Source organism: Microcoleus sp. AT8-B5 (assembly GCF_036705565.1).
In the GTDB taxonomy this organism is placed as follows: Bacteria; Cyanobacteriota; Cyanobacteriia; order Cyanobacteriales; family Microcoleaceae; genus Microcoleus.
In genome coordinates this window covers 1-110437 of the sequence record NZ_JAUBUY010000024.1, presented here as the reverse complement: position 1 = coordinate 110437, position 110437 = coordinate 1, and the positions used below count along the sequence as shown (strand labels likewise).

96 protein-coding genes, 1 tRNA gene and 1 pseudogene are annotated in these 110437 nt (G+C 45.9%); 57 read left to right on the top strand and 41 right to left on the bottom strand.

Annotated elements, in window-relative coordinates:
- Positions 1–135: 135 nt before the first annotated feature.
- On the bottom strand, positions 136–306 hold the full coding sequence (locus QUB39_RS17760; RefSeq protein WP_333210810.1) for a hypothetical protein: 171 nt from the start codon (positions 304–306) through the stop codon (positions 136–138).
- A gap of 281 nt (positions 307–587) precedes the next feature.
- Here QUB39_RS17760 and QUB39_RS17755 point away from each other — a divergent pair.
- Positions 588–1806, top strand: a pseudogene (locus QUB39_RS17755) (ISAs1 family transposase).
- A 362-nt stretch (positions 1807–2168) separates the two neighbouring features.
- Here the strand turns inward: QUB39_RS17755 and QUB39_RS17750 are convergent.
- The 4 genes from QUB39_RS17750 to QUB39_RS17735 all read right to left on the bottom strand — a co-directional run bounded on the left by QUB39_RS17750 (position 2169) and on the right by QUB39_RS17735 (position 5248).
- Entirely contained in the window at positions 2169–2783 is a 615-nt protein-coding gene (locus QUB39_RS17750) for a hypothetical protein (protein ID WP_333055845.1), read from the bottom strand.
- Positions 2776–3150 (bottom strand): hypothetical protein, encoded by a 375-nt coding sequence (locus QUB39_RS17745; RefSeq protein ID WP_333055843.1) that lies wholly within the window; start codon positions 3148–3150, stop codon positions 2776–2778. The genes QUB39_RS17750 and QUB39_RS17745 overlap by 8 nt, the downstream gene beginning before the upstream one ends.
- Before the next feature lie 160 nt (positions 3151–3310).
- Positions 3311–4744: a hypothetical protein gene (locus tag QUB39_RS17740; protein WP_333339578.1), complete on the bottom strand. Its 1434-nt coding sequence runs from the start codon at positions 4742–4744 to the stop codon at positions 3311–3313.
- 348 nt (positions 4745–5092) lie between these two features.
- On the bottom strand, positions 5093–5248 hold the full coding sequence (locus QUB39_RS17735) for a hypothetical protein (RefSeq protein WP_333263071.1): 156 nt from the start codon (positions 5246–5248) through the stop codon (positions 5093–5095).
- 239 nt (positions 5249–5487) lie between these two features.
- On the opposite strand from QUB39_RS17735, the gene QUB39_RS17730 reads away from it, so the two are divergent.
- The 3 genes from QUB39_RS17730 (at position 5488) to QUB39_RS17720 (ending at position 9192) form a co-directional block, all read left to right on the top strand.
- Entirely contained in the window at positions 5488–7116 is a 1629-nt protein-coding gene (locus tag QUB39_RS17730; RefSeq protein WP_333055838.1) for a site-2 protease family protein, read from the top strand.
- 240 nt (positions 7117–7356) lie between these two features.
- Positions 7357–8307 carry a PIN domain-containing protein gene (locus tag QUB39_RS17725; RefSeq protein WP_333263077.1) on the top strand — a complete coding sequence of 317 codons (951 nt, stop codon included), beginning with the start codon at positions 7357–7359 and terminating at the stop codon, positions 8305–8307.
- Between the two features lie 228 nt (positions 8308–8535).
- Positions 8536–9192 (top strand): hypothetical protein, encoded by a 657-nt coding sequence (locus QUB39_RS17720; protein ID WP_333055835.1) that lies wholly within the window; start codon positions 8536–8538, stop codon positions 9190–9192.
- Positions 9193–9407: 215 nt separating this feature from the next.
- On the opposite strand, the gene QUB39_RS17715 is transcribed toward QUB39_RS17720, so the two are convergent.
- The 3 genes from QUB39_RS17715 to glpX all read right to left on the bottom strand — a co-directional run bounded on the left by QUB39_RS17715 (position 9408) and on the right by glpX (position 15263).
- On the bottom strand, positions 9408–12428 hold the full coding sequence (locus QUB39_RS17715; protein WP_333263082.1) for a UPF0182 family protein: 3021 nt from the start codon (positions 12426–12428) through the stop codon (positions 9408–9410).
- 359 nt (positions 12429–12787) lie between these two features.
- Positions 12788–14080: a glutamyl-tRNA reductase gene (locus QUB39_RS17710; protein ID WP_333055833.1), complete on the bottom strand. Its 1293-nt coding sequence runs from the start codon at positions 14078–14080 to the stop codon at positions 12788–12790.
- A gap of 145 nt (positions 14081–14225) precedes the next feature.
- The gene (glpX, locus tag QUB39_RS17705; protein ID WP_333055832.1) at positions 14226–15263 is read right to left on the bottom strand and encodes a class II fructose-bisphosphatase; all 1038 of its coding nucleotides are present in this window, start codon (positions 15261–15263) and stop codon (positions 14226–14228) included.
- A 514-nt stretch (positions 15264–15777) separates the two neighbouring features.
- Between glpX and QUB39_RS17700 the strand changes: the two genes are divergently transcribed.
- Together QUB39_RS17700 and QUB39_RS17695 are read left to right on the top strand one after the other, a co-directional pair.
- The gene (locus tag QUB39_RS17700; RefSeq protein ID WP_333055870.1) at positions 15778–16395 is read left to right on the top strand and encodes a CP12 domain-containing protein; all 618 of its coding nucleotides are present in this window, start codon (positions 15778–15780) and stop codon (positions 16393–16395) included.
- 242 nt (positions 16396–16637) lie between these two features.
- Positions 16638–17825 carry an RNA-guided endonuclease TnpB family protein gene (locus tag QUB39_RS17695; protein WP_333055831.1) on the top strand — a complete coding sequence of 396 codons (1188 nt, stop codon included), beginning with the start codon at positions 16638–16640 and terminating at the stop codon, positions 17823–17825.
- A gap of 21 nt (positions 17826–17846) precedes the next feature.
- On the opposite strand, the gene QUB39_RS17690 is transcribed toward QUB39_RS17695, so the two are convergent.
- A complete protein-coding gene (locus QUB39_RS17690; RefSeq protein ID WP_333055830.1) occupies positions 17847–18233 on the bottom strand; it encodes a VOC family protein in 387 nt (128 codons plus the stop codon).
- A gap of 150 nt (positions 18234–18383) precedes the next feature.
- On the bottom strand, positions 18384–19055 hold the full coding sequence (locus tag QUB39_RS17685) for an SOS response-associated peptidase (RefSeq protein WP_333210799.1): 672 nt from the start codon (positions 19053–19055) through the stop codon (positions 18384–18386).
- A gap of 126 nt (positions 19056–19181) precedes the next feature.
- Here QUB39_RS17685 and QUB39_RS17680 point away from each other — a divergent pair, with 126 nt between their 5' ends.
- Positions 19182–19631: a hypothetical protein gene (locus QUB39_RS17680; RefSeq protein ID WP_333210797.1), complete on the top strand. Its 450-nt coding sequence runs from the start codon at positions 19182–19184 to the stop codon at positions 19629–19631.
- Between the two features lie 70 nt (positions 19632–19701).
- On the opposite strand, the gene uvsE is transcribed toward QUB39_RS17680, so the two are convergent.
- Positions 19702–20646 (bottom strand): UV DNA damage repair endonuclease UvsE, encoded by a 945-nt coding sequence (gene uvsE, locus QUB39_RS17675; protein WP_333055827.1) that lies wholly within the window; start codon positions 20644–20646, stop codon positions 19702–19704.
- A gap of 344 nt (positions 20647–20990) precedes the next feature.
- Positions 20991–22643: an AarF/ABC1/UbiB kinase family protein gene (locus QUB39_RS17670; RefSeq protein WP_333055826.1), complete on the bottom strand. Its 1653-nt coding sequence runs from the start codon at positions 22641–22643 to the stop codon at positions 20991–20993.
- Positions 22644–22928: 285 nt separating this feature from the next.
- Between QUB39_RS17670 and QUB39_RS17665 the strand changes: the two genes are divergently transcribed.
- Both QUB39_RS17665 and QUB39_RS17660 read left to right on the top strand, forming a co-directional pair.
- Positions 22929–23201 carry a helix-turn-helix transcriptional regulator gene (locus QUB39_RS17665; protein WP_333055825.1) on the top strand — a complete coding sequence of 91 codons (273 nt, stop codon included), beginning with the start codon at positions 22929–22931 and terminating at the stop codon, positions 23199–23201.
- A complete protein-coding gene (locus QUB39_RS17660) occupies positions 23198–24235 on the top strand; it encodes a BstXI family restriction endonuclease (protein WP_333055824.1) in 1038 nt (345 codons plus the stop codon). Before QUB39_RS17665 ends, QUB39_RS17660 begins: the two co-directional genes overlap by 4 nt.
- Here QUB39_RS17660 and QUB39_RS17655 read toward each other — a convergent pair.
- The 3 genes from QUB39_RS17655 to QUB39_RS17645 form a co-directional block, all read right to left on the bottom strand.
- On the bottom strand, positions 24199–25245 hold the full coding sequence (locus QUB39_RS17655) for a site-specific DNA-methyltransferase (protein ID WP_333055823.1): 1047 nt from the start codon (positions 25243–25245) through the stop codon (positions 24199–24201). The genes QUB39_RS17660 and QUB39_RS17655 overlap by 37 nt on opposite strands.
- Positions 25246–25487: 242 nt before the next feature.
- Positions 25488–26549 (bottom strand): mannose-1-phosphate guanylyltransferase, encoded by a 1062-nt coding sequence (locus QUB39_RS17650; RefSeq protein ID WP_333055822.1) that lies wholly within the window; start codon positions 26547–26549, stop codon positions 25488–25490.
- A 250-nt stretch (positions 26550–26799) separates the two neighbouring features.
- Positions 26800–27411 (bottom strand): thylakoid membrane photosystem I accumulation factor, encoded by a 612-nt coding sequence (locus QUB39_RS17645; RefSeq protein WP_333055821.1) that lies wholly within the window; start codon positions 27409–27411, stop codon positions 26800–26802.
- Between the two features lie 322 nt (positions 27412–27733).
- On the opposite strand from QUB39_RS17645, the gene QUB39_RS17640 reads away from it, so the two are divergent.
- The 8 genes from QUB39_RS17640 (at position 27734) to psbM (ending at position 34700) form a co-directional block, all read left to right on the top strand.
- Positions 27734–28636: an undecaprenyl-diphosphate phosphatase gene (locus tag QUB39_RS17640; RefSeq protein WP_333055820.1), complete on the top strand. Its 903-nt coding sequence runs from the start codon at positions 27734–27736 to the stop codon at positions 28634–28636.
- Between the two features lie 607 nt (positions 28637–29243).
- On the top strand, positions 29244–29576 hold the full coding sequence (locus tag QUB39_RS17635) for a DUF433 domain-containing protein (RefSeq protein WP_333055818.1): 333 nt from the start codon (positions 29244–29246) through the stop codon (positions 29574–29576).
- A 6-nt stretch (positions 29577–29582) separates the two neighbouring features.
- Complete coding sequence (locus tag QUB39_RS17630) at positions 29583–29936, top strand: DUF5615 family PIN-like protein (protein ID WP_333055817.1); 354 nt, start codon at positions 29583–29585, stop codon at positions 29934–29936.
- Positions 29937–29952: 16 nt separating this feature from the next.
- Entirely contained in the window at positions 29953–30279 is a 327-nt protein-coding gene (locus tag QUB39_RS17625) for a hypothetical protein (RefSeq protein WP_333055816.1), read from the top strand.
- Positions 30280–30449: 170 nt separating this feature from the next.
- Positions 30450–31904, top strand: a complete 1455-nt coding sequence (locus QUB39_RS17620; protein ID WP_333210792.1) for a DUF512 domain-containing protein — start codon at positions 30450–30452, stop codon at positions 31902–31904.
- Between the two features lie 141 nt (positions 31905–32045).
- Positions 32046–33890 (top strand): TolC family protein, encoded by a 1845-nt coding sequence (locus QUB39_RS17615; RefSeq protein WP_333055814.1) that lies wholly within the window; start codon positions 32046–32048, stop codon positions 33888–33890.
- A 118-nt stretch (positions 33891–34008) separates the two neighbouring features.
- Positions 34009–34305 carry a 2Fe-2S iron-sulfur cluster-binding protein gene (locus QUB39_RS17610; RefSeq protein WP_333055813.1) on the top strand — a complete coding sequence of 99 codons (297 nt, stop codon included), beginning with the start codon at positions 34009–34011 and terminating at the stop codon, positions 34303–34305.
- 281 nt (positions 34306–34586) lie between these two features.
- Positions 34587–34700 carry a photosystem II reaction center protein PsbM gene (psbM, locus tag QUB39_RS17605; RefSeq protein ID WP_015177760.1) on the top strand — a complete coding sequence of 38 codons (114 nt, stop codon included), beginning with the start codon at positions 34587–34589 and terminating at the stop codon, positions 34698–34700.
- A 260-nt stretch (positions 34701–34960) separates the two neighbouring features.
- On the opposite strand, the gene QUB39_RS17600 is transcribed toward psbM, so the two are convergent.
- Positions 34961–35812, bottom strand: coding sequence for a universal stress protein (locus QUB39_RS17600; RefSeq protein ID WP_333055811.1), 852 nt, complete (start codon positions 35810–35812; stop codon positions 34961–34963).
- 144 nt (positions 35813–35956) lie between these two features.
- On the opposite strand from QUB39_RS17600, the gene QUB39_RS17595 reads away from it, so the two are divergent.
- From QUB39_RS17595 to QUB39_RS17580, 4 genes are all read left to right on the top strand, one after another.
- On the top strand, positions 35957–36457 hold the full coding sequence (locus QUB39_RS17595) for a thioesterase family protein (protein WP_333055810.1): 501 nt from the start codon (positions 35957–35959) through the stop codon (positions 36455–36457).
- A 230-nt stretch (positions 36458–36687) separates the two neighbouring features.
- Complete coding sequence (locus QUB39_RS17590; RefSeq protein WP_333210789.1) at positions 36688–37749, top strand: DMT family transporter; 1062 nt, start codon at positions 36688–36690, stop codon at positions 37747–37749.
- A gap of 22 nt (positions 37750–37771) precedes the next feature.
- Positions 37772–38947 (top strand): ATP-grasp domain-containing protein, encoded by a 1176-nt coding sequence (locus tag QUB39_RS17585; RefSeq protein WP_333055808.1) that lies wholly within the window; start codon positions 37772–37774, stop codon positions 38945–38947.
- A 186-nt stretch (positions 38948–39133) separates the two neighbouring features.
- Positions 39134–42265 (top strand): right-handed parallel beta-helix repeat-containing protein, encoded by a 3132-nt coding sequence (locus tag QUB39_RS17580; protein WP_333396089.1) that lies wholly within the window; start codon positions 39134–39136, stop codon positions 42263–42265.
- Between the two features lie 226 nt (positions 42266–42491).
- Here the strand turns inward: QUB39_RS17580 and QUB39_RS17575 are convergent, their stop codons facing one another.
- The 5 genes from QUB39_RS17575 to QUB39_RS17555 form a co-directional block, all read right to left on the bottom strand.
- Complete coding sequence (locus QUB39_RS17575) at positions 42492–43454, bottom strand: DUF6282 family protein (RefSeq protein WP_333055806.1); 963 nt, start codon at positions 43452–43454, stop codon at positions 42492–42494.
- Positions 43455–43507: 53 nt separating this feature from the next.
- Positions 43508–44413 carry an alpha/beta hydrolase gene (locus tag QUB39_RS17570; protein ID WP_333055805.1) on the bottom strand — a complete coding sequence of 302 codons (906 nt, stop codon included), beginning with the start codon at positions 44411–44413 and terminating at the stop codon, positions 43508–43510.
- Positions 44414–44427: 14 nt separating this feature from the next.
- Positions 44428–44874 carry a SufE family protein gene (locus QUB39_RS17565; RefSeq protein ID WP_333055804.1) on the bottom strand — a complete coding sequence of 149 codons (447 nt, stop codon included), beginning with the start codon at positions 44872–44874 and terminating at the stop codon, positions 44428–44430.
- A 155-nt stretch (positions 44875–45029) separates the two neighbouring features.
- Positions 45030–46058 carry a GTP-binding protein gene (locus QUB39_RS17560; protein WP_333055803.1) on the bottom strand — a complete coding sequence of 343 codons (1029 nt, stop codon included), beginning with the start codon at positions 46056–46058 and terminating at the stop codon, positions 45030–45032.
- A gap of 2 nt (positions 46059–46060) precedes the next feature.
- Positions 46061–46198, bottom strand: a complete 138-nt coding sequence (locus QUB39_RS17555; RefSeq protein ID WP_333055802.1) for a hypothetical protein — start codon at positions 46196–46198, stop codon at positions 46061–46063.
- A gap of 241 nt (positions 46199–46439) precedes the next feature.
- Between QUB39_RS17555 and QUB39_RS17550 the strand changes: the two genes are divergently transcribed.
- Complete coding sequence (locus tag QUB39_RS17550; RefSeq protein WP_333055801.1) at positions 46440–47210, top strand: iron ABC transporter permease; 771 nt, start codon at positions 46440–46442, stop codon at positions 47208–47210.
- Here QUB39_RS17550 and QUB39_RS17545 read toward each other — a convergent pair.
- The gene (locus tag QUB39_RS17545) at positions 47199–47564 is read right to left on the bottom strand and encodes a hypothetical protein (protein ID WP_333210776.1); all 366 of its coding nucleotides are present in this window, start codon (positions 47562–47564) and stop codon (positions 47199–47201) included. The genes QUB39_RS17550 and QUB39_RS17545 overlap by 12 nt on opposite strands.
- A gap of 325 nt (positions 47565–47889) precedes the next feature.
- Here QUB39_RS17545 and QUB39_RS17540 point away from each other — a divergent pair, with 325 nt between their 5' ends.
- The 3 genes from QUB39_RS17540 to QUB39_RS17530 all read left to right on the top strand — a co-directional run bounded on the left by QUB39_RS17540 (position 47890) and on the right by QUB39_RS17530 (position 50485).
- Entirely contained in the window at positions 47890–48621 is a 732-nt protein-coding gene (locus tag QUB39_RS17540) for a response regulator (RefSeq protein WP_333485116.1), read from the top strand.
- Between the two features lie 2 nt (positions 48622–48623).
- Positions 48624–49223, top strand: a complete 600-nt coding sequence (locus QUB39_RS17535; RefSeq protein ID WP_333055798.1) for an adenylate/guanylate cyclase domain-containing protein — start codon at positions 48624–48626, stop codon at positions 49221–49223.
- A 326-nt stretch (positions 49224–49549) separates the two neighbouring features.
- The gene (locus QUB39_RS17530; RefSeq protein ID WP_333055797.1) at positions 49550–50485 is read left to right on the top strand and encodes a fused MFS/spermidine synthase; all 936 of its coding nucleotides are present in this window, start codon (positions 49550–49552) and stop codon (positions 50483–50485) included.
- A gap of 307 nt (positions 50486–50792) precedes the next feature.
- Here QUB39_RS17530 and ccmS read toward each other — a convergent pair whose 3' ends face one another.
- From ccmS to QUB39_RS17515, 3 genes are all read right to left on the bottom strand, one after another.
- A complete protein-coding gene (gene ccmS / locus QUB39_RS17525; protein WP_333055796.1) occupies positions 50793–51224 on the bottom strand; it encodes a beta-carboxysome assembly chaperone CcmS in 432 nt (143 codons plus the stop codon).
- Between the two features lie 162 nt (positions 51225–51386).
- Complete coding sequence (locus QUB39_RS17520; protein ID WP_333055795.1) at positions 51387–53183, bottom strand: ABC transporter ATP-binding protein; 1797 nt, start codon at positions 53181–53183, stop codon at positions 51387–51389.
- Between the two features lie 207 nt (positions 53184–53390).
- On the bottom strand, positions 53391–54230 hold the full coding sequence (locus QUB39_RS17515; protein ID WP_333055794.1) for a prephenate/arogenate dehydrogenase: 840 nt from the start codon (positions 54228–54230) through the stop codon (positions 53391–53393).
- A 38-nt stretch (positions 54231–54268) separates the two neighbouring features.
- On the opposite strand from QUB39_RS17515, the gene QUB39_RS17510 reads away from it, so the two are divergent.
- The 6 genes from QUB39_RS17510 to QUB39_RS17485 all read left to right on the top strand — a co-directional run bounded on the left by QUB39_RS17510 (position 54269) and on the right by QUB39_RS17485 (position 61106).
- Positions 54269–55831: a pentapeptide repeat-containing protein gene (locus QUB39_RS17510; protein WP_333055793.1), complete on the top strand. Its 1563-nt coding sequence runs from the start codon at positions 54269–54271 to the stop codon at positions 55829–55831.
- Between the two features lie 96 nt (positions 55832–55927).
- On the top strand, positions 55928–57490 hold the full coding sequence (locus QUB39_RS17505; protein ID WP_333055792.1) for a pentapeptide repeat-containing protein: 1563 nt from the start codon (positions 55928–55930) through the stop codon (positions 57488–57490).
- Between the two features lie 80 nt (positions 57491–57570).
- Entirely contained in the window at positions 57571–59100 is a 1530-nt protein-coding gene (locus QUB39_RS17500; protein WP_333210766.1) for a pentapeptide repeat-containing protein, read from the top strand.
- Between the two features lie 22 nt (positions 59101–59122).
- A complete protein-coding gene (locus tag QUB39_RS17495; protein WP_333263106.1) occupies positions 59123–60631 on the top strand; it encodes a helicase C-terminal domain-containing protein in 1509 nt (502 codons plus the stop codon).
- A gap of 65 nt (positions 60632–60696) precedes the next feature.
- Positions 60697–60909 (top strand): DUF2839 domain-containing protein, encoded by a 213-nt coding sequence (locus QUB39_RS17490; protein ID WP_333055789.1) that lies wholly within the window; start codon positions 60697–60699, stop codon positions 60907–60909.
- Between the two features lie 125 nt (positions 60910–61034).
- Positions 61035–61106 (top strand) — tRNA-Val (locus QUB39_RS17485).
- A gap of 76 nt (positions 61107–61182) precedes the next feature.
- Here the strand turns inward: QUB39_RS17485 and QUB39_RS17480 are convergent.
- Positions 61183–61389 carry a type II toxin-antitoxin system HicB family antitoxin gene (locus QUB39_RS17480; RefSeq protein ID WP_333485115.1) on the bottom strand — a complete coding sequence of 69 codons (207 nt, stop codon included), beginning with the start codon at positions 61387–61389 and terminating at the stop codon, positions 61183–61185.
- Positions 61389–61583: a type II toxin-antitoxin system HicA family toxin gene (locus tag QUB39_RS17475; protein WP_333055786.1), complete on the bottom strand. Its 195-nt coding sequence runs from the start codon at positions 61581–61583 to the stop codon at positions 61389–61391. The genes QUB39_RS17480 and QUB39_RS17475 overlap by 1 nt, the downstream gene beginning before the upstream one ends.
- Before the next feature lie 255 nt (positions 61584–61838).
- On the opposite strand from QUB39_RS17475, the gene QUB39_RS17470 reads away from it, so the two are divergent.
- Positions 61839–62780, top strand: a complete 942-nt coding sequence (locus QUB39_RS17470) for a DNA polymerase beta superfamily protein (protein WP_333485114.1) — start codon at positions 61839–61841, stop codon at positions 62778–62780.
- Positions 62781–62899: 119 nt separating this feature from the next.
- On the top strand, positions 62900–63661 hold the full coding sequence (locus QUB39_RS17465) for a nucleotidyltransferase domain-containing protein (RefSeq protein ID WP_333485113.1): 762 nt from the start codon (positions 62900–62902) through the stop codon (positions 63659–63661).
- Positions 63662–63969: 308 nt separating this feature from the next.
- Here QUB39_RS17465 and QUB39_RS17460 read toward each other — a convergent pair whose 3' ends face one another.
- Positions 63970–64755, bottom strand: a complete 786-nt coding sequence (locus QUB39_RS17460; RefSeq protein WP_333485112.1) for a hypothetical protein — start codon at positions 64753–64755, stop codon at positions 63970–63972.
- 517 nt (positions 64756–65272) lie between these two features.
- Positions 65273–67069 (bottom strand): precorrin-3B C(17)-methyltransferase, encoded by a 1797-nt coding sequence (cobJ, locus tag QUB39_RS17455; protein ID WP_333485111.1) that lies wholly within the window; start codon positions 67067–67069, stop codon positions 65273–65275.
- Positions 67070–67287: 218 nt separating this feature from the next.
- On the opposite strand from cobJ, the gene QUB39_RS17450 reads away from it, so the two are divergent.
- On the top strand, positions 67288–71211 hold the full coding sequence (locus QUB39_RS17450) for a cobaltochelatase subunit CobN (RefSeq protein WP_333485110.1): 3924 nt from the start codon (positions 67288–67290) through the stop codon (positions 71209–71211).
- Positions 71212–71309: 98 nt separating this feature from the next.
- Here the strand turns inward: QUB39_RS17450 and QUB39_RS17445 are convergent, their stop codons facing one another.
- Positions 71310–71924: a COP23 domain-containing protein gene (locus QUB39_RS17445; RefSeq protein ID WP_333055779.1), complete on the bottom strand. Its 615-nt coding sequence runs from the start codon at positions 71922–71924 to the stop codon at positions 71310–71312.
- Positions 71925–72496: 572 nt separating this feature from the next.
- Here QUB39_RS17445 and QUB39_RS17440 point away from each other — a divergent pair.
- From QUB39_RS17440 to QUB39_RS17425, 4 genes are all read left to right on the top strand, one after another.
- Complete coding sequence (locus tag QUB39_RS17440) at positions 72497–74182, top strand: NAD-binding protein (protein WP_333211735.1); 1686 nt, start codon at positions 72497–72499, stop codon at positions 74180–74182.
- 169 nt (positions 74183–74351) lie between these two features.
- Positions 74352–76211 carry an N-acetylmuramoyl-L-alanine amidase gene (locus QUB39_RS17435; RefSeq protein ID WP_333055777.1) on the top strand — a complete coding sequence of 620 codons (1860 nt, stop codon included), beginning with the start codon at positions 74352–74354 and terminating at the stop codon, positions 76209–76211.
- 81 nt (positions 76212–76292) lie between these two features.
- Positions 76293–76688: an SH3 domain-containing protein gene (locus QUB39_RS17430; protein WP_333055776.1), complete on the top strand. Its 396-nt coding sequence runs from the start codon at positions 76293–76295 to the stop codon at positions 76686–76688.
- Between the two features lie 151 nt (positions 76689–76839).
- Positions 76840–77010 (top strand): hypothetical protein, encoded by a 171-nt coding sequence (locus tag QUB39_RS17425; protein ID WP_333211731.1) that lies wholly within the window; start codon positions 76840–76842, stop codon positions 77008–77010.
- A 20-nt stretch (positions 77011–77030) separates the two neighbouring features.
- On the opposite strand, the gene QUB39_RS17420 is transcribed toward QUB39_RS17425, so the two are convergent.
- Positions 77031–77591, bottom strand: coding sequence for a Uma2 family endonuclease (locus tag QUB39_RS17420; protein WP_333211728.1), 561 nt, complete (start codon positions 77589–77591; stop codon positions 77031–77033).
- A 78-nt stretch (positions 77592–77669) separates the two neighbouring features.
- Complete coding sequence (locus QUB39_RS17415; protein WP_333264130.1) at positions 77670–78647, bottom strand: hypothetical protein; 978 nt, start codon at positions 78645–78647, stop codon at positions 77670–77672.
- Between the two features lie 170 nt (positions 78648–78817).
- On the opposite strand from QUB39_RS17415, the gene QUB39_RS17410 reads away from it, so the two are divergent.
- Entirely contained in the window at positions 78818–80014 is a 1197-nt protein-coding gene (locus QUB39_RS17410; protein WP_333211724.1) for a CapA family protein, read from the top strand.
- Between the two features lie 941 nt (positions 80015–80955).
- Positions 80956–81576: a transcriptional regulator gene (locus tag QUB39_RS17405; RefSeq protein WP_333211722.1), complete on the top strand. Its 621-nt coding sequence runs from the start codon at positions 80956–80958 to the stop codon at positions 81574–81576.
- A 550-nt stretch (positions 81577–82126) separates the two neighbouring features.
- Here the strand turns inward: QUB39_RS17405 and QUB39_RS17400 are convergent.
- Together QUB39_RS17400 and QUB39_RS17395 are read right to left on the bottom strand one after the other, a co-directional pair.
- On the bottom strand, positions 82127–84055 hold the full coding sequence (locus tag QUB39_RS17400; RefSeq protein ID WP_333211720.1) for a penicillin-binding protein 2: 1929 nt from the start codon (positions 84053–84055) through the stop codon (positions 82127–82129).
- A gap of 295 nt (positions 84056–84350) precedes the next feature.
- Positions 84351–84926, bottom strand: a complete 576-nt coding sequence (locus tag QUB39_RS17395; protein ID WP_333055768.1) for a hypothetical protein — start codon at positions 84924–84926, stop codon at positions 84351–84353.
- A 337-nt stretch (positions 84927–85263) separates the two neighbouring features.
- Between QUB39_RS17395 and QUB39_RS17390 the strand changes: the two genes are divergently transcribed.
- From QUB39_RS17390 to glgB, 4 genes are all read left to right on the top strand, one after another.
- Positions 85264–85458 (top strand): serine protease, encoded by a 195-nt coding sequence (locus tag QUB39_RS17390; protein WP_333055767.1) that lies wholly within the window; start codon positions 85264–85266, stop codon positions 85456–85458.
- A gap of 344 nt (positions 85459–85802) precedes the next feature.
- On the top strand, positions 85803–86045 hold the full coding sequence (locus QUB39_RS17385) for a hypothetical protein (protein ID WP_333211717.1): 243 nt from the start codon (positions 85803–85805) through the stop codon (positions 86043–86045).
- Positions 86046–86577: 532 nt separating this feature from the next.
- Positions 86578–88011, top strand: a complete 1434-nt coding sequence (locus tag QUB39_RS17380; protein ID WP_333211716.1) for a transposase — start codon at positions 86578–86580, stop codon at positions 88009–88011.
- A 233-nt stretch (positions 88012–88244) separates the two neighbouring features.
- A complete protein-coding gene (gene glgB / locus QUB39_RS17375) occupies positions 88245–90539 on the top strand; it encodes a 1,4-alpha-glucan branching enzyme (RefSeq protein WP_333055765.1) in 2295 nt (764 codons plus the stop codon).
- A 382-nt stretch (positions 90540–90921) separates the two neighbouring features.
- On the opposite strand, the gene QUB39_RS17370 is transcribed toward glgB, so the two are convergent.
- Positions 90922–91839, bottom strand: coding sequence for a glycosyltransferase family 2 protein (locus QUB39_RS17370; protein ID WP_333211713.1), 918 nt, complete (start codon positions 91837–91839; stop codon positions 90922–90924).
- Positions 91840–91925: 86 nt separating this feature from the next.
- On the bottom strand, positions 91926–92756 hold the full coding sequence (gene hpsJ-B, locus QUB39_RS17365; protein WP_333211711.1) for a hormogonium polysaccharide biosynthesis protein HpsJ: 831 nt from the start codon (positions 92754–92756) through the stop codon (positions 91926–91928).
- 797 nt (positions 92757–93553) lie between these two features.
- Between hpsJ-B and rfaE2 the strand changes: the two genes are divergently transcribed.
- From rfaE2 to QUB39_RS17325, 8 genes are all read left to right on the top strand, one after another.
- Complete coding sequence (rfaE2, locus tag QUB39_RS17360) at positions 93554–94048, top strand: D-glycero-beta-D-manno-heptose 1-phosphate adenylyltransferase (RefSeq protein ID WP_333056897.1); 495 nt, start codon at positions 93554–93556, stop codon at positions 94046–94048.
- Positions 94049–94189: 141 nt separating this feature from the next.
- On the top strand, positions 94190–95059 hold the full coding sequence (locus QUB39_RS17355) for an STAS domain-containing protein (RefSeq protein ID WP_333211709.1): 870 nt from the start codon (positions 94190–94192) through the stop codon (positions 95057–95059).
- A 55-nt stretch (positions 95060–95114) separates the two neighbouring features.
- Complete coding sequence (locus QUB39_RS17350) at positions 95115–95519, top strand: STAS domain-containing protein (protein ID WP_333211706.1); 405 nt, start codon at positions 95115–95117, stop codon at positions 95517–95519.
- A 239-nt stretch (positions 95520–95758) separates the two neighbouring features.
- Positions 95759–96157 carry an anti-sigma regulatory factor gene (locus QUB39_RS17345; RefSeq protein ID WP_333056894.1) on the top strand — a complete coding sequence of 133 codons (399 nt, stop codon included), beginning with the start codon at positions 95759–95761 and terminating at the stop codon, positions 96155–96157.
- Positions 96158–96675: 518 nt separating this feature from the next.
- Positions 96676–97695, top strand: a complete 1020-nt coding sequence (locus tag QUB39_RS17340) for an ATP-binding SpoIIE family protein phosphatase (RefSeq protein ID WP_333056893.1) — start codon at positions 96676–96678, stop codon at positions 97693–97695.
- Positions 97692–99251: an ATP-binding protein gene (locus QUB39_RS17335; protein ID WP_333056891.1), complete on the top strand. Its 1560-nt coding sequence runs from the start codon at positions 97692–97694 to the stop codon at positions 99249–99251. Before QUB39_RS17340 ends, QUB39_RS17335 begins: the two co-directional genes overlap by 4 nt.
- 204 nt (positions 99252–99455) lie before the next feature.
- On the top strand, positions 99456–99590 hold the full coding sequence (locus QUB39_RS17330; RefSeq protein WP_333211702.1) for a hypothetical protein: 135 nt from the start codon (positions 99456–99458) through the stop codon (positions 99588–99590).
- A gap of 514 nt (positions 99591–100104) precedes the next feature.
- Positions 100105–101577 carry an MBOAT family protein gene (locus QUB39_RS17325; RefSeq protein ID WP_333056890.1) on the top strand — a complete coding sequence of 491 codons (1473 nt, stop codon included), beginning with the start codon at positions 100105–100107 and terminating at the stop codon, positions 101575–101577.
- A 346-nt stretch (positions 101578–101923) separates the two neighbouring features.
- Here QUB39_RS17325 and QUB39_RS17320 read toward each other — a convergent pair whose 3' ends face one another.
- Positions 101924–102748 (bottom strand): sulfurtransferase, encoded by an 825-nt coding sequence (locus tag QUB39_RS17320; protein WP_333056888.1) that lies wholly within the window; start codon positions 102746–102748, stop codon positions 101924–101926.
- Between the two features lie 26 nt (positions 102749–102774).
- A complete protein-coding gene (locus QUB39_RS17315; RefSeq protein ID WP_333056887.1) occupies positions 102775–103743 on the bottom strand; it encodes a hypothetical protein in 969 nt (322 codons plus the stop codon).
- An 81-nt stretch (positions 103744–103824) separates the two neighbouring features.
- Here QUB39_RS17315 and QUB39_RS17310 point away from each other — a divergent pair, with 81 nt between their 5' ends.
- Together QUB39_RS17310 and glmU are read left to right on the top strand one after the other, a co-directional pair.
- Complete coding sequence (locus QUB39_RS17310; RefSeq protein WP_333056886.1) at positions 103825–104148, top strand: hypothetical protein; 324 nt, start codon at positions 103825–103827, stop codon at positions 104146–104148.
- Positions 104149–104201: 53 nt separating this feature from the next.
- The gene (gene glmU / locus QUB39_RS17305; protein ID WP_333056885.1) at positions 104202–105581 is read left to right on the top strand and encodes a bifunctional UDP-N-acetylglucosamine diphosphorylase/glucosamine-1-phosphate N-acetyltransferase GlmU; all 1380 of its coding nucleotides are present in this window, start codon (positions 104202–104204) and stop codon (positions 105579–105581) included.
- Positions 105582–105892: 311 nt separating this feature from the next.
- Here the strand turns inward: glmU and QUB39_RS17300 are convergent, their stop codons facing one another.
- The 3 genes from QUB39_RS17300 to QUB39_RS17290 all read right to left on the bottom strand — a co-directional run bounded on the left by QUB39_RS17300 (position 105893) and on the right by QUB39_RS17290 (position 108202).
- Positions 105893–106645 carry a hypothetical protein gene (locus QUB39_RS17300; protein WP_333056884.1) on the bottom strand — a complete coding sequence of 251 codons (753 nt, stop codon included), beginning with the start codon at positions 106643–106645 and terminating at the stop codon, positions 105893–105895.
- A gap of 371 nt (positions 106646–107016) precedes the next feature.
- Positions 107017–107505, bottom strand: coding sequence for a hypothetical protein (locus QUB39_RS17295; protein ID WP_333056883.1), 489 nt, complete (start codon positions 107503–107505; stop codon positions 107017–107019).
- Positions 107506–107581: 76 nt separating this feature from the next.
- Positions 107582–108202: a hypothetical protein gene (locus tag QUB39_RS17290; protein WP_333056882.1), complete on the bottom strand. Its 621-nt coding sequence runs from the start codon at positions 108200–108202 to the stop codon at positions 107582–107584.
- Between the two features lie 187 nt (positions 108203–108389).
- On the opposite strand from QUB39_RS17290, the gene QUB39_RS17285 reads away from it, so the two are divergent.
- From QUB39_RS17285 to QUB39_RS17275, 3 genes are all read left to right on the top strand, one after another.
- Positions 108390–109646: a WD40 repeat domain-containing protein gene (locus tag QUB39_RS17285; protein ID WP_333056881.1), complete on the top strand. Its 1257-nt coding sequence runs from the start codon at positions 108390–108392 to the stop codon at positions 109644–109646.
- 69 nt (positions 109647–109715) lie between these two features.
- On the top strand, positions 109716–109985 hold the full coding sequence (locus QUB39_RS17280; protein WP_333056880.1) for a type II toxin-antitoxin system ParD family antitoxin: 270 nt from the start codon (positions 109716–109718) through the stop codon (positions 109983–109985).
- Positions 109986–110024: 39 nt separating this feature from the next.
- Positions 110025–110207 carry a type II toxin-antitoxin system RelE/ParE family toxin gene (locus QUB39_RS17275; RefSeq protein WP_333056879.1) on the top strand — a complete coding sequence of 61 codons (183 nt, stop codon included), beginning with the start codon at positions 110025–110027 and terminating at the stop codon, positions 110205–110207.
- The last annotated feature ends 230 nt before the right edge of the window (positions 110208–110437 follow it).

The window sequence follows — 110437 nt, the reverse complement described above, 5'->3', positions numbered from 1 at the left end:
CCACGCAATTGCCATCGCTGCTAACAAGAATAGGACTGCTTTCATTGCCATCGGATGCAGACTCGCTATCCACCCCAAAAGGGAGAAAGCGACGCATCCGGCAACAAAGTAATTTGCCAGATACATCGCTTTCATTTAGTTAGTCCCTCCTGTGAGTTTGGCTTTAATTTCATCAATGCGAGTCCGAGCATCGCTGTCAGCCTTATCAATCCCTAAACCCAGTCGGGCATAACCGGGACGCAAGCTGTGCAAGTGCTTAGCTAGTCGAGTGTCTGAGCGTTTTTTCCCCAATTCATTATCGGCCACAGCAGGGTAAGCTCATCTAATTTGGTATAAATTGTACTTGACAAAAAGGGCAAGATATAAAAGAGCATCCTGTCAAGAGCGGTTCTTTGAACCCATTTGAGATATTTTGACGATCGACAGATAAGGAACGATCGAGAGATAAGGGGCGAGGGAGAGATAAGGGGCGAGGGAGAGATAACGGGCCAGCGAGAGATAACGGGCGATCAACTCGCAGCCTCAAAGATGTCAAATGGGTTCTATAATAGTGCTTCATCGGTGTCACGAATGGTGAGGAAAAATCCATGGAGAAAGGATTCGAGCGTGTTGTGAATGAGGCAAAATCATCACCGAAACCCGACAGGTCTCAACCGCTCTCAATGCAACACTTACAAGCTTGCTTATCAACTTATTTTGATGACATCCCAGATCCAAGAGTAGACCGAACAAAACAACATTTACTTAAAGACATTCTGGTCATTACCATATTAGCTGTGATCGCAGGAGCCCAGGGATGGGAAGACATCGAAAATTATGGACTCAGCAAGCAGCAATGGTTAAAAGAATTTTTAGAGTTACCAAATGGCATCCCCAGCGATGATACATTTCGTCGGGTCTTTGAAAAACTAGATCCGAAAGTTTTAGAGCAGAAGTTATCGCAATGGTTGCAACAAATTATGGGTTCAGTCTTGCAAGAAATTATTCCCATAGATGGCAAAAGTTTGCGGGGTTCTTACGATAGAGAGAAAGGTTTAAAAAACTTACATTTAGTGACAGCTTGGGCGAGCCAACAACGTTTGGTACTCGGGCAAGTCAAAGTAGAAGACCATTCCAATGAAATCACAGCAATTCCAGCCCTACTAGAACTACTCGACATTGCCGGGGCGATTATCACCATTGATGCGATGGGGACTCAAACAGAAATAGTCCGACTGATTCGTCAGAAAAAAGCCGATTATGTCGTGGCACTAAAAAGCAATCATCCCACTCTTTACAATAAGCGTGAAAGACTGGTTTGAGACTGCAAAAAGTCAGGAATTCAGGGAAAGTGAAATGAGTTATGATTCCCGAACCGAAAAGGGTCATCATCGCGTCGAAACTCGAAAAGTCTGGGCGGTATCAGTTGCCCAATTAGGAGGACTTTACAAGCAAGAACAATGGGCTGGATTACGCACTATTGTTATTGTTGAAAGAGTCCGTCATCTTTGGAACAAAACCACTCGTGAGGTGCAGTTTTACCTAAGTTCTTTGCCAGTAGATGCCCAGCTCAATGGTCGTGCTATTCGCCAACACTGGGGCATTGAAAACCAAGTGCATTGGAGTTTAGATGTGACTTTTAATGAAGATAAATCCCGGATTCGCTCGTTAAATAGTCCTCAGAACTTCGCTCTGGTAAGACGGATTGCCCTTAATGCGGTCAACCAAGAAACAACTCTCCAGCGTAGCCTGCGACAAAAAATCAAACGGGCTGCGATGAACAATGACTATATGATGCAAATTCTCAAGTGCTTTTGTCAAGCATGATTGAGATGCTCTTACCCTGTCGGCCACAGCACCCTCATATTTGCGGTGATGGCGGTGAACTTTAGCATCGGCTTCTTCAACTTTTGCCAGTGCTTCATAGGCGCGCTTAGATTGTTTTGCCCCGTCTGTTTTCTCCTTAGCTAAATCCTTCATAGCGTCCGCTTCTTCCTTCGTGAAATAGCGCGGTGCTGGCACAACTGGAACACTGCGGATGCTGGAAAAGTTGCCAGGATTTAGCGGTGTGATAACGCTTGCGTCGGTGCTTGCCAGAACTTTTGATTTGTCGATTGCGTGTCCGCCGTCGTTGCTGGCAGTGAGTTTTCCAGCATCAGAATTACCACCAAACAGTCGCAGTTGTAAGCTCATAATTTTGTCCCAATTTGAATGTTGATGCGAACAGGAGAGGGAAATAAATTCAGGGGATTGATTTGTCGCCACATAGACATAGCCAGCACAAGCAGTCCCGCCGATGCGAGTGCGAGTGCGATGAGTTGCCCAAGGTCAACCCAGTCTAAAAAGCTGGTGGAAGTCTGGCGGGTGAAACCGCACACAGGGAACGAACCGTCGTTAGTCCAATCTAGGGTGTCTACACTTTCTAGAACTGTGTCTAGTGGTGCAGTCAAGGTATACAAGCAGTCGAACTGCTTGCGACTACTTGCGACTGTTTCACTTGTGTCTAGTGGTGTGTCTAGCACTGTGTCTACACTGTCTACAATCGCTGTGTCAAGCAGTTCAGACACTGCGTCTACACTTCCTATAACTGTGTCTAGTGGTATATCTAGCAATGCGTCTACACTGTCTACATTCACTGTGTCAAGCAGTTCACCGTCAACGAGGTACAGTTCTAGCAGCGCTTCCCATGTAGCAGTTTTGCTAAGCTTCCCGAACTGCTTGGCATCCTCATTGGTGAAGCCACGGTCATAGGCGATCGCCTTTAATTGGTCAATGCGACGGTAGCTGACAATTGGTTTAGTCATGGCTGACAAGCCTCAAGTCACCACCAACAACTAATCGCTCGTCAAAACAGGGGTACGTAGAGTCTGGCCCTTGTCCACCTGTCCAATTAACTAGATAAGCCCAAGTTTGTTCATAAGGATGCCAGCAAAAACCAAGCACCTCGCCGTATTCGACACACTCCTTGTCGAATTCATTAGTCCAGTAGTCGGCTACTTTGTCACCAATACAAAACTGGGACTTGGGATATTTCTCAGGGGTTAGATTGACTGGTTGAGAACGCGGCACAAAAAACAGCAAAGCGGCCGATGCGATTTTCTGCAACAACTCGCGACGGGGAATCATTAAGAGTTGCGATCGTCCGCAAAGACAACCGTCTAAAAATGTCATAATTTATCGGCTCCAACCGTTGTACCTGAACGTTTGGGGAAGTCGTGGTTTGGCTAGCATTGCAAGTGCTCGTCAACCGCGCATCAATCTTCCTTAGTTACTCACGATTGCAGACTTCCACTTCCTTGTCAACACAGGGACTGTAAAGTTTTGTTTCAAGTTATTCGGCAAGCAACTCCATCACTTCGTGGGGCGTAATGCCGTAAATAGCGGCTAGCAGTTTGACATTTTTCACATCACTTCCTAACTGTTTAAGCACTCCAATTGCACTACCCAATGGAATAGCTTCTGTTGTGGACTGAGTTAGTAAATCAATCGTTGTCTGAGTATTGGCTCGTTTTTTATAAGTACCTTCATTCATCTGTGTTGAATGCCCCAAACTCTTAGCTCTTGTCTCCTGAGACATCCCCGCCATTTGACCGTTGAGATTCGCTAAGTGACGTAAAGCGTGGGTTTGGGTAAAGCCTTTGTCCCATCTTCTTAAGATAGTTTGTGCGCGGTCACTGTATAGCCCACTAATCGTCTTTGGATTGTTTGACGATGTTCTAACATCAGGCAAGTTGCCTGATTTGATTTCTAAACATTCCATCAAGTCAGGATGAGTAGGAGGGAGCATGGGTATACACAACCTGTAGCCCGTCTTAGTTGTAGTATCTAGTAACGTCTTATCGCCTACTACGGCAATCATTTGTTTGTTTATCGGTTCATTCAAGGCAGGAATAATAACACCATCTTTCGTCTTAAATGGCTTGTCAATATTCTGAATCGCAAAAACTTCATGAACTCGAAAGCCATACACCAACTGCATTGAGAATACCCACATCCACCGCCTACGTGATTCCAAATGGTATCGTTTGTTGTTGGGAACATCTAAAACCACTTCGCGAAGTTTTAAAAACTCATCAACCGATAAAGTTTGAAGGTCTTCACGAAATTCTGTTTGTCTACCGTCAATCTCTTTGAGCCTGCCCAATAAGTCGGCACTGTCAATAGTCTCAGCAAGCTTTTTCATGGCGCACAAGCAATTTTTAAAGCACTTGGTTCCTTGTTTTTTACCGTTAACTGCGGACAGAATATCTGTTAGGTTTACGACCCTATCTTGTGGCAACAGCTTATAGTAGTCACCGTAAACGGCACTCCAAGTACGTTGCTGACTAATACTACTCCTGTCACGTTGTTGACGGCGTTTAGTGCGTCCATCCCAGTATTCTTTCTCTACTTTTGTTATCGCCTGACCAAACGTTATCAAATCATTTTTGATGACGTTTTTATCCAAAATAACATCATCATACCAGGCTAAAAAGCGACTCTCGCTAGAGAAGGACTGTAAACCGCTAGCAACTAGATGAGCTTTCCTCAGAGCATCAGTGATACCTTGCATGGTCAAGTAGCACCCACAAGTCTTGTTGACCCGCTTGTCACCTAACTTGAATTGCAACGTTATGTAACCACCACTCGCTTTCCTGTCTCTTTTTAGCCCTACGCCCTTGGGGCATTCTTTCTGTGCTTGTTGGAAGTAGTCTAGAATCCGCTCGTAGCCAATAAGGTAGTCTGCGGTGGTACTTGCAGTGACAGGATTAGATTTTTCGCTCATCTCTCGCTCCCTACTCTGATAGTGCTGAGTTCGACTGATGTACTCAGCCTACAGCAAGTCGCTCAGTGTTCGCTCAAATCAAAAACAGGACTTTCAGAGTGGGTGCAAAAAATGGCTAGAACGACGGAAATTCGTAATTCAAGAGCGAGGCTTTGATTCAAGTCCTGCCGTACCCGTTACATAAAACCTAATAGCATCAATGCTTTGAGCCGTTCTTTCCCGAAAAGGAGAGAGCGGCTCAAACCTTATTTGTTTCGCATTTTTTTCGCATTTTGTTTCGCACAACAAATGCGAAACACTGCCTATCTGGGTCAGGTGGTATCCCGGCATCCTTTCAGCAGACACGGGTCAACTCTCCGGGCCCAATATTTCCAAGAACGTCTCCACGTCTGCCAAGTCCGCTCTGGATTTTTTACGCCGCGCTTTCAATTGGTTGAGCAAGTCAGTCGGCTCTGGGAATTCTGCGACGGTCGGAGCTGAGTTTTTATTTTCGGCGTCTGGCATCCGAAACAAATCCTTAAAAAAGCCCCACCTGCCACACTGGGCGAATCTTCATGCTTCTGACCGATCGACACTGCTACCCTTCTGGGTATAGGTTTGCTATAGCCGATGTGATATCATAAAAAGTCTATTGTGTCAATAGCCTAGCTCCTGCGATGTTCAAACAGCAACAGCAGGTTGTGGGCCGAGTAGCCCTCAGAGGTTATCCTTAGTAATCAGGCTAGTTTCCGACAGGTTTGGATATGTTCCCAACAACTCTATTTCATGTTCCCCAAAATTTAATGCTATTACTCGACCGCAGCGCGATCGACCGATTAAAGCCCCTATTGGCGCAAGCAACCGGAATGCCTATAGTTGCATCGGAAAATACGGCAACAATTGCGCTCGTATTGGTTGCTATGGGAATTCTGGGTTGGGGATTTTATCGCGCCAGACCTTTTGGCAAACTGGGAATTTTGGCTTGGTTGCAGTCTGTTGCGCTGATGAGTCCCTGGCTGCTGTTCTTTGGTTTGTTCGCCGCCGGAATTTACCTCAATCTAGTTGCGGTATTGTTGCTGCTAGTGGCATCCACGGGATTGTACATTTATCTGGGCCGGCAATTGCGTAAGGCTGCATCTGATACAGTGCTGCCGCGGCCGGATGCTGCTGAGGTAAAGTCCCAAAGCGATGCTTTCTCAGCCCCTGAGTCGCAGCGACCACCAGGCCCAGAAACGATTAAGATCGTCACCTCGTCGCCTGCGAATAATGAATCAGAAATAATTCCCGTTCCGGTGGAAGACCTCAAGGCAATTAAAGGTATCTTTGGAATTGATACTTTCTTTGCCACAGAAACGATTCCCTATCAAGATGGGGTAATTCTCAAAGGCAATCTCCGAGGAGACCCAGAACAAGTACACTCACGTTTGACGGCAAGTTTGGAAGAAAGATTAAACGATCGCTACCGCCTATTTTTAGTAGAAAATCAGGACGACAAGCCCGTAGTTATTATCTTGCCCAGCACCAACGACCCGCAGCCAACAACCGTGTCTCAAAAAATCCTAGCAGTCGTGCTGCTGCTGGCAACAATTGCTACTAGCTTAGAGACAGGCGGTTTGCTGCTAGGTTTCGATTTCTTTAACTCGCCGGCTAGATATCTAGAAGTTTTGCCAATTGCAGCCGGAATTTGGGCGGTTTTAGGCTCTGGGGAAATTGCTCGCAGAGTGCTGGCAAATCGGTACAAGGTTGGCTTGAGTTGGCCGTTTTTTATACCAACTTTGCAGATAGGTTGTTTTGGAGCGATCGACCGTTTTGAGTCGCTGCTGCCCAACCGTAAAGTTTTGTTTGACATCGCTTTTGCCGGGTCAGCGGCTGGGGGAATAGTTTCTGTGCTAATGCTGGTAACGGGTTTGCTGCTGTCTCACCCCGGCAGTTTGTTTCAAATTCCCGCAGAATTTTTCAAGGGCTCGGTTTTGGTGGGAACTTTGGCAAAAGTGGTTTTGGGTTCGGCGTTGCAGCAGCAGATTGTTGACGTTCACCCGCTGGTAGTTATCGGTTGGTTGGGCTTGGTAATAACGGCGATTAATTTGATGCCGGCGGGACAGTTGGACGGGGGTAGAATCGTGCAAGCCATCTACGGTCGGAAAATAGCCAGTCGCACTACTTTGGCGACTTTTGTGGTGCTGGCTATCGTTTCTTTAGTTAATCCTTTGGCTCTGTATTGGGCGATCGTGATTCTGATTTTACAGCGGAATCTGGAGCGACCGAGCCTCAACGAGCTGACTGAGCCTGACGACGCTCGCGCGGCTTTGGGTTTGCTAGCTTTGTTCTTGATGATTGCTGCGCTGTTGCCGTTGACTCCGGCTTTGGCTGGCCGTCTGGGAATTGGCAACTAGCAGTAGTCGGGCATCTTTGGTAATAGGCTCTTGGGTTGCGGTAAATTAGTGGAATATAGGAATTGAGCGATCGAACTGGGAACTGAAGGGCGATCGGGTTCCTAACTACTAATTTCCCATTAATACCCGCGCCCAGGGCAATTTATCTACTACCAAAAGTTGATTTTTTTATAACCCAAAATTTGTTTAAACTTGATCGATTAAGTTTAAATAACTTATCTGAGCCTATAGGATAAAGTCATGGCTAATCAACTTCCTCCTGTATTGGTAACTTTTGATGCAGATGTTTTAATGACTGGCCGAACCCAAGTTTGGCAAGAATATGCGAAGGTGGGAACTTGCTATATCCCAGAAGTAGTGTACGACGAAATAGATCGTCTGACAGGGCAAGCGGTGGAAAAAGCTCAAGAGCAAGTAGCTAGAGAGTTTATGCGCTTTTTTGCCGACAGCGGTTGGATTGCAACTGACGCTCAGGAAACACACCGCGCTCTCGAACCTTCGATCAAAAATCAAAGCAAGCCAGCAATGCTGGTGGTGGCGACGGCTCAGTGCGTTTACGGTTTGGCTCAAGAACACCCGGACGCATTGGTGATTTTTGTGTCCAACAGCCAGCCTCTGCTGAAGCGGCTGGCTTCTGTAGGCGCTACGAATCTCTGCGGGATTACCGGGGCGATGCTGTTAAATTGGGCGAGGAAAGGGGAACGCCCGCCGGCGGCGACTCAGCAATTGCAAAGTTTGATGCGTACCCTCGCCGAACGCAAATCGACTCAGCGCCCTAACAACAGAATTCAGGATGCTGCTGTGGGCCAAACGGGGGCTTCTGCTAGCAAGTTAACGGGGACGCGCGGCGCTTCTGAATTGAAGTCGTCTACCAGTTTTACTAAAACTAATAAAACGGGTTTGACTGAGAAGCGCAGTGCGAGTTCCCGGCCCAAAACGCCACGGCGCAATCGCGAGGAGTCGATAGATTACGAGCCGGCTGTATATCGCATGAAACATATTACACCTCCGAAAAAAAGGGACAGCGGTTTTCTGTCTAGTGTGTTCAATTTTTTGGGAGCCTTATTTTTCTTGACGGTAGCGGTGGGTATTTTGTGGCGAGTGTTCGATGTTAGGGGTTTTAGAAAGACTTTTGTGCCGGCTCTACCGCAGCCTGTGCAACAATTTGTTAAGTCGATCGACCCTAAATAATCTAGTTTGCTGAAAATTCTACCTTCTGATGTGGCTGATTTGCACCTTGGGAAACTGGGATAGCACGCTTGGTTAACAAATCGGTTCTCTCCCCTAAATATAGCGGTAAGCTGCTCGTGGCGCACCCTACGGTTAGAATTTCTGGCCTTAGTCCGCTGGGAATTTTCAACGGCTACTATCACAACACAAGATGAACGCTCCACTTTAGTGTTCTAAAAATTCCTCGCCATGCTGAACGGGAACCAAATAATTAGTGGATTAGCACTGGCTTTTGCGGGTTTTGCGTATGCTTTAGTATTTTTTGTTCTTCTTCCCTTCAGACAATACGATTATGCAGCACCACTTGGGGCAATAGCAATGGCGATCGCCCTTACTCTAGCAATGAATTGGCTACTATCTGCATCGTTGCTAACTGGCTGGAGTTGGGTGGCGGCATTATTTGGTTTTCAGGTAGTCCTGATGTTTTTTGGTAGCGTGTTTTTGGAAGATGGGCTGTACCTGCCAAATTTGTTGTTTTTGGGAACTATGATCGTAGGATATGGGAGCGTTTATACCAGTTTTTCACAACAAAAAACACTGGTAATTGTGGGCTTATTGACGGTATTTTTCCTAGCTTTAATGTACTTATCTTTGATTGGTGGCTATGCGATCAAAGGCAAAAATCCGTTTCAGGGTTCTTCTACCCAGATGCTGCCGCTGTTGAATCAAAGGGTAGAAATTATCACCGACAATCCCAAACAATTTTATTTGAATGGTAAAACTGGCGAACTCACGCATATTGACCGTTATGAGGTGACAGTGAAACTAGATTCTGGAGGAGACGAGAGATTGATGTGGCCCTATGTCAATGTTTGGTGGCAGGATATCAAGGCTGCTAGGGAATGAGAATTAAATAACTTCCACAATAACAATTAAAATTGTAAGTTATTTAATTCGCGATCCTAGCGAACAGAAGTCGCACTAATTTATATCGTTTTCGCTGGCCTCGGAATAATAAAATAGAGTCAACACTTAACACTCAACCATTCAGTTTTCAGACCCCTAGTCAACAGTCAACAGTCAACAGTCAACAATCATGACGAGTTCAACGGAAATTGATATCATTCATTGTTTAAAGCTGGCGCTGTTCCTTCTAAAGGTCGAATAATGGCCGGTTTATTGGTAGATTGTTGCTGAAAAAGTGCCTTGAGTGCCAATTCAAGATTTTCTGCCATGACGATGCGGTTTTCGTAAACAGCAATAACTCTGACTAAAGTTGGCAAACTATTACGCTCTGCTTCTAAGTAAAGAGGTTCCACATACAGTAAAGATTGTTCAATAGGAATTACTAATAAGTTTCCTTGAATTGCTTTTGAACCCTGGCGATTCCAGAGAGATATTTGTTCGGAAATAACAGGATCTTGGTTAATTAAAGCTTCTATTTGTTCCGGGCCATAAACTAATCGCTGTTTGGGAAACAGATACAACAGCAATTTTCCGTAATTGCCACCATCCGATCGCCCTGCAATCCAAGCAATTAAATTGTTGCGGCTTACTGGTGTAAATGGCAGCAGCAAAATAAATTCTTCTGTTGTTTCCGTTGGCAGTTTCGTAATCAAATAATACGGTGCTACGGGCTGCTGTTCGCTGCCATAAATTTCATTGGGAACTCGCCACAAATCCTCCCGATTGTAAAATACTTGCGGGTCTTCCATATGATAAGTTAGCAAGCGTTCTGATTGAATGCTCAGCAAATCTACTGGATATCTGATATGTTTGCGGAGAGCCGGAGGCATTTTGTCAAGGGGTTTGAAGAGTCCGGGAAAGATAGCCATCCAACTGTTAATAATCGGATCGGAGGGATAGGCAACATAGAAGTCAACAGATCCGTTGTAGGCATCAATTACTACTTTTACAGAGTTACGTATGTAGTTAAACTCATGATTTCCCGGATCGGAATACGGATAGCGAGGACTTGCTGTATAGGCATCGATAATCCAGTAAAGATAGTTGGGAGATTTATCATTAGCGGCGGGTGCAGGTTTAATTTTGTTGCCATTGTCCTCCCTGGCTTTTTCTATATCATCATTGCTAAGATTGGCGTTGGCTACTACTAAATACGGGTCAGAATCGTAGCGCAAAAAAGGAGCGATCGCCCGGACTCTTTTGTTAATATTTCGGCGGTACAGCAATTTAGTTTCTGGGGTAAAATTGCGGGTAAGCGCCATTTGCCAATTTTTGAGATAATTAGCAAACAGCCAGCGCCTCCATATAGAACCGATCGCAATTCCGCCCCTACCGCTGTAAGTATTGTAAACATTTTCTTCGCCGCTGGGATAGTCGAATTCTTTGACTTTTGTGGGCGTCATCACGTCTGTATCGGTGATTTCGCCGTAGTAAATTCGCGGGTAGCCGATCGGAATACTGGCCCGAATTCGATCGCTAGTGACTTCCAAAGCAGTCTCTCCTTTCTGGGCTGCCACTCCAATATCTTTGACAAAATAATCCGGTAAACCGCCGACACCGACTCTGTTTACGGGAGAAAGAGTAAAGCCGTAACCGTGAGTGTAAACTAGGTGTTCGTTCACCCAAGTTTGAGCATCTGGGGCAACTGCTGTGTAATCTAATTCCCGCGCTGCCAGAAACACTTGTTGACTTTCCGAATCTCCTTTTTGTGCTTTTTCCTTTTTGATTGTGTAGCGATCGATATCCGCATCAGGAAATGTATAATATGGTCTAATTTGCTGTAACTGTCGGGTCGTTTGCAGCAGCGGTCGCTTGTCCCACAGGCGGATGTTGCTAATAGTAAGTTGATTTTTTTCTAAGTCGGCATAAGTAAGTTTTCCGGCGGGATCGAATGTTTTTATTTCGATATTGTTGAGATCAAAGGCTTCTTTAGTAAAGGCAATACTGCGCTCAATGTACGGCTGTTCTCGTGCTAGTTCGTTGGGTTGAACTATGAGTTTCTGCACAATTTGTGGCAGCAGCCAACCTCCCACAAAAGTTAAAGTTACCCAGGCTAAAATAATTTTTTTTAGGACTTCATTTTTAATTTTGAATTGGTAAACCTGCCACAGCATCAAAAGTGCGATCGTCGTGGCCACAATACTCAAAAATCCATAGAAGGGCAGTCGCACTGTCACGTCAGCATAATTTGCGCCGTAAGTAACGTCTCCCCGCGAATACAGCAATGAGTAGCGCCCCAACCAGTAGCGGAATGCAACGGCTAGCATGGAAGCTGCACCCAACCCGTACAAGTGCCGCTGCTGGGATCGAGAAAACCCCAAAAATATCCCTTGACTCAGGCTATTTCCCGACAGCAAATATGTTAAAGCACTAGATACTAAACTGTACAAAAATACAACTGTCAGCCCGAATCCTAGCAAATCTAAGATTGGCAAAATAAATACATAAAAGCTAATATTTTGATGAAAAAGAGGGTCGGTCGTGTTAAAATTAATAGGGTGAAAATATTGCAAAACATTTGTCCAGCGACTGGCGACAATCAGCCCGATCGCCAAACTGAGAAAAAGGGCGATCGCCCGCAGCCAAAAATCAGGCTTAATTACCACAGCTAACATTGTCCCCAGCAGCAAGCCCAACTGCCACCAGCGAGAAAATAACTGCACGGCTATTTGCTGGATGGACTCAATTCCTAACTGCACCGGCGGTGCAGGTAAATTGCCAGCTATACCCAAATAGGTGAGGCTGTTTGCAGCCAACAGCCCGCAGTGAATTACTATAAAAGTTGCGATCGAACTCAATCCGAATACCGCCAACAGCAGCCAGGAAAAGGTTATTTGGGATTTAGCAACAGGTAATTCGTAATTCTTCTCGGTATTCTTCCCCGCGTTGTTCGCCCTCAGTGAAGCGAATAGCTCCCCCACAACCGGCGATTTCATTTCCTCTGCGGGATGTTGCAGGCGGCGGGCTAAAGCCAAATTTCCCAGCAAAAAGACAGAAGAAACAGCAATTGCGATCGTCCCCAGCAACCCTTGAGTTTTCAGCTTTAACAGAAAAACCTGAAGATATCCAACTTCCTGAAACCAGAGAATTTCTGCAGCCATGCGGGAGGCAAATTCAAGAACCAGCCACAGCCCTACAATCCCTAAAATTAATTGATAAATTCGCCTATTAGTCATTACTTATTAGTCATTAGTTATTGGTTGAATGATACAGCATATTCCAGGTTGATGAAGTACAGTAGCCGCTATATTTATGTTGTGTAATTTTAATATGTAGGGTGCGGATCTGCGACCTTTTAAATAGAACTTGCAGATTAACTGGTGGCGACGCACCTTACTTACTACAATATAGTGTGTACTACATATACATGGAATATGCTGTAACTTATATCATGTTCGAGCAATTTACCTTCCCGAATGATACTTTTGCCGCCAGGGTTGGAGGCATTTTTATTCATGGTAATTGACCGGGCATAATATGACTCCTGCTTTCGGGTCAACTGACTAATGACTAATGACTAATGACCAATGACAAACTAGCTGTACTGCTGATTGACATCCACATCCAAATTAAACAGTGTTTGCAAAGTTTGCATCGCTTGCCGCCGCGCCTCAATATCCTGCTGAGCGCGTAACTGTACCATCGGATCGTGCAAAATCTTATTCACAATCCCCCTTGTTAAAGATTCAATCACATCTTGATGTTTCTCCGAAAATTCCGAACCAAGACGCGATAAAGCTTTTTCTAACTCTTGTTCCCGAATCAATTCTATCTTATCCCGCAAACAGCTAATAGTAGGAACGGTTTCCAGACTGCGCCACCAGAGATCAAAAGCCTCTACTTCCTGTTCCAGCAAGCCCTGAGCTTCCATTGCCATTTTGCGACGGGTTTCGTGATTTTGAGCTACCACTGCTTTCAAGTCGTCCACATTAAACGATCGCACATTAGTGAGTTCGTTTGCATCCGAGTCAATGTTGCGCGGCACAGAAATATCCACCAACATCAAAGGGCGATTCGGATCTAAAACCGCTTCCAATTTAGCTTTATTTAACAGTGGATCGGTAGCTGCCGTACTGGTAAAAACCAAGTCAGAACTAGCAATTACCTGCATCATTTCCGATAGCTGATACAGGTGCAGTTGAGCATCTTTAAACTGACCGGCCAACTCCAGGGCGCCCCGCACAGAGCGGTTAACGATCGAAATATGGCTAGCTCCTTTGGAGAGCAAATGCTGCACCAAAAGCCGCGACATTTTGCCAGCACCGATAATGGCAATTTTGCTGCTTGCTAAATGCTGACCCTTCATTTGAGCCAATTCTGCCGCCGCCGAACTAATCGAAACTGCACCAGTACCGATGCTAGTTTCCGTGCGAACTCGTTTCCCTGCTGTGAGAGCTTGCTTGAACAAGCGCTCTAAAATTCTGCCTACACCTTTGTACTGCTGGGCGAGTTTGTGAGTTTGTTTCACCTGAGCCAAAATTTGTCCTTCTCCGAGCACCAAACTGTCGAGGCCAGAAGCCACTCGCATCAAGTGCATCACCGCATCTTCGTGCAGCAAAATAAACAGGTGAGGGCGCAAAGACTGCAAAGGAACTTTACTGAATTCGGAAAGGAACTGAATAACCTCTCGCACACCAGGTTCCGACTCGCGGGTAACAATATAAATCTCTAAGCGGTTGCAAGTGCTGAGGATGGCAACCTCTTGAACGTGCGGGTAGCCGCGCAATTGGGCGATCGCGGCTTCAACTTTCTGTTCTGGAATGCTCAGTTTTTCGCGAACTTCTACCGGCGCTGTTTTGTGGCTGAGACCTACGACTGCAATATTCATATCTGTGATTTGTCACTATTTCTTTCTTAGTTGTTAACAGTCACCTGTTATTAGTTCTTAGTTTATCGCTAATTGCTAATCACTGGTGACTGTTCACCGTTAACTGTTAATTGTTAACATTTAACTGTTAACCACTAACTAATCACTAATTCAATTGCAGAGATTTCGGCTGGTCAAACATATGGATTGTATCCACAAATCGAGCCGTTTTCGACTGAGAAGAAATTACCAAACTTTCAGTGCGAGCGCCGCCGCCAAAGAAGCGAACTCCATTCATCAGCGTTCCGGGAGTAATCCCGCAAGCTGCAAACAGAACTGTTTCTCCAGATGCCAGCTCTTCAGCATTGTAAATCTTGTCTGGGTCTGTGATGCCCATCTCTTTCAGGCGGGCGATATTGCTCTCTTTGCTTTCACCGATCAAACCAGTTTTTACAACAGCCGGATCGTAAATTAACTGCCCTTGGAAGTGACCGCCCAAGCAGCGCATTGCCGCTGCAGAAATCACGCCTTCGGGTGCTGCGCCAATACCCATAAGTGCGTGGATGTTGGAACCAGAAAACGCGCAAGAAATCGCTGCCGAAACGTCGCCGTCGCTGATCAGCCGAACTCTTGCACCCGCTTGCCGAATTTCATTAATTAAATCTTTGTGTCGGGGGCGATCCATGACCACCACCACCAAATCTTCAATACTGCGGCTGAGACAATCAGAGATAATTTTGAGGTTTTGAGTGGGCGTTTTGCGAATATCTACATGATTCTTAGCAGCCGCAGGAGCAGCCAATTTGTTCATGTAGAAATCCGGTGCCGCAAACAAACCACCTTTTTCAGAGATTGCCAAAACTGCCATCGAACCGTTTTGACCGTAAGCAACCAGGTTAGTACCTTCGCAGGGGTCAACAGCGATGTCAATTTCGATCAATTCATCTATGTTGCAGACATCTTTGGCATCTTCGCGGGTACAAATACCTACTTGTTCACCGATGTAAAGCATGGGTGCGTCATCGCGCTCGCCTTCGCCGATCACGATGCGGCCGCGCATATGAATTTTGTTCATGCGCTCCCGCATGGCTTCTACAGCCACTCTGTCGGCTTCATCTTTTTCGCCTTTGCCCATCAAGCGAGCGGAAGCGATGGCTGCCTGCTCAACTACTTCGATAATCTCTAAACCGATTACATTGTCCACGAACTAGATCCTCCCAACTGCTGATGCGTGCCTTGTGCTCTTTTGCACTCCCAGCCATCAAGTTTATCAGAGGCGGGGATCTGTGCGAGCGCAAGCAGTTGCTTAGTTTGTGTTAACTTTTGCTTCTTTGAGACTGGGGCTGGAAAATCTGAGTCCAACAAGCTCAAAGATCCGACCAAGAGGGCCGGCACGGGGAGTAGGGGTAGCACGGCCCCTACAAGAGAATGAAACAGCCCTGCCGTCTGAACGCTAAATCGCGGACTCCAGAGGTTCCGGGGCTGCGACGGGCTGTTTCAGGCAAGTTGTCATTCCGAGTGCCGTTAAAGGTTTTATGATTAGTTTGCGATGCACGATTTCTCAGAAACCCGGTTGCTAACCCGGAATTTATCGTTACTAAACCCAAAATTTTGGTAGAAACCGGGTTTGTGAGGGTAAGTCCTAATGACGATCGCAAATCAAATGGACAGCCCCAAATCGCGACGCAGTAGACTTTATGAGCCGTAAGCAAAAAACAATGATGATGAAAGCCCAAGATATTATGACCACAGATGTTGTTACCATTCGCGGTTCAGCAACGGTAGCTGAAGCGGTGGCGATGATGAACGATTTGTGTTTGCGCGCGTTGATTGTGGAACGTCGCCACGAACAAGATGCCTATGGCATTGTGACAGAAACGGATATTGTCTATAAAGTAGCAGCCTACGGAGTAGACCCGAAAAAAGTCCGCGTCTTCGAGATTATGACCAAACCTTGCATTACGGTCAATCCTGACTTGGGGGTGGAATATGTGGCTAGGTTGTTCGCGAATACCCGCATCCGCCGGGCGCCGGTGATTAAGGACGAGCTAGTGGGCATTATTTCGGTCACGGATATATTGACAAAAAGCGATTTTCTTGAGAAGCCGAAGAGTGTTTTATTTGACGAAGAAATCGAACAGGCGATCGCGGATGCCAGAAGTATCTGTGCCGAAAAAGGCGCTACCTCTAGAGAGTGCGCGGTAGCCTGGGATATTGTAGAAGAAATGCAGGCTGAGGCTTCTCACCAGCGATCGATGAAGCTGGAAAAAACGGCTTTTGACCAGTATTGCGAGGAAAATCCAGAGGCTGCTGAAGCGCGGATATACGACAGTTAATCTAGTTATTAGTCATTAACTATTAGTTATTAGTTATCAACTCTTATTTATGGATTGATAACTAATAACTAACAATCGGAAATAGCTTTTTTTCGGCTCGCCTCACGAAAGATAAAAATCTTAAGTGTTTGGCCCTGTCATCAGAAATTTGGGTTTGAAACCCCGTCCTTCGTTTGACGGCTTTACAAAGATTTTACATTGAGTCTAGCACAATATCACAATCGAAGTGTTAGACTGTGAGCATGACGCTCAAAGCCTTCAGCTATCGATTCTACCCAACTCCGGAACAAGAGAGTTTGTTGCGACGGACAATGGGTTGCGCTCGTTTAGTATACAACCGTGCCTTAGCCGTAAGAACCGAGGCATGGTACAAAGACCAAAAACGGGTAGGGTATGCTGAAACCTCTTCAATGCTAACCGAATGGAAGAAAACAGAAGAGTTAGATTTTCTGTCGGAAGTTAGCTGCGTACCGTTACAGCAATGCTTGCGACATTTACAAACGGCTTACACCAATTTTTTTGATGGGCGGGCGAAATATCCCAACTTCAAGAAAAAACGCAATGGTGGTAGCGCAGAGTTTACCAAATCTGCTTTCAAGTTTAAGGATGGACAAGTTTACTTAGCAAAGTGTGCCGACCCGTTGCCAATTCGTTGGAGCCGGATGCTACCTGTCGGTTGCCGACCATCAACCATTACGGTGAAGCTTTCACCCTCTGGTAGGTGGTCAGTTTCCCTGTTGGTGAATGTTGAAATTGAAGCATTACCTCAGTCAGGCAGTCAAGTTGGTATTGACTTGGGCATTACAAGTTTACTCGCTCTTAGCACTGGTGAAAAGATTGCCAATCCCAAAGGATTCAAGGCAAAATATCGCAAACTTAGAAGAGCGCAGAAAGCTTTAAGCCGGAAACAGAAAGGGTCAAACAACCGTTACAAAGCACGACTCAAAGTAGCGAAAGTACATCAAGAAATTGCTGATGCAAGAAAAGATAACCTTCACAAGTTAACAACGCGGTTGGTGCGCGAAAACCAAACCATCGCCGTCGAGAATTTGGCTGTGAAGAACATGATTAAAAATCCCAACCTTGCCCTGGCCATAAGTGATGCAAGTTGGGGCGAATTGGTCAGGCAACTTGAATACAAGTGTAAGTGGTACGGTCGTACTTTAATTAAGATTGACCGATGGTTTCCGAGTTCAAAACGGTGTGGCAATTGCGGACACATCGTTGACAAGATGCCGTTGAATATCCGGGAATGGGATTGTCCTAATTGCGGGACACACCATGACCGAGACATCAACGCGGCAAAGAATATTTTGGCGGCAGGGCTTGCCGTGGCAGTCTGTGGAGCGACTGTAAGACCCGAACAGAGTAAATCTGTTAAGGCAGGTGCGAAACCCCGTAAGGGACAGAAGCAGAAACCTAAATCTTGAGGTTTGGGAATCCTCGCCGTTCTACGGCGGGGTGGATGTCAAACAAAACACGTTCAGCTTATTCCCATCAAGATCGCGAAAATATCCCGCATAAAACCCCGGTAACGCGCCTCTTGGTCCTGCTGGCCCTTCATCCTTAGCCCCAAGTTCGATCGCTTTGTTATAAACTAAGTTAACTTTTTCTGGACTGTCAACCTGAAGAGCTATCATGACTCCATTGCCAACAGTTGCTGTGTTACCATCATAGGGTTTTATAATAGCAAGTGCTGGTTCCTCTGGAGAAACGCTCCATGCGATAAATCCGTCGAATTCCATGAATCGTCGAGCGCCAATTTCAGCCAGCAAAGCATCATAAAACTTGGCTGCCGTTTCAATATCGTTGGTACCGAGTGTAACATATCCGATCATATTTTTTGTCTTCTAACTGATGTTAAGATTTAAAAAATGTTTGAGCAAATAACAACTGAGTTAAACTGATCTTTAGAAAACCCAAGCTACAACTCAAACATCATTTTACATCATAACTCAAACTATCTCGGTTTTGTCGGCTGCAATGATTTATTGTCGATCGCTAATACATTCGGGACTGTCTCTAGTTGGACTATTGACGATCGCACTTACGGCCTTTGCTTTCATCGCTTCGGAAGCATAGGGCTTTAACAAGGGCAAAACTTCCCGAGCATTTTTAACAGCAGGATCGAGCCACTGTTCCCAATCGCTGTCGGGGAGAATCACGGGCATTCGATCGTGCAGCGGCTGCACTGTTTCGTTAGCAGCGGTAGTAATTATAGTGCAAGATACAATGTTTTCTGTTTCAGGAGATTCCCAATTTTCCCACAAACCGGCAAAAGCAAAAGGTTCGCCGTCTGCCTTTTGAAAATAGTAAGGCTGTTTGTTCTTTCCCTGCTGTTGCCATTCGTAGAAACCGTCAGCCACTATCAAACATCGCCTGTGCTTAATGGCGCTGCGAAAAGCAGGTTTTTCGGCTACAGTTTCCGATCGCGCATTAATCATGCGACTGCCTATTTTCATGTCTTTTGCCCAACTTGGAATCAGACCCCAGCGCATAAATTGAAAATGTCGCTGCATTTTTTCTGGTTCAACTGTGACTGTGGCAACTGATTGAGTTGGGGCGATATTGTATCGCGGTTTGATGTCTGGAACTCCCGACAGTTTGAATAATTCGGCGATGATTTGACCTGAAGTAGTTAAAGTGAATCTTCCGCACATAATTTTATAGTTGTATTAACGCGGTTTTTACCGATTCCGGCAGTTCGACAGTCGGGTAATCCGGCAGTCCGGCATGGGTTGAAACCCCTGCCTCAAAGCTAAAGTCGGTTAAAACCGACTGGAAATATGAGCTCAATATCTATCTATTTTAGTCCTCTTTTAGAGGACTTTAACTATGAGACAGGGGTTAAAAACCCCTGTCGGATTGTCGGACTAAACCGGGCGGGCGAGACGCCCACCCCACAAGAAAATTCATTCTTTGTGGAACAGGCATCTTGCCTGTTCTTGCGGGACACCCCACAAGAAAATTCATTCTTTGTGGAACAGGCATCCTGCCTGTTCTTGCGGGACACCCCACAAGAAAATTCATTCTTTGTGGAACAGGCATCTTGCCTGTTCTTGCGGGATACCCCACAAGAAAATTCATTCTTTGTGAAACAGGCATCTTGCCTGTTCTTGCGGGATACCCCACAAGAAAATTCATTCTTTGTGAAACAGGCATCCTGCCTGTTCTTGCGGGATACCCCACAAGAAAATTCATTCTTTGTGGAACAGGCATCTTGCCTGTTCTTGTGATTTACCGTTAAGTGGGGGTGAATTTTCGAGATGATTTGTTTTAGGCAATTATTGTTGGTAAAACCCCACCCTAAGAGACATTGCTAAATTGTGGAACCTTCGCCGACAACCATTCGGCGCGCAACTTGTCAATAGCTAATTCTTTGAATTTAGCTTCTACTTCAATCCAAGGAGCTTGATAATAGCAATTAGGCATTTCTGTAATTAAATCGCTGTGGCGCGGATCGGCAAAAAATTCTCTGCCATTCGATATATGCACTAATTGCCATTCAGGAACAGACCAAGTTGTGCGGGCGGCTGCGAGCATTTCGGCAACGCTGGGATCGTCGTAAGTTTCTAAATGTTCGTGAATGACGTGGTGGTGGGCGTCAAAAACCATTGGTACGCCGGTATCGAGACAAACTTCTAAAATTTCCGAGGAACTGTAAGCGTATTCGTCATTTTCAAAGGTTAAGCGCGATCGAATTGATTCGGGTAAATCGCGGATGACAGACTTGAGCTGCGAAATGCGATCGCTCTTGCCGCCGTGAATGTTCATCAGTGCCAGGGGCGATCGGGGTTGTCCCAACATATCTAAAATTAAAGCATGAGTCGCGAGAATTTTAATGCTGTTTTCAACCACAGAAAGCTTGTCGGAACTGAGGACGACAAATTGATCCGGGTGGAGTACCAAGCGGATGCCTAAAGAAAGAGCGCGATCGCCCGTAGTCCGCAATTCTTCAGTCATGGAGTGTAGCACTGCTTCCCCCAAATCTGTATCTGCAAAAGGGAACAGTGCAGAAGTCATGCGGTAGAGCTTAATCTGATTAACGGAACAGAAGTCGATCGCTTTGTCAAGCCGCTTTAAGTTGTCTGTATAAAGCTCGCGCAATACCGTTTCTTGTTCAGTTTCCGAAAGCTGTAAAAGTCGCTTCCGCGTGACTGTGCGAAAGCGAACTTCATTGGATGTTGTAATACAGACTAATCCCAATTCCGGCAATTTGTCTTTTTCCAATACTTGGTTAATATTGCTCATTTAAAATAACACCTAGCTCTATTTCGATCGCAAAATAGGTTTGTAATAAGGACTGAAGTCCTTAGTTATCAAGTTTTGAGAGACTTTACTCCCTCAAAACTCGATCTAACTATAATTTCTAGCTTAGACTCAGCGGCTGCGGGCGATCGCCTATCTTAAGTCAGAGATGTTGCTTAATAGTTGAGGATGCTATAGCACTCCTGGCATAAATTGTGAAATTTTTCTCTTCTCTTCTCAACATTCGCGTCAAGAGAGTCTTCGCGGTTCCTTCACAAAAAAACTCAGTTTCGTGTTTCCCGAAAGAATTGCTATATCTCCTGACTTTCCCCATTTCCCGTTTTCAATCAACTTCGCAAACGCCCTGACCTGAGAATGCTAATAATCAACCAAAAACCCAAAAAACTCGCCGCCCCAAACAAACCAGTGCTCAGAAAAGATAGCTGAGAAGTTTGTGCGTTAGAAGAAATAATTGCCGCCCCCACAATCAGCGAACCCACGACAATACTAAAAGAAAGTCGGTTCGCAGAATCCCCCAGAGTGCGGCGTAGCGGATCGAGTTCTTTTAGTGTCAAGTTCCACTTCAAAGTTTCCGAAGTAACTCGGTCTAAAAGCACTTCCACCTGTCGCGGAGATTGCAAAGATAAGCTTTTCAGATCCAGGGCAGTTCTCAGCAGAGCTTGGATCGGATCGTCTCCTAATAACTGACGCCGAAACATATCGGTCATCAGCGGTTTAACCTGCTCTACAATATTAAATCGGGGATTAAAAGAGCGCGCCAGTCCCTCCAAATTCGCTAGAGTTTTTGCATACAAACCGAGATTGCTGGGCAGCCGAATTTTATTTTTGCGGGTGATTTCCAGCACCTCATAAAAAATTTCCGACAAGTTCATTTGCGACAAGCTAACATTGTAATACTTGCGTAGCATTCGAGCCAAATCGTTCTCTAGATTAACTAAACTTGTCGGCTGAGCAAATTCGGCCATTTCCAAAGTTAATTGAGCGCAGCGCTGAGCGTCTAAATCGACAATTGCCAGCAACATTTCTGTCAAATTCTGCTGAGTGCGCGGGTCTAATCTGCCGACCATGCCGCAGTCTAGCAAAGCTATGCGGCCGTCTTTGAGATAAAATAAATTGCCGGGATGCGGGTCTGCGTGAAAGAATCCGTCGATATATAACTGCTGGAAGAAAACGCGGCAAAGTAGCGTTGTAATTTCTTCGCGTTCGGCATTTATATCTCCTTTGTGGCGAATTCCTTGCAAATCGCCTAACAAAATCGGGACTCCGTTCAGCCACTCCATGACTAAGAGTTTTTTTGTAGTTAACTCCCAGTTAATTTCTGGTAAGACCACTTGTGTGGGGTCAAACCATTTACTTTTAGATAAATTGCGGCGCAGTTCGTCTGTGTAGCTGGCTTCTTGAATGAAGTCTAGTTCTGCACGCAGGGCGATCGCAAATTCTTCTGCTAAGGCGACAATATCGTATTGTTGACCGAAGTCTGTGAGCATGACAAGTTCTGCCAAACCTCGCAGTACGGCGATGTCTTGTTCGATGACAATATCAATACCGGGGCGCTGAACTTTGAGGGCGACTTCGCGGCCGTCTTTTAAGGTAGCTTTGTGGGTTTGGGCGATCGAACCTGCTGCGATGGCTTCGGTGTTAAATTTGGCGAAGGTATTTTCGAGAGATTGTGTGAGTTCCTGGCGGACGATTGCTTCTACTTGCGACCACGGTACGGGCGGCACTTCCGCTTGTAGCGTGGAGAGAGTTTCGATGTAGCTGGCGGGTAAAAGGTCAGGACGGGTGCTCAGCAATTGACCCAATTTGACAAATACTGGGCCTAATTCGACGAGGATATTGCGGAGAACTGCTGGAGTTGGGAGACTGGGTGCGTCGGTTTTGCGGCCGGTTAGGAGGCTTTTCATGTAGTCCCAACCGTTGCGGAAGACGACCTCTAGAATTTCTCCTTTGCGAGAATTGTTTTGAACTAGGCTAAACAAGGGGCCTCCGGGTCGATCGGGTTTAAGGGCTATATAACTACTAGGATAGCGCTGTTGACCAAGCTGACCAGTGTCTTGGGGAATAACTTGGGGGTGGTGCGAATGGGGCGCGATTCCCTACGGGATAGCTTCGCACGCGCGTATTTTGGGTAGCAGAATTGCTGTTGAGAATTTCCTCGTCTCGGAAACATTTTCAGACCGTTTTGTTACTTATAGTATTCATTAATTGACTTATAATCTGTAGACTTATTGTCTATAAAAGTTTATTTATAGTCTGTAGATTTATTGTCTACATTTTTTGATAATTGTACCTTGAAGCAAAAAAGTGAAATAGATATCAAAAAGCGTTTTGGAAAAGCCATAAGGCGGCGTCGGCGAGAACTCGATCTATCACAAGAACACCTAGCCGAAATTTCAGGACTTCATCGTACTTACATTTCGAGCATAGAAAGAGGTCAGCGCAATCCATCTTTGGAAAATATTGACAATCTAACAAAAGCCCTGGATATATCTATTTCTGAGCTCTTTGCTAACTATGGTATAGAGGTAGAAGAGTGACAGCTAAAAAAAATGCTAAAGCTAAAAATACTCGGTTGAGCTATAAACTTGGTCTGCCAGCAGCAATAGCGAGAAAAGTTGAAAAGACAGGTCAAACCAGAGGTGCAGAGAAAGATACTGTTTATCAAAACCGCGTCCTCCGATCTAGTACAGTCCTAATACCGCTGAGTTCGTGGAAAGTTGGGGTTGTCCCACCACCCGAAGGATTTGAAAATGGTTACATAGTTCTTGCCCATCCAGAGGAATACTTTTCGGACACTCCTCCAACCTCTAAATTAGATTTACCAAAAGACTTACAGCTAGGAAAAGATTTATTAGTATTTTATGAAACTAGACCTCAATGGATGCGCTACCCTCCAAGTCAGTATGGTTGGCATCCCGCCCATTCTCGAATTCCACCACTAGGAGGTCAATACCTTGCCCGCGTACCAGATACTACCCGTCCTGGAGACTCTCTTGAAAGGCATGGGTACATAGATAGCAAAACTGGCGGTCAAGGGGCAGGAATTAGGATTTATGAGTATGCTTCAAAAACAGAAATAGAAGCTACTAGATATCAGTTATCTTTCCTTGTGTGGCAAACCGAGGGAATTATTGATATGGCGCGAGAAGAAGGGACACTGAATCCTGAAGAATGCAAGGCAATAATCGAAGCTAAATGTCAGGACATGGGACTGAGCGATCTTACGCTACTTCAGCAAAACAGGATAATAGATAGCCAACAGCGTACCGTTTGCCCTCTTTGCTTGAAGCCTATCCTAGCTCAAGAGCTGGCGTCCCGCGTGGAACAAGCTGAAGGTCGAAATGTACCTGATTTGACAGTTACCACAGCAAATTTATTTCATGTTAAGGAACTCAAAGCCGGAGTATATAATCACTGTCGTTACAATTTGGGATGGGGACATCATCACTGTAATGCAGCAGCTAGAGACTGGGGAGTTAAACGCACATTAAAATGGATGGAAGAAGTCCTCACAAATAACGGAAAAATAATTAATTATTTTTCCGAAGACACATTATTTAATAAGTTTTGAAACAAAAATTCCTTTTTCCAGTCAAATTCTGATGTTTTAGACTTTGGTAATGGCTGTGATATATCAGAACACCGTAAAGTTATTTTGTGACACAGACTTTCTTCAATCTCAATCAGCATAGCTTTACGACCTAACATTTGGGCTGCTTGTCCAACAACACCTGAACCTGCAAAGCAATCCAGCACCATATCACCCGAATAAGAACTGGCTTCAATAATATGAGTAATCATATCTAATGGCTTTTCTGCTGGGTGTTTACCCCGGTAAGGTCTAACTGTTGGGAAATCCCAAATATCGGTGTATGGTATATCGGCAGTTACAGAAAAAGGTCTGATTATTTCTTGATAATCAGGTAATTCTGGGACTTGGGGGCTAAATTTAGACAACACCGATTTCAGTTTTTGATATTGTTCGGGACTGGGGATGTTTCTGCCGGTCTCCCAATTCGATACTGCACCACCGTGATTGACACTCCCATACTCACCAATAGCTTCTGTTAGCTGAATAGTTGAGATCCCTGCAGCTTCGCGGGTTTTTCTGAGCAAGCTACCAAAAGCTGATTGTTTGTTGTTTTCCGCTGAGGCTGATTCAGCAAAAATAATCCGTTCCGAATGAAGATACCAACTCCTTAAACTTTCTTTTTTTGCCTTTTGCTTCCATCCATCATAGCCTGGTTCATTGGGTTTTGTCCAAGTAATTGAAGCTAGGACATTAAATCTTTCACCTAACATTACCTCAATTTTGGCTGCCATTTTATTAGAGGCAAAACAGTAGAGAGAGCCATTGGGAGCTAATACCCGCTGCCATTGCTCGGCTATAGTGTCTAACCAGTGAAGGTACTCTGGATCATTTTTAAATCTTTTGTCGCCCGTAATGTTATCTTTTTTAGTAGAATGATAGGGGGGGTCTGTCAGAATTAGATTGACACAATTATTAGGCAGTGACTTTAATACATCTAAGCAGTCACCTTGGTAGAGAGTGACCGCAGGGGATTGAAAGTAGGTGTTCATTGGCTTATTTTCTCTATAGCGCTCTGTACTCAACCGCTCGATTCCATAATTTAAGTTATTATATATGGGAAACCGAACCTCAGTCTAGTCTGTAAGACAATTAAATGATGGGTTTTACGCTCGCCCGGTTCAACATCTTTAACAGCTTCGGGAAAAATAGCCTGTTTTATAATTTTTTGTAATTCGCTTTTTCCGGGATTTATTGTAATTCCAAAGGGCGATTGATAATCGCCCTATTTCTATCACAATAAATCTTTCAATTTATCATCTTCTCCCAACACCTTAATTACCTGTTTAATCTCCTGCGTCCTGTCCTTTTTTACAATCAAAGTTACATTGCCATCTCTGACAACTACCACATCTTCTAAACCAATGGTGACAATCACCTCATTCTCATCGGCTGCATAAAAAATGCCACCTTTCGTATCAATTCCGACGTGTTTGGCTAACTCCAAATTCGGCTTATCTCCTTGCAGCAAACGACCGATCGCATTCCAATCTCCCAAATCGTCCCAGCTAAAGCCTACGGGCAGAACACAGGCCTTTTGCGTCTTCTCCATCAGCGCGTAATCGATGCTAATTTTGGGTAATTCTGAGTAAGCCTGCGCCCCTTTTGCTTCCAAAGCTGCCATCATTTCCGGTACATGATTTCGCAATTCTGTCAAGACTGTTCCGACTCGAAATACAAAAATTCCGCCGTTCCAACTAAACTTGCCGCTGGCTACAAATTCTTCCGCAGTTGTGCGATCGGGCTTTTCCGTAAACCTCGCCACTCGATAGGCCGGAAAACCCCCAAAACTGCCGATTTCCTCGCCTTGTTCGATGTAGCCGTAACCGGTAGAAGCATAACTCGGCTTGACTCCCAAAGTGGCGATCGCATCCTGATTTTTCGCCAACTCCGCCGCCGCCTCCAAAGTCTTGATAAACTCCTGTGGTTCCCCAATCCAGTGATCCGCCGGGAAAAAACCAACAACCGCATCCTCACCGTAACGCTTCGCAGTTTCTATAGCAGTCCAGGCCACAGCCGGCGCAGTATCTCGGCCCTCTGGTTCCGCCAGTAAATTCTCCGGCGGTAACAGCGGCAACTGTTCCCGAACCCCCTCCGCCAACATTTCCGACGTTACCACCCACAAATCGTCCCAACCGTTACCTAATTCCAAAAGTCTTTCCGCAGTAGCCTGCAGCAAACTCTTGCCGCTACCGTCGAGACTCAAAAACTGCTTGGGCCGCTGCTTGCGACTCAGTGGCCAGAAACGTTCGCCTTTACCGCCGGCCAGAATCACAGGAATTAAGGTTCTACTCATTGTTTAAAGTTTAAACTGTTCACATCTATTTTGCCTTGATACTGGTAGGGACACGGCAATGCCGTGTCTTTACCCGTAGCTTAATTTTTAATTCTACCTTCTATCTTCTGCCTGTCACTTTTTCAATCCAATTAGTATCACGATCAATGTAAGGTGCGCCCCAGCATACCTTATTCAATATAAGACCGAAAAACTCTGGTTGAGGAATCATTGAAGATTGCTATAGCCACTAGGAATTAGCCATTACCTATTACTTCGACAATTCGATATTGAGTTCGTTCACAACACGGCGTTTGAGCGGAATTGATTTTTCTCTAGGCAGCAAGTCAAATACTTTCCGAAAAGCGTCATCTACCTGTTCAAATGGTATTTGTCCTTTTTCATTGAAAACTACTTTTCCCGATTGGTCTAGGATGACAGTTTGAGGTACGAAACCTTCGTAATAATGGCTTGGTTCGGTGATTTCGGGTGACGGTTGCGGAGGCAAAGAGTCAATTGTTATGGGCATAAAATCGGCTTCGCGCCCGTAAAATTCCTGGAGTTGAGAGACGACGATCGCGTATTGCTTGGAGTCGCTGCTGTCGTCAGTGTAAAAAACCAACAGTACGGGTTTATGGCGTTTGAAAGAATCTGTAATCTTGACTTTAGGAGGAACTAGGGAACCGTTGCCGGCGTAGAGGGCAAATATTGTACCGTCAAAGCGATCGTCCGTAAGAGTTGCCAAGGCTGGGGCCGTGCCGCTTAGCAGTATGAAGCTAAGTGCGATCGCCACTGTTACAAGACTGGCTGACAAGATTCGCCTCAGCCAGCGGATGCCAGAAGCAGCAGTAACAAGTGATTTTTTTTTCTCAGTAAATATCATAGGTTGTGGGCAGTTGCTGTAAGGAAACCGAAATCAGATGCAAAAACTTTCCTAAGTTTATCAGCAAAATGTAGGCAAATGTTGTTGAGTAGGTTAAAGTAGTTTCGGCTCGACGATCGTAAATTGCTGATAGTGGCGATCGACAAGGCGATTCTACAGGCCCAAGATCACTATTTGCGATCGGCTTTTTAGGGGCGGGCTGGAAGTGTCCGCGCCACAATAAAATTTATTTGTGGTGGCATGGGCTTGTAGCTTCTGAAAATAATGCAAGATGTTAAATCCAAGTGATAACTAGAAACTGAAAACTGGGAATTTACAACTAATGATAGCTTTGCTTGACGCACTCCTCGCCCAAACGCCGGCTGCTGATGTTTCCGGGCCGGCTCAAATCAATCTGGCGCAGGCCCTTGTTTTAGGAATTGTACAAGGATTAACAGAGTTTTTGCCTATCAGCAGCAGCGCTCATTTGAAGGTAGTGCCGATCGCCCTGGGATGGGGCGATCCCGGAGTTGCTTATACTGCTGTTATTCAGTTGGGCAGCATTGTCGCAGTGCTTTGGTATTTCTGGAAAGACTTGACAAATATAGCTGTTGGTGCAGTCGAAGCCCTGGTGCAGCGCAACTACAAATCCCATGAGTTTCAAATGGCGGTAGCACTGGTTTTGGGAACAATACCTATAGTCTTTTTTGGGCTGCTAATCAAGGCATTGGTTCCAGATTTTGACAACTCGCCACTTAGAAGTTTGGCCAGTATCGCCATTGCTTCGATCGTCATGTCGCTACTGTTAGCAATAGCAGAAAAAATTGGCAAGCGCAATCGCACTTATGAAAAGTTAACTGTCTTAGACGGTATTTTGATGGGATCAGCTCAAGCAATCGCCTTGATTCCGGGGTGTTCGCGATCGGGTTCCACTCTAACAGCAGGATTGTTCATGGGATTGGAAAGACCCGCCGCCGCGCGGTTTTCTTTTTTATTGGGAATTCCGGCAATTACTCTGGCTGGATTAGTGGAATTAAGGGGTGATTTGGGACAAGGAATCAGCGATGCGGGAGTTGCAGCTTTGATAGTGGGAACGATTTCATCATTTGTGTTTTCTTATTTGTCGATCGCGTGGCTAATGAAGTTCCTGCAAACTCAAAAGACGTGGATATTTGTGTTGTATCGGCTAGCTTTTGGCGTGGCCATTTTAACGGCGATCGCAGGTGGGGCAGTGAAAAATGCGTAGGTTGTTATAATTACAAGGACAGGCAAGATGCCTGTTCCACAAAACAAGAACAGGCAAGATGCCTGTTCCACAAAGAGTAAATTTTCTTGTGGGACGGGCATCTTGCCCGTTCATAAAAAGCTTATTAATAGCTGACAAGCTGTTAGCTTTTAACTCAAAGTGAGCGTCGCCGTGAAGGATATAGAATGCCTGAAGATAGCGAGCGCCAAAATGAAAAATTAACGCTAATTATGCTGGTTCATGGTGCTAGCATTGGTGTAGCGATGTCCTTCTTTATCTCTCCCGGAATTGTGGGAACAATAGTATCAGATTTAAAACAGGTTCTCCGTTCAGAATCCCAGTGCTAATATATGGAATAGTCTCGCAAAAAAAGGGATTATTTGCCGCAAGGCTGGGTTGACAAAAGAGCGCTGTTGTGCTGGCAGAAACAACTAAGCCTGTCAGGAACCCCGTCAAAATTTTGAGTTTCATAAATACATATTTTTGATACATCCTCTCACAGCCAAGCTAAATTCACAACCCAGAAGTTATTCTGATTCTAAAGGCGATCGAGCCTAGGAGACTGCTATGCTGAAAAGAGAAAACTAATACTGCCATCAATCTTAAAATGCTATTTGTTCCTACGGCTGAACCAATTCCGCTTGTGGCTGATGCAAACGGTGTTATCCGGGTTAGCCAAACCCGAATTACCCTAGATACAGTCATTACAGCTTTTCTTGAAGGAGGCACAGCAGAAGAAATCCGGGAACAGTACCCGTCTCTTCAACTTTCCGATATTTATTTTGCGATCGGCTACTACTTGCGACACCAATCCGAAGTTGACGCTTATCTGATGGAACGTCAACGTCTTGCCACAGAAGTTCAGCAGGAAGCAGAAAGGCGTTTTAACCCAGTTGGAATACGCGATCGCTTATTAGCCAGACGCAACCAAAAAGGGTAGTGTTATATGCTGCGATTATTGGCAGACGAGAACTTTAACAATCAGATTGTTCGAGGTATTCTGCGGCGAAATCCCGACGTTGATATTGTCCGCGTTCAAGATATGGGCTTGATCGAAGCAGACGACCCAACTGTTTTAGAATGGGCCGCGCAGCAAGGGCGCGTGGTACTAACTCACGATGTAGCAACTATGACAAACTTTGCCTACGAACGAATGCAAGCAGGTCTTGCGATGCCAGGGTTATTTGAAGTCAGCCGCCGTGTTTCTGTAGGTTTGGCGATCGAGGAAATTTTGCTAATAGCTGAGTGCAGTCTGGAAGGAGAATGGGAAGGACAAGTGCGATTTTTACCTTTACGCTAACGAGTTTAAGCAAACTATGTCAATACCGAAAAAAGGAGCCAGAAAAATAATTGTTGATGGGGAGCCTTTTATCTGGCTAATCCGAAGACAAGCTACTTATACGCAAGAATACTCCGGAAATCTTCATGTTGCGATCGAACACGCCCAAAAACGGGGTTCGGTGTTAGTTATCATCACCGATCGACCTCATCCTCAATGTTGGGGTACTAACGAAGTGAAACCAGTAACACCCTGTGATGCAACACAATGGATACGGCAAGCGGTGCGACTCGGATGGCAGCCTCAGCTACCCGGAATAACTTTTGAGGTGCGGATTGCAGAACTGTTTATGGAAAAAATATAATAATGCTGTATATTTAGCAACCCGACAAGTCAATTCTGTTAAAGACGTTAAAGACAATTCACTCGCCTAGACTGGCAGAAGCGATCGCCCGATCGCTTCTGTCAGCCTAGACAAGTTAAACTGTAAACATTCTCCGCTAACAAATAACAAATAACTAATAACTAATAACCATGAGCGACATATCAATCCGGCCCGCCCTAATCACCAAAGTTATCCCCGACAGCATCTGCGCCGAAATGGGATTTGAACCCGGAGACTCAATCGTCGCCGTCAACGGTCAAAAACCCCGCGACTTGATTGACTATCAATTCCTGTGCGCCGATGAATTTCTAGAATTAGAAGTATTAGACACTAAAGGCAAAACTCACAAATTAGAAATAGAAAAAGAGTATGACGAAGACTTGGGAGTGGAATTTGAAACTGCTCTTTTTGACGGACTAATTCAGTGCAACAATCGCTGTCCTTTTTGCTTTATTGACCAGCAGCCTCCGGGAAAGCGCGAAACTTTGTATCTCAAAGATGATGACTACCGACTTAGTTTTCTTTACGGTAGCTATCTCACTCTCACAAATCTGACTGAAAAAGAGTGGGACAGAATCGAACAAATGCGGCTTTCTCCTCTCTATGTTTCGGTACACGCTACGGAACCGGAAGTGCGAATTCGGTTGCTAAAAAATCTCCGCGCGGGGAAGATTTTAGAACAAATCAAATGGTTTCAAGAACGCCGCTTGCAAATTCACGCTCAAGTAGTTGTTTGTCCCGGTATTAATGATGGCGAACATTTAGAACGCACTTTGTTAGATTTGGCAAAGTTTCATACTGGAAGTATTCCGGCTGTAGCATCGGTGGCTGTAGTGCCGGTGGGTTTAACTCGCTTTCGCCCGGCCGAAGATGAACTAATCGCAGTAACTGCCCAAAAAGCGCGAGAAGTAATCGAGCAAGTGCAGAAAATTCAAGGGCTTTTGAGTACAGGAAAAGGTGGCGGAAAGCCGAAAAGGAAGAATTCAAAATATACCCCCCCCAACCCCCCCTTAGCAAGGGGGGGAGAAGATTTAAATGGCTTGTTAGGAAAGTCAAAATCTCGCTGTATTTGGCTGGCTGACGAGTGGTTTTTAATCGCTGGTTTAGATTTGCCGTCGGCTGCTGATTACGAAGATTATCCGCAAATTGGTAATGGTGTGGGTTCTATCCGCCAGTTTATCCAGCAGTTTGAAACGGCTTTTGAGAAGCTGCAACCGATGCCAGTCGAGCCTGCGCGCAAGTTAGTTTGGGTGGTGGGGAATGCTGTCGAAAAAGCTTTTGAGCCGATCGTACAACAACTAAACCAAATTCCCGGCTTGTCCGTCAACATGGCCGCACTGTGCAGCAACTACTGGGGACAAACTATCACTGTCACGGGTTTGCTCACCGGGCAAGATTTGCTGGAAGCTTTGCAGGGGCGAGACTTGGGAGATGGCATTCTGCTGCCGTCGGTGATGCTAAAACAGGGGGAACCGCGTTTTCTCGACGACATGACCCTCGAACAGCTCGCCAGCTCGCTAAAAACCCGGATTTTGCCGGTGAGCGGAGTAGAGGAACTAATCTCGACGGCGATCGGTCTGGCAAATGCTGAAGTTAAATTCTAAATTTTGAATCGAACATTCAAAAGTTAAGATGAGTAGGGTAATTGTGACTTGCAACCGTCGAGTTCAGGCTACAGACTAGAAATTTGAGACCTCAATCTTGCTCTAAAATTGTCTCTAGGATTGCAGAGTAATTAAAAAATTATGCGTGTTTTTCGTCAAATCATCGTAGTCGGAGTGGGCGCTGCAATTACTTTGGGCAACGCCCCACAGAGTGCTTCAGCACAGTCTCCGACTCAATCTCAGGACAGTTTGGCCCGCTTCAATCAGCTCGAATTAGGGCAGAAGGTTCGATCGACCTCGAACACAGCTGCAGAATCAGCGTCACAGGCCGAACAGTCGATCGCCCTTAATCCCCCAACTGGAAGCGAGCAAGCATCAAAGCCTCAACAGGCTGCTCCGGCTTCCCCATCAACTCTGTCTCAGGCCGGTGCAACGCCTCTAAGAGGGTTGGAACCGACACAGACTCAGCAGCCTTCCCCGAACCCTCCCAACAATGTTCCTGTGCCGAGTTCCCCGGTACCCATCCTCCGGGGCACTCCGAACGAAAGTTTCCCCCCTGTCCCTCCGAGGGGTATTTTAGACACCAAGCCTCCGGCTTCCCTGGAACCCAACCCGAATCCCCTGCAGTTTCCGACAAACCCGGAGGATGTCAGGATCGAGCAAACTGAGTCAATTACCTTGCAGCAGGCGATCGACCTCGCCCGCCGCAACAGCCAAGTTTTGCAAATCGCCGGACAGCAAGTGGAACAAAGCAGAGCCGCTTTGCGCGAACAGCAAGCTGCTCTTTATCCAGACCTGAATTTTCAAATGGACGCCAGCCGCTCTGTGACTGCAGGCGGAGAACTCGGAGTCCGGGCTCAGCAGCGCTTCAACAACTCTCGGGCTAACGGAACCGGGCAGCCCGCCGAGCAAGCCCGGCAAAATTTAGGCAGCAACAGTCTCAACAACACTTTGCAGTTGAGCTATGACATCGATTTGTTCGGAAGACGGCGGGCTAACATCCGCGCGGCCGAGGAACAGTTGCGCCTTCGGGAATTGGATGTGGAACGCCAAGCCGAGGAACTCCGCTTCGACACTGCTGAGGCTTACTACACCTTGCAAAACGCGGACGGACAAGTTGCCATCCGCCAAGCTTCAGTCAGAAATGCTCAGCAAAGTTTGCGGGATGCCGAAGCCCTGGAACGGGCAGGGGTGGGAACCCGGTTTGCTGTATTGCAGGCTCAGGCAAATTTGGCTAACGAAGTGCAACAACTGTCAGTTGCTCGTCGCGATCAGCGAGTTGCCCAGCGGCGTCTGGCTGAGATTTTGAATGTCAGCCAGTCGGCGAACTTGACGGCGGCCGATCCGGTAGAGCAAGCGGGCTCTTGGAGGCTGTCTTTGGAAGAGAGTATCGTGCAGGCTTTTAGGAATCGCCCCGAGTTGGAACAGCAGTTGGTGCAGAGGGATATCAGCAAGCAGCAGAGGCGATCGATTCAGGCGGGGCGTTTGCCTCAACTGAGTGTTGGGGGTAGTTACAACGTGCTGGGACAAGACCCTGACGACCCCAACCCGTTTGCTACTCGCGGGTGGGCGGATGGTTATTCGATCCGGGCGAGTCTGACTTGGAGTATCTTCGACGGGGGCGCGGCGAACGCGAGGGTGAGACAGCGGGATGCTGATATTGCGATCGCCGAAAGTCGATTTGACCAACTCCGCAATCAGGTGCGCCGGGAAGTGGAACAAGCTTATTTTGGCTTAGAGTCGAGTTTTGAGAATATCGAAACTTCTGAGGCGGGGGTTTTGCAGTCAAGGGAAGCTCTGCGTCTGGCGAGACTGCGGTTTCAAGCTGGTGTGGGTACTCAGACGGATGTGATTCAGGCGGAAACTGATTTGACTAGGGCTGAGAGAAACCGATTGTCGGCAATTGTCACCTACAACCTGGGACTTTCGTCTCTCCAGCGGGCTGTGAGCAATCTTCCGACTAATAACCTCTCGGATGCTCCTTGAGATTGGGTTGGGGCGAGCTTTAATTACCAGATCAATTGGACATCCTGTATTAAACGTCCGACACATTAGTTAATATTTTGTAATAGAGTTCCATGTCAACTGCGTTAAGGAATCGGCAATGGCCAATATCAAGTTTGTGAAGGAAAATCAGGAAGTCATCGCAGCAGACGGAGCCAATTTGAGACTCAAAGCTCTAGAAAACCGCATCGATTTGTACACATTTTCGGGAAAGATGATGAATTGCGGGGGCTACGGTCAATGCGGCACCTGCATTGTGGAAATTGTCGAGGGCAGTGAAAATCTGTCGCCCCGCACTGACTTTGAGAACCGCAAGCTCAAGAAAAAGCCCGAAAACTATCGGTTGGCTTGTCAAGCTATGGTCAATGGCCCGGTGAGCGTCAAGACTAAACCGTGACTCTCAGAAGGCAGAAGGTTGATTAACAGAAAGAAAAATGCAGAATGCAAAAATTGTGTTTTTTTTCCTATTTCACTGTATAATCACGCCTTTTGCTCGCCTAGGAAAAGAAACTTGGTTTCTAGGACAAATAAGAGATTGGGTAGGGAGGCATCCAGGCAGAAAGCGGGTTTCGACGCTTGTCCGTCAGCTCTTCTTCTGTCTTCGAGTTTGCCTTTTGCCTTTGAGTGATATCCTAGTTGTGTGTGTTTTTCTATTTTCCGATAGAGGCGAGCGTCTTCATGGAAGTTAACGATTTAGGGTTTGTGGCAACCATTCTGTTTGTATTGGTTCCCAGTGTTTTTCTAATCATTCTGTACATTCAAACAGCTAGCCGTCAAGGTAGAAAAGATTAGCAACTGCTGTTATTTCTGTCAGGCGCAAGCTGCTTGCAAAAAAAAAGCGCCAACAGCTTTTTGCTGAGGCGCTTTTTTTATTAACTGTTGAGTGTTAGCTGCTAAGGAATGAGAATTAAATAACTTACAATGCGTGATGGTTTTTGTGAGATGGGCGTCCCGCCCGTCCAGAAAGGGCGGGCTATAAGCCCAACCCCTACTCCGCACTTTCAAGAGTGTAAATTATTTAATTCGCGATCCTAAGTGTTAACGATGAGATTCTAGCCGACTGTGCGGGCTAGCAAGACGGGACAGTTGGCATAAACTCGCACGTAGTCTGATAGCGAATTTCCTAGGAGTCGATCGATATCCACAAAGTTTTTGGCAACGCTGGGTCGCCGATCCGGGGAACCGATTACTAACAAGTCGGCATTCAACTCGTCTGCAATCCGACAAATTTCTTCCCCTGGCTTGCCTGTAGCACTCACGCAGCGGTAGCTAACTCCCATTTGTTTGGTTAGTGCTACTGCTGGGGCCAATACAGCGTCTTTTTCAGCACTTGTTGTTAAATCTGTGCTGGATTTTCCCGTCAAATCTTTGGTGACGTGTACTAAAATTATCTCTGGGCCACTGACTTCTTTGACCAAAGATAGCGCCAGCTCTAATGACTGTTTGGCAGCTTCTGATTTGTCTACCGCCACCATGACGCGCTTGATTTTTTTGACATAGATGTCGTCTTTTACTAACAACATCGGTCGGGATGTTAGCTGGAAAACGTACTGGCTGACTGAGTTTTCCAAAATCGATTGCAGCCGTCCGAGTCCGCGGGAACCCATAATTACTAAGTCGGATTGTTCTTCTTCTGCGACTTGGCAAACTGTGGTTTTCGGGTCTCCCTGTTTGAGCCTGGGGTTGACTTTGCTGGGATCTATTTTCAAAGACTGGACTGCTTGTGCTAAAATCTTGCCTCCTTCTTCCAGTTTCTCGGCCATGCCATCGGAGGTTACTTGGGGCGGCACGACGTGCAAGACGGTGACAGAGGTTTGTTGCAAGGAAGGGATGTCCATCAACATATTAAACATCTCTTCGCACAAGCCGCGACCGGCGACGGCTACTAAAATTTTTTCTATCATGGTTTTTTTGGCGGTAAAAACAGTTGAGTTTTCTTGTGCGACGTTAAACTAGGGCGTTGGTACTCTAGTTGCTTACAGTCAAGCATAAGCCTGAAGTTTGTCTTATGATTTGTAGAAATGTAGCGTTTTGGAACGATTTGTAAAGTGTTAGAGAACGATCGAACTCAACCTGAACTCGCACCGGCTGGTGCTATTCAAAATCGCCGCGGGATCGACTCTGAGGGCTGGTTTGAATATTTGGTGCGAGTTTACCCTCACCATACTGACTACAGCGGTGTGGTTTGGCACGGGACTTATATTGCTTGGATGGAGGAAGCTAGGGTGGAAAGTTTGCGATCTCTTGGCATCGAGTATGCAGACTGGGTGGCGCAGGGTTTGGAATTGCCTGTGGTGGAACTTTCGCTGCGCTACCACCGGGCTGTACAAATGGGTCAATCTGTGGCAGTCAGAACGCGGATGGCTGCTAGCGAGGGTGTGCGGCTGCTTTGGGATTACGAAATTCGATCGGCTGAGACTCAGGAGTTATATGTGACAGCACAGGTAACTTTGGTGGGTGTCGATCGCGACAAGAACAAGATTATCCGGCAATTGCCGCCGGCGCTAAAGGAGGCTTTGACAAGGCTTTCTGTTAAACCTTCAACCTAAGCTGCTGTTAATACCAATTCTCGCCTCCAGAAAGCAAGAATGATGAGTGTGGGTTTGTTTACTGAAAGACTGTATGCACCGGTGCGTCGCTCAAAGATTGTGGATATTATTTAATATTTAAGGGTGGCGACGCACCCGGAGCGATACTGTTGCATGAGTTTTGAGGATTTGTATAATTTATAATTATACCTTCTGCTTTCTATTTTTTGCCTTCATTGGAACTTTTAATAATGTCAAAAAAACTGGAATTCCCAGAGCAAAATATTGAACTTCGGCGCAATATTTTGGAAAAAACCGAGTTAAACTCTGCCTTAAAAACTGAAGACAAAACTCTTGTTTCGGGAAAGTCAGACAGTTTAAAAAACGGTGAATTAGCTGACAGTCAAGGCAAAATTTGGGCGATCGTTTCGCTGTCTGCGGCGCTGCTAGCGGTGTCGCTGGCGGCGATTTTTATTAGGTTTAGCGAACGGGAAATCAGCCCGAATGCTACTGTTTTTAACCGTTTGTGGATAGCAACTGTGGTATTTGGAGTATGGAATGGTGCTGATGCTGCACGCCGCCGAATGTCTGGGGCAAAAGTTGAAGAGCGATCGAGCTACACTCTGCAGGATGTGATGCTGTTAACAGCCGTAGGCGTGGTTTCTTCTGCTTCTTTGGGTTTCTGGGCCTGGTCACTGAGTCAGACTAATGTCGCTAATTCTACTGTACTGCGAAACTTAACTCCTTTATTTACTACTTTGGGGGGATGGCTGCTGTTGGGGCGGCGCTTTGACAACAGGTTTTTGGTGGGACTGGCGGTGGCTTTATCCGGCGCAATTGCGATCGGAATGGACGATTTGCAAACGGCGGGAGACAATCTAGTCGGCGACATTGCTGCTCTTTTATCGGCGATGTTTTATGCAGGAAATCTGCTACTTTCAGAACATTTGCGAACGAAGTTTCCGGCGACAACTATATTGATGTGGCGCTGTTTTATTGGTAGTATCTTGGTTTTGCCACTGGTTCTGCTGGCGGGCGATCGAGTTTTCCCTTATTCTTGGCAGGGATGGCTGGCTGTAATTGGTTTGGCGGTGATTTGTCAAGCTTTCGGCCAGGGACTGCTCATCCACAGTCTCGGTCGTTTGTCGTCGGGATTTGTCGCTCTTTTTCTGCTGCTAGAACCCGTGATTACTGCGATTATTGCCGGGGTGCTGTTTGCGGAAAGTTTGAGCTTGTTTAATTGGTTTGCATTCTCCGTAGTTTTGGCGGGAATATATTTGGCAAAATCTAGCAGTTCGGCAGATAAAAAATAAAACACACAGGAAATAAACTTAAATGGTTGCAACATCAATTAGCCTGAATCGCTGGCATTATGACTTTAGTTTGCTGCGTCAATATTTGGAGGTGCTGTTTGCTAAATTGCGGATTGCTGTGGTGTTCGGCGGGGACTGCGATCGCCCCGGCTCAGTGATTTACAAAACTCACAATCCCCGCGCTTGGAAGAGTTACGAAATCGTCGCCCGCGAAATTGCTACAGCATTAGCAGAAATTGGCTTTCAGCAAGTCTTTGTCATGCCTGACGACATGAACTTACCGGAACAACTAAAACAAAAAAATATCCATTTAGTGTGGCTGAATACTGGCGGAGTCCAGGGATACAATCCTGTTTGTCACACTCCCGCATTGTTGGAAATGTTGGGAATGCCTTATGTCGGTCACAATCCTTTAAATAGTTCAACTTTAGATAACAAACACGCTTTTAAACGGGAACTGCAATCAGTCGGAATACAAACCGCTCCGTTTATTACTTGGCATCCTTCTCAAGGGATTTTGCATCCTAATTTGCATCAGCGTTTTGCCATTGCTTTTGGTGACTATCAAGGGCCGTTTGTTGTTAAACCAGTATCCGGTCGCGCTTCGCTGCACGTTCATTTTGTAGACAAAATTGAGGGTTTGTCTGAGGCGGTTTCGGAAGTTCACCGAGCCACTCACAATACTGCTTTAATTGAAAAGTATTTGCCGGGACGAGAATTTTGTGTGGCGGTTTGTGGCTATGTTAAATATGCTAAAGGCGGTTTTGGTAAAGATACAAAACCTTTTGCTTTTTCGACGGTGGAGCGCGTGCTTGAGCCTGACGAACTTATCTTTACTTCTATGGACAAAAAAGCGATTACGGCAGATCGAGGACGGTTGATGGGCGGTGAGGAACCTGAACTCAAACAAGAGTTAATTGAGTTAGCTAGAAAAATTTATTGGGAGTTTAGTTTGAACAGTTTGGTGCGGATTGATGTCCGCAGTGATGCTGATGGAACGCTTTATGTTTTGGAAGCAAATCCCAAACCGGATCTGAAACATCCAGGGGAAAATGTGACGAGTTTGGTAGCTTTAGGTTTGGCGGAATACGGGATGAGTTATAACGATTTAATTTTTAGTTTATTGGCGGATAGGTTGGATTATTTGTTGACTCAGCATATCGAAATTATTCCTCATATTGTGGATTTGCTGCATTAATCGGACTTGCAGGGCGGGCTGCACCTTACCTGTAAACAAAAGGGATTTGTAAAGAAATATAAATTGTCGAGAAAAGTCAACACAGGCTGGCAAGTTGTGATAGCTTTGAGTAAGATCGCGATTTGTGGATGTCCCTTTTTTGGTCATAATCAAAATCCCTCAATTTATATTAATTAGATAAAACACATGGAAGCATTACTTTTATTAATAGGATTTGGAGGCGGGGCATTAGTCTGCTGGCTAATTTTGAATAAGCGAAATTCACGCAATTTGGTACGGATGCAGGGTTCGCAGGAGGCGATATCGAATTTGGCTGCTCAGTTGGATGCCAGAACTTCGGAATTGCGGCAAAAGGTGCAGAATGAAAATCAGCTAAATTCTGAATTGTCTCAGTTACAAAGTCGGTTGGAAACTGTGACTCGCGAGCAAGAAGTGTTAAAAAATCAAGTGTCGGAAATGGAAGAATTTTTGGCAGGAATTGCCCAGGATCGATCGCAAATTGATACTCTGATTGCTGATTTGCAGTTTCAGCTAGAAAATGCTCAACAAGCTGAGTCTCAGTTAGCAGAAGTGGCAGAACTTCAAGAGCAGTTAGAAGTTGCGGATCAGGAGCGATCGCAACTTAACGCTCAATTGCTGGAAATGCAAGCAGAGTTAGAGGCGGTTGATGCAGAACGTTCTCAATTTCACGCTCTGCTGTCGGAATTTGAAAGTCAGTTGGAAACGGCTAGCCAAAGCAGATTGCAGGTACAGTACCAGTTGTCGGAAACTCAAATTAAGTTCGATCGCTCGATTCAAGAGCGCGAGCAACTTCAGTCTCAACTATCTGGTTTGCAAGAGCAACTGCAATTAGTCGAAGCAGAGCGATCGCAATTTACTTCGGAATTGTCAGAGCTACAAGCTCAATTGGAGAGTGCAGAGCAAGAACGCAAAACACTCAACTCTCAATTGCAAACCGCTCGCCAACAAGCAAAGCAACCTCCATTGGAATTATTAGAACTGCAAAGACAGTTAGAAGCAGCTAATCTGGAGAAAATGCAGTTAAACTCTCAACTTCATGAAGTACAACTTCAATCCGAAATGGTTGTTGTAGAGCGAGAGAGACTGCTGTCTGAGTTGTCAGAATTGGAGTCTCAGATACAGCGCAAGGAGGAAGATAGCTCGCAACTCCAGTCTCAGTTATCAGAACTGCAAGCTGAATTAGAAACTGCTAACACAGAACGCTCCCACCTTTATTCTCAACTGTCCCAATTGCAAAGTCAAATCGAGACAGCAAACCAGATCCCTACTCAACTTCAATCTCAAGTATCGGACTTAGAAAATCAGCTAAATAGCCTGCATCAAACTCGCTCTGAATTAGAAGTTCAGCTAGAAACTGCTAACACCGAACGCTCGCAACTTTATTCTCAACTCTCGGAAATTCAAAGTCAAGCCGAGACAGCAAACCAGAATCAAAATCAACTTCAATCTCAAATCTCGGAGTTAGAGCAACAGTTAGAAACTGTGCGTCAAAGTCGCTCTGAATTGGAATCTCAGTTCAATTCTCAAATCTCGGAATCCCAAAGTCAAATCGAGACAGCCCACCAGAATCAAAATCAACTTCAATCTCAAATCTCGGAGTTAGAACACCAGTTAGAAACTGTGCGTCAAAGTCGCTCTGAATTGGAATCTCAACTCACTTCTCAAATCTCGGAATCCCAAAGTCAAATCGAAACAGCTAATCAGAATCAAAATCAACTTCAATCTCAAATCTCGGAGTTAGAAAATCAGATAAATAGCCTGCATCAAACTCGCTCTGAATTAGAAGTTCAGCTAGAAACTGCTAACACCGAACGCTCGCAACTTTATTCTCAACTCTCGGAAATTCAAAGTCAAGCCGAGACAGCAAACCAGAATCAAAATCAACTTCAATCTCAAATCTCGGAGTTAGAGCAACAGTTAGAAACTGTGCGTCAAAGTCGCTCTGAATTGGAATCTCAGTTCAATTCTCAAATCTCGGAATCCCAAAGTCAAATCGAAACAGCTAATCAGAATCAAAATCAACTTCAATCTCAAGTATCCGACTTAGAAAGTCAGTTAGAAAGTGTGCGTCAAAGTCGCAGTGAATTGGAATCTCAGCTAACTTCTCAACTTTCGGAATTCCAAAGTCAAACCGAGACAGCAAATCAGAATCAAAATCAACTTCAATCTCAAATATTGGAGTTAGAAAGTCAGTTAGAAAGTGTGCGTCAAAGTCGCTCTGAATTGGAATCTCAGCTAACTTTTCAAATCTCCCAATTGCAAACTCAAATCGAGACAGCAAATCAGAATCAAAATCAACTTCAATCTCAAATATTGGAGTTAGAAAGTCAGTTAGAAAATGTGCGTCAAAGTCGCTCTGAATTGGCATCTGGGCTAGAAACTGCTAACAGAGAACGATCGCACCTTTATTCTCAACTCTCGGAAACTCAAAGTCAAATTGAGACAGCAAAGCAGAATCAAGCTCAACTTATATCTCAAGTATGCGAGTTAGAACATCAGCTAGAGACAGTTTATCAAGAACGCTTGCAGCTAACATCGCAACTTTCCGCAGCGGGCGATCGGCAATCTGAGCATTTTGAGTCGAAGTCAGGGAAAATTAAAGCATCTACTTCAGATACCAAAGTTGGGAAGAGTCAAGGATTTGTTGTTTCTCAGCAGGGTCAAGGCGATTATACTACTATTAGCGAAGCGCTGAAAAATGCAGCACCGGGCACGCGCATTGACGTGCATCCAGGCGTTTACCGCGAAAGTCTAATTATCGACAAATCGGTAGAAATTATCGGCAGCGGAGAGGTCGATCGCATTGTGGTTGAAAGTATCAGCTCAAACTGCATTAAAATGGCAACTGACAGTGCTTTAGTGCGCGGTTTAACGCTGAGCGCCACTGGGAAATATTACGCTGTAGATATTCGCAAAGGCGAGTTAATCATAGAAGACAGCGATATCACTTCTGCGGACTATTCTGTGGTGGGAATTTGCGGCCATGATGCAAATTCGATCCTCCGTCGGAATAAAATTCATGATGGGGTATGGAACGGAATTTTTATATCGGATAATGGGAAAGCAACGGTGGAAGATTGCAGTATTTTTGACAACGGCAGTTTGGGAATAGGTGTCGGATTGGGAGGGAAATTGATCGTGCGCCGGTGTCGGATTAATGGTAATGAAGGTGAGGCGATCGCCGTTTACAGAGATGGCATTGCTACCGTGGAAGATAGCGATTTAACGGGCAATGCTGGGGGTGCTTGGCGCATTGCAGATAACGGATACTTGAACAGCAAAGGCAATCAAGAATAGAAGAAGGAAGTTCGGCAACGGATTCGCTCGACGGATGTAACGGATGTAAAGGATAGAAGGAAGAGGGAAGAAGGCAGAAGGAAGTTCGGCAACGGATTAGCTCGACGGATGTAAAGGATAGAAGGAAGAAGGAAGAAGGCAGAAGGAAGAGGGAAGAAGGAAGAGAAAAGAGGGAAGAGAATTCCCAATTAGCGATTCCCAATCCCCGATTGCCAATTACCAATTATCAATTATAAATGCCTAACAATCGAGCTGGATTGTGTTTCATCATTAAATCAATTTCCTGCGGAGAAATGCCTTCATCTATCAATTTTTTCACAAATAATCTGTAACCTTCCGCAGGCAAAGGATCGGGTTTCCTTCCTAAATCCGTGCTCATCACAAAATGCTCTGCTCCTATTAGTTTAATCGCTGCTGCCATCTTACTAATAGAAACTTGATGCCAGTTTTTGTGTCCGTCATCAGCGGCATTTTCTCCCATCAAATCGTTCACAAATGCGAGTTCTAAGAAAGCTCCGGTTGCGGCGGCTGTTTGCATATTTTCTAGGGACAAACCGGGTACATCTGCCATTGCATGGGTAATCAGAATGTTCTTAATGTTGAGCAGGTTGGCTTCAGCTACAACTGCCATCACTTCTTCTGAGGAAATATGACCGGTTTCCAATACCAAATTCTCTTGGGCTACAATCTTCAAAACCGCTGCTGTTTCCGGTAAAACCTTGCCATTTTCCGCAACTTTAATCCCCATTCCCGACTTGTGAAAAACCTGCAAGTGATGCTCAGCATCAACCGTTGGTAGCCACACTACTTTACCGTATTTGCCACCGATGCGGTGCATTGCTTCTACAGCGTCGGGATTAATGCCGCCTACCGAATGATTGAGAACAACTCCTCCGAAAACTTCGATTTTTGGTACTATTTTATTAACCAGAACTGCCCGCGCTGCTGTGCTGGCATAATGATTTTTCAATACCACAGCTTTCATCTTCGCCCTAGCAGCTAATTTCGCTACTTCAAAATCGTCTAATCTACGGGGAATCGCATCAGGAGAAGAATGAATGTGAAAGTCGATCGCACCTTCGATCGTACTCTTGGGCAAATTGATTATCGGCGGATCTGCGACAGCATAAACTGGCAGACAAAACCAATAGCAAACCATCCAAACAAACGTTAAAAAAACAGCTTGCATTCCTCCCCTCTGCGTTCTCTGCGCCCTCTGCGGTTCATCCCCTCTTAATCCTCTCAAATAAAAGATTTAACCACATTTGCCAAAGCTTCAGCATTCTCTTCGTGCATACCCAAAGAACCGGGAATAACTCGCGATTCAACACCCGGTAATTCCGTTAATGCTTCCATTTCAGCCTTGGATTTTGGCGGCGCATTTTCAGCAATTACAACCATCACCTGCACTGCTAATTGTTGAAATTTATCTGTAAATTCCGATCGCACTTTTGCCGTATCTAAACCACCAGTCACAAAGGCAGCGGAACCGTATCGAGCACCTGGTTTTTGCGTCACTTGCCATTTGTTTTGGATGAAATCTGGCGTGACTTTAGCTGCATCGGCGTAGACGTGGCGGCGGTACATAAAACTGAGGAAAGACGGCGCAGTGTTTAGTTTGTAGAGGAATTGTCCCAGTAAGGGCGATCGTACTAATTCTCTCACGATTCCGTGCCAGCCGCTTTGCTGTTTGCTCATCGTCGGCAAAGGCCCGCGCCAAGTCGGTGCTGCTAACACAATCTTTGACCAAACATGGGGTTTTGATTGCGCTAATTGCATCACATAACTCGCAGCGTGACCTGCTGCAACTACAGCCACCGGACTATTAAAATTTTCCGCAACAAAATCCTTGAGAAATTGATGATATAATTGCGGTTCATAGTCGGTTCGCGGGCGATCGGATTCGCCAAAACCCGGCCAATCTAAACTCATAACTTGAAAGTTAGAAGCTAACAATTCTGCTAAAGGACGCATTTCTTCTCGCGTCGAAACCGTACTGAATGCCGGCAGCAACAATACAGGATTTCCCTGCCCTCTGGTTTCGTAAATAACTTTGATTTGGGTTTCTTTCCAATTCCACAGATATTCTTGAACTGCGGCGGAATACTGGCCAGAATTGGATTTTGTTAAATTTGTAGTTTGAGTCATGGCTGTTTATTCTTTTAATTTTCTTCTGCTTGCTTGCTCAATTCACAAGCAAGAGCCTTATTTTTCATCATTTGAAAGATGTTGAAAAATCCGTTAGCGCGGGAAGGTGTAAGACTCACATTCAATCCCGTGTCTTGAATAAAATCTGGGGTAATGGTGACAATTTCAGCAGGCGTTAATCCGCTCAAACCTTCCACCAGCAAGCCAACTAATCCTTTGACTAACTGAGCGTCTGAATCGCCTTGATACAGAACTTTTCCGTCTGCCAAATTTGCGGTAATATAAACTTGCGACACGCAGCCAGAAACTTTGTTTTCCGGCAGTTTATCGCTTTCGGGAAATGCTGGGAGTCGCTTGGCATACCACAGCAGTTGTTCGTAGCGTTGTTTCGGATCGGAATGTCGCTGAAAGCGCTGAACGATTTTAGCTAAAGCAGCAGGTAGCGCGGTGTTTGCAGACATGATTCACTCGTAGCGGTTTACTTCGTTAATATTATACCTTCGATTGTAGCAGGAAGGGCGATCGATTTGAGATTTGAGATTTGAGATTAGGACTTACGCATGAGATAGTAGGGACACGGCAATGCCGTGTCCTCATGGTTTTTTAAGACACGATCTTAAACTAAACAACTGTTCAGGTGTTCTCGAATTTGAGCGATATCTAAGTTGCGGCCGATGACTACGAGTTGATTCTTAGGTGCGGTAAACCATTCCGAAGCATCTAGTTCGTATCTGGGGCCGCTGAGTTGAAATATGTGTCTCATCGGACTGTCGTTAAACCAGAGAATTCCTTTTGCCCGAAATACATCGAAGGGCATTTTTTCCGTTAGAAATTCTTGGAATTTGTGGACATCAAAAGGTCGATCGCTCTCAAATGATAGTGAAATAAATCCGTCGTTATCTAAGTGATGAGATTGATGTCCGTGATGGTGGTGTTCGTGATGATGTTCGTGATGGTGTTCGTGTTTTTCCTCAATTTCAAGACTGTTGAAAATATCTGCTTGCGTTAAACCCACACCCAAAATTAAGGGTAGAGGAACTTCACCGTATCGAGAGTGTAAAATTCTCGCTCCTTCCTTAACTGTGCGAATGTAAGATTCTAACTTTTCTACTTTTTCTGGAGGAGCGAGATCGGTTTTGTTCAGCAGCACAATATCTGCAAATGCCACTTGTTTAAAAGCTGCTTCGCTGTCAAAATGATCGGGAGTGAATGTTTCGCTATCGACTACGGTAAGTACAGAATCTAGATTGGTTAAATCCCGCAATTCTGTGCCGACAAATGTCAGGATAATCGGCAGCGGGTCAGCAACTCCGGTGGTTTCAATTACCATGCAGTCGATGCGTTCTTCTCGTTCTAAAACTCGGTAAACTGCATCGACTAAGCCTTCGTTAATAGTGCAACATATGCAACCGTTGCTAAGTTCTACCATGTCATCCTCTGTAGAAAATAGAAGCTGCGAATCGATGTTTATATCGCCAAATTCGTTAACTAAAACGGCTACTTTTAAGTCTTGGCGATTTTTGAGTATTTGATTGAGTAAAGTAGTTTTTCCACTGCCGAGAAATCCGGTAATTATAGTTACTGGCATCCCTCTTTTGGGAAGATCGGCAATTAAATCTGGGGTTTGTACGGTGAGATTAGTCATTGTTATTCGTTGGTTAATTGTAGAGACCTTGCTGTTAATTTGCCAAGCCGATCGCACCTCATCGCTGACAGCCCGGTGCGATCGCCTCTGCTAAGATACGGGCGATCGAGCCGATCGCGCGCCTTTTGTTTGATAATCATTCTCATTATACGTGAAAATGCGGTTGGCGCGCAAGCTCTACAATTACAGATCGGTGCAATATCTCCGATCGAGCGTTAATCTGAAGAGCTTACTGTAGTTAACGAGCGCGATCTATCCACAAACAGGAGAATATATGGTATTTAGTAACTAGCCGGATTGTCTCTTAGGAGTTTGGGCGATCGCGCAGAAATAACTATGTAAAAATGTTATTTATCTAAAAGCAAAGCGGTATAATATATTGTGAAAAAAATCTGGCTAAAATATCGAGTTTTTCAGGCAGTTGTCTTCTTAGGATTGGGTTTGCTATTAACCATCGCGCTTTCGCTTTCTTTTGGTGCGGTACCCATGAGTGCCGATCAATTGTGGCAAGCATTTCTGCACCGAGGTGATACTGTCAATCAAACTATTTTATGGGAATTGCGTTTGCCCAGAGTTGCGGCAGCGCTGACGGTTGGTGCGGCTTTAGGAATGTCGGGGGCTTTGCTGCAAGGTTTGCTCCGCAACGGTTTAGCCGATCCTTTTGTATTAGGAATTTCGGCGGGTGCAGGGTTGGTTGCGATTACCATGCTGACTTTGGGAATATTTCAAACTTGGGTGCCTTTGGCGGCTTGGATAGGTGCTATTTTCACTTCGATGCTGGTCTACTTTTTGGGCAAAACTAAAACGGGAATTTCTGTGGAACGTTTGGTTTTAGCAGGTGTGGCTGTGAGTTCTCTTTTTGGGGCAGTACAAACTACACTGTTGCTGTTAGCTGAAGACAGCCGCTTGCAAGCTGCTTTGAATTGGTTAATCGGTAGTTTGAACGGTCGCGGTTGGTCGGATTTGCAGGTGGCTGCACCTTATATTTTGGCTGCTTTGCTGTTAGGATGTTTTTTGGGGCGATCGATAAATTTGCTGGCTTTGGTTTCTCTAAAAGTGAGAAAGCTAAAGGCATTCCAAAGCCCGCAGCGATCGGAAACCTGGTTTTTGAGCCTGACTCCCAATGCTGTCGGATCGCCATCAAGAAGCTAGATCCAGAGGTGGCAAACCGCGCAACTGTCGCAGCGAGTTGATACACATCTGACAGTCGCAGCCAAACAGCGCCACCGCCTCATCGCTTTCTGCTTCCGAAAAATCCAGCATCGCCACCTGTTCTTCACCCGGGCGCTGCCAACTAATTCTCGGCTTAGAAGCCATAGCAGGAGACTTGCCAGGAAGGCGCACACAACTCAGGCGATGAGTGCCCCGCGATCGCACGCATTGAGGCGAATCAGCCGATTGGGCTGGTATTTCGCCAATTAGAGCGGGATTGGCGATCGCGCTCAAAGACATCACAGATCCAAACAGCGTCGGACTTACAAGTAAAGTGAGGAGCAATCGATTCATTTGTCGTCCTTAAGAACTTTAACGTATACAATAGCCGATTATCTGTTGCAATTCAACAATGTATTCGTCCGACATCAGTACGATTTGCCGTTATTAAGGCTTAAAAGCCGAATATTTGCCGCCCAAACTTTCAACAATTATCCGCGTATTAGCAACTAGCATTTTCTGATAAGTATCACCTTGGCTCCCGATTTTAAGATTTGTTGCAATTTGAGTAAATTTAGATAGCCAGTGATAGCAAATTCATCCAATGCGGGTAAACTGATTTCAGCAAGGACAACTCGAAGCAGCGAACAAGTTTACCTCAAAAACCAGGTGGGGAGTGATGAGTACAGTTTTAGTGGTGGAAGATTCCCGCAGCCAGCGCGAGTGCATTTCACATCAGTTGAGATGCAGCGGATTGAATGTAATTCAGGCATCAGACGGTGTGGAAGCGCTGGATAAAATTGAGAAAAATTGCCCCGATTTAGTATTATTAGATGTCATAATGCCCCGTCTGGACGGCTACGGGGTTTGCCGTTTAATTAAAGCTAATCCCGAAACTCGGAACATACCGGTGGTATTTTTAACAGGGAAGGGACAGCAGTTAGCTTTATTTGCGAGGTTCCAGGGCGATCGCGCCGAGGCTTATGTTAGCAAACCTTGGCAGCCGAGGGAACTTTTGGCAACGATTAAAAAAGTGTTGCTAAATGCCAACATTAAGTTCGATCGAGCTTCAGCCGACGCTTGGACAGAATACGGTATTTTAAACTTAAGTACAGTCGAACTGTATCAAAGCCATGCCGATGCTTGGACAAAATACAGTTCCCAAATTATTAAATTGTACGATTCCAGCTTAGCAGCTTTCGAGCAAGCTTTGGCAATTGAACCGAGTCACTCAAATGCAAACAAGTATCGCAACCGAGTCCAGACAATCCGGGCAACTTTGATGAAAAAATTAGAGCAAACTAAACCTTGCAAAGTCTGTGATTATTATTACGGTAAGGATGGCATCACTTGTGCAGTGCATCCTGCTGGCCGCCCTCAAGAAGTGTGTCGCGATTGGGAATTTAATTAAAAATGAAAACAAATAACCGCGCTTACTTGGAAAAGTTGCTGCAAGAAAGAAACGAACATCCCGAAAGAATGGCGGAAATTGATGCGAAAATCAATGAAACTTTTCGCCAAAATTACGCAATTTTAGTAATGGATATGTCAGGATTTTCGCGCACGACAGTCCGCTACGGAATTATTCATTTTTTGGCAATGATTCACCGAATGCACGGAATTGTAAAACCGATAATTTCCGAATACAGCGGCACTGTAGTTAAGGAGGAAGCCGACAATATTTTTGCAGTTTTTCCCGATGTAAAATCGGCGGTGGAAGCTGCGATCGACTCTTTGAAACAAACGGCGGCTGTCAACACGACACTGCCGCCGGAGATGGACATTTACCTCTGCATTGGTATTGGCTGTGGCGATGTTTTGATGCTGGAAGGAGAGGATATGTACGGATCTGAATTTAATCTGGCATCCAAGCTGGGAGAGGATTTGGCGGAACGCGGAGAGATTTTGCTGACCTCAGCAGCCTTTGAAAAGTTGGAAGGTGACAAGCAAGATTGGGAAAAAGTGGAACTTTCGGTTTCAGGTTTGGAATTGGTGGCGTACAAGCGGCTGTAATCGGGTGAATTTCTGTTGTCTTCTCGTTCTTCGCCCTGCTGGAAAATGAGAACATGGCTTGTGCCAGCCTTGACTCGAAACCCGGTTTCTTCGCAGATATCGGGCGACTAAGGATCGCGAATTAAATAATTTACACTCTTGAAAGTGGGGAGTAGGGGATGGGCCTGAAAGCCCGCCCTTTCTGGACGGGCTTTCAGGCCCATCCCACAAGAACCATCACGCATTGTAAGTTATTTAATTCTCATTCCTAAGCCATTTTGGTATAAACCAGGTTGATGAGGCTATATTCTTAGAGAATATGGAGTTTAAATAAAATTTAAAATTAGATGATTGAGGAACACAAAACTTGGCAATCTATTAATTTATCCGCTATTGGACAGCGGCTGGCTTGGCTGCAGCAACAGCCAGACAAGGTTATTTTTTGCAAAGAGTCTGGTGTTCACTATGTTGCAGTCACAAAAGAGCGATCGCACATTAAACTATCTTTAGTAGAAAAAGTAAATCAGCACACAGATTTACTGCAATCTGTATTCGATTTCAACAATCCTTTACATCTAGTGTCTGAATATACTCAGGCGATGATGTTGGGTTTAGTGTGGCAAAACCAACCTCAAAGAATCTACATAGCTGGTTTTGGCGGCGGCAGAATTCCCTTAGTGTTGCACCACTATTTGCCGGAAACTGTTATAGAATGTGCGGATGTCGATCCGATCGCGATCGAAGCAGCTACACAGTGTTTTGGGGTAAAATTGGACGATCGTCTAACTGTAACAATTCAAGACGGCAGAGAGTATTTAGAGCAGCAAAAATCAGATACTCAATACGATATCATCATGATCGACGTAGCTTTTGGCAACGGCTACTTTCCGCATCGCCTATCCACCAAAGAATTTTATCAAATCTGCGAAAAACGCTTGTCAAGTGAGGGAGTTGTGCTGGTAAATCTGCTGCAAAGAGATGAGTTTTATGCGGAAAAAATCAAGACTTTTCAAAGCGTATTTTCCCAGGTGTGCGTGTGTCCGTGGAAGGACATTAACACTGTTTTGATTGGTAGCAACAGCGCTATTTTAGAGAAGAATGAGATTGTTGCTAGGGCAAAATATTTGCAAGATGGCTATCAATTTTCATTTCCATTAACAGAAAGAGCGCGGGAAGTAAAATTAGGTACAGAATTGGCGGAAGCTGTACCTAATTTATATCGATCTCAAATTTTGCATGACGATTCGCCGCCCGCTGGTTATTTTGATTGCTGGTTATTCTGATATCTATAATAAGTCCGGGTTTACTCTTTGTGGAACAGGCCGGAAAGCCTGTTGCTAATAGGAAGTTGAGAGCACCCAGGGATTGAAAGAGACTATGGGATAAAATTGCCCTCAGAGTGCGATCGGATATAACCATCGACAATAGGGCAACTGACGACACAACATTGCCGTTTCCCTACGCCAACATAATCAATCTTCCTCGATAAGAGATATAACCATCGCCCGATTTATTTTCGGGAAACCGCACAGCGTCGTCTCCTGACTGTAGGTAATATCAATTCCGATGCCACCGGATTTGATATAACTGCTATTTCATACATTCAACCATCTGCTGTTCCAGCTTAGCCAACAATGTATCAACATCGGTTGCAGCTTCCTCAAAACAAACAGGAGGTTCAGGCTTAGGTTCAAAAAGAATCAACTTAATTTGACCTTCCCCGATCGCCAAAATCGCCACTTCCTTCTCAGGCTTGTGAGCGTTCAACACACCTACAACTTCCTGAATATGACTTTTTACTTGACGGTTCAACTCCTCAACCGCCTCTTTCTTACAATACACAAAACGCGCAGTTTCTGCAATATCAATTGCCAAAATCTCCTCGCTTTCTTCTCCCCTTTCCAGAAATAGCCCCCAAGCCAAAGCAGCCAATTCATTTTGATTAGCTTTCACAAATTTATCTAATTTCCGACTCCAGCTATTTTCGTTGGGTTTGGACTCAGGGCTATCAAATAGAAACATTTTCTCTTCTTGCTTGTAGAAACTAATATTTTGCAGTCAGTTGTCAGTTAGCAGTTGGCAGTTGGCGGTTGGCTGTTGACTGTTGTCATTAGTTACCCATGCCCAATAGCCCATCCCCAATTACAAATTAGCAATTCCCCATTACCCAAAACCGCTGCGTTTCTATCTTATACCAGATTGCACGCGCCAGAGCGCCGCATAAATTCCGTCCTGTTCGATCAGTTGTTCGTGCTGCCCCGATTCTACCACCAGCCCCTCTTCCATGACACAAATGCAATCGGCATTGCGGACAGTAGAAAGACGGTGGGCGATCGCAATTGTAGTGCGATTCTTGGTAATTCGTTCTAGCGATCGCTGAATTGCCGCCTCAGTCTCGTTATCCACCGCTGAAGTAGCTTCGTCAAGAATCAAAATCGGCGGATTCTTCAAAACAGCCCGTGCAATTGCAATTCGCTGCCGCTGCCCCCCCGACAATTTTTGACCGCGTTCCCCTACAATAGTGTTGTAACCGTCCGGCAATTGGGCGATAAACTCGTGCGCTTCGGCAATTTTCGCAGCATTTACTATCTCTCGATTGCTTGCCTCAAAACTGCCGTAAGCAATATTTTCTGCCACCGTACCGTGAAACAAAAACACATCTTGACTCACCAATCCGATCGCTCTCCGCAAATCTTTTAAATTCAGGCTATTTAATTCTATACCGTCGAGATAAATATTGCCATGCTGTACCTCGTACAGCCTCAATATTAGTTTCACCAGCGTACTTTTACCGGAACCTGTCGCCCCAACAATCGCAGTAGTTTTTCCCGCCGGCAGATTCAAAGAAAAATACTGCAAAATCGGTTTTCTTTGATTATAAGAAAACGTAACATTTTTAAATTCCAACTCACCCTTAATCGAACTAACCGGCCGCCGAATATCACCCGTGCGAATTGCGATCGGAGTATCCAACAAATTCATCACCCGATTAGTCGAAGCCATGGCGCGCTGGTATTGATCCAGAGTATCTCCCAGGCGAGTCAGCGGCCACAACAACCGCTGGGTCAAAAACACCAAAACGCTGTAAGTTCCCACAGACAACCGGCCCGCCACCACCTCCAAACCCCCCAGAAATAGTGTTGCAATAAACCCCAAGAAAATCACAACCCGAATCAGCGGAATAAAAGCAGCCGAAAGTACGATCGCCCGTCGGTTGCTTTGGCGGTAAGCTTGGCTTTGTGTTTCGATGCGCTGAATTTCATAATCTTCGGAAGTAAAACTTTTAATAGTAGTAATTCCCATCAAATTATTCGACAGTTGCCCGTTCAGAAAACTCACCTTTTCCCGCACATCAGCATAGAAAGGAGCGAGGCGATTTTGAAAGGCGATCGAACCCCAAATAATAAAAGGTATCGGCAGCATTGACAGCCCAGCAACAAGAGGAGAAGCAGCAAAAAAAGCCGCCCCAATCACAACAACCGTTGTCATTACCTGAATTACCTCATTAGCGCCGTCGTCTAAAAAACGTTCGAGTTGATTGATATCATCATTGAGAATAGAAATCAAACCGCCCGTGCTGCGTTCTTCAAAATAAGCTAATTCTAATTCCTGCAAATGACTGTAAGCTTCCAGACGCAAATCGTGTTCAATATCCTGAGCCAAATTGCGCCACAAATAATCATAGGCATATTCAAAAACAGATTCCAACGTCCAAACAATCGCGCTCAAAAGAGTGATAATTGCCAGTTGCCAAAAGACATCTTTTATGCCCCATTGAGCGAGGATAGAATCTTGCTGTTTCACCACCACATCAACGGCAATACCGATTAATGCTGGCGGCGCTAAATCAAAGAATTTATTCAGCAGCGAACAGATACTTGCCAGCCAAGCTTTCAGGCGGTAGCGGCGCCCGTACTTCAGCAGCCGCTTGAGGGGATGGACAGGTTTTGATGGATTTGGTGATGCTTGAGAATCATTCATAGGGCATGGGGCATCCGAAATAGGGCCGAGAATTAGAAATTAGTAGGGTGATCGGCGCGCACCTTACCTTTGTTTAATTGTTAATTCTCAAAAGCCCGGTTCCTAGGCTTTAAACGTTAACACTCGCTTCATTTTAGCGACTACACCAACTATTTGCGCCTCAATCTGAACGTGAATTACTGGTTGAATTGGCTGGTAAATTTTGGATCACAAGTTGTAATTCTGTCTCGCTTGTTGAGTCAGCTTCAACTTGTGTTCGAGACTTTGCCAATTTTCGGCTGCGATATCGCTGATAAACTCGTCGAGACTGTCGCGGTAAATAGAGAGCGATCGCAATAATTCCTCTCGATTGTACTTTGCCACCATCACTCCCAGTTCGGGATTGCCACCCCCCACCCGGCTCGTGTCCCGAAAACCCGAACTCGCCAAATGTTGGGCTAAATTAACAATATCCCGATCGCCCTCTCGATCGCACGCAGCAACCAGCGTCGCGCTCGCCATCAGCGGCAAATGAGAAATCCAAGCCACAGCTCGATCGTGCTCTTCCGGTTCACATCGGTAAACTTTAGCACCCAGCAACCGCGCAATTTCCTCAACCTTATCCACAGCAAACGCCGGCGTTTGGGCAGTCGGCGTCACCACATAAGGCCGGCCCACAAACAAATCAGGTACCGCAGCCTCGATTCCGCTTTCAGCAGTCCCCGCCATCGGGTGTCCCCCTACAAAATTCGGCCACAGAGAAGACACAGCCTGCACTATGGGTGTTTTTACGGAACCGACATCGGTTACAATAGTATCAGGGGAAAGATAGGGCACCAAGTCTCGGACGATCGGCTCGATCGACCCCAGTGGCGTGCAAATAAAAACCACATCGGCTGCTGCAATCAGAGACAGGTTTATGCTGGCTTCATTGACAACACCGCGAGCTTGCGCCCGATCGCAAGTCTGCTGCCGACTCGAAACCCCCAAAACATTAAACCCGCGCGATCGCAAATCCAGCCCGATCGAGCCACCAATTAAACCCAGTCCGACAATACCGATATTCATAGCAATAAAATGGGGATATTTGATACGGTGCCGCCCCCATGACAGTCGAGGAACTCCTGAAGAAATATGCCGCCGGAGAAAGAAACTTTGCCGGAATCAACCTGACTGAGGCCAACCTCAGCGGCGTCAACTTGAGCGGAGCCAACCTCAAGGGTGCGAATCTGAGTGTAGCAAACCTGAGCGGAGCCAACCTCAGCAAAACCAACCTCACAGGTGCAAAACTCAACATTGCCAGACTCAGCGGCGCCCATCTAGGCGGCGCCGACCTCACCGACGCCGACCTCAACGTCGCTTACCTAGTGCGAGTTGACCTCAAAAAAGCCATACTCATAGGAGCCAAACTGATCAGAGCCGAGCTCATTCGAGCCGAACTCAGCGGCGCAAACCTCAGCGGTGCAAACCTCAGCGGCGCCACCCTCACCGAAGCCACCCTTCGAGGAGCCAACCTCGCTCAAGCCAACCTTCGAGGCGCTCACCTCAGTGGCGCGTGCTTGACAGAAGCCAACCTCGAACAAGCCAACCTGCAAGGAGCCGACCTCAGCCGAGCCGACCTCAGCGGCGCCGACTTGCGAGGCACAGAACTGAGACAAGCCAACCTAACTCAAGCCGTACTCAGCGGCGCCGACCTCAGCGGCGTCAATTTGCGCTGGGCAATCCTCAGCGGTTGCAATCTCCGCTGGGCCGACCTGAGCGAAGCAAAATTGAGCGGTGCCGACCTCAGCCGAGCCGACCTCTGCCACGCCAACTTGCTCAATGCCAGCTTAGTTCACGCCGACCTGACAAATGCCTATCTGATCCGCGCCGACTGGATTGGAGCCGACTTAACCGGAGCCACCTTAACCGGAGCCAAACTCCACGCAGTTTCGCGACTGGGCATCAAAACCGAAGGCATGACCTGCAAATGGGTCGATCTGAGCCCCAACGGCGACCACAGCCAAATTTACTGGTTGAACTCAGGAGGAACCCACGAATTTTTTCACGAAACCTTGCCCACAGTTCGGATTGTAATTGACTCGCCCTTAGACCAAGGCGCTCATTTTGCGCTAGCAGCAACTTATTACCAAATTGCCCAACAATATCCGAGTTTAAGTCAGCCTCCCACGATCGAAGTCAGCTCCAGGCGCACCGTACTCGCCTTTAAAATGGACAGCGACGATAAATTATTTGCCACCGCTTACGTTGCCATCATTCCTTTTAACGACGCTGCCATAACTCAAAAAAACCTAATAGCTTTGATGAAAATGATTCAATCCCACGATGCAGGCAAACTTAACGTCAAAGAATCTAAACACGTTCAGTTATGTAGCAAAGCTCTCAACCAAGCTATCAGCAAAGTAGACCAAATCAAAATTTCCAGTTCTTTTCCAAAAATCGGCGAAAGCATCAATTTCTTTCAAATTCCCACACAAATGATCTTAATTAATTCCCGCGACCAAAGACTCAGCGTATATCACCACCCAGCCTTCGGCAAGCGCCTGATTAAAAAATACGACCCAAGTAACTCAACCTCTGGCAAGTTAGCCGAGATAGCAAAATTGGCTCAAACTAATATCAGTAGCATTTTGGATTTTATAAAAGGCTTCCACAATATAGATGTTTAAGCATATTGCATCAAGTTACAGAAAATGCTTATTCTAGTTTAAAGGTTGGCACAACAAAGCTTTGTTCTAGCTAACACATCAGGGAAATTCAAAAGCATGGATGCCGAAGAACTCATCACAAAATATGCAGCAGGAGAAAGAGACTTTACTGCAATCCTCCTTTGCGAGGCAAATCTCAGCAGGATCGATCTCAGCGGGGCTAATTTCAGTGAGGCAATCTTAAGCCTCACCAACATGAGTGGCACCAATTTGTCAAACGCCAACATGAGAAAAGCCAAACTCAATGTTGCCAGACTCAGCGGTGCCAATCTGCACAAAGCCAACCTCAGCGGTGCTATCCTCAACGTAGCTAACTTGATTAGAGCCGACCTCAGCGAAGCCCAACTCGTCGAAGCTACACTGATCAGATCCGAACTGATTCGAGCAAACCTCAGTAGTGCCAACTTGACCGGTGCAAATCTCAGCGAAGCAGATTTGAGAGAAGCAACCCTCAGAGAAGCCAATCTAGAGCAAGCCGACCTCAGCGGGGCTCACCTTAGAGGCGCTTCCCTAACAGCGGCCAACTTGGAACGGGCCAACTTGCACAGAGCCGACCTCAGCAGGGCCGACTTGCGAGGAGTCAACCTCTGCAATGCCGAACTCAGACAAGCTAATCTTTCTCAGGCCAACCTCAGCGGCGCTGACTTGCGAGGCGCTAATCTCCGGTGGGCTGACCTCAGCGGGGCGAACCTGACCGGCGCTGACCTCGATGAAGCGAGATTGAGCGGGGCCAACTTGTACGGGGCAAATTTGAGCAATGTCAATCTCTTGAACGCTACTCTGGTACACGCGGATTTGACTCAAGCGAATTTGATTCACGCTGATTGGGTAGGCGCTGATTTGACGGGGGCGGCCCTGACGGGGGCAAAAATTTACGCGGTGTCGAGGTTTGATGTGAAAGCAGATGACATTACCTGCGATTGGGTTGACCTCAGTCCTAACGGCGATCGCAGCCACATTCAGCGCTTTACCCCAGAAGAATCTCAAAGGTTTTTCAATGCTACACCGCCGACAGTTCAAATTATTGTCGATCGACCCCTCGACCCCGATGCTAACTTTGTCCTTGCAGCTACCTACCGCCAAATTGCCCGTCAATACCCTGCTTTGAACCATCCTCCCAGTATCGAAGTTAATTCTCGACGCACAATCATATCATTTAGAATAGAACAAGACGAGCAACTATTTCCCACAGCTTTCGTGGCGATTACTCCCTTTAGTGATGCAGCATTTACTCAGAAAAATTTAATGACTCTGATCAAAATGATTCAACCCCAAAGTGGTAATAACCTGGGTGTCAGAGTCTCAAATATGGTAGTGCAATTAAACGTTGCCCTGACCCAAACAATGAGAAAAATAGGGGAAATGAAAATTCAGCCGATTCGCCTCGATCGCGAACCGATGTCAAGTTTTTTCCAATCGCCTACCCAAACTGTACTGGCCAACTCCAGCGCCGAAAGTTTGATGATTCACTATCACCCAGATTTTGGCAGAAACTTGACCAATTTGCCTGGAGTCAACAAAACCTCTATCAGTCCTGCAATTAAAGCCCAAAGATTTACCACCCCGCCGCTAAATACTGTCATTGAGTTTGTCAAAAGCTTTTATCAGCTCGGTGAGTAAATACTATAAATGAATTTGATATTATTTCTATTTATGCCATAAAAAAGTTAGCCGATTGCCATTTCATTCAGGTAAAAAAAATGGAAGCTGAAGAACTGCTCAAACGATTTGCAATCGTCAAAAGATACACAGAAGGTGACAGAGATTTCACAGGAATCAACCTGAATGAAGCTAATCTCAGCCGCATCAACCTCAGCCAATCAATTTTAAGGCGGGCTAGCTTATTTGTCACCAACCTCAGCGGCGCTAATTTGAGCGACGCTAACTTGAGCGAAGCTAACCTGAATGTGGCTAGACTCAGCAGTACCAACCTGTCGCGGGCAATCTTAAACGGGGCGACTCTCAACGTAGCAAACTTAGTCAGAGCCGATTTAAGTGCAGCTCAATTAATCCGAGCATCCCTGATTAGAAGCGAATTAGTCCGCTGCGAACTCAGCAAAACTAACTTCAGCGGTGCAAACCTGACTGAAGCAGATTTAAGAGAAGTAAAACTGACGGAAGCTAACCTGTGCGGTGCTAATCTTTCCGGTGCAAATCTCAGAGGTGCTTCGGCTGCTTCAGCTAACTTTCAAGAAGCTAACTTACACGGCGCAGATTTGACGAAAGCAGAACTTAGCGGCGTCAATTTGATCAATGCTGATATGAGACAAGCTTCTTTGCAACAGGTGAATCTCAGCAGTGCCAATTTGAGCGGAGCTAACCTCAAATGGGCTGATTTGACGGGAGCAAACCTCAACGGCGCGGATCTGAGCTTTGCTAAATTAAGCGGAGCTAACCTTAACGGAGCAGATTTAAGAAATACTAATTTAGCAAGTGCTAGTTTCGTTCACGCTGATTTGACAGAAACAAATTTGATTAAGGCAGATTGGGTAGGCGCTGATTTGAGGGGAGCAACTTTAACAGGAGCAAAACTGTATTTGGTTCCTCGATGTGGCATCATCGCAGATGATATTACTTGCCAGTGGGTTGACCTCAGCCCCGCAGGCGATCGCACTCAGATTCAACAATTTAATTCGCCGTCAGAATCGATAAAATTTTTAAGTCACACGCCTGGGTTAGTGCAAATTGTGGTTGACGCACTTTTAGACTACTCAGCAAACAGCACTTTAGCCACAGCTTACAGCGAAATAGCTCAGCATTACCGAGCAATGAATTTTCCTCCTAATATTGAAGTCGGCTACCGCCGCACAACTCTAACTTTTAGATTTGAGAGCGATGAGCATTTATTGCCAGCAGCTTTTTTAGCGATTCTTCCTTTTAAGGATGCTGTACAAACTCAGAGAAATATTATGATAATCGGCAAAAATATCGAAAATCAAAATTTGGAGGAAAAACGAATAGTGCAGTTGCGTAAAGCATTGAGTACAGCTACAAATAAATTAAATGATTTAATAAATTTGGTCTCTAATATATCACGGGTTAGTCAGCCAACAAAGTTTTTTGAGTCACCTACCCAAACTATTTTAATTAGTTCGGGACAGGAGAGTTTGATGGTGAATTCTCACGGGAATTTTGGGAAGGGAGGTGCAACTCATCAGGAGAGTAAATTCTGTTTGCCTCTCGGTCAAAAAGTAGTTGATTTTCTGGCCAGTTTTGATTATGTTGATTGAGGAATGTTAACAGTACAATCGATTGATTGAGGTAGAAGTCCACAATTCGCTACTCCGCTTCCTGCGATCGAACTCCGAGCCGCACTGGCCCCACCATTTAACGATGGCGCGGCTCGTGGCGCGGGCTTTGCGCTTGGGGCGCAGCGCTCTGATCCAAACGGGGCTTCCCGCTGGAGCTTACCGACAGCGGTATCGAGTCAGCTATTTGATGCCGATTTTGATGTGGCCAGAGCCTGTGATATTAGTCGCGCCTACACGGGTGATCGAGCATTTGAGAGCAGTGGAAATTCCACGTTTGCAAGAGTGGCTGCAAACAGAGGGGTCGATCGAGACTTATTCGGATAATGCCACGGGACGAGGATTGATGCTAGCAGATCCGCAGTCTTGGCTGGCGGCTCGCTTGGCGGCAAATTCGGAACTTCACAGGAATATTCCGACAATTATCGACGGTGTGGATGACTTGGAAGTTTGGACGCGCCAGCAATTGACGGCGTGTTTGCAACCTGCTGACTGGAATGATTTAATGCAATCTCAGCCTTTGGAAGCCGATGCAATCCTCCAAGGGCGGGTACTGCTAACGCGGGCTTTCTTTCAGCATCCGGCGAAACCAGAGGAGTGCTATTTGCTGGAAACCGCAGAGCAAAATATTTTGCAGGGGCTGTTTGAAAAAATCGAGCCAAATTCGCTGATTCCGGCTGCTTGGAGCAATTTTTGGCAGCGGTGGGAAACAAACGGAACACTGCGGTGGGCGGAAATTAATCGGGAGGCTGGGTCATTTTCTCTGTTCTGCGCGCCGGTTCAGGTGGCTGAGGTTTTGAGCAAAATTTGGGATGGTCAGCCTGTGGTGTTGATTGGGGGGGCGGTGGATGTGGAACCGAAGGCTCCTATCTTCCGGCAAATGCTGGGACTCCCAGAATTGACGAGCGTTAAGTTTTCGCCCGATCGACAAAGCGAATTAATTCAACTGTACATTCCCAACTGGCTGCCGCTGCCAAATACGCCGGAATTTCAGGGTGTTTTAATGGAAGAAATTCGGACTTTGCTGTTGATGAGCGCCTCGGTGGCGGGTTTAACGGTGCTGATTGTGGGTGATGTACCGCTGAAGGCTAGGCTGGCGGCGATTTTGGCTTCTGAGTTCGGTTCTCGGGTGCAGGTAGAAAAGACTGATGTGGGCGAGAATGCGATTTTGGTGACGGGGTGGGAGTTTTGGCGGGAACATCAGGGGGAATTGAGGGCGCCTCACTTGCTGGCGATCGCAACTTTGCCGCTACCTTCTTTGGAGAATCCTTTGGTGACGGCGCGTGTGGCTTATTATAAGGAACGGCGCAAGGATTGGTTTCGGTTGTATTTGCTGCCGGCGGCGCTGAATGAGTTGCAACGGGCGATCGCGCCTGTGCGAGAACGTCAAGGGGTGGTGGCGATTTTCGACAGCAGGGTGATTCACCGCAGTTATGGAAAGCAGGTTTTAGCGGCTTTGAGTCCTTTTGCGAGGATTGATTATTTGGATACGACGTGGCTGACCCAGGCTTGAGATGACCTGTTGGCGTATAATTTGTTTAGGTATCCAGTTGAAATCTAATTTAGTAGACAAAGATTATGGGTGAAGCTAAGCGTCGCAAAGAGTCGATCGGCGACGAATACGGTAAAGAAGAGCGCATCCTTCCCTGGCTGCCAATCACGAAAACCCAAAGCGAAGATTTTGTGAAGTGGACAAGTCGCGGAAGCTGGATGGGGATTAGTCTTTTGGTTGTTTGGTGGATTGTAGTGCGGTTTGTCGGCCCCTCGGCGGGTTGGTGGCAGGTTAACTGATGCCAGACTCGACAAATGCCTGTATTCTTGGCATTGTGTCGAGTTTAACTCGGAAACCAGCGGCTGAATTTTTCGGAAAAATTTAGTTGCGAAGTTCGACTTAGTATGGTATAGTAATTATCTGCGGGCAATTAGCACAGTGGTAGCGCACTTCCTTCACACGGAAGGGGTCACTGGTTCAAATCCAGTATTGCCCATCGAATTTATTTTCTTTCTTAGTCCGCGCACGCGAACTTCGTTTCTTTAGCCGCGGTTTCAACCGCCGTCACCTTCTTAAGCTTCAACATATTCGCAAATAGAGACAGGTTCGGGAATCGGAAAAGCATCCTCTTGTAGTCCTTCAATATGGAAGGCGATCGCCTCTTTAATTAAATGCCTCACATCTTCTAAACTTTCAGCCACAGCTACACATCCAGGTAAATCGGGAACATACGCACCGTAGCTAGTTTGACCTTTTTCAATTACAACAGCATAACGCATTAATCTTCCTCCTCTAGTTGAGATTGCCGCCAAACACTTTTAAGCGTACCAATTGGCATATCAATGCCTAAATTACCTGACACCGTGACAGTCCCCGCCTTTTCTGGGTGTTTAAATTGACGATGACTGCCCTTTGTTCTAGCTAAATACCAACCATCATCTTCTAACATTTTAATAACTTCTCTAACTTTCATTATTCATTTATCTATAAAACTCATCAACTCCCGCACTTATATCTTCATAATACGATCTAACTTCAGCAACCTCTCCATTGTAACCGGCGCGACTGATAAAAAACCTCATCCTGCTCAATCTGAAGACAATGTTTAACAAGGCCCAAACTGCCGTAGCACGGGCGAGGACTCCCAGCGATCGCCCAAAACTTCCCTTATATACTACACCTATGCTACACTAACATTGTAGCTCGTGCTCCCGCAGGAGGTTCCCTCATGGCAAATGCCAATCTTCCTCAAAATTTCAACTTAATCCTACCCGCAGGAACCCAAATTGTCACCAAAATCGAGGTCAAAAACCCCGCCGGCGACCAATCTTGGAAACCGGGATTAGTAGGTGTCATCGTTCAATCGCCTACGGACAATTCCCACGCATATTTAGTCAAACTCCCAGACGGAACACAAGTTAGTCTGCGGCGACATGAACTCAGTATCCGCAAGCAGTTTCAGAGCGAAGGATTGCAGTCAGGAGGAGATTTTCTTGCAGAATACAACCTCTATGATTCTGTAATTTACCGCTGCATTGTTGGTTCGAGAGCCTACGGTCTTGATAACGAGCAATCCGATACAGACAGACGCGGGATTTACCTGCCGCCGGCAATACTTCATTGGTCGCTTTACGGCATTCCAGAACAATTGGAAAATAAGCAAAATCAGGAATGCTATTGGGAACTGCAAAAGTTTCTAGTTTTGGCACTAAAAGCTAATCCAAATGTGCTAGAATGTTTGTACACGCCTTTAGTAGAAACAGTTTCTCCTGTAGCACAAGAATTGCTGGAAATTCGGGAAATGTTTCTTTCTCAATTGGTTTATCAAACTTACAATAGCTACGTTTTGTCTCAATTTAAAAAAATGGAGCAAGACCTCCGCAATACCGGGGAAATTCGTTGGAAGCACGCGATGCACTTAATTCGCTTGTTGCTGTCAGGAATTACGGTGCTTAAGGAGGGGTTTGTGCCCGTTCGCGTGCAGGATTATCGATCGCAACTTTTATCTATCCGCAACCAAGAAGTATCCTGGGATGAGGTGAATCGCTGGCGGTTGAGTTTGCACGGTGAGTTCGATCGCGCTTTTGCTGCAACTTCCTTACCGGAACGTCCTAATTACGAGAAAGCGAACCTGTTTTTGATTGAAGCGCGTAGAGGTGCGATCGGCTAAAAGGGGCGGGTTTACGAGATCGTTAATTTGAGACATATATGGTTGGTAAAATCCGCCCCTACAAGTATTTGCGATTGTTTAACCGGAATTGAAATTAGCATTGATAAAATGTTGAAAAAATGACAGAATACATCTCTAATCTCGCCTCAATTATCTCCGTTCAGCCTTATCCGCTGCTGTTTGCGACTGTCAGCGGTTCGCACTTATACGGCTTTCCTTCCGCAGATTCTGACTTTGATTTGCGGGGAGTACACATTTTGCCGCTACCGAAAGTAATTGGACTCATTTCTGGAGAAGAAACCATCGAAGTTTCTGAAGTTCGGGAGGGAATGCAACTCGATTTAGTAACTCACGACATCAATAAATTTTTTGAGATGCTGTTGAAGCGCAACGGCTACGTGTTGGAACAACTGTATTCGCCGCTCATAGTTTACACTACAAAGGAACACGAGGAATTAAAGGATATCGCCTCGAACTGCATTACCAAGCACCACAGCCACCACTATCTCGGTTTTGCTAAAACTCAATGGAAATTGTTTGAAAAAGAACGCCCGCGTCGGGTTAAGCCGCTGCTGTACGTTTACCGGGTGTTGCTGGCGGGGATTCACTTGATGCAAACGGGGGAAGTCGAGGCGAATTTGGTGAAACTTAATGATAAGTTCCAGTTGTCGTATATTCCTGATTTGATCGAGCGCAAGCTGGCTGGGGAGGAAAAATCTGTGCTGGAAGATACAGATATGGAATTTTATCAGCAAGAGCGCGATCGGCTAATTAATATATTAGAAGATGCAAGTTTTACAAGTCATTTGCCGTCAAATCCTAATGCAAAGGTTGCTCTTAACGATTTTTTGGTAAAGGTGAGGATGTCATCTGTGAACTAAGCTGTTCCACGTTTAATTAGTCTTTAGTGTAGCAAGCACCCTATATATTAGTCGTTTTGTGCGCCGAAGAGCACAGAACCTCTAGTCCAGTACACATCAGTACCAAATAAACCGGGTTTTTCATCCTGCTCATATCAAATCCGTTAGCATCGGAATAGTACATTCGACTTCACTGTTCACGGCGTTAACTGTTCATTGTTCACGGCGTCAACAGTCAACAGTCAACATCATGTATGAATGTTACCGGAAATGATATCAAAGGCCATAATGCAGTATTTTCGTGTCCATTAAACCCGGTTTTAAGTGATTCACCTTAATAGATTTGTGTTGGCTGTTGCGTTAAGGGCAGGTATGCCGGTATTTTGATGGTCGGTAACTGGTGAGTTTTTTCCTGGTATGTAAAAATTCCAACTTACGCCGCCTACATATGTCTTGATATATGAAGTCAAGGCGTGGATAAATATAACGATTGCTACCATTTCTAATGACTCTTCAATCGTCGTTGCTATCACGTAGGATATATCCCCCGGTCCCGCTGTATAAACTATGTATCCCGCTAGCATTTCCACTCCGATGGCTCCTCCAATATAAATAGCGGCGGCTGCAACAAACAATTTTCTCATTGAAACAGGAAGGTGCAACACGAACTTACTGTAGGAAAAAAGAAATATCGCTACTAGAAAACCGATCGGCACAATCCAAGTAAAGTAAAGAAATCCTGTGGCATTTAGCAGGTTTCGCATCGGGTAAACCAGCTTTTCGTGCAATTGACCAATTTCGTCTAAAGATAAAAATAGAAATATGAAGGATAAAATTTTCCAGTGATTCTTATAGCGATCGCTATCCAACTTTTTCGCATAGGCGATCGAACCCAGCAAGAGAGAACTAAACAGCAATGTCAAAAATGAGTAGAAGGTTGGAATGTTCCCCTCGTAATCAACGTTGAATCCATTTGCTAAGAAGTCTCTAGACGGGTAATCCGGCAAGAAGTACATAGTCATCTGACTTAAGAAAGATAGTACAACTAGACAGGCGACCACTCGAAGCAGCAACTGGGTTACAGCCCCAGGAGCTAGAGGAATTTGGAATTTCATGTTTTTTTAACCTCTTCCTTAACCTATTGTTAAAGCTATGTTATCATAAAGCATCTTAATTTAGTATGTGTACAAACATAAAAGGCTCATTTTCGTTAATTTATTTTTTTGTATCTGTAAGATTACCGTAAGATTAAGAAATTTAGCAGACCTCGATCGCCCTTAATTTTCTTGTGGCTATATAAAAACCTTTTTGTTTCCTGAGATTTAAATTAGAGATAACCCAAAATGAAGCTGAAATCCTTACTACGGTTGAGTCGATATCTAAATTCGATCTATATCTGCCAAAAAAACTCGGCTTCAGGAAGCCGAGATCCCTCAGTACCGAGGATTTCTGTAATCAAAGGCGACCGCATCTCAATCGAGAGTGACAACTATGAGATGAAATAAGAGGTCGATCGAGTGATTTGCCGCCATTTGTTAACCTAGACTTTCCCCACCGAGAGCAAAATATTTCCTTGTCAAAGTCAATTAGCTTTCAGTCAATTGCTGATTTCCGAAGCTTTTGCTGCTTTACTTATTTTTCGTACCTGCGCGGCGTGTAAACCCAAACATCTCCATATTTGCGGGGAATAATCCGAGTTTGACTCGAACCGACAATCACTAAAGTTCTCATGTCAGCGTCTTGGGGCTGGAATTCGCCGAGGGTGCAAACCCGCACAGATTGACCGGGCCGGCCGAGGTTTCGCCCTAGTACGACGGGGGTTTTAGCATCGCGACTTTGCAACAAAATCTCGATCGCCCTTGCGAGTTGCCAAATCCGCTGTTTCGAGATGGGATTGTAAAATGCGATCGCGAAATCTGCGATCGCAGCAGCAGAAATCCGCTGTTCAATGACCTCCCAAGGCTTGAGAATATCCGAAAGCGAAATCACGCAAAAATCGTGTCCGAGGGGTGCTCCGATCGCAGCAGCGGCCGCCTGCATGGCTGAAATGCCCGGTGCCACCCGAATATCGATGCCTTGCCATTCGGGTTTGGCATCAAAGTCGATCGCCTCAAACACCGCTGCAGCCATCGCAAAAATACCCGGATCTCCCGACGAAACCACGGCGACAGATTTGCCCGATGCTGCTAAATCTAGGGCAAAACGGGCGCGATCGATCTCTTCGCGGTTGTCGGAATCGTGCCGCTTTTGCCCTTCCCGCAGGGTTCCAGCTAAGTCCAGATAAAATTTGTAACCCACCCAATCCGTGGCTTCGCGCAGAATTTCCTTAACCTCCGGGGACATCCAGGGCGCGCCTCCGGGGCCGGTACCGACGATCGCCAGTTTGCCGCGGCTAATGCCGATCGCCCTAGCATCAAAGGGTTGGGCGGCTAGGGCGATCGCGCAATTCAGGGCTAAAGTGCGATCGCATTCGATTAAGTGACTGTTTGCACCGGCTGCTGTCAGGGCAATTTGTGCGGCCTTATTTTCGATGAATTCAATTGAGTCTAATTCGACAAGTTCGGATAGATTGAAAAAGCGGACGGGGACTTTAAAATATTGTGAAACTGCTTCAAGTGCCGGATTTCCCATCTCATCTTTTAATGCAAAAAATCCCGCAACGGAAGCTGGGGCCAAACCTGCATTTTCCAAGACTTGCTGGACAAATGAAACCGCTATTTCTGGCTCAATATTCGATAGCTTTGTGAGTGCAACTGCTGCAATTTGCGGATGGTAAACTAAACAATCGGGCGTTGGCGCAATTGCTTTTTCGGTGACGCGGATCGTCAATTTTGCGTCGGGGGCGATCCTCTTCGTTGGCGTAGCCCCCGTAGGGGCGGGCTTCGCTAACGGCAAATTGCTCTCAGAAAGCCAGCTTGCAGCCCCTTCTAGGCGTACTTTTGCCCCGGCGAGCAAATTTGAAATAAAAGTCTTCGCGTCCTCTGGATTCGCTAAAGAATAGCCTTGGGGAGGACTCAGCAGCGCGGTGCGAAATCGAATATCTCCGGTGGTGGTAATTGCAGGTTGTACGCCCAGGGCGGCTGCAATCTCTCTGGCCAAATCATTAACGCCGTGCAAACCGCCCAGCAGCGGTACGACGGCGCTTCCGTCTTCTGCGACGGCTAAAACTGGCGGTTCGGCGCGTTTGTCTGACAGCAGCGGGGCGAGGGTGCGGATGATTATTCCGGCGGCGCAGATGGCGATGATTGGGGTTTCTGTTGCGAATAATTCCCGCAATGTTTCGCCGAAGTTGCTAAAGTTGATGTCTGTGTTGGAAGTGCGATCGATTAAACCGTAAATCTGGGAACCGGGGAAATGTGCGGAGATTTTTTTGGCGATCGGCAGGCTGTTTTGACCTAAGATAACTATTGCGGGAGGAACTCGAACCATTTTAGATTTTAGATTTTAGATTTTAGATTTTATGAGAGTTGCGACGGAAATTAGGAATTGATAATTGATAATTGGTAATGTAGGGGCGGGTTCGCCAAGGTCTGCAATACAACACCAGAAATCTACTAAACCCGCCCCACCCCCACCGAGGATGCTATCTAATATAATATAACCTAATTAAAACAGGCTACAATCAATAAATATTTCGAGGTTTGGCTGTGAAACGCATTGTCTTAATTGCAGGGTTTGAATCTTTTAATGCTGATTTGTACCGCAAAGCTGCCGAGTTGGCTGTTTCTGGCTGTCAGGGATTGGAAGTACGGGTTTTTAGCGATCGCGCCCTCGCAGACGAACCCGAAGCTGTAGCAGCCGCCCTCTTGAATGCTGATGTGTTTTTCGGGAGTTTGCTGTTTGATTACGATGCGGTAATGTGGCTGCGGGAAAGGGTGCAGAATATTCCGATTCGCCTGGTTTTTGAGTCGGCTTTGGAATTGATGAGTCTTACTCAAATCGGCGCTTTTAAAATTGGCGACAAACCGAAGGGAATGCCGAAGCCTGTTAAGTTTATTCTGGATAAGTTCAGCAATGGGCGAGAAGAAGATAAGCTGGCTGGTTATATCAGCTTTTTGAAGGTGGGGCCGAAGTTATTAAAATATGTGCCGGTGCAAAAAGTCCAGGATTTGCGAAACTGGCTGATTATTTATGGTTACTGGAATGCGGGCGGTGCGGATAATGTTGTCTCGATGTTTTGGATTATTGCCGAAAAATATTTGGGGCTGAAAGTTGCAGAAATTCCGCCGCCTGTGGAAACTCCCAATATGGGTTTATTGCATCCTGATTATAATGGTTATTTTGAATCGCCTCGGCAATATTTGGATTGGTATCTCGGTAATCAAATGAGTAGAAGCGGGCAAGATGCCCGTTCCACAAAAGAGGCTAGACATCTTGATAGAAAGGGTTATAACGGGCAAGATGCCCGTTCCACAAAATTTGAGACTAATTTGTCTGAAAATTTAGATCGGGTTTCTAACGGGCAAGATGCCCGTTCCACAAAATTTGAGACCAATTGGTCTCAAAATTCAGACAGAGGAAAATCCCCTGTTGTGGGCATCTTGCTTTACCGCAAACACGTTATCACCAAGCAGCCTTATATTCCTCAATTAATTCGCTATTTTGAAGATGCGGGAATTGTGCCTTTGCCGATTTTTATCAATGGCGTTGAAGGCCATGTGGCGGTGCGGGATTGGATGACGACTGCTGGTGAAACTGCGCGCCGAAAACAAGGCAATATTGAAACTCTTTCGCTTTCTAAAGATGCCGTGGAAGTTGATGCGATTGTTTCTACTATTGGCTTTCCTTTGGTTGGCGGGCCTGCTGGTTCGATGGAGGCGGGGCGTCAGGTGGAAGTTGCTAAACGCATTTTAACTGCTAAAAATGTACCTTATTTTGTGTCCGCACCTCTGCTGATTCAGGATATCCATTCTTGGACTCGTCAGGGGATTGGAGGTTTGCAAAGTGTGGTATTGTATGCTTTGCCTGAGTTGGATGGTGCGATCGATCCTGTTCCCCTGGGCGGTTTGGTGGGTGAGGATATTTATCTGGTTCCCGATCGGGCGAAACGCCTGACAAGTAGAATTAACAATTGGGTGAAACTACGTCAAACTCCGCCATCTGAAAGGAAAATTGCGATTATTCTCTACGGGTTTCCTCCCGGTTACGGGGCGGCGGGTACGGCTGCTTTATTAAATGTACCGAAATCGCTGCTAAATTTCCTGCACAAACTTCAAGCAGCAGGTTATACAGTTGGAGAAATTCCGGCTGACGGTGAGGAGTTAATTCGCAGGGTGAAAGAAGCGGATGAAGCTACTTGTGAGGGGCAAGATGCCCGTACCACAAAAGAGACTGTTAATGTCAAAACTTTAGAAAAATGGCTGGGCTATCTGTTAACAAGTCGTATCGAAAAACAGTGGAAATCTTTAACGGGTACTGGAATTAAGACAGACGGCGACGAGTTCCAAATCGGTGGCATTCAACTGGGCAATGTTTGGATAGGTTTGCAGCCGCCGCTGGGAATTTCGGGCGATCCGATGCGCTTAATGTTCGATCGCGATTTGACGCCTCACCCTCAATACGCTGCTTTTTACAAGTGGCTGCAAAATGATTTGCAAGCTGATGCTGTGGTTCACTTCGGAATGCACGGCACTGTTGAATGGTTGCCGGGATCTCCTCTGGGAAATACTGGCTATTCTTGGTCGGATATTCTGTTGGGAAGTTTGCCGAATCTTTATATCTATGCTGCCAACAATCCCTCGGAATCGATGTTGGCAAAACGGCGCGGTTACGGTGTTTTGATTTCTCACAACGTGCCGCCCTACGGCCGCGCGGGATTGTACAAGGAATTGATGGCTTTGCGGGATTTGATTGCGGAATATCGGGAAGATACGGCTAAGAATTATGTGCTGAAAGAGGCTATTTGTAAGAAAATTTTAGATAGCGGTTTGGAGGCTGATTGTCCGTTTGAGGATGCTCGAAAATTGGGGATTGCTTTTAGTTTTGAGAATGTGGGAATGTTCAGTGCTGATGCTTTTAACCGCTATTTGGTGAAGCTTTACGAGTATTTGCAGGTGGTGGAATCTCGCTTGTTTTCTTCGGGTTTGCACGTTCTTGGGGAACCGCCTAATTCTGAGGAAATGACCTCTTATCTTGAGGCTTATTTTGGGGAGAGGTTATCACAGGAACAGGTGCAAAAACTGGTTTTTGAAGAAAATGAACCGCAGAGGCGCAGAGGGCGCAGAGAGGAAGAGAAAGAGGGGTTGGGTGGGGTTTTTGAGGAGGGTTTGTTGGTGCGTGATTTGTTGTTGCAAACGACGGATGAGTTGACTAATCTTTTGCGGGGTTTGAATGGGGAATATATTCTGCCTGCACCGGGTGGGGATTTGTTGCGGGATGGGGCTGGGGTGTTGCCAACTGGCAGGAATATTCATGCTTTAGACCCTTATCGGATGCCTTCTCCTGCTGCTTATGAAAGGGGGCGCGAAATTGCTCGGAAAATTATCGACAAGCACCTTGAGGAACAGGGGAATTATCCTGAGACTGTGGCGGTGATGTTGTGGGGTTTGGATGCGATTAAAACGCGGGGCGAATCTATTGGAATTATGCTGGAATTGGTGGGGGCTGAACCTCTAAAAGAAGGTACTGGCCGCATTGTTCGCTATGAATTAAAACCGTTAGCTGAGGTCGGTCATCCCCGGATTGATGTGTTGGGAAATCTTTCGGGGATTTTCCGTGATAGCTTTGTGAATATTATTGAATTGTTGGATGATTTGTTCGTGCGGGCGGCGGATGCTGATGAACCGGAATCGGAGAATTTTATTCGCAAACACGCTTTGATTTTGCAGGCAAAAGGTGTGCAGAATTATTCGGCAAGGTTGTTTTCTAATCCGGCTGGGGATTTTGGTTCTTTGGTTAACGATAGGGTTGTTGATGGTAGTTGGGAATCGGGGGATGAGTTGGGGAAAACTTGGGAAAGTCGCAATGTTTTTAGTTACGGGAGGAAGGATAAGGGGGAAGCGAGGCCGGAGGTTTTGACTCAGTTGTTGCAAGGGTGCGATCGCATAATTCAAGAAATTGATTCTGTGGAATACGGTTTGACTGATATTCAAGAGTATTATGCGAATACTGGCGGCTTGAAGAAAGCCGCAGAAAAGCAACGCGGCAAAAAAGTCAATACCAGTTTTGTAGAAAGTTTTTCTCAGGATACAACTCCGCGCAATTTAGAAGATTTGCTGCGTTTGGAATATCGAACTAAGTTGCTAAATCCTAAGTGGGCTAACGCGATGGTCAATCAAGGTTCGGGCGGCGCTTATGAAATTTCGCAGCGGATGACGGCGTTAATTGGTTGGGGCGGAACGGCTGATTTTACTGATAGTTGGGTGTACGAACAAGCTGCGGATACTTATGCTTTAGATCAGGAAATGGCGCAGAAGTTGCGGGAGGCTAATCCTGAAGCTTTTCGCAATATTGTAGGGCGAATGTTGGAGGCTAACGGACGTGGTTTTTGGCAGCCGAATGCGGATAAATTACAGCAGTTGCGCGAGTTGTACGAGTTAACTGATGAGAAGATTGAAGGGGTGACAGTGTAGTTTTTTTAGTCTAAATATTTAGGGGCGGGCTAGAAGCCCAACCCCTACTCCCCACAATAGTTTCAAAATTTGTCAGGTGCAAGTTAGAGGCGCGGCTATTAAATACCCCGATCGCCCTGCGGTTTTGCTACAGGAACTGACGGTTTCTTGTTGGGAGAATTAAAAGCTCGATCGACCATATCTCCAAAGGGAACAAACTGCGGTGCAGCCGATGGAGCTCCGGTTCTGAACACTGCCACGGGCCCGCTGCCGTCTTGGGCAAAATTAATCAATTTCGTTAAAGCATCACCGGGATTTTTAGCATTGCGCTTGTCTAGGGTGAAAAGCAGATTTTGAGAGTTGCAGCGCCCCCGTCCGTTCACGTAACAAACTACTGGCAAGTTATTAACAATTCCTGTTGTTAACTGCAAGTTGCTCAATCTGCCGCCATTCTGGGCAACAGCTTTGGTCAATCTATTGGAAACAATTTGACAGCGCTGCCAAGGTGTATATTCCCGGCCGAACTCGGTAGATTTCCACAGAATCATTGGATCTGTCGTGACATTTCCCCGGCGCGCAATTGTGACAAAATTCCGACCGGAAGTAACGCACTGAAATGTTGTTCTAGTGCTATTCCAAGAGTTGCTGGCTGGATCTGCTTGCACTTGGCTTGCAAAGGCGACAGTACCGACGAAAACTAAAGCGGATGCTAATAAGGGTGCAGTCAATTTCATAATAACTCCTGCCGCTAAGGCAGCTAAATTTATTTAGGAAGTCATAGTTGTAGGGACAGGGCAGTGTCTATTGGTGTCAACTTAAGGTTAAACCGGTAGTCCGCCAGGGAATGAATTCCCTGCCTCAAAGCTAAAGTCCTCTAAAGAGGACTGAGAAAAAGACTGTTAAACTCATTAGTCCTCATAGCGAGGACTTTCGCTATTAGGCAGGGGTTTTAACCCCTGCCGGACTAGGGGTTTAACCTTAAGTTGTGACTAATAGGCAGTGTCCTGTCCCTACCTATTCAAATTCCGCTGGTTGGCTGTCGCACCCGGATATTTTTCAAATATTAAATCAGGTTAGTTGCACCTCATGTCTGTAGGTACATGGCAGTGTGGTGTGTTTATTTCAACACTTGGGAACGCGGCTTTAGAAACACGGCACAGCTTTTTCTTTGTTTCCAACACTTCGAGACTGTGGCACAAGTATCCTAGATAGTGTTTTTAGCTACATTCTGCAAAGCCACGACAGTCAACAATGGTAAGTAAAATTACAAAGGACAGCTCCGAAATTGGCTGGCAAATAACTTTTTATGAAACCTCGAATCATTGTTTGCGGGTTGGGGCACACGGGCCACAAGATTTTTTGTTTGTTGAGACAGCAAGGAGCGATTGTGGTTGGTATTAGCGATCGCCCAATTCGCGGCGAAACTTCTGATGTGGTTGTCGGTAATTTGCAAGCAGCTTCTACCTTGTTGACGGCAGGCATTCAAAACGCTCACACTTTAGTAATTGCAGGAGACGATGATGCTGTGAATTTGGCAATTTTGATGCAAGCGAGGATTCTCAATCCTCAGATTCGCATTATCAACAGATTGTTCAATACTAGCTTGGGCGACAGGATTGACCACACTTTGCCCGATCACACTTCCATGAGCGTTTCATCATTGGCTGCTCCGGTTTTTGCCTTTGCGGCTCTCGGCAATCAGGCGATCGGACAGTTGCGTTTGTTCGATCGCACTTGGCCGATTCACGAAGAATATATCGATGAAACACATCCTTGGAAAAATCGCAAACTGAGCGATTTGTGGGACGATCGATCGCGAATGTTGATTTATTATCTCCCGGCTGCTAACAAAACTGATTTAGTATCGGCGGTGCTTGCCGATCGGCAGTGTCAGCAGGGCGATCGGCTAATTGTTGCAACTCAGCCGACTCTCCACAGCCCCCAAAAAACTTTAACTCAAAAACTGCTCAAAACATTAACTAGGCTGCACAGATTTCAGCAGCACAGCCAAGCAGCAGTAATTGTTGTACTGACGCTGCTGGCCATGATTGCCGTTGCTACTGCCACCTATATTTGTGTTGACGAGCATATCTCAATTGTCGATTCTCTCTATTTTTCAGTAGGGATGATTACCGGAGCCGGAGGCCATGAAAAAGTAGCCGAACAAGCTCCCGAAAGCATTAAACTATTTACAATTGTCATGATGTTAGTTGGAGCCGGCATCATCGGCATCTGCTACGCACTGCTCAACGATTATGTATTGGGAACTCGCTTTACCGAATATTGGGATGTGGCGCGAGTGCCGCAGCGCCATCATTACATTATCTGCGGGCTCGGAGGAATAGGTATCCAAATTGCTAAAGAACTGCACACTAACGGTTACGATATTGTGGCGATCGAGCAAGATCCAAACTGCCGATTTCTGAGCACGGCTCGCTCAATGAAAATTCCGGTCATTCAGGGAAGTGCCAGTTTGCCCGCAACTTTGGAAGCTGCTAATGTTAAGCAAGCGGCAGCACTTTTGGCTGTTACTAGCAGCGATATGTCTAATGTCGAAATTGCCTTAAGCGCTAAAGGATTGGCGCCCAAACTATCAGTTATTGTCCGCAATCAAGACCCACATTTTGCTTTGATGGTGCAGCAAGTTTTTGAGTTTGAAGGAGTTTTGAACCCGACGGAATTGGCTGCTCCTGCTTTCGCGGCGGCGGCAATTGGAGGCAGAATTTTGGGTAACGGAATGACTGCTGACAGTCTCTGGGTTTGCTTGGCCACCTTGATTACGCCAAACCATCCTTTCTGTGGCCACCGTATTCAAGATGCTGCTAAGTCTGCTGATTTTGTGCCTCTTTATGTGGAAACTAAGTGTCAAACTCTCCACGGCTGGGATTTACTGAATTGTTGTCTGAGTACGGGGGATGTTTTGTATCTGACGATGCCGGCGAATCGGTTGGATCAACTGTGGAGAACGACCTCTGAACTAATTAAAACTTAATGGTTTTACGCGGGAATTTATATTGCCGATCGCTCAATTGCAACTACAAACCTGATAAAATGAGCCGTGTCTAGTAAATAAGACTTACGGCTAATCCTCAGAAATCCGGTTTCTTAGGGCAAGTTCTAGTATAAATAACCCACAGAGTGTCAATTAGTTGCGATGTAGAATGAGAAAATTTTTAGGATTAGTTGTGTTTGGCCTGATAATGGCGATCGCCTCTGTAGCTGTCGCCGCTCAACCTTTGTTTCTCGCTTATCCTCCCGCCAACCACAAAACTACAGCCGATCGCATCTTTTTAATCGGTACAGCGCCCGCACCGGGACAAGTTTTAGTAAATGGCAACCAAATTTCGCGCACGGCAGTCGGTCATTTCGCCCCGACTTTTCCGCTGCAACTCGGCGAAAATCTCTTTACCTTGCGTTACGAAAATCAGGAAGTCAAAATTAAGGTGACGCGCGAGTCTAATCAGCCGATAGCCCCTGTAGGATTGGCTTTTGCTAAAGATTCCCTGACGCCGAAAGTCGATGTCGCGAGTTTGCCGGGGGAATATATTTGCTTTGGGGCGATCGCACCGGCGAATGCTCAAGTTTCAGTAAAATTGGCGGGAGTTACTATTCCTTTAAAAGCGCGATCGCAAGTGGAACTACCCGATAACAAATCTGTACTGTTAGGTGAAAACTCCCCGATCGAAAAAGGCGGCAGCGAACAGTATCAAGGCTGCGGTAAAACCCCCCCCAACCCCCCCTTGCTAAGGGGGGGCAATGAGTCTAATGCCGCCTTGCCAACGGGGGGCAATGAGTCTAACTCCTCGCTACTAAAAGGAGAAAAAGTGGATTTGGGAGTGCCTGTATTTGAGCTAACAATGAACGGTCAAACTATCAGCCAACAAGGTACTGGCAAGATTTCTATTCTGTCTCCGGCGGATTTAGAAATAGCAGAAGTAACGGCCGATCCGGGTGTTGCCCGAACCGGGGCGAGTACAGATTTTTCTCGGATGACACCGCTGCCGAAGGGAACGCGAGCAACAATTATTGGGCGCGAGGGAGAATGGCTCAGACTTGATTACGGTGCTTGGATTAAAGCATCGGAAGTGCAAATTGTCAAGGATGCAGTGCCTCCGCGATCGATTATTCGCAGCGCGCGATCGCGTCAAGTTTCCGGCTGGACAGAGGTCTTATTTCCCTTAGAAACACCCGTCCCAGTCACCGTGCAGGAAGGAGAACGCACTTTCACCTTAACCCTGTACAATACCACCGCTCAAACTGACATTATTCGCCTCGACGATGACCCGGTAATTTCGCGTTTGGAATGGCAACAAATATCGCCACTGCAAGTACAATACACTTTTAATCTCAAATCTGCCCAGCAGTGGGGCTATAAATTGAGATACGACGGCACAACTTTAGTGCTGTCTTTAAAACACCCGCCGGTGAATACAAGCATGATGCCTGTGTCGCAAGCAAAACCGCTGTCGGGAATTAAGATTCTCATCGATCCGGGACACGGCGGGCCGCAGGATGGAGGTGCTGTGAGCCCAGTGGGAATTAGGGAAAAAACGGTAGCTTTAACGGTGTCGAAATTGGTGCAACAGGAATTGGTAAATCGGGGCGCGAATGTGCTAATGACGCGGGTAGAAGATGTCGATTTGGATTTGCCGCCAAGGGTGGAAATGATTCAAAAAGAAGAACCTGCGATCGCAATTTCAATTCACTACAATGCTTTGCCGGATAACGGCGACGCCATTAATACTAAAGGCGTCGGCGCTTTCTGGTTTCACCCGCAAGCGCACAGTTTGGCAATGTTTTTGCACAATTATTTAGTTGCCAAGTTGAACCGTCCGAGCTATGGTGTATTCTGGAACAACTTAGCCATGACTCGTCCTGCAGTTGCTCCATCTGTTTTAATGGAATTGGGATTTATGATCAATCCCGAAGAGTTTGAATGGATTGTGAATCCGACAGAACAGAAGAAGTTAGCCGCGGCGATCGCCCAAGGTGTTACCGAATGGTTTGCCTCTGTCAAATAACAGTTAGTAGTAAGGACTGAAGTCATTATAAAAAAAATTATAGTCAGGACTTCAGTTCAGCCAATCCAAGGAAATGAAATAATGCTAATTTTCACTCAATCAAAAGCCTTTTTTATTGCAGCCGTCGTTGCAAGTTTTAGCTTCTCACTTTACAGTTTTCCTGTTTTCGGCAAGCAGCAAAGTCTGGCTCCCGCAAAAGCAGAAGCTTTAAAAAAGCAAACTCAATGCTCGTTTATTACTGGTGAAGGTGGCGCTATTAACATTCGCAAAGGCCCAGGCAATCAGTACCCAGTTGTTGCTAAATTGAAAAGGGGAGACGGAGTTAGGGCTGTCAGCAGACAAGGTAAGTGGGTGAAAATTGCGGCCAGATTTTCAGGTAATCCTCCTAATGAAACTTTGACAATCCTTGACGGTTGGGTGAGCAATCAATTTATTAATGGCTGTTCCGAAGACCAATTTGACAGGTGGCGGAAATAGGGAATTTCCTAGGGGCGGGTTTTACAGACAATATATGTAGGGGCGGGTTTTACAGACAATATATAACGAGTACAAACAATCTATATAAACCCGCCCCCACACCACCAATAACTACATGAACCTTGATTTCGATCGCAGTAGAAAAACATAGATGGGGATTTACAGTTGGGTAGGGGCGGGTTTACTAGATTGTCGATTATTGACAATAATTGTCGGTGAAACCCGCCCCTACGATCGGCGGTTGAAACCGCAACTACACTTGCCTTGCTTCGGCGCAACGCGAGACTTTAAAAAAGGAGATTTAAAACCGGATGTCATGTAAAAAAAGACGATCGCCCTGATTCATTCTTGCATTCTCAACCAGCTAAACACCTGTTCGGCGGTGATATTCAGGGGAATCATTTCGGGCACAGGAAGGACATCGCTACCTTCGCAGAATTGCGGTTGTTGGTTGGGCAAAAACGCTAAAATCGATCGATCGTCTGGATCGATTAGCCACCCCAACTGACAATTATGTTGCAGACAGTGAATAATTTTTCTAGTTACGCGATTTGAGCTTTGTTGTGGCGACAGGATTTCGATCGCCCAATACGGCGCAATTCGCACATCATCGACTGGTTCACCGCTCTCATCAAATTGAATTTGTTCCCACAATAGTACCGCAATATCTGGAACAATCGATCGACCGCCAAACGTACACCGCAACTCTGGAAACGCATAAGCTATCTTGGGAGTTTCCGTCACCTGATTAATTTCGTTGCAGGCTTTTAATCGCAATAAGCTATGCTTTGTTTTCGGCAGCGGTTTTTGGATAATCTCCCCCTCAATGTATTCGCTAGCAGGTTTTGTTTCTGGCAGTTTCAGAAATTCTTCAAGGGTGAGACGCCCAGTTGCGATCGTCATAAATAAATTCCTCGATTCTACCTATCTTCACTGTAATCCAAAAAATATTTATTTGGCATAAAAATTTTGTTTAACAGCCTATTTTTGCGGAACAAACTGCTGCTTAAATTCAAATAAATTAGGATTTTCCGGTTCATAAAAAGCCCGTAACCAATGCACATTTGGAGAACCAAAAGTTTCAACTCTAGTAAAATTTTTCATTCTCGGTAATTGAGTCTCATCGGTAAAATATGGTAAAGGTTTATCGATGCGGAAATAGTGAGTATCGCCGTGAACGAATACAACCTGCCCTGGGAAATTGCCTGTTTCTGTTTCCAGAGTTGCGATAAAATCGTTGTAGCCGCTTCTTCTTTTGTCCGTCGGATCGAGTTCAAATCCCGGATTTGCCTGTGCAACTAACACAATTCCTTTGCTGTTGCTGCGTTTGGCTAAAGCAAAACATTCTTTGATCCAGGCTAAGTTAGCCCAATTGCGATCGGCATATTCTGCATCTGCTTCGGGAGTGCGGCCAAAATTGTTGTTGCTTCCCGGCATATTAATCGCGAAAAATACAACGCCATGATAAATCCAGCGAACATTTTCGCGGAATTTAGCAAACTGCGGGTTTTCGCTTTGACGGGTGAGAGTTAAGGTGCGCTTTCCCAAACTTTGATTACCGTTGCTAAATATTTCCCGCAGTTTAGCGAGTCTTTCTACTGGATCGTAACTGCCATTTTTTGAACGGTGGCAATCCGTCCATTCATTGTCACCATAAGCTAGAATAAACGGTATCTCAAAATTGTCAAATAACTGCTTGCGGCTGACAAACGTTGCATCATCGCACACACTAGAACCGTTTTTAATGTCGCCATCGTGGACGACAAACGCTGCGGGCGATCGATTGATATCTGCAATCAAACTCGGAAATTGTGCTTCCTGTTCGGCACTGTAGGGCAAATCGCCAATCAAGGCAAATTCAAAAGGTTTATCGGCCCAACTTTCAGCATAGCTCAAAGTACCTAAACCGATAACAGATGCAAAAATGATAAATCCAATAATCAAATATTTTTTAAACATTCCTTCTCCAGTAGCCAGCAAACCATCGATATCCTAACAAAACTTGTCAACATCTCTGTTTTCTTCTTTTCCTCTGTGTTCTCTGTGCTCTCTGTGGTTCAAAAAAAAAAACTGCCTAAATTGCGATTATTAATGATACCATAAACACGATAAATTACTATAGATAAATTATGAAATTTCCCCCGACGCTCTCGGTAATAGCTGCATTGTTAATGGCTAGCTGCAATATCCAAACGCCACAAACCAACACACAGCCTACAGAAAGTCGCTCGCCAATAGCAACCCCTGTTCCCCCCCAACCCAAGTCTGAGATCAAAGAAGCAAAACTAATTGCTGTCGGCGACATCATGATGCACAGTACCCAAACGCGATCGGGCTACGACGCAAAAAAGCAAACATACAATTTTGACAATTTCTTCGCACCAGTTAAAAGTATCCTGTCAACAGGCGATTGGGTAATCGGAAATCTCGAAACACCTTTAGCGGGCTCCGATGCGGGCGGATATACGGGATATCCGCTATTTAACGCACCGGCTCAATTAGCGGATGCTGCTAAAAAAGCCGGATTTAATATCTTGACAACAGCGAACAATCATGCTTTAGATCGTGGAGAAAAAGGGGTAATTAGGACGATCGCCAATCTGAGCGATCGCAAAATTGCTGCCATAGGAACAGCCACATCAGCCGCCGCAGCCGATCGCACTTTTATCAGCACCAAAAACAACATTTCACTAGCCAAGCTAGCCTACACCTACGGCACAAACGGCATTCCCATACCCAAAGGCAAAGATTACTTAGTTTCCCTAATCGACGAAAAAAAGATAGTCAAAGACATAGCCAAAGCCCGCAAACAAGGAGCAGATATTATCGCAATTTCCCTGCATTTTGGCGACGAATATCAGCGCCAGCCAAACCCCCAACAAAAACAATTAGTTGAAAACCTATTAAAAGCCGGTGCAGACATCATTCTAGGCAGCCATCCCCACGTCGTCCAACCTTACAAAATTTTTAATTTTCCCGGCAAAAATGGCAAAACCCGCAAAGCTGTAGCCATTTATTCAATGGGAAACTTCATTTCCGGTCAGAATAAAAAATATACAGACTTAGGCGTGATTTTGCAAGTAAATATTCGCAAAAAATTTCCCGAAAAAACCACAGAAATTACCGATGTAAAAACACATCCTACTTGGGTACACCGCTATACTCAGAACAATAAAACTAACTATCGCGTTTTGCCCTTAGAAACAACAGTCAGCCAGAAAAAAGATGCACTGCTAGCAACTTCACAGTATCCTGTTTTAGCAAAATATTTGCAGGATATGAACAATCATCTTAATTCTTTAAATAAACCTCAAGATAACAAGTAATCCCTCCCTCAAGCAGGGCAGGGCGGTTTCATTCTCGCGAAAATCCCGATTTTGACTCTTGTAGTGCCAAGAATGCCTACCCCTAGAGACGACTTCACAGGCGTTTGAGACATGGGGGCTGCCACGGGGGGCAGCCCCTACAAGAGAATGAAACAGCCCTGATATCTGCGGTGAAAAAAAGAGAATGTATTAACCGCCCCGGACAAGGGATTGACGCCCATTTACCCAGAGGTCGAGAATAGATAGATGAATAATTTCGATGCTAACAGATTTGATATTACCCGAAATTAGGACACCGGAGTGCCGTTTCCCTACAATCAACCGGGCAATGATTATATCCGATCGCGATCGCCCACAACTGTGCACGATTCTGATGGAGTTCTTCCGTATAATTCTCGCCGTGATAGCCAACTATTCCTGACGCTAAAACACGAGGATCGAAAGTAAACTTGTCCCTCTATTTGAGTACAAGTTTTCACCTTGACTCCAGCCAAGTCTAATAGATAGTCTAAGGATCGCGAATTAAATAACTTATAATTTTAATTGTTATTGTGGGATGGGCGTCCCGCCCGTCCACTCATGACGGGCTATAAGAGCCCATCCGACTTTCAAGAGTGGAAGTTATTTAATTCTCATTCATAAATAAAAATTCATCCCTCTCACTGTATTGATTGCTATATTTTACGCCATAAACTCAGGAGAGCTTTTTCTTCTCCCTCCTGCCTCAAAACTCCAATTCCTAGCTTGGCTGCTTTCATTTAGATTCTCCCTACATATCTTCGGGATCTGGTGCGATCGGGCGCAGTTTTTTTAAAGTCGCATAAATTTTCAGTAAATACCGATCTACACACTCGCCAAACCCAAAGTTAAAATATACCCAATAAAAAATAGCTCCTCCTAGCTGTTTTTTTGTCCAGCTAAATATCAGGGAGTGCATCTACGTGTCAATAAATAAAACGCTCAAAGGCAGAGCCACTACACCTGCCCCAGGTTTTACCATGATTGAGCTATTGATAATTATTTTAATCATAGGAATATTTAGTGCGATCGTCGCCCCCTCTTGGCTAATGTTTATCAACAACCACCGTTTAAAGGTATCGCTCGATCGGGCTTATTGGGCAATGGAACTTGCCCGCAGCAACGCCAAACGATCCAAAATTTCATGGCAAGCCAGCTTCAAACAAGTAGGAGAAAACGTACAAGTAGCAGTCCATCCAGCCGACATTCCCCCAGCCCAAATACCAGCCAGTCAATGGAAAAACCTAGAACCGCAAATTCAAATAGATCCAGATGAAACAACAGTGCTCCAAGTAAATGACAGCAACGAGCAAAAAACAAACGGCACAATCCGGCGCGTCATGTTCAACCACAGAGGTTGCCCCGTATCTCGAAGCGACCACGACTGCACGCTAACGAGTATAAGAGCCAAAGGAACCCTAACACTATATCATCCCAATTTAAGAAACAGCCAACGCTGCATCATCATCTCCACTCTCCTAGGACATAAACGCACCTCCCAAAGACAATCAAAACCCAACGACAACAAAAGATATTGTTACTGACAGGGCGCTCAATTATTTTGGGCTAGGGAAACGGCATTACCGCGTCGTCAATAGCCTTGTTGTCGATGCTTATATTCGATGTCAATTCTTGACGCAATATCTCCGATCTAACTCACGCCCAGAGTACCATTCTCGCTTAACAGGCTTTTCGCCCTGTTCCGCAAAGAGTGAATTTTCTTGTGGAACAGGCAGAAAAGCCTGTTCATAAAAGGCTTATTGAGAATGGTGCAACATCTCAGATACAGCATATTCCAGGTTCATGAAGTACACACAATCTTGTAGTAAGGATCGCGAATTAAATAACTTACAATTTTAATTTTTATTGTGGAATGGGCGTCCCGCCCGTCCAAAAAGGACGGGCGGGACGCCCATCCCACTTTCAAGAGTGGGAGTTATTTAATTCTCATTCCTAAGTAAGGTGCGGATACACCCGTCAATCTGCAAGTTCTATTTAAAAGGTCGCAGATCCGCACCCTACATATTAAAATCACACAACATAAATATAGCGGCTACTTTACTTCATCAACCACCGAATATGCTGTATAATCAACTACTTCTTACTCGGCGCAATTTTCTCAATAGAAATCAGCGCCTCCATCACCGACTCCACAATCGGCGCCGCCACCGTACCCCCCGAAGAACCCTCCTTCGGCTCATCAATCACCGCCAAAACCACATACCGAGGAGCCTCCACAGGCATGATCCCCACAAAGCTAGTAATAATCGCCTTGTCAGAATAACCCCCACCAGCATTAGCTTTTTGAGCCGTGCCCGTTTTTCCAGCAATCCGATACCCAGGAATTTGTGCAGCTTTCCCCGTACCGCCATCAACCACAGTTTCCATCATTTCTAACACCTGCTTAGTAGTTTCCGGCGAAAAAACCTGCTTTGGAACCGGCCTCGGAAGCTTCCAATAAGCTTCACCTTCCCTATCAAAAAGTCCCCGCACAACGTGAGGAGTCACCAACTTGCCACCATTAGCCAAAGCGCCGTTAAGCTGCACCAACTGCATCGGAGTAATCGAAAAACCTTGCCCAAAAGCCGTAGTAGCAACTTCCACAGGAGAGTTAATAAATTGCTCTCGATTTTTAAGTTGACTGCTTACTTCAAAAGGCAAATCAGTTCCTGCTGTTTGTCCGAGTCCAAGTTTTTCTAAAGCTTGATAGTAAAGAGAAGGTTTCATGGTTCTCATCATGTGCACCATCCCCACATTACTAGAATGTTTCAAAATCTCAGTAACAGTCGAAGGGCCGCGCGCGCCTGCTCTTTGGTAATCGGAATTTTGGATAGTCCAAGGATTCATGTAAATCCGACCTTCATCGTTAAACACAGTATTAGGTTTCACCGCACCCGCTTCCAGAGCGATCGCCACATTAATCGCTTTAAAAGTCGAACCAGGCTCATAAACATCAGTTACAGCCCAATTTTTATAGCGCGACAAATCGAAATTAAAATATTGATTCGGGTCATAAGAAGGTTCCGCCACAACTGACAGCAATTCCCCGTTACTGGCATCCATCACAATCACTGTGCCCCGCTTCGCATCGTGTTGCTTCATTTTTTCCTTGAGGGCACTTCGGGCCGCCCGCTGCAAGCGACTGTCGATCGTCAATTGCAATTTCAAGTCATCAAGCTGCACAAATCCCGCCGTCAGCCGATCGGGAACCCAATTCCCATTGCTCGACCTGCTAAACTGAATCGACGGCATCGATCGTTCCAACAAATTCTGCTGGCTGTATTCCACCCCAGCTTGTCCCTTCCGTTCCCCATCCACATAACCGAGGATATCCGCCGCCAACTCCTGCTGTGGGTAAAAACGCTGCTGCTGACGCAGCAACTCCAAGCCATCCACCAGACTCTCTTTAATTTGCATCCCAGCGACGCGATCGGCAACCTCTTGAGGTAGAGACTCCGCAATTGTAATACCGCTTTCAGCAAGATTAAACCTACGTATCAATTCAGTTTCCGACGTAGTGCCCGGAGTCAGTTCGATCGCCAGCATCGGAGCCAACTTAGCAGCAATTTCCGCCTTCGAGTGGTTAAATAACTTCGGGTGAGCGTAGAGCGTGTACACCTGTCTGTCGATCGCCAAAACATTTCCTGCGCGGTCAATTATCGGGCGTCTCGGTACAAACGGCTTCGTTTTGAGAGTTTGCTGCTGAAGAGCTTGTTTACGCAGCGCCGGAGCTCGCGTCACCTGCAAATAAAACAAATTCACAGCCAGCCCCAGCCCCCCCAGCATCAACACCGCCCACACCGCCCACAAACGGAACTTGCTGCGCTTTAAACGCTCCACCGGTCGCCCCCAAGATGCAGCCGTCTGTTGTGGCGATCGGCCGAAACTGCCGGAATCTCTAGGTTTTGCTGATTTTTTCCACCCAGTACGCGCGGCGAAGCTATCCCGTAGGGAATCGCCCGCCTGTTTTGTGCGTTTGAAATTCGGCGATCTGTAGCGGTCAAAACGGGGGTCGTAGCTCATGGCATTAAAAATTCAATAGCAAGTTAGAGCGTTGTATAATTGATAATTTATAACTTAAATCTTAAAATATAAAATTCACGGCTTGGGAATGAGCAGTCCCTATCAGGGTTTGGATCGCACCTAAAGTTGCATTCTGTTTTTTGAAGTGGTCTTAATTATTTTTAATCTGTAACTTCCGGTGGGAAACTGAAAATCGATCGCGACTTGGAAAAAAGTCAAAAAGGAAATTAGAGCCTCAAATTCTCATGCCCTCGGACACTCATGCCCGGAGGGCGCTCTCCGCTTTGACACAGGTTTAATAGCCCAGCGGTGTTTCCACACCGGCTCGATTCTGGAGAGCGGGCTCAGAATTTGGTGCCGCAACGGGCGATCGAGTTTCAGGGGCCGGCTGCAAGAAAATCGTGTCCCCAGGATTCTGCGGAGCCAAACCGGTTTCGGGATTTTGGGCTTCTTTAGCAAGTTGGTGTTTCAAGACTTCACTAGAAGCACTCAATTGTTGTTCCCGGAGGCGCAGAGTTTCCAGTTTTTGATACTCCTGACTCCAGCGCTGCTCGCCGTAAACTGTCAAGCCGTAGAGACTCAGAGCACCGCCCAAAAGCATAACTGCTACCACTGAGGAGGCGCGCTGTGCCTGCAGGAGCGAGCGCAACCACACTGGCTGCTGCTGGCGATTGGGCAAGACTTTCAGCACCGATGCGGACTGCCGAACCTGAGCCTGTTCGTCTGCTGGCGAGTAGTTGGGCAATACCGGCCCTGTCTTCGCCCGCCTAGCTTTGGCAATAGAAGTAACTTTGCTTTTGGCTGGGCCAGCAGCGGGCTTGCGGGTCGATCGGGAGCGGGGAGAATCCGGGGATCTGATAGCAGCGGTCATAAAGTTCACCAATACGTAAAGTGGGGTAGCTTCAGCTTGATTGAGGTTAAGAGTTTTTTGTCTCCCAGAGCGCCAGTAGTGGCTATCTGCGTTCGATCGGTTATCCTTACCAAGGATACCTCACAAGCCAACCAACCCATCCTACCACTGGTCTCTTTGACTTCAGGATTTGCCAAAAAAAAGAAATCTTTGCTGGTTAGCGATAATCTATGTGAAATTTATTAATAAATGCAGTATTGTAATCAACGAGCGAATCGTTGAGCTATTCGTGCCAGCATTGTTTCTCAAGTACACTCTTCCCTTCCTTGCGATGGGTTTTCAATCTTAAGGAGTTTTTATGAACAAAGGATTAATTCGTTTGACTTTGGTCGTGGGCTTGGCAGCAGCCCTCGGCGCCTGCGGAGGAGATACCACCACCCCCAGCTCCCCTAGCCCCTCTCCGGGCGCTGGCACTACTAATCCTCCTGTTTCTTCTCCATCTCCAAAGGCTACTCCAACTACTAGCCCTGCCCCTGCTCCTAAAAAGCCCTAACTAGGGCTATCTCGGAGTTGGTTCCCAACGAGCCTAGCCTCCAGGTGAAAAATCGTTCGCTCCTCGCATTTTTTCATCTCATAGGTCTAGGTCTCAAGTTGGGTGTTAGTGATTCTCTGCTGCTTTTACTAAAGTTCAGTACGTCCCGTTACCGCAGCAAAGTCCGCTGATTCGCTGCGTTACAGGAGCATTCCCTTTCAAGTAGAAAATTTGACCAATAATTTCTTGATGGTACCGGCCACGTGATTTATCCGTGGAATCAATCCAAAATCCTTGCAGCCTCAAGCCCCCGGATTTATCCGTGGTGTCAATTCTTTAATCTAAAATCTAAAATCTAAAATCGAATGACTCCCGGCCTGCACCTTTTGAAACTCAAGCCTGTGACAGGATGTTTGAGGACATTGCCAGTGCTGCTGCTTCAACTGAATATCAACCGGAGGCAAGCGAGACTCGACGCAAATTTTGCACTCTATGGAGTCTCGCTTGCCATCCCCGCCGCTGTGGCCCGCAGACGAGAGGAAAGCAAGCAGAGACTTGGATGCTCGAAGACTGAGTCCTTTAGCTTTGATTCCTCAATACCGAGTTAAGCATCCTTCGCCGTTTGAGCGTATTGCCCAAATTTACGGACTTTGTGGGGAAACCCCGCCTCCGAGATGTGAAAGTCTACCGATCGGGCGATGCTCCCTGCCTGAAAATTCCAGGTAAACTATTAACTGCTCCCCAACACTTACAGGGTTGACCCTCCGGGAGTCGCCAATCGACAAGAGTTTAATAAAAACTCCCGATCACATATAAAAAAATAAGTCAAGGATATTTGGGAAAAAATATAAATTTTTCAATTTGTTTGAACTACCAGCCGGGAAGTCCCTCGGTATATTTAGAGGGGACACATCTGAGCGCTGCGCGAAGTACCCCGTTGGGAATTACGCCCGCGTGATGGAAAGAAGCGTCGGGTGGAGGGACGGAAACCGACAATTAGACTTAGCCACTATGAATTAATCTTCGGAAGTATCTTGATTTTCGATGTACTTCCTAAGTGTTGAAATGGTAATCTTTGGTGTGGCATTTTGGACATACACAAACTATACTATGCAAAGGTCGAAAAAAGAAAGTTAAAAAATGCAACTCACTTACAAATACCGCCTCAAACCCACAAAAGCCCAACTAACAACGATGGTGGCTCACCTAGAGCTCTGTCGTCGGCAGTACAACTACCGACTTGGCGATAGATTTAGGTGGTGGTCAGCCACGAGAACACCTATCAACGCCTGCCCCTTGATTGTTTCGATAGTCCCGATTGAGGAAATTTATCAAAATATTTCTTTGACGAGAGTGCAAACTAGGGATGGTAGAAAAAAGGATGAGTCAGGCAATCCTCTAACCAGGAAAGGTGATGTTTTCTCGAACATTGAAGGCGGATATGTACAGTGGCAAACCATACAACTGGCTGACCTGAAAAACACAAAAAAGTTATTCCCTGATTATAAAGTGTTAGATTCGCAGGTCTTGCAAGATGTCGTCAACAGGGTGGAAACTTCCTTTTCAAATTTCACCACGCCGGACACAAATGGCAATCGTAGAGGCAAGCCCAGATTCAAAGGGCTTCATTACTACAAATCTTTCACTTATCCTCAACTAGACAATCTTGATATTGTCAAGGACGAGGAAAATAGGATTTGTATTGACCTCGCAAAAATAGGTCAAGTACCTATGGTTTTCCACCGTCCAATACCAACAAGGTTCACAGTTAAGACGGGAACAGTTATCAGAGAAGCTGATGGGTGGTATATCTCCCTGACGCTAGAAGATAAAACAGTTCCCGTAACGGTTGCAGAAATTCAACCGACGGTCGAAAATACTGTTGGCATCGATATGGGAATCACTAATTACGTCTATCTTTCCAATGGCGAGAGAGTTGAGAATCCTAGGTTTTTGAGGAATTCTGCCCAGAAATTGGCAAAACTTCAAGCGAAGTTAGCTAATAGAGTCAAGGGTTCTAAGCCTTGGAAGATTATCAAGGACAAGATTTCCCAACTCCATCAGTTTGTAGCTAGATCCCGATTAGATTTTCAGTTTAAAACTGCACATGAGCTATTCGGTAAATGTGAGGTTTTAGTTGTTGAAGACTTGAGTGTCAAAAATTTAACTAGACGTGCCCAGCCCAAGACAGATGTTGAAAATGGTAATTTGGTTTATTTGCCGAACGGTCAGTCAGCTAAAAGTGGCTTGAATAAATCCATGCTTGATGCTGCTCATGGGCAATTCGCCAGCGTCCTAAAATATGTCGCCTGGAAATTGGGTAAAAGCATTTTGTTTGTCTCTCCAAGAGGAACTTCTCAACATTGCTGGAATTGCCTCAACAAAGTACCGAAAGAATTGTCGGAGCGCTGGCATTCTTGTCAATGCGGAGAATCTTTGGATCGAGATAAAAACTCAGCTAAGCTTATAAAGAGAATTGGTCTAAGTTACGAAAGTGGCGGGGGAACTCCGTCACTCAAAAAAGCCTTTGAAAAAAAGGAAAAAGAAGCCGGCGGTCTAACTGTACTCAGTTGACCGTCAGGTTCGTTCACTATTTCTATACTTAGATGTTAGCAGTAAAACCCCAGCTCGGCCGTCGGCAAGGCAACAGCCTGCTGTGTGTGCAAGGACGCGCGCTGGATCTGCAGCAGTCAAGATCGTGCTAATCAGTGGTAGGATCAGCAATCAAAAATGTATCGAAATGTAAAGTGCAGCGCCGCTCTAGGTTTTGAAAGCCATTTAGTTAAAAGATTGAGGTAAGTAGTTTTATGCCCGCGACCGTCCCCTTTGAACAGATTGACCGCATTGTTTGGAATCAGCACCACGATCCATTTGAAGTGCTAGGCCCTCATGCGATCGAAGAAAATGGCAAAAAAGTCTGGGTCGTCCGAGCTTATCTGCCGAATGCGGATGCGGTATCCGTAGTTTTGCCGGAGGCCAGGGCCCAATACCCGATGAAATCAGAGCATCACCCTCACTTTTTTGAATGTACGATCGACACCCCAGAACTAGCAAACTATCAATTGCGGGTCAAAGAAGGGGAACACGAGCGCTTCATCTACGATCCCTACGCCTTTCGATCGCCCAAACTCACAGAATTCGACCAGCACCTATTCTCAGAAGGCAATCATCACCGGATTTATGAAAAATTGGGGGCGCACCTCACCGAAGTAGACGGCATCACAGGAGTATATTTTGCCGTTTGGGCCCCGAATGCCCGCAATGTCTCTGTTTTAGGAGATTTCAACTATTGGGACGGCCGCAAACATCAAATGCGGAAATCGCAAAACGGCATCTGGGAATTATTTATTCCGGGACTATCCGTGGGAACTTCCTACAAATACGAAGTGAAAAACCAAGACGGACATCCCTACGAAAAGTCCGATCCTTACGGTTTCCAGCAAGAAGTGCGGCCCAAAACAGCATCAATTGTCACCGACTTAGATACCTACACTTGGCACGACAGCGCTTGGATCGAAAAGCGGCGGCACACAGACCCACTGACGCAGCCGGTTTCGGTTTACGAATGCCACATCGGTTCTTGGCTGCACGCCGCTACTGACGAACCCGCCGTGCTACCAAATGGGGAAATACAACCCGCCGTGCAGGTTTCGGAACTCAATCCGGGGGCGCGCTTTCTGACTTACCGGGAATTAGCCGATCGGCTGATACCATACGTCAAAGATTTGGGATTCACCCACATCGAAATGCTGCCCATCGCCGAACATCCTTTCGACGGTTCTTGGGGCTATCAAGTCACCGGTTATTTCGCCCCAACTTCCCGCTACGGCACACCTGAAGATTTCATGTATTTTGTTGACCAGTGCCACGCCAACGGCATTGGCGTACTGGTGGACTGGGTACCGGGACATTTCCCCAAAGACGGCCACGGCTTGGCTTTCTTTGATGGAACTCACTTGTACGAACACGCCGACTCCCGCAAGGGCGAACACAAAGAGTGGGGAACCCTAGTATTTAACTACGGCCGCAACGAAGTGCGGAATTTCCTAGTATCAAACGCTCTGTTCTGGTTTGACAAGTACCACATCGACGGGATTCGCGTAGATGCCGTAGCCTCGATGCTTTATTTGGATTACTGTCGCGAACCTGGAGAATGGCTGACCAACCAGTACGGGGGCCGGGAAAATATCGAGGCTGCAGATTTTCTGCGTCAGGCGAATCACGTCATTTTTAGCTATTTCCCAGGTGCGCTGTCGATCGCCGAAGAATCTACCTCTTGGCCGATGGTATCTTGGCCGACCTATGTAGGGGGTTTGGGCTTCAACCTGAAGTGGAACATGGGTTGGATGCACGATATGCTCGACTATTACCACATGGACCCGTGGTTCCGCCAGTTCCACCAGAACAACATAACTTTCAGTATGTGGTACAACCACAGCGAGAATTTCATGCTGGCTTTGTCCCACGATGAAGTAGTGCACGGCAAAGCCCACATCATCGGGAAAATGCCAGGAGACGAATGGCAAAAGTTTGCAAACGTGCGGTGTTTGTTTACTTTTATGTTTACTCATCCCGGAAAGAAAACGATCTTTATGGGGATGGAGTTCGGCCAGTGGCACGAGTGGAACGTTTGGGGGGATTTGCAGTGGCAGTTGCTGCAATTCGAGCCGCACCAAAAGTTGAAGCTGTTTTTTAAAGATTTGAACAATTTGTACCGCAGCGAAACGGCACTTTACAGTCAAGATTTTGCTGAGGATGGGTTTGAGTGGATTGATTGCAGCGACAACCGACACAGTGTCGTGGCATTTGTGCGCCGAGAGAAGGATGGCGACGAGTTTGTGGTGACAGTATGCAATTTTACCCCGCAGCCGCACTCTCACTATCGCGTAGGAGTGCCGGAACCTGGTTTCTATACGGAGTTGTTTAACAGCGACGCGCGGGAATACGGCGGCAGCAATATGGGGAATTTGGGAGGCAAGTGGACTGAGGAGTGGTGGTTCCACAACAGTGCTTATTCGATCGACTTGTGTTTGCCACCTTTGGGGGTGTTGATCTTAAAGCTCGATCGGGCAAAAACAACAGCAAAATCTCAACAGTTTTAAGTTGGGAGTGGTGATAGTTTTGAGTTAAGAATCAAAGCTTTATTAAACCTAAAGCTTTGAGGGTATTTAGAAACCCGGTTTTTTGGACAAACCGGGTTTTTTCTGTTTTGTTGTTGCGAAAAAAGGAAGTTCTGCAACGGATTCGCTTTCTTAGGATTTAAGGAGTTTAATATTAATTCCGGTTGCATCGGAATGATTTAACCGCAGAGTACGCAGAGATCGCAGAGGAAGAGAAGAGAGAGATGAATAATTTCGATGCACAGGGAAAGGATATAATAACTCTTCTAAATACTTAGGCTACCCATCGAGTCCGATCGGCGGGGAACGGCGAGGGTATAAGTTCCAAATACTACCGCTAGGCGAGCGTACCTCTTACCAATTTTTAATTTCGAGTATCGGAAGCGCCAAGATTATAAGAAACTTTTGACTGCTCAACTGTTACTACTTCTGAAAGAGATTGTTCTGTCGCTACCTCTAAAGCTGGCAGTGGTAGATGCTTCATTTCCCAAACTTTCAGCAAAATTAGATATTCATAAAAAGCTTGCAGCGTGCACCAAGCCAATCCCGCTTGGCCGTCAAGAAATCCGCCGAGTAAAATATACATATAGAAAAAGCGCACCACAGGCCGCAAAGGCAAGCGCAAAGAAAAATCTTTCAAAGCGCGGCGCCTTTCCACCTCCGACGCGCCAAACAATAAACCCCACCAATTTACTTGACCCGCTTCTAATTGGCGGAGAGTTTCAGCCGCCTCGTCAGTCGAGTAGCGGTTGTGCTTTTCAATCCAGCGGGAAAGACCTTTGCTGCAAGTATAGTGAGGGTAAGTTTCCTTCAAAAAGTGAGTAGGCCCGTTGCAGACTTCCCGTTCAGTGTGACCGTAATCCGTAAACCACACTCGGTCTTTGCGAAAGAGACGCATTTGATAACGGGGATATTGAGTGCTGCGGCGAATCCAGCGCTCCATAAATATTACTTTTTCAGCTACGTAATAGCCGATATATTCTTGAGTTTCGATCGCCTTTAAGCATTCAGCAAACAGTGCAGGCGTCATCCGCTCGTCAGCTTCGAGGATGTAAACCCATTCGTATTTGCACGGGACTTCTTGGAGCATCCAAGTCCGCTGGCGTCCGTGAGTTTCAAAGCGGTGCTGTACTGTTTGCACGGCATAGTTCTGAACAATCTCAAGGGTGCGATCGGTGCTGAAAGAATCAACTACAATGATATCGTCACAAAGCAGTGCCGATTCAATGCAAGCGGCGATATCAATCTCTTCGTTGTAAGTCAGAATATAAATTGAGAACATTCCCAGCTTTCAGTAAGGGCAAACTATTGGGTAAACAAACTATTTCTCAGGGATGTCTCGACCAGCGCGATCCCTGCCAGCGCTGGTCAATTTTTGCGGCGGCCGAACCGCAGAATTCCCATGCTTCTCAATCCCGTCCAACCAACAGTAATGTAGCCGATCGCTAACAACAAACTGTTGATTCCCGTCTGCAAACTCGAATTTCTCGATCGAGTTCTTAACTCTTTCTCTTTTTGTTGCTTGCGGGTGCGAATCTCGTTGCGAGCTTGAGTGGGAAGTGATTGAGCTTGCTGTTCCAGGAACTTGTCGAGGGCTTTCGGGTCATTTTTCGACTGCTCAAGCACAGCTTTCAATTCCTTGGGAACCTCTGGACTCTTGAGTGCTTCTTGCAGCTTCCCGTCGTCTTCCAGCAGCGCTCCTATCTGGCTGCGACGCTGGCTTTTGAGCTGTTCTACCTGAGCTTTAAATTGAGGGCTTTTAAGTTGTGCCTCAAGTTGACCTTCCGCTTGTCCCGCTTCTTGATCGACTTGAGCCAGAGCATCCTTGAGTTCCAAACGAGTATTGTTGAGGTGAACGGGAACCAGAGATAGGTAAACTAGACCTAACAAGCTGGAAATCAACAGCGCCCAGAATCGCAAGTCCAGCCAAACGTTGCGTCGCTCAATAGAGACTCCACTGCTGCTGTCCACCCAAAAGCCAGTCATCAGGAGGGCGATACCGATCAAAGGAATAATGCCCTTGTCAACTATCTGAGTTGCAGCAGTCAACTGCCAGCCTCGATTGAGAAGGTCTGAAGTTTCTCCCGGCAGCGACAGAACAATGCAGTCAAGCAAAGCAGACAGAATTAAGATAATCCCGACTACTTTGAGAGTTCGAGCAGCTACTGAAGAAAATTGACGGCTATTACTTGCTTTCATAATTCGTGTTAGATAATTCTACACCGTTAGATTCAAGGGGGTAGTTGAGTGGATTTTGTTGAACGAGTTTAGCTATTTTCCACCAAAATAGCTGCTTCGGGTACCGAACTCGACTTTCCTCTGGGTTTTCACAGGCTGCGGTTGCGACCCAAAGGTCGAGTTTCTGCACAGCTATATACAGTTGGACACAGGAGGCTGTGCGCTTCTGGGTTGGCTGTAAAGCTTGGTCAAGATTGCGCCCAGAAACGGCAGCAAGCAACTGCTGGCTTCTTCTATAGTCTGACGAATCCAGCGTAAAGATGAGCTCTGCACGCTTGGGTTCGGTGCTTTTAACTAGCTTTCGCTCGCGCGGCGGTGTCAGAAATTATAGACACAGGAGGAGCGCGTTTCGTTGGGTTTCACCCCCTAGGGCTCTCACTCCCCGATCGCCTGCCCGATGCGGTGGAACTCTCATCCCTTGTCTTATAGTAATTGATATAAGAGAGGGCGGGAATAAATAATTGTTTACCAACCTTTTTTACCTCCAATTACCAACAGCAGGATATGGCAGTTACCTATAAAATATTAGCTGTTTTTTACCTAGAAATTATATTTTGAAAATCTGCTTGAGCCTCGGTGATCTTTAGTTATCTTTTCTGGCTAAAAAGTTACCAGTTGCTAATTAATGTTTGCTCAAAGGCAACTATTAATTAGTGGAAAAATTGAAGGATATATTTTTAAATAACGAAAGTGCAAGGAATCACATTTTTTGGTAGGATAATTTTGATCGCTGTTCAAATTGGGTGGTAAGGACTGCAATGATTTCTGATGTTTATACGTTGAGAGAACTTGAAAGATCGATCGCATCCGATCCGGACAAGTGGCGTCCGCTCGTGTTTACTAACGGGTGCTTCGATATCCTGCACTGCGGTCACGTCCGCTATTTGCAGGCGGCAAAAAATTTGGGGCGATCGCTGGTGGTGGGATTGAATAGCGACGCCAGCGTGCAAGCTATCAAACCGCAGCAGCCGGGATTGCCACCCCGCCCGATCGTACCGGAAAATCAGCGAGCCGAAGTGTTAGCCGCTCTCAAACCAGTAGACGCCGTAGTAATTTTTTCCGAGATTACAGCAACTAAACTGATAAATATCCTGAAGCCTGATATATACGTTAAAGGAGGCGACTATCAAGTCGAAACTCTGCCGGAAGCACCGGCGGTTATCGCCGGAGGTGGCAAGATTTCCTTGATCGAAATAGAAGTTCCGAGTTCTACCAGTGCGATCGTCAAACGCATTTTACAATTAGGTACTTAACCCTCGATCGCAAACAGCAAACAGTGAGCTAAACTCAGAAGTTGCCCCATCAAAAAATGCTAAAGTACGCGCGTGCGAAGCTATCCCGTAGGGAATCGCTCGTACAATTTCATTCCAATTGCTAAGCAGGAGATAATTTTAATGGAACTCACAAGCAATAACACGATCGCGGAAATCCTACAAAGACACAAAGCAGAGTTACTAGCAGACTGGCTCAAAGAACTGCAAAATACCGGGCTGCGGCGGGACGACTTGATGAGAGCCAAAGAATTGCGCTCGGAGTGTCAAGAGTTCCTGCAATTACTCCACATTGCAGTCGGGCACGGTAATTTTAGCGACATCCAGACACCCGAATGGGAAAATATGCGGGTGTTGCTAGCAGAAGTTTCGCGATCTCGTGTTCAGAGAGGCTTTACTCCCTCAGAGATAGCGAGTTTCATTTTATGCTTCAAAAAGCCATTGTTCGATCGGCTTTGTCATGAACTGACACAAAACCGCGACGCACTTGTCGAACAACTTTGGCTTTCCACCAGTTTATTAGACCAGCTAGGCCTGTGGGTGACAGAAATCTTTCTCAAAGCTCGCGAAGAAGTAATCGAACGCCAGCAGCAAGAAATGCTCGAATTGTCAACACCCGTAGTCAAACTTTGGCAAGGCATTCTCGCTTTACCCATGATCGGGACTCTCGACAGTGCCCGCACTCAAATAGTAATGGAAACTCTGTTGCAAGAAATCATGGAAACTGGCTCAGAATTTGCGATTTTAGACATTACAGGCGTGCCGACTGTTGACACTTTAGTTGCTCAACATTTATTAAAAACTGTAGCCGCCGCCCGTTTAATGGGTACTGAGTGCATCATCAGTGGCATTCGCCCGCAAATAGCTCAAACCATAGTTCACTTGGGAGTTGACTTGCAGGATATTCTCACAAAAGCGACTTTAGCCGATGCTTTTAAAGTCGCGTTGCAGCGCCAAGGTTTAACTATAAAAAATCTTAACGAGGACAGATAAACATATTGCATTCTGACAAAAGAAATCTAGTACAACTTAACAAAGAGGTGAATTTGTGGAACGAATACCGATTCTTCAAATGGGAGAATTTTTGCTAGTAACAATTCAAGTAGATATGCACGATCGCTTAGCAATGACGCTGCAAGATGACCTGACGAACCGCATCGTCAAAACAGGTGTTAAAGGTGTGTTGATAGAAATTTCTTCTCTAGAAATAGTTGATTCTTTTATCGGTCGTATTATCAACAATATCGCTAGTATGTCTCGAATTTTAGATGCGGAAACAGTTGTGGTCGGAATGCAGCCAGCGGTTGCTATTACGCTCGTTGAGTTGGGGCTTTCCCTGACAGGAGTTCGCACAGCTTTAAGCGTTGAAAAGGGCATGATTTTGTTGCGAAAATCCTTGGGTTTTTATCCTCACGAGAATGCGCGAGCAGTTGATCAATTGTCCCATAACTGAGGCACAGGCAGTCAAGAACCTAGTTTGTTTGTAGATACCTTGTTGACAAACTGAAGAAGATTTCTGAGGACAGGGCTTACGCACTCAAGGGGGTTAAATCAAGGGTTTGAGATTGCTTCACTAGGTTCTCTATTGAGAGAAAATCGTAGTAAGTGCGTAAGTCCTATTAGGAGAAACTAAGTTGACCAGCGTAAGTCCTATATTTTGTGGAGAAGTTCTATTTTGGTACAGTAGCCGCTATGTCAAAACGTGAGACACTAGAAATCCGATCGTCATCCGATATAGTCCACGTCCGACAGCAAGTGCGAACTTGGGCTGTAGCAATGGGATTCGGTTTACTAGACCAAACGAAAATCGTTACCGCAGCCAGCGAACTTGCCCGCAATACTGTAGAGTACGGCAAAGGGGGAACTGTAACTCTCGAAACGCTGCAATTAGGAACCCGCAAAGGACTGAAGCTGATATTTGAAGACAAGGGGCCGGGAATTCCCGACATCGAATTGGCAATGACTGACGGTTATACTTCTAATCAGGGTTTGGGTTTGGGGCTCAGTGGTTCCAAGCGGTTGATGCACGAATTTGAGATTGTTTCTAAAGTGGGTAAGGGGACTAAAATTGCGATCGTCCGCTGGCGGTGAACCAGTAATAGGATTTGAGAGTTGAGATTTTTGATTAAACCATTGGGAATGACCGAAAGTATCCAGGATACAAGCCCCCGGATGAATCTCGCGCAAGTTAATGCTTCAATTCTAAAATCTAAAATCTAAAATCTAAAATCTAAAATCGATAGTGGGTAAGGGGACTAAAATTGCGATCGTCCGCTGGCGGTGAGGAGTAAGGAGAGTGGGAGATTGGGAGAGAGTGGAGTCGCGCGCGCTACAAATGACTAATGAGAAACCGGGTTTCTATGAGTTTTGGGTTGGGTAACGAGAAATCTCAGTAGAAACCCGGTTTCTGAGGTCGATCGCGCGCTACAAATGACTAATGAGAAACCGGGTTTCTATGAGTTTTGGGTTGGGTAACGAGAAATCTCAGTAGAAACCCGGTTTCTGAGGTCGATCGCGCGATGGCTAACTAAACTAAGAACTAATGACTAATGACTAATGACTAATGACTTTTTAAATGCGCGCCAGCTTAAGATGAGAACTACAAAATAATGATAGATGCCGTAGCCCTGCCCGTAACAGAAGAAAGTCAAGTGGGAGAAGCGCGCCGAATCGCAGTCGCCCTCGCGGCCGAAGTCGGATTTAACGAGACCGATCGCGGTAAAGTGGCAATTGTTACCACCGAAGCAGCAAAAAACGTGGTCAAGCACGCCCGCGAAGGAGAAATTTTGCTGCGAACATTAAAAACAGCCGCAGGATATAGCATTGAAATAGTAGCGCTAGACCGGGGGCAGGGAATGGCAAATGTCGCGCTGTGTCTGCGGGACGGTTTTTCTACAGCGGGAAGCCCTGGAACTGGACTGGGGGCAATTAAACGCCTCTCTACTTTTTTTGATATTCATTCTGTACCAAAACTGGGGACAGCCTTATTAATGCGGCTGGAACCGACCCAAAATAGCCGGGAAGCATCCCAAAACAGCAATTACTTGGAATTTGGGGTAATCCACTTGCCGAAAGTAGGAGAGCAAATTTGCGGGGATTCGTGGGCGGCAGAAAATCACGGTGAGAAAAACCTGATTTTAGTTGCAGACGGGCTCGGCTACGGGGATTTGGCCCAGGAAGCGTCTGGCGAAGCAGTGCGGGTATTTGAGGAAAACGCCAAACTCGGGCCGAAAGCAATTTTAGAGAAGGCGCACGCTGCTTTAAAAAATACCAGAGGAGCGGCTGCGGCGATCGCCCAAATCGATCGTACCCAACAAACAGTTTGTTTTGCCGGAATTGGCAACATCAGCGGTGTAGTGGTCACAGATAACCAAAGCCGCACCATGGTTTCCTACAATGGCACAGTTGGACATATGATGCGAAAAGTAGCAGAATTTGTTTATCCTTGGTCGCAGCAGTCCCTACTCATCATGCACTCCGACGGTTTGGCGGCGCAGTGGAATTTAAACCGCTACCCGGGTTTAGCCTCCAGACATCCTGCTTTAATCGCAGCCGTGCTCTACCGGGACTTCAAACGCACTCGCGATGACATGACAGTTATAGTAGCCAAGGTAAGAGAAGCAGCGTGAGTTATCCAATCCTGACGACGGAAGTCCGCTTTGAACAAGACATCGTACAAGTACGCCAAAGAGCTCGCCAAATTGCTAAAGGGCTGGGATTCGATTCCCAAGTACAAACCCGCATCGCCACAGCAGTTTCCGAAATTGCCCGCAATGCTTTCAAATATGCAGGCGGTGGCAAAGTAGAATTCATTGTGGAAGGGGAATCGCCCCAAGTTTTTCGGACTCGGATTTCTGACACGGGGCCGGGAATTGCTGATTTAGCGGCTGTGTTAAGCCCCAATTTTCGATCGCAAACCGGCGCGGGACTCGGTTTAGCAGCAGCGAAACGGTTGATGGACGAAGTGAAAATCGACTCTCGGCCCGATCGCGGAACGGCTGTACAATTAATTAAACAGTTTTCCAAAAATATGCCTGCGCTGAGTGCGATCGAACTAAATCAATTAGTTGACAAACTAGCGCGCCAAATTCCCGAAGATCCCTATGCCGAAATTCAGCAGCAAAATCAAGAATTACTACGTACTTTAGACGAACTCCGCCAGCGTCAAGAAGAACTCGTACAATTAAATCAACAGCTAGAAGATACCAATCGCGGAGTCCTAGCACTTTACGCTGAATTGAACGACAAAGCCGAATCTCTCCGGCGCGCCAGCGAACTCAAAACCAGCTTTCTCTCCAATATGAGCCACGAGTTTCGCACTCCCCTAACGGCAATTATGAGCCTTTCGGAAATATTGTTAAATCGCCTCGACGGAGAACTTTCAGCCGAACAGGACAAGCAAGTAAATTACATTTACAAATCCGCCGAGTCTCTCGCAGAACTTGTCAACGACTCGTTAGATTTAGCCAAAGTGGAAGCCGGAAAACTAACTGTTCGCTTGGCTGATTTTGAAGTCGAAGATTTGTTCAGCGCCCTGCGAGGAATGATGCGCCCCCTGCTTCCCCAAAACTCTGCCGTTTCTATAATTTTTGAAGATCCTCTCGAACTTCCAATCCTCACAACCGACGAGGGAAAAGTTTCTCAGATTTTGCGAAATCTGATTTCTAATGCCCTCAAATTTACCGCAGCAGGTGAAGTTAGAGTTGCTGCGGAAATAGGAGAGGAGGGAACAGTTACTTTTTCAGTAGCAGATACGGGCATAGGAATTCCTCCAGCCGACCAAAGGCGGATTTTTGAAGAATTTGTCCAACTCGAAAACCCCTTGCAGAATGGCGTCAAAGGCACGGGATTGGGATTGTCTCTGTGCAAAAAACTGGCGGAATTTCTGGGGGGAAGTATTGAAATCACAAGTTCACCCGGAGTGGGTTCGACTTTTTTTGTCACACTGCCAATTCTGTATCCTGGGGAGGAAGAAAACCCTTTGGAAATGTCCCCTGCTAAGGGAGATGAAATACCGCTGGCAAACGCAAATTCTCGTAGCTTGCGGGGTTGCGGGCGATCGCCAGCGGCGGATTCAGCAGCCAAAGTTTTGATTGAGGAGGATGAAGATAGTTTTTCGGTATTTGCTGAAAAACTTGCTGGGAGAAATTCATTGTACTGCGATATAGGTCGCCGACGGCGCTGAAGGTTGGGTTCGGCTGCTCTTTGAGCAACCGCAAGCAATTTTTATCGACATTATGATACTCACTGAAAGCATCCAGGATACCCGCCACGTGATTCATCCGTGGAAAAATAAAAAACCTGTATCCGATGAAACTGGCCGAACGTATTTATCTCGCGCAAGTCAATGCTTCAATTCTAAAATCTAAAATCTAAAATCTAAAATCGATTGACTGAATTTGACGTTTTGGAAGAGTTGAAAGGCGATCGAACTACTTGTCAAATACCTGCTATCGTGATGAATTCCAAACATTTTGGGTTACATCACTTTTTTGCTGTGCGGGATGCTAGGATTTCACGATAAAAAATATTATTCCGATGCGAAGGGAAACGATATCAGGAATTGTAGCTTTTGAGCACTGAAGTCCGATGCTGCAAACCTAATTATATTTTTTCACCGAATTTTATATGGTTCGTAAGGATCGCGAATTAAATAACTTACAATTTTAATTGTTATTGTGGGATGGGCGGGACGCCCGTCCAAAACGGACGGGCGGGACGCCCATCCCACAAACTTGTGGAAGTTATTTAATTCTCATTCCTCAGAGAGTTAATTTATAGCAGGCAAGATTTATTTAATTTGCAACAGAATTTAACCTTTGTGCTGTAAAATGTAGCAGTTCTCAGTTGCCGACTATATAGTAGGGACTTACCGATGGCCTGTTTTCGTGTGGGCGATCGGCTAAAATCCAGGATAAATCTTGTTCTTAGCAAAGTCTCGATTAATAAAAATAATGCAACAGTAGACCCGGAATCCAAACCCATACAAAATAAGCCATTCCCAATTCTAAAATCTAAAATCTAAAATCTAAAATGGTATGACTTTCATCTCGCTTCAATATGCGCTGTTTCTGTTAGTTTTGTTCGGGGCTTACTGGTTGGTTCCGCTGCAGTGGTGGCGACTGTTCATCATGTTGGCGGGTAGTTTGATTTTTTACGCTTCGCTGCAAATTTGGTACATTCCTTTGCTGTTAGTCGCTGCTTTGTTTAATTACTGCTTGGGGATGGCGATTGGGGAACCTCTGGATTGGCGGATTGCTAATGAATCTTGGAACCGCCGCCGTTTGTTGCTGCTGTGGATAGGCATCTGCCTGAATGTGTTGCTGCTTCTGGGCTTTAAGTATGTGCCTTTTTTATTGAGTTCGATCGGCACTTTGTTCAATTGGCCTGTAGCTATCGACGGGGCTGACTGGGTGAAAAGTCACGTCATCGCACCCCTGGGATTGAGTTTCTTTTGCTTTGAGTGCATTGCTTATTTGATTGACGTGTACCGAGGCGCGCCTGCTGCTACTTCGCTGCTGCACTTTGCTGCTTACAAGTTGTTTTTTCCCAAACTGATTTCCGGCCCGATTACTCGGTATCACAACTTGATATATCAACTGAAAACCCAACAATTTCCAACGCCCGATCGCATTTCTGAGGGACTTTGGACGATCGCCTTTGGTGCAGTAAAAAAAGGTCTTTTCGCAGATAACTTGGGAATTTATGTCGATTTAAGCTTTACCAATTTACAGCGGGCGGGTAGCGAGGATTTGTGGCTGGCGATTTTGGCTTACGGGCTGCAACTTTATCTCGATTTTAGTGGCTATGTTGACATGGCGCGCGGTACTGCTTTGCTGCTGGGTTGGTATTTGCCACCAAATTTTGATTTTCCTTATTTTAGTGCCAGCATAGCTGATTTTTGGCGACGCTGGCACATGACTTTAGGCGATTGGCTACGCAATTATTTGTATTTTCCTTTGGGCGGTTCGCGAGTCGGTTTGTGGCGCACTTGTCTGAATTTGTCTATTGTCATGTTAATTGCGGGAATTTGGCACGGGGCGGCTTGGGGATTTATTGTGTGGGGGGTTTTACACGGTTTAGCTTTGGCGGTTCACAGGCTGAGTGATGTGCTGTTTAAGCGGTGGCGGATCGAGTTTTTGTGGGAAAATCCGATCGGGATTGCGATCGGTTGGCTGTTGACTCAGGCGATGGTTTTTGGTAGTTGGATATTTTTCCGACTTCCCGATTTAAAGGATTCTGGATGGGCGATTTCGCATTTGTGGGGACACACTGCTGACGTGCAGTTTGCTGAGAAAGTTTATGTAGAAGCTTTGGGTTTAGATAGAGTGAGTTTAGCTTGGATTTTGGCTGCTTTGGCTGTGGCGATGCTGGGGAATTATGCGTTGAGTCGGGGTTTGAAATTAGAGTTAAATTGGCCGATGAAATTGGTGTTAGTGCCGCTTTGTTTGTATGCGGTTTGGGTGTTGGCTCCCGAAGGCGGTTTGCCTTATATTTATTTTGATTTTTAGGGTATTATTTAAGTCGCCTTCTGAACAGGCTTTCCGGTCTGTTCCACAAAGAGTAGATTTTCTTGTGGAACAGGCCGGAAAGCCTGTTCTTGAGAATGGTGCAAGATGTCAGTCGAAGTGATTCCCCGCTACCTATTAGTGTCAACTTAAGCTTTTTGTTCGCCAGTCCTCCCGCTCACCCAATAGTCCGCCAGGGAATGAATTCCCTGTCTCATAGCTAAAGTCCTCTCAAAGAGGACTGAAGAACTCATTAGTCCTCATCGCGAGGAATTTCGCTTTGAGGCTCTTGTTTCAACCGCTGCCGGACTGAGGGTTTAACGTTAAGTTGACATCAATGCCCGCTACCCTACAACTGATAAGAACACCAGTCACTCCAGCTACCTACATAAAGTTTAGCATCGGGAATTCCGGCAATTTCTAAAGACAGTAAATTGACGCAAGCCGTCACCCCGGAACCGCAATAAACAATAATTTCTTCAGCTTTTTCTAATTCTGTCCACCGCTGTTTTTGTTCGGATGCCGATCGCACTTTTCCAGTTTCATCCGTCACCCCTTGCCACGGATAGTTAACCGCACCCGGAATGTGACCTGCAATGGGGTCGATCGGCTCCCGCAAACCTTCATATCTCTCGCTTTCTCGCGAATCAACCAAAATCTTTCCCGGCAAGTCTTTACGCGCTTTTACCGCCTCAATATCTACCGCCAAATCCGGCTGCAATTGAGCAACAAATTTACCCTCGCGGGCGTCTGGCAAAATATTTGTTACCGGATAGCCCGCCGCTTTCCAGCCGCTGAAACCGCCGTCTAACAAAGCGACTTTGCTGTGTCCCATATATCGCAGCAGCCACCACAAGCGAGCTGCAAAAGCCAGTCGCGAATCGTCATAGGCGACGACTAAAGTTTCTGGTGAATTAATGCCGATCGCGCTCAATTTATCAGCTAATTCTTCAATGTTTGGCAGCGGATGTCTACCGCCGTGTTTGCCCACAGCACTCGCGAGATCGCGGTTTAAATCTAAATAGAAAGCTCCGGGAATGTGACTTTCTTGATATTGTTTTTGTCCCAATTCAGGGTCGGCAAGGGAAAAACGACAGTCAATGATTACCACTTGCGGATTGTCGGTATTGGTGGCTAACCATTCAGGAGAAACGATTAAAGTGTTGTCAGTCATAAGTATTCAAATCTATATTTTAACATTTATCGGGAAGGAGCTTTTTTCTCTGGTTCTGCTTTATCGGTACGAGATTTTTTAGAAGTTTGTTTCTCCGAAGCTCTTTTTTCAGAATTGGATTTTTTAGGAGTTGCTTTTTCCGAAGGTGATTTTTCGGCTGGTGCGGGAGTTGGAGTTGGCTGAGGGGGAGTTACTGCTGCTTCTTGAGCGTAAAGCAGATATTTCTGATACTCGATTACTTTTGCTTGAGCTAGTTGATGGTTGGGGCTAGAAACTGGTACTCTTCTCATTAATGAGACGGCTTCTTGCCAACGATCGATAACTGTACTCCAATCTTCCTTGGTTTTTGCCGATCGCCCTAATTCTGCTGCTTTGAGTGCGCTGTTAACGGCTTCTCGAAAAGTATCTGGTGCAGCATCCGGTGCAGTTGCTAAATCTGCTGTTTCACCCGGATTATTCCCCGCAGTTGCTGCTGGCTGGTTCAAAATTTTACCGACAAACGCCACCACGGCGATCGCCAACATACCCGTTACTAGCCCGACTACAATGAAAGTCGATCGCAGTCGGTTCTCAAATGCAGCAAGTTCCGACGGTTTTTCCTCCTCAATATTGTTCTCCATCTCTGTGCGATCGTCCATATTAACCACAGCAGTATTTGGTACAGATTCTCCTCCAAAGCTCTGTGGTTCAAAAGTGCTATTCTCCCAACTAAACTCTTGACTCCAAGCAGCAGCAATCTGACCGCTTTCTCGGCCCTCAACCTTCACTTTGCGAATCGAATCCGGCTGCAAATTCGTCAGCTCGGTGCGAACAAAATCAACTAATGTATTTTCTATGGGTACCTGCTCGGCCTCAAGAATTACATCCAAACAGTCGCCGTCGAGATTAGCGGAGGCTGTGATGCCTTCAGATTGCAACTGGCTGTTGAGCCAAGATGCGATCGCAGTGGCAATATCTCCCTGCTTGGCAAGTTCCTGAAAATTAAGCTCTGTCATAGCTGGACACCTGATAATGCAGAAGGAATGAAAAATTCATAAATAGTTTTTTTAAGTTAAAAACACCCTAACTGAAATTCAATGAATAGTATAATATATCGCGGCAAATCCCAGCCCAAAGATGCAAATTCTCACTCTCGCTCCCCCTGGCATCCCTTGGGGAATGACTTGCATTGCTTGGCTTTAAGCCGAACTCAGGTTTGTAGTGAGGAATGCAAGTCGTCTTGCTCAGCCGCCAAATACTGCTGCTGCAACCAGGTTTTTGATACCGGGCGCGCCAGTCCAGATATTGCCAGCGTCGCCCCTACAACCAGCATCCGGCTGGAAAAATGCTCGATCGCGCGGATTCGAGATTTGAGATTAAAAAATTGTGCGATCGCAGTGCCATCGGCGGACAGCGAGTGATATCATCATTTAGTCAATATTCAATTTTTTATAGCAAATAACTCGATCGCACAATGGTAGCAATAGCAATTTTAGCGGCTGGACGCGGCACGCGCATGAAATCTGACTTGCCTAAAGTTCTACACGAATTAGGCGGTCGATCGCTAGTTGAGAGAGTCCTCCAAAGTTGTCAAGAAATTCAAATTACCAGGCGACTTGTCATCGTCGGTTATCGAGGTGAACTCGTTAAAGAATCCCTGATTCGAGGTCAAGAAAGATCAGGAAAAAATCCTCAATCTCCTCCCCTAGAATTTGTCGAACAAACCGAACAATTGGGAACCGGTCATGCCATCCAACAATTGCTGCCTCACTTAGAGGGATTTCAAGGAGACTTGCTGGTCTTAAATGGGGATGTACCTTTGCTGAGGGCAGAAACTATCAAACAATTGATGGCCATTCACAAACAGCACAAAAACTCTGCTACTTTATTGACAGCTAATTTACCGAATCCCCAAGGGTACGGACGAGTATTTACCGACAGTCAAAACTTAGTCCAGCAAATTGTCGAACACCGCGACTGCACACAAGCTCAAAAGCAAAATCACCGAATTAATGCAGGTGTTTACTGCTTTCACTGGCCGGATTTAGAGAAAATTTTGCCAGAATTGAAGGCAGATAATGACCAAAAAGAATATTACCTAACTGATACGGTAAATTTCCTCAGCCCGGTGATGGCGGTGGATGTGGAAGATTATCAAGAAATATTGGGAATTAACGATCGCAAACATTTAGCCACAGCTTGCGATATTTTGCAAACGCGGATAAAGGACAAGTGGATGACGGCGGGAGTGACGCTGCTCGATCCCAACAGCATCACGATCGACGATACCGTAGAGTTGCAGCCGGATGTCGTAATTGAACCGCAAACTCACTTGCGGGGAAATACTTCGATCGCCTCCGGGAGTCGCATCGGCCCCGGCAGTTTGATCGAAAACAGTCAGATTGGGGAAAATGTGACTGTGCTTTATTCAGTGGTTTCTGACAGTATGGTTGCTGAAAATTCGCGAATTGGCCCTTACGCACATTTGCGGGGACACGCAGAAATTGGGGCTAACTGTCGCGTCGGCAATTTTGTAGAATTGAAAAATACTCAAATAGGCGATCGAACTAATGTCGCTCACTTGTCTTATTTAGGCGACGCGACTTTGGGAGAAAAAGTCAACATCGGTGCGGGGACAATTACGGCGAATTATGACGGAAAAAACAAGCACAAAACTCAAATAGGCGATCGGAGTAAAACGGGTTCTAACAGCGTGCTGGTTGCACCGATAACTTTGGGGGAAGATGTTACTGTAGCGGCGGGTTCTGTGGTGACAGAAGATGTGCCGAATGATTGTTTAGTAATGGCTCGTTCCCGGCAAGTTGTCAAACCAGGTTGGAAGTTGAAGGAATGAGAATTAAATAACTTCCACTCTTGAAAGTGGGATGGGCGTCCCGCCCGTCATGAGTGGACGGGCGGGACGCCCATCCCACAATAAAAATTAAAATTGTCAGTTATTTAATTCGCGCTCCGAAAGAACCTAAAAAGTCAACGATTGTTCACTTTTTAGATGATCAGTTTCCACCCAATTGCGAGTTTCGCACTCGATACCAAAGAAACCGGGTTTTTATAACAGAAGCGATCGCACTCTAGGAGAGATTTTGCTAAAAAACCCGGTTTCTGCGTAAGTCTCCAACCTTGAGAAATCGGGTCGATCGCGAGCAGCTATTTTTGGTTATTTTGCTGGTGCAGATAGTTGTTAATCGCTTTGGCGATTTTTGCTTGCTGGTATGGGTTCATAGTGCGGGGTAGGGAGATGCGAGAGCCTCCACAAACTAACAGTCTAACTTCGTACCAAATGTCATGCTCCCGATCTTTTGTTCGCTCGACTTCCACGCCATAAATCTCGCACAGAGAGTATTGAATTAGCTTAGTTCCCAACAAACCCTGCTGTTTAACAGTCAGGGCATTTAAAGTTGTATCAAAGCTATAAATTTCCTTTTTTCCGAAGGCTATTACTGCTATCCCTGCTGTCACAAATATGGCTCCTATCCCTAGAAACCAACTGTCGAGTAGCTTTAATTCCAGCAATCTGCGCTCCGCATTTTTAACAAAAGAATTGATGTCCGAAGCAATAGCGTCTTGGGTTCCCCAATTAGGGGAGTTAGCAGTGAAAGGAACATAGCCAGCATCAGTCCGAAGTACAACTTTGCTGGTGTAGGCCGCTCTGACAACTTTTGCTCCCTGCAAAGAAGCAAGCTGAATTTCTTGAATCTTCGATCCCAGCAAGCTCGATCGCACCAACTGACAATTCCCTTGTGTTCCTTGCACTCTGTGACAATACAGGCTTGCCAAATTGTAATCAAACGCCGCCAATTTCAGTCCAAATACCATTAACAAACAGCTAGGTAGCCAAAAATCAAATACGCCACGAGTCTGAATTTTTAATTCAGTCGCTGTTTGCTCGATTATTTTCATTTATTTTACCCTGAGATTAAACAAAGGATATTAGAGGCCCTATCTTTGCTGGGATGCGCCCTATTGTTAACTTATATGTTATTTGAAGTTTGTCCTATGACCTGAGCCTTTTGATCTTGCTAAGATATTAGCACTAAAATGTCTCGCGCACAATAACTGTAGCGAGTATAGGTGCGGGTGGCTTTGAGATAGCTTTCCGTCATTTCTCCCTGGTGATGGACTTGGGCGATTGCCTACGCGATATAGCAATCCTCGCATCATTTGCATAATTATTGTAGGGGCAATCCCACGCCCGGTTGCCCGATAGATAGGGGGTAGGCACTCTTAGCACTACCCCTACCAATTTATCTGAATATTTAGGATTGCTATAGCTAGGGTTCACTGATTTGTAGGGCAAATACATTGCTAACCGTGCGATTATCCTTAATCGAGATATAGCTGCGAATCAAGTCAGCCATTTTGTATTGTTCTGTTAGTGAATAGCTTCTTAAACAGATGATATCGCCCCCGAACATCCACAAATCAACATAATAACTACGATTTCCCTCGCTATCTCCTATTTCCTCTAATTCCACCGCAGAAATATCGCGAGTTGAGCATTCGGTAACATCATGAAGCCATACACCCCGTCGTTTAATGGTCATTTTGCTAAGAGTTTTATCAAAAATATATGTTTCATCTATCGCCCCGTCCAACAAAGACAGCGAAAACAACAGAAAGATACCTCCACCTATCCAATTTGATACTAAAATAATCTGCAATAATCCCATAACGATAAATGGAGAAATTAATAGCAAACCATCCCAAAAGATGGCTGTTTTAATTATTAATCTATTTGGCGTTTGCTTGATGATTTTCATGATTTAAGGTGAGATTTTTAACAACCCTGTGAATCACTTATCTATTCGCTGTATGCAATTTTTACTGCACCGATTATTATTTGACACTGCTTTGGACGATCGCACTTTTGGTGTTGTAAACAGCCTTGACAGCATAAGCCTCGCCGGGACGTATATGTAAAGCTCTGTTAAAATTGATTAAAGCGGTTTGATAGTCTCCCCGATCGTAGTAAATATAGCCGACTTTCATCAATTGTTTGAAGTCAGAATTTTGAGCAGCAACACGTGCAGAATTAGGATTATTTACAGATGCAGCAGAAGTAGGAGATGGCTCTAAAGCAGGAGATAACTCTTGATTGGGTGATGGAGAAGTGTTGAAACCAGAAGGAAAAGAAGAGGGCGATTGCTCGTTATACCCCTGCTCTACATTAGATCCAGAGCCAGAGATTTTTACAAAATTTTTGCCATAAAATACTGAAGTAGTAATGCCTCCCAATACAAACATCAACAATCCAGCACATTGAATTAAGAAGGTTTTTCTAATTTTTTCATTGCTCCAATTTTTGATATAAAAAACCAATGATGCCAATGGGACAAGCAAGTAAAGCACTCCCCAAATAGTTTCCTCTCCAAAAGCTTGAACTAATCCCCAAAAATAGCCAACAAGACTTAAAACTAAACCTAGGATAAAAAATAAGGCGATCGCAATTCCCGGCATTTTCTATTTCTCCAGTAGATGTATACTTATTTTGACAACTGTAAAAGAGCGGATTTTCAACCTGAAACTCTTTCCCCTGTTTGCTGTGTTAAAAATAGATTAGCGGTGACAACAGTTCGATCGCGCACAGCGAATGTTAGGATTTAGGTTAGGAATTTGACTAGGAACTCGATCGCGACTGCCGCAAATGATACTCTCAACCCTCGATCGACCCGAAGAACCATTTGCACGCGCCAGCAAAGGCTGGGACATCCAAAAGCTTTACACCGACTTGGCAAATGCCAAACAACAATTCGCCCCCCACACCAGAAGAGGGCTGACACCTGTAGAAAAGCGGCACCTCTGCGGCTTGTTGTGCGGCTACAGCCCAGCCGAAATTGCGGTATTTCTCAACAAACAAATCAAAGGTGTAGAAGTTGACTTGTCAAAAACTTTGTACAGATACATAGAATTATTGACAAATCGGCCCCGAAATGCTCTTAAAAATTGGAGAGATGCGATCGACTGGCTGGAAATAGCCGGATATAAAACGCAGCCAAAAACCTCAACCGGCGCCATATTAAAAGCTACTCTCCACCATTCAGACAGGATTTTGTCTGCAGCTATCAGTCCCGACGGACAATTCCTCGCAACGGGATCAGAGGATAGTACAGTGAAAATTTGGAGTTTGCACAGCGGGGAACTGCAGCAGACAATTTTCGGACATTCAACAGCCGTATTGCTAGTGGCTTTCAGTCCCGCCAGCAAAACGCTGCTGACACGATCGCGCGCGGGTACAGTCAAACTCTGGAACCTGCAAAACGGCCAACTGCTGAAGCGTTTGGCAGAGGTACACCGCCACGAATCCGTCGCCGTAAGCCCCGACTGGCAAATTTTGGCGATCGGCACCACCCGCAGCACTGTCAAGCTTCAGCACCTCAACAGCGGCCAACTGCTGCAAGTTTTGGCAGGCTATCAAGGGGATGACATAAGTGCGATCGCCCTGAGTCCCAACGGAAAAATGCTAGTAGCCAGCGGCCTCAATGCAGCCAGCGGTTTCTGTCGCGCCACAGTCACTTTGTGGGAATTGCCGGGAGGCGAAGTGAGACGAACATTTGGCAGCGAAAATTATGTAGCGATTTCTTCCGATAGCCAAATTCTTGTCAATCATGGTGGCCAAACTATCAAACTCTGGAATTTGCAAACAGGCGAATTATTGCATTCGCTGCAAACAGCAATTCGCATCACTTCCGCCGCCGCAATTAGCCCCGACGGGAAATACTTTGCAGTGGGGTGTTTTGACGGTACTGTTAGACTTTGGAATTTTCGCGGCGAATTGCTGCACACTTTAGATGGACATTCTAGCCCTGTGTCTGCGGTGGCGATCGGGCTTTTGGGCGAAACTCTCGTCAGTGGCGGAGAGAATGGTACTGTTAAACTTTGGCAACTGCGGATTGAAGATTAGAGAGGTGACGGGCCATGATTAAATTATTGGAGTATAATTGATTTAAGGTTTTTGAGAGGGGCCCAGACAATGAATGTTACCCTAACACCAGAACAGGAAAAATACGTGCTCTCGCAATTACAAGGTGGCAACTATGACAGCGTTCAGGAACTAATTAGCGAAGCATTGCAACTGCTAGAAGAAAGAAATCGTGCACTGAAACAGCAGCGTCTGGCAGAACTCAGACAAAAAATTGCTAGCGGCACTGAGCAAATTGCTCAAGGAAAAGTGACTGATGGTGAAGTAGTTTTTGCCAGATTGCAGGAAAAAATTCGCTCAATTTCTGAGTCTGGATTATGAGCAGCTATTCTTTCTCAGATGATGCAATTCAAGATTTAGATGACATTTGCTCCTTCTATTGCTGGTAATAATTACAGTTCGGCCAGTAAGCTTTTTGATAGGATTCGAGAACGATGTAAAGTCACGGCGGATTTTCCTAATATGGGTAAAAATTATAGCCAGCTATCTCCCAGCTTGCGAGGATTTATTGTCGATGATTACATCGTTTTTTATTACCCCTGAGAAGATGGAATTGATGTAGTTCGCGTAGTGAATGGATACCGCGACTTGGAATCTCTTTTTTCAGATTCGGATGAAGGATAGGACGAGCGCATTTTCAGAACTCATTGCATAAAATGTCGCCATATTGCTAGAAGTGAGAAAGGAATGAGTAAAACTAAGGATCGCGAATTAAATAACTTACAATTTTAATTGTTATTGTGGGATGGGCGTCCCGCCCGTCCAAAAAGGAC

Excerpts from the sequence above, each read along its gene's own strand:
- QUB39_RS17395 (WP_333055768.1), bottom strand. The coding sequence starts at position 84,926 with ATGACCGCTGCTATCAGATCCCCGGATTCTCCCCGCTCCCGATCGACC.
- psbM (WP_015177760.1), top strand. The coding sequence starts at position 34,587 with ATGGAAGTTAACGATTTAGGGTTTGTGGCAACCATTCTGTTTGTATTG.
- QUB39_RS17590 (WP_333210789.1), top strand. The coding sequence starts at position 36,688 with ATGTCAAAAAAACTGGAATTCCCAGAGCAAAATATTGAACTTCGGCGC.
- QUB39_RS17380 (WP_333211716.1), top strand. The coding sequence starts at position 86,578 with ATGCAACTCACTTACAAATACCGCCTCAAACCCACAAAAGCCCAACTA.
- QUB39_RS17740 (WP_333339578.1), bottom strand. The coding sequence starts at position 4,744 with ATGAGCGAAAAATCTAATCCTGTCACTGCAAGTACCACCGCAGACTAC.
- QUB39_RS17500 (WP_333210766.1), top strand. The coding sequence starts at position 57,571 with ATGGAAGCTGAAGAACTGCTCAAACGATTTGCAATCGTCAAAAGATAC.
- QUB39_RS17735 (WP_333263071.1), bottom strand. The coding sequence starts at position 5,248 with ATGCCAGACGCCGAAAATAAAAACTCAGCTCCGACCGTCGCAGAATTC.
- QUB39_RS17285 (WP_333056881.1), top strand. The coding sequence starts at position 108,390 with ATGATACTCTCAACCCTCGATCGACCCGAAGAACCATTTGCACGCGCC.
- QUB39_RS17565 (WP_333055804.1), bottom strand. The coding sequence starts at position 44,874 with ATGTCTGCAAACACCGCGCTACCTGCTGCTTTAGCTAAAATCGTTCAG.
- QUB39_RS17585 (WP_333055808.1), top strand. The coding sequence starts at position 37,772 with ATGGTTGCAACATCAATTAGCCTGAATCGCTGGCATTATGACTTTAGT.
- QUB39_RS17540 (WP_333485116.1), top strand. The coding sequence starts at position 47,890 with ATGAGTACAGTTTTAGTGGTGGAAGATTCCCGCAGCCAGCGCGAGTGC.
- QUB39_RS17515 (WP_333055794.1), bottom strand. The coding sequence starts at position 54,230 with ATGAATATCGGTATTGTCGGACTGGGTTTAATTGGTGGCTCGATCGGG.
- QUB39_RS17570 (WP_333055805.1), bottom strand. The coding sequence starts at position 44,413 with ATGACTCAAACTACAAATTTAACAAAATCCAATTCTGGCCAGTATTCC.
- QUB39_RS17325 (WP_333056890.1), top strand. The coding sequence starts at position 100,105 with ATGACTTTCATCTCGCTTCAATATGCGCTGTTTCTGTTAGTTTTGTTC.
- QUB39_RS17645 (WP_333055821.1), bottom strand. The coding sequence starts at position 27,411 with ATGATATTTACTGAGAAAAAAAAATCACTTGTTACTGCTGCTTCTGGC.
- QUB39_RS17600 (WP_333055811.1), bottom strand. The coding sequence starts at position 35,812 with ATGATAGAAAAAATTTTAGTAGCCGTCGCCGGTCGCGGCTTGTGCGAA.
- QUB39_RS17385 (WP_333211717.1), top strand. The coding sequence starts at position 85,803 with ATGACTCCCGGCCTGCACCTTTTGAAACTCAAGCCTGTGACAGGATGT.
- QUB39_RS17430 (WP_333055776.1), top strand. The coding sequence starts at position 76,293 with ATGCTAATTTTCACTCAATCAAAAGCCTTTTTTATTGCAGCCGTCGTT.
- QUB39_RS17695 (WP_333055831.1), top strand. The coding sequence starts at position 16,638 with ATGACGCTCAAAGCCTTCAGCTATCGATTCTACCCAACTCCGGAACAA.
- QUB39_RS17435 (WP_333055777.1), top strand. The coding sequence starts at position 74,352 with ATGAGAAAATTTTTAGGATTAGTTGTGTTTGGCCTGATAATGGCGATC.
- hpsJ-B (WP_333211711.1), bottom strand. The coding sequence starts at position 92,756 with ATGAAAGCAAGTAATAGCCGTCAATTTTCTTCAGTAGCTGCTCGAACT.
- QUB39_RS17750 (WP_333055845.1), bottom strand. The coding sequence starts at position 2,783 with ATGACTAAACCAATTGTCAGCTACCGTCGCATTGACCAATTAAAGGCG.
- glmU (WP_333056885.1), top strand. The coding sequence starts at position 104,202 with ATGGTAGCAATAGCAATTTTAGCGGCTGGACGCGGCACGCGCATGAAA.
- QUB39_RS17715 (WP_333263082.1), bottom strand. The coding sequence starts at position 12,428 with ATGACTAATAGGCGAATTTATCAATTAATTTTAGGGATTGTAGGGCTG.
- glgB (WP_333055765.1), top strand. The coding sequence starts at position 88,245 with ATGCCCGCGACCGTCCCCTTTGAACAGATTGACCGCATTGTTTGGAAT.
- QUB39_RS17290 (WP_333056882.1), bottom strand. The coding sequence starts at position 108,202 with ATGCCGGGAATTGCGATCGCCTTATTTTTTATCCTAGGTTTAGTTTTA.
- QUB39_RS17640 (WP_333055820.1), top strand. The coding sequence starts at position 27,734 with ATGATAGCTTTGCTTGACGCACTCCTCGCCCAAACGCCGGCTGCTGAT.
- QUB39_RS17650 (WP_333055822.1), bottom strand. The coding sequence starts at position 26,549 with ATGAGTAGAACCTTAATTCCTGTGATTCTGGCCGGCGGTAAAGGCGAA.
- QUB39_RS17505 (WP_333055792.1), top strand. The coding sequence starts at position 55,928 with ATGGATGCCGAAGAACTCATCACAAAATATGCAGCAGGAGAAAGAGAC.
- QUB39_RS17490 (WP_333055789.1), top strand. The coding sequence starts at position 60,697 with ATGGGTGAAGCTAAGCGTCGCAAAGAGTCGATCGGCGACGAATACGGT.
- QUB39_RS17400 (WP_333211720.1), bottom strand. The coding sequence starts at position 84,055 with ATGAGCTACGACCCCCGTTTTGACCGCTACAGATCGCCGAATTTCAAA.
- QUB39_RS17275 (WP_333056879.1), top strand. The coding sequence starts at position 110,025 with ATGACATTTGCTCCTTCTATTGCTGGTAATAATTACAGTTCGGCCAGT.
- QUB39_RS17300 (WP_333056884.1), bottom strand. The coding sequence starts at position 106,645 with ATGAAAATAATCGAGCAAACAGCGACTGAATTAAAAATTCAGACTCGT.
- QUB39_RS17635 (WP_333055818.1), top strand. The coding sequence starts at position 29,244 with ATGCTATTTGTTCCTACGGCTGAACCAATTCCGCTTGTGGCTGATGCA.
- QUB39_RS17470 (WP_333485114.1), top strand. The coding sequence starts at position 61,839 with ATGGCAAATGCCAATCTTCCTCAAAATTTCAACTTAATCCTACCCGCA.
- QUB39_RS17575 (WP_333055806.1), bottom strand. The coding sequence starts at position 43,454 with ATGCAAGCTGTTTTTTTAACGTTTGTTTGGATGGTTTGCTATTGGTTT.
- QUB39_RS17420 (WP_333211728.1), bottom strand. The coding sequence starts at position 77,591 with ATGACGATCGCAACTGGGCGTCTCACCCTTGAAGAATTTCTGAAACTG.
- QUB39_RS17480 (WP_333485115.1), bottom strand. The coding sequence starts at position 61,389 with ATGCGTTATGCTGTTGTAATTGAAAAAGGTCAAACTAGCTACGGTGCG.
- QUB39_RS17730 (WP_333055838.1), top strand. The coding sequence starts at position 5,488 with ATGTTCCCAACAACTCTATTTCATGTTCCCCAAAATTTAATGCTATTA.
- QUB39_RS17520 (WP_333055795.1), bottom strand. The coding sequence starts at position 53,183 with ATGAATGATTCTCAAGCATCACCAAATCCATCAAAACCTGTCCATCCC.
- QUB39_RS17415 (WP_333264130.1), bottom strand. The coding sequence starts at position 78,647 with ATGTTTAAAAAATATTTGATTATTGGATTTATCATTTTTGCATCTGTT.
- QUB39_RS17690 (WP_333055830.1), bottom strand. The coding sequence starts at position 18,233 with ATGATCGGATATGTTACACTCGGTACCAACGATATTGAAACGGCAGCC.
- QUB39_RS17680 (WP_333210797.1), top strand. The coding sequence starts at position 19,182 with ATGAGCTCAATATCTATCTATTTTAGTCCTCTTTTAGAGGACTTTAAC.
- QUB39_RS17460 (WP_333485112.1), bottom strand. The coding sequence starts at position 64,755 with ATGAAATTCCAAATTCCTCTAGCTCCTGGGGCTGTAACCCAGTTGCTG.
- QUB39_RS17615 (WP_333055814.1), top strand. The coding sequence starts at position 32,046 with ATGCGTGTTTTTCGTCAAATCATCGTAGTCGGAGTGGGCGCTGCAATT.
- QUB39_RS17700 (WP_333055870.1), top strand. The coding sequence starts at position 15,778 with ATGATGATGAAAGCCCAAGATATTATGACCACAGATGTTGTTACCATT.
- QUB39_RS17685 (WP_333210799.1), bottom strand. The coding sequence starts at position 19,055 with ATGTGCGGAAGATTCACTTTAACTACTTCAGGTCAAATCATCGCCGAA.
- QUB39_RS17710 (WP_333055833.1), bottom strand. The coding sequence starts at position 14,080 with ATGAATATTGCAGTCGTAGGTCTCAGCCACAAAACAGCGCCGGTAGAA.
- QUB39_RS17610 (WP_333055813.1), top strand. The coding sequence starts at position 34,009 with ATGGCCAATATCAAGTTTGTGAAGGAAAATCAGGAAGTCATCGCAGCA.
- QUB39_RS17425 (WP_333211731.1), top strand. The coding sequence starts at position 76,840 with ATGGGGATTTACAGTTGGGTAGGGGCGGGTTTACTAGATTGTCGATTA.
- QUB39_RS17620 (WP_333210792.1), top strand. The coding sequence starts at position 30,450 with ATGAGCGACATATCAATCCGGCCCGCCCTAATCACCAAAGTTATCCCC.
- QUB39_RS17655 (WP_333055823.1), bottom strand. The coding sequence starts at position 25,245 with ATGAACACCTACTTTCAATCCCCTGCGGTCACTCTCTACCAAGGTGAC.
- ccmS (WP_333055796.1), bottom strand. The coding sequence starts at position 51,224 with ATGTTTCTATTTGATAGCCCTGAGTCCAAACCCAACGAAAATAGCTGG.
- QUB39_RS17355 (WP_333211709.1), top strand. The coding sequence starts at position 94,190 with ATGGAACTCACAAGCAATAACACGATCGCGGAAATCCTACAAAGACAC.
- QUB39_RS17745 (WP_333055843.1), bottom strand. The coding sequence starts at position 3,150 with ATGACATTTTTAGACGGTTGTCTTTGCGGACGATCGCAACTCTTAATG.
- QUB39_RS17390 (WP_333055767.1), top strand. The coding sequence starts at position 85,264 with ATGAACAAAGGATTAATTCGTTTGACTTTGGTCGTGGGCTTGGCAGCA.
- QUB39_RS17320 (WP_333056888.1), bottom strand. The coding sequence starts at position 102,748 with ATGACTGACAACACTTTAATCGTTTCTCCTGAATGGTTAGCCACCAAT.
- QUB39_RS17340 (WP_333056893.1), top strand. The coding sequence starts at position 96,676 with ATGATAGATGCCGTAGCCCTGCCCGTAACAGAAGAAAGTCAAGTGGGA.
- uvsE (WP_333055827.1), bottom strand. The coding sequence starts at position 20,646 with ATGAGCAATATTAACCAAGTATTGGAAAAAGACAAATTGCCGGAATTG.
- QUB39_RS17725 (WP_333263077.1), top strand. The coding sequence starts at position 7,357 with ATGGCTAATCAACTTCCTCCTGTATTGGTAACTTTTGATGCAGATGTT.
- QUB39_RS17370 (WP_333211713.1), bottom strand. The coding sequence starts at position 91,839 with ATGTTCTCAATTTATATTCTGACTTACAACGAAGAGATTGATATCGCC.
- QUB39_RS17445 (WP_333055779.1), bottom strand. The coding sequence starts at position 71,924 with ATGAAATTGACTGCACCCTTATTAGCATCCGCTTTAGTTTTCGTCGGT.
- QUB39_RS17545 (WP_333210776.1), bottom strand. The coding sequence starts at position 47,564 with ATGAATCGATTGCTCCTCACTTTACTTGTAAGTCCGACGCTGTTTGGA.
- QUB39_RS17280 (WP_333056880.1), top strand. The coding sequence starts at position 109,716 with ATGAATGTTACCCTAACACCAGAACAGGAAAAATACGTGCTCTCGCAA.
- QUB39_RS17295 (WP_333056883.1), bottom strand. The coding sequence starts at position 107,505 with ATGAAAATCATCAAGCAAACGCCAAATAGATTAATAATTAAAACAGCC.
- QUB39_RS17510 (WP_333055793.1), top strand. The coding sequence starts at position 54,269 with ATGACAGTCGAGGAACTCCTGAAGAAATATGCCGCCGGAGAAAGAAAC.
- QUB39_RS17475 (WP_333055786.1), bottom strand. The coding sequence starts at position 61,583 with ATGAAAGTTAGAGAAGTTATTAAAATGTTAGAAGATGATGGTTGGTAT.
- QUB39_RS17530 (WP_333055797.1), top strand. The coding sequence starts at position 49,550 with ATGATTGAGGAACACAAAACTTGGCAATCTATTAATTTATCCGCTATT.
- QUB39_RS17630 (WP_333055817.1), top strand. The coding sequence starts at position 29,583 with ATGCTGCGATTATTGGCAGACGAGAACTTTAACAATCAGATTGTTCGA.
- QUB39_RS17440 (WP_333211735.1), top strand. The coding sequence starts at position 72,497 with ATGAAACCTCGAATCATTGTTTGCGGGTTGGGGCACACGGGCCACAAG.
- QUB39_RS17580 (WP_333396089.1), top strand. The coding sequence starts at position 39,134 with ATGGAAGCATTACTTTTATTAATAGGATTTGGAGGCGGGGCATTAGTC.
- QUB39_RS17310 (WP_333056886.1), top strand. The coding sequence starts at position 103,825 with ATGAATAGTATAATATATCGCGGCAAATCCCAGCCCAAAGATGCAAAT.
- QUB39_RS17720 (WP_333055835.1), top strand. The coding sequence starts at position 8,536 with ATGCTGAACGGGAACCAAATAATTAGTGGATTAGCACTGGCTTTTGCG.
- QUB39_RS17410 (WP_333211724.1), top strand. The coding sequence starts at position 78,818 with ATGAAATTTCCCCCGACGCTCTCGGTAATAGCTGCATTGTTAATGGCT.
- QUB39_RS17465 (WP_333485113.1), top strand. The coding sequence starts at position 62,900 with ATGACAGAATACATCTCTAATCTCGCCTCAATTATCTCCGTTCAGCCT.
- QUB39_RS17555 (WP_333055802.1), bottom strand. The coding sequence starts at position 46,198 with ATGATTATCAAACAAAAGGCGCGCGATCGGCTCGATCGCCCGTATCTT.
- QUB39_RS17625 (WP_333055816.1), top strand. The coding sequence starts at position 29,953 with ATGTCAATACCGAAAAAAGGAGCCAGAAAAATAATTGTTGATGGGGAG.
- QUB39_RS17560 (WP_333055803.1), bottom strand. The coding sequence starts at position 46,058 with ATGACTAATCTCACCGTACAAACCCCAGATTTAATTGCCGATCTTCCC.
- QUB39_RS17345 (WP_333056894.1), top strand. The coding sequence starts at position 95,759 with ATGTCAAAACGTGAGACACTAGAAATCCGATCGTCATCCGATATAGTC.
- cobJ (WP_333485111.1), bottom strand. The coding sequence starts at position 67,069 with ATGGTTCGAGTTCCTCCCGCAATAGTTATCTTAGGTCAAAACAGCCTG.
- rfaE2 (WP_333056897.1), top strand. The coding sequence starts at position 93,554 with ATGATTTCTGATGTTTATACGTTGAGAGAACTTGAAAGATCGATCGCA.
- QUB39_RS17315 (WP_333056887.1), bottom strand. The coding sequence starts at position 103,743 with ATGACAGAGCTTAATTTTCAGGAACTTGCCAAGCAGGGAGATATTGCC.
- QUB39_RS17535 (WP_333055798.1), top strand. The coding sequence starts at position 48,624 with ATGAAAACAAATAACCGCGCTTACTTGGAAAAGTTGCTGCAAGAAAGA.